The organism is Mesorhizobium temperatum (assembly GCF_002284575.1).
GTDB lineage: Bacteria > Pseudomonadota > Alphaproteobacteria > Rhizobiales > Rhizobiaceae > Mesorhizobium > Mesorhizobium temperatum.
In genome coordinates, this window is record NZ_NPKJ01000071.1 from 1 (window position 1) to 96,044 (window position 96,044).

The 96,044-nt window shown below is 63.2% G+C and carries 99 protein-coding genes, 1 tRNA gene and 3 pseudogenes; 52 read left to right on the top strand and 51 right to left on the bottom strand.

Annotated elements, in window-relative coordinates:
• Positions 1-89: 89 nt before the first annotated feature.
• The 3 genes from CIT26_RS29740 to lepA form a co-directional block, all read right to left on the bottom strand.
• A complete protein-coding gene (locus CIT26_RS29740) occupies positions 90-593 on the bottom strand; it encodes a hypothetical protein (RefSeq protein WP_095495879.1) in 504 nt (167 codons plus the stop codon).
• A gap of 7 nt (positions 594-600) precedes the next feature.
• A complete protein-coding gene (locus CIT26_RS36835; protein ID WP_167391573.1) occupies positions 601-1,125 on the bottom strand; it encodes a hypothetical protein in 525 nt (174 codons plus the stop codon).
• Positions 1,126-1,232: 107 nt separating this feature from the next.
• Positions 1,233-3,038: a translation elongation factor 4 gene (gene lepA / locus CIT26_RS29750; protein ID WP_095495880.1), complete on the bottom strand. Its 1,806-nt coding sequence runs from the start codon at positions 3,036-3,038 to the stop codon at positions 1,233-1,235.
• A 228-nt stretch (positions 3,039-3,266) separates the two neighbouring features.
• On the opposite strand from lepA, the gene CIT26_RS36840 reads away from it, so the two are divergent.
• From CIT26_RS36840 to msrA, 4 genes are all read left to right on the top strand, one after another.
• Positions 3,267-3,428, top strand: coding sequence for a hypothetical protein (locus CIT26_RS36840; RefSeq protein WP_167391574.1), 162 nt, complete (start codon positions 3,267-3,269; stop codon positions 3,426-3,428).
• A gap of 191 nt (positions 3,429-3,619) precedes the next feature.
• Positions 3,620-4,309 carry a DUF1223 domain-containing protein gene (locus CIT26_RS29760; protein WP_095495961.1) on the top strand — a complete coding sequence of 230 codons (690 nt, stop codon included), beginning with the start codon at positions 3,620-3,622 and terminating at the stop codon, positions 4,307-4,309.
• Positions 4,310-4,389: 80 nt separating this feature from the next.
• A complete protein-coding gene (locus CIT26_RS29765) occupies positions 4,390-4,662 on the top strand; it encodes a hypothetical protein (protein WP_095495882.1) in 273 nt (90 codons plus the stop codon).
• A 199-nt stretch (positions 4,663-4,861) separates the two neighbouring features.
• Positions 4,862-5,602 carry a peptide-methionine (S)-S-oxide reductase MsrA gene (gene msrA / locus CIT26_RS29770; protein ID WP_095495883.1) on the top strand — a complete coding sequence of 247 codons (741 nt, stop codon included), beginning with the start codon at positions 4,862-4,864 and terminating at the stop codon, positions 5,600-5,602.
• Positions 5,603-5,794: 192 nt separating this feature from the next.
• On the opposite strand, the gene CIT26_RS29775 is transcribed toward msrA, so the two are convergent.
• From CIT26_RS29775 to CIT26_RS38370, 7 genes are all read right to left on the bottom strand, one after another.
• On the bottom strand, positions 5,795-6,520 hold the full coding sequence (locus CIT26_RS29775; protein WP_095495884.1) for an amino acid ABC transporter ATP-binding protein: 726 nt from the start codon (positions 6,518-6,520) through the stop codon (positions 5,795-5,797).
• Positions 6,498-7,157 (bottom strand): amino acid ABC transporter permease, encoded by a 660-nt coding sequence (locus CIT26_RS29780; protein ID WP_095495885.1) that lies wholly within the window; start codon positions 7,155-7,157, stop codon positions 6,498-6,500. The genes CIT26_RS29775 and CIT26_RS29780 overlap by 23 nt, the downstream gene beginning before the upstream one ends.
• A 10-nt stretch (positions 7,158-7,167) precedes the next feature.
• Complete coding sequence (locus CIT26_RS29785; RefSeq protein WP_095495886.1) at positions 7,168-7,839, bottom strand: amino acid ABC transporter permease; 672 nt, start codon at positions 7,837-7,839, stop codon at positions 7,168-7,170.
• Between the two features lie 40 nt (positions 7,840-7,879).
• Positions 7,880-8,650: a transporter substrate-binding domain-containing protein gene (locus CIT26_RS29790; protein ID WP_167391579.1), complete on the bottom strand. Its 771-nt coding sequence runs from the start codon at positions 8,648-8,650 to the stop codon at positions 7,880-7,882.
• A 199-nt stretch (positions 8,651-8,849) separates the two neighbouring features.
• Positions 8,850-9,854, bottom strand: coding sequence for a cytochrome d ubiquinol oxidase subunit II (locus CIT26_RS29795; RefSeq protein ID WP_095495962.1), 1,005 nt, complete (start codon positions 9,852-9,854; stop codon positions 8,850-8,852).
• An 11-nt stretch (positions 9,855-9,865) separates the two neighbouring features.
• A complete protein-coding gene (locus CIT26_RS29800; RefSeq protein ID WP_095495888.1) occupies positions 9,866-11,224 on the bottom strand; it encodes a cytochrome ubiquinol oxidase subunit I in 1,359 nt (452 codons plus the stop codon).
• Positions 11,225-11,342: 118 nt separating this feature from the next.
• Positions 11,343-11,468: a hypothetical protein gene (locus CIT26_RS38370; protein ID WP_280178794.1), complete on the bottom strand. Its 126-nt coding sequence runs from the start codon at positions 11,466-11,468 to the stop codon at positions 11,343-11,345.
• Between CIT26_RS38370 and CIT26_RS29805 the strand changes: the two genes are divergently transcribed.
• Together CIT26_RS29805 and CIT26_RS29810 are read left to right on the top strand one after the other, a co-directional pair.
• A complete protein-coding gene (locus tag CIT26_RS29805; RefSeq protein WP_095495889.1) occupies positions 11,455-12,381 on the top strand; it encodes an ABC transporter ATP-binding protein in 927 nt (308 codons plus the stop codon). The two genes, CIT26_RS38370 and CIT26_RS29805, sit on opposite strands and share 14 nt — an antisense overlap.
• On the top strand, positions 12,378-13,139 hold the full coding sequence (locus CIT26_RS29810) for an ABC transporter permease (RefSeq protein WP_095495890.1): 762 nt from the start codon (positions 12,378-12,380) through the stop codon (positions 13,137-13,139). Before CIT26_RS29805 ends, CIT26_RS29810 begins: the two co-directional genes overlap by 4 nt.
• Before the next feature lie 614 nt (positions 13,140-13,753).
• On the opposite strand, the gene CIT26_RS29820 is transcribed toward CIT26_RS29810, so the two are convergent.
• On the bottom strand, positions 13,754-15,748 hold the full coding sequence (locus CIT26_RS29820) for a PhoX family protein (protein ID WP_095495891.1): 1,995 nt from the start codon (positions 15,746-15,748) through the stop codon (positions 13,754-13,756).
• Positions 15,749-15,953: 205 nt separating this feature from the next.
• Between CIT26_RS29820 and CIT26_RS29825 the strand changes: the two genes are divergently transcribed.
• From CIT26_RS29825 to CIT26_RS29840, 4 genes are all read left to right on the top strand, one after another.
• Positions 15,954-16,292: a hypothetical protein gene (locus CIT26_RS29825; protein ID WP_095495892.1), complete on the top strand. Its 339-nt coding sequence runs from the start codon at positions 15,954-15,956 to the stop codon at positions 16,290-16,292.
• A gap of 118 nt (positions 16,293-16,410) precedes the next feature.
• Positions 16,411-17,112, top strand: a complete 702-nt coding sequence (locus CIT26_RS29830; protein ID WP_095495893.1) for a phosphatase PAP2 family protein — start codon at positions 16,411-16,413, stop codon at positions 17,110-17,112.
• A gap of 331 nt (positions 17,113-17,443) precedes the next feature.
• Entirely contained in the window at positions 17,444-17,713 is a 270-nt protein-coding gene (locus tag CIT26_RS29835; RefSeq protein ID WP_095495894.1) for a helix-turn-helix domain-containing protein, read from the top strand.
• Between the two features lie 128 nt (positions 17,714-17,841).
• Positions 17,842-19,563 carry a SulP family inorganic anion transporter gene (locus CIT26_RS29840; RefSeq protein ID WP_095495895.1) on the top strand — a complete coding sequence of 574 codons (1,722 nt, stop codon included), beginning with the start codon at positions 17,842-17,844 and terminating at the stop codon, positions 19,561-19,563.
• A 54-nt stretch (positions 19,564-19,617) separates the two neighbouring features.
• On the opposite strand, the gene CIT26_RS29845 is transcribed toward CIT26_RS29840, so the two are convergent.
• Positions 19,618-20,565 carry a CHAD domain-containing protein gene (locus tag CIT26_RS29845; RefSeq protein ID WP_095495896.1) on the bottom strand — a complete coding sequence of 316 codons (948 nt, stop codon included), beginning with the start codon at positions 20,563-20,565 and terminating at the stop codon, positions 19,618-19,620.
• Positions 20,562-21,035: a CYTH domain-containing protein gene (locus CIT26_RS29850; RefSeq protein WP_095495897.1), complete on the bottom strand. Its 474-nt coding sequence runs from the start codon at positions 21,033-21,035 to the stop codon at positions 20,562-20,564. The genes CIT26_RS29845 and CIT26_RS29850 overlap by 4 nt, the downstream gene beginning before the upstream one ends.
• Positions 21,036-21,123: 88 nt before the next feature.
• Here CIT26_RS29850 and CIT26_RS29855 point away from each other — a divergent pair, with 88 nt between their 5' ends.
• Genes CIT26_RS29855 through CIT26_RS29870 form a run of 4 tightly spaced genes read left to right on the top strand, consistent with a single transcriptional unit; the run spans position 21,124 to position 24,819 of the window.
• Positions 21,124-21,807: a CerR family C-terminal domain-containing protein gene (locus CIT26_RS29855; RefSeq protein ID WP_095495963.1), complete on the top strand. Its 684-nt coding sequence runs from the start codon at positions 21,124-21,126 to the stop codon at positions 21,805-21,807.
• Entirely contained in the window at positions 21,804-22,757 is a 954-nt protein-coding gene (locus tag CIT26_RS29860; RefSeq protein ID WP_095495898.1) for an HlyD family secretion protein, read from the top strand. Before CIT26_RS29855 ends, CIT26_RS29860 begins: the two co-directional genes overlap by 4 nt.
• Positions 22,754-23,674 (top strand): ABC transporter ATP-binding protein, encoded by a 921-nt coding sequence (locus CIT26_RS29865; protein ID WP_095495899.1) that lies wholly within the window; start codon positions 22,754-22,756, stop codon positions 23,672-23,674. The genes CIT26_RS29860 and CIT26_RS29865 overlap by 4 nt, the downstream gene beginning before the upstream one ends.
• A gap of 8 nt (positions 23,675-23,682) precedes the next feature.
• Positions 23,683-24,819 (top strand): ABC transporter permease, encoded by a 1,137-nt coding sequence (locus tag CIT26_RS29870; RefSeq protein WP_095495964.1) that lies wholly within the window; start codon positions 23,683-23,685, stop codon positions 24,817-24,819.
• A gap of 112 nt (positions 24,820-24,931) precedes the next feature.
• On the opposite strand, the gene CIT26_RS29875 is transcribed toward CIT26_RS29870, so the two are convergent.
• The 4 genes from CIT26_RS29875 to CIT26_RS29890 form a co-directional block, all read right to left on the bottom strand.
• A complete protein-coding gene (locus CIT26_RS29875) occupies positions 24,932-26,602 on the bottom strand; it encodes an FAD-dependent oxidoreductase (protein WP_095495900.1) in 1,671 nt (556 codons plus the stop codon).
• 147 nt (positions 26,603-26,749) lie between these two features.
• Complete coding sequence (locus tag CIT26_RS29880; RefSeq protein WP_095495901.1) at positions 26,750-27,403, bottom strand: glutathione S-transferase family protein; 654 nt, start codon at positions 27,401-27,403, stop codon at positions 26,750-26,752.
• A 41-nt stretch (positions 27,404-27,444) separates the two neighbouring features.
• Positions 27,445-28,422: a threonine/serine dehydratase family protein gene (locus CIT26_RS29885; RefSeq protein WP_095495965.1), complete on the bottom strand. Its 978-nt coding sequence runs from the start codon at positions 28,420-28,422 to the stop codon at positions 27,445-27,447.
• Between the two features lie 291 nt (positions 28,423-28,713).
• Complete coding sequence (locus tag CIT26_RS29890) at positions 28,714-29,037, bottom strand: hypothetical protein (RefSeq protein WP_095495902.1); 324 nt, start codon at positions 29,035-29,037, stop codon at positions 28,714-28,716.
• Between the two features lie 178 nt (positions 29,038-29,215).
• Between CIT26_RS29890 and mbfA the strand changes: the two genes are divergently transcribed.
• On the top strand, positions 29,216-30,199 hold the full coding sequence (gene mbfA / locus CIT26_RS29895) for an iron exporter MbfA (RefSeq protein WP_095495903.1): 984 nt from the start codon (positions 29,216-29,218) through the stop codon (positions 30,197-30,199).
• A 7-nt stretch (positions 30,200-30,206) separates the two neighbouring features.
• On the opposite strand, the gene CIT26_RS29900 is transcribed toward mbfA, so the two are convergent.
• The 3 genes from CIT26_RS29900 to CIT26_RS29910 all read right to left on the bottom strand — a co-directional run bounded on the left by CIT26_RS29900 (position 30,207) and on the right by CIT26_RS29910 (position 31,250).
• Positions 30,207-30,551 (bottom strand): antibiotic biosynthesis monooxygenase family protein, encoded by a 345-nt coding sequence (locus CIT26_RS29900; RefSeq protein ID WP_095495904.1) that lies wholly within the window; start codon positions 30,549-30,551, stop codon positions 30,207-30,209.
• Entirely contained in the window at positions 30,548-30,934 is a 387-nt protein-coding gene (locus CIT26_RS29905; RefSeq protein ID WP_095495905.1) for an NIPSNAP family protein, read from the bottom strand. The genes CIT26_RS29900 and CIT26_RS29905 overlap by 4 nt, the downstream gene beginning before the upstream one ends.
• Positions 30,935-31,022: 88 nt before the next feature.
• Positions 31,023-31,250, bottom strand: coding sequence for a DUF1127 domain-containing protein (locus CIT26_RS29910; protein WP_095495906.1), 228 nt, complete (start codon positions 31,248-31,250; stop codon positions 31,023-31,025).
• Between the two features lie 68 nt (positions 31,251-31,318).
• Between CIT26_RS29910 and CIT26_RS29915 the strand changes: the two genes are divergently transcribed.
• Positions 31,319-31,993, top strand: a complete 675-nt coding sequence (locus tag CIT26_RS29915) for an ArsR/SmtB family transcription factor (RefSeq protein ID WP_095495907.1) — start codon at positions 31,319-31,321, stop codon at positions 31,991-31,993.
• Between the two features lie 11 nt (positions 31,994-32,004).
• On the opposite strand, the pseudogene ligD reads toward CIT26_RS29915, so the two are convergent.
• Positions 32,005-34,547 (bottom strand): annotated as a pseudogene (gene ligD, locus CIT26_RS29920) (DNA ligase D).
• A gap of 167 nt (positions 34,548-34,714) precedes the next feature.
• Positions 34,715-35,221, bottom strand: coding sequence for a YciE/YciF ferroxidase family protein (locus CIT26_RS29925; RefSeq protein WP_027154740.1), 507 nt, complete (start codon positions 35,219-35,221; stop codon positions 34,715-34,717).
• Between the two features lie 407 nt (positions 35,222-35,628).
• On the opposite strand from CIT26_RS29925, the gene CIT26_RS29930 reads away from it, so the two are divergent.
• The 5 genes from CIT26_RS29930 (at position 35,629) to CIT26_RS38945 (ending at position 38,203) form a co-directional block, all read left to right on the top strand.
• Positions 35,629-35,775, top strand: a complete 147-nt coding sequence (locus CIT26_RS29930; protein ID WP_023801394.1) for a hypothetical protein — start codon at positions 35,629-35,631, stop codon at positions 35,773-35,775.
• 260 nt (positions 35,776-36,035) lie between these two features.
• Positions 36,036-36,488 (top strand): thiol-disulfide oxidoreductase DCC family protein, encoded by a 453-nt coding sequence (locus CIT26_RS29935; protein ID WP_245319608.1) that lies wholly within the window; start codon positions 36,036-36,038, stop codon positions 36,486-36,488.
• Entirely contained in the window at positions 36,485-37,006 is a 522-nt protein-coding gene (locus tag CIT26_RS29940; protein ID WP_095495909.1) for a saccharopine dehydrogenase NADP-binding domain-containing protein, read from the top strand. Before CIT26_RS29935 ends, CIT26_RS29940 begins: the two co-directional genes overlap by 4 nt.
• The gene (locus tag CIT26_RS29945; RefSeq protein WP_095495910.1) at positions 37,003-37,254 is read left to right on the top strand and encodes a hypothetical protein; all 252 of its coding nucleotides are present in this window, start codon (positions 37,003-37,005) and stop codon (positions 37,252-37,254) included. The genes CIT26_RS29940 and CIT26_RS29945 overlap by 4 nt, the downstream gene beginning before the upstream one ends.
• 508 nt (positions 37,255-37,762) lie before the next feature.
• Complete coding sequence (locus CIT26_RS38945) at positions 37,763-38,203, top strand: DUF4166 domain-containing protein (protein WP_167391580.1); 441 nt, start codon at positions 37,763-37,765, stop codon at positions 38,201-38,203.
• Here the strand turns inward: CIT26_RS38945 and CIT26_RS29960 are convergent.
• From CIT26_RS29960 to CIT26_RS29970, 3 genes are all read right to left on the bottom strand, one after another.
• On the bottom strand, positions 38,122-38,499 hold the full coding sequence (locus CIT26_RS29960; protein ID WP_095495913.1) for a DUF1850 domain-containing protein: 378 nt from the start codon (positions 38,497-38,499) through the stop codon (positions 38,122-38,124). The two genes, CIT26_RS38945 and CIT26_RS29960, sit on opposite strands and share 82 nt — an antisense overlap.
• On the bottom strand, positions 38,496-40,598 hold the full coding sequence (locus tag CIT26_RS29965) for a TRAP transporter permease (RefSeq protein ID WP_095495914.1): 2,103 nt from the start codon (positions 40,596-40,598) through the stop codon (positions 38,496-38,498). The genes CIT26_RS29960 and CIT26_RS29965 overlap by 4 nt, the downstream gene beginning before the upstream one ends.
• A 160-nt stretch (positions 40,599-40,758) precedes the next feature.
• Complete coding sequence (locus CIT26_RS29970; protein WP_095495966.1) at positions 40,759-41,718, bottom strand: TAXI family TRAP transporter solute-binding subunit; 960 nt, start codon at positions 41,716-41,718, stop codon at positions 40,759-40,761.
• A 258-nt stretch (positions 41,719-41,976) separates the two neighbouring features.
• Here CIT26_RS29970 and CIT26_RS29975 point away from each other — a divergent pair, with 258 nt between their 5' ends.
• Positions 41,977-42,330, top strand: coding sequence for a YciI family protein (locus tag CIT26_RS29975; RefSeq protein WP_027155901.1), 354 nt, complete (start codon positions 41,977-41,979; stop codon positions 42,328-42,330).
• The gene (locus CIT26_RS29980; protein WP_095495915.1) at positions 42,330-43,586 is read left to right on the top strand and encodes an RNA polymerase sigma factor; all 1,257 of its coding nucleotides are present in this window, start codon (positions 42,330-42,332) and stop codon (positions 43,584-43,586) included. Before CIT26_RS29975 ends, CIT26_RS29980 begins: the two co-directional genes overlap by 1 nt.
• A 15-nt stretch (positions 43,587-43,601) precedes the next feature.
• Here the strand turns inward: CIT26_RS29980 and CIT26_RS29985 are convergent, their stop codons facing one another.
• The 5 genes from CIT26_RS29985 to hrcA form a co-directional block, all read right to left on the bottom strand.
• Positions 43,602-44,228: a glutathione S-transferase family protein gene (locus CIT26_RS29985; protein WP_095495916.1), complete on the bottom strand. Its 627-nt coding sequence runs from the start codon at positions 44,226-44,228 to the stop codon at positions 43,602-43,604.
• 252 nt (positions 44,229-44,480) lie between these two features.
• Positions 44,481-45,461 (bottom strand): cysteine synthase A, encoded by a 981-nt coding sequence (cysK, locus tag CIT26_RS29990; protein WP_095495917.1) that lies wholly within the window; start codon positions 45,459-45,461, stop codon positions 44,481-44,483.
• 187 nt (positions 45,462-45,648) lie between these two features.
• Positions 45,649-46,266 carry a LysE family translocator gene (locus tag CIT26_RS29995; protein ID WP_095495918.1) on the bottom strand — a complete coding sequence of 206 codons (618 nt, stop codon included), beginning with the start codon at positions 46,264-46,266 and terminating at the stop codon, positions 45,649-45,651.
• A gap of 139 nt (positions 46,267-46,405) precedes the next feature.
• Positions 46,406-46,603 (bottom strand): hypothetical protein, encoded by a 198-nt coding sequence (locus CIT26_RS30000; RefSeq protein ID WP_029347942.1) that lies wholly within the window; start codon positions 46,601-46,603, stop codon positions 46,406-46,408.
• A gap of 136 nt (positions 46,604-46,739) precedes the next feature.
• Positions 46,740-47,855, bottom strand: a complete 1,116-nt coding sequence (gene hrcA / locus CIT26_RS30005) for a heat-inducible transcriptional repressor HrcA (RefSeq protein WP_095495919.1) — start codon at positions 47,853-47,855, stop codon at positions 46,740-46,742.
• 134 nt (positions 47,856-47,989) lie between these two features.
• On the opposite strand from hrcA, the gene rph reads away from it, so the two are divergent.
• From rph to hemW, 4 genes are read left to right on the top strand one after another with little or no spacing between them, the layout of a single operon-like run.
• The gene (rph, locus tag CIT26_RS30010) at positions 47,990-48,706 is read left to right on the top strand and encodes a ribonuclease PH (protein WP_095495920.1); all 717 of its coding nucleotides are present in this window, start codon (positions 47,990-47,992) and stop codon (positions 48,704-48,706) included.
• Positions 48,707-48,713: 7 nt separating this feature from the next.
• Positions 48,714-49,124: a VOC family protein gene (locus CIT26_RS30015; RefSeq protein ID WP_095495921.1), complete on the top strand. Its 411-nt coding sequence runs from the start codon at positions 48,714-48,716 to the stop codon at positions 49,122-49,124.
• On the top strand, positions 49,124-49,786 hold the full coding sequence (gene rdgB / locus CIT26_RS30020; protein ID WP_095495922.1) for an RdgB/HAM1 family non-canonical purine NTP pyrophosphatase: 663 nt from the start codon (positions 49,124-49,126) through the stop codon (positions 49,784-49,786). Before CIT26_RS30015 ends, rdgB begins: the two co-directional genes overlap by 1 nt.
• Positions 49,783-50,946, top strand: a complete 1,164-nt coding sequence (hemW, locus tag CIT26_RS30025) for a radical SAM family heme chaperone HemW (RefSeq protein ID WP_095495923.1) — start codon at positions 49,783-49,785, stop codon at positions 50,944-50,946. The genes rdgB and hemW overlap by 4 nt, the downstream gene beginning before the upstream one ends.
• 232 nt (positions 50,947-51,178) lie before the next feature.
• Here the strand turns inward: hemW and CIT26_RS38575 are convergent, their stop codons facing one another.
• Positions 51,179-51,367: a hypothetical protein gene (locus CIT26_RS38575; protein ID WP_095495924.1), complete on the bottom strand. Its 189-nt coding sequence runs from the start codon at positions 51,365-51,367 to the stop codon at positions 51,179-51,181.
• A gap of 7 nt (positions 51,368-51,374) precedes the next feature.
• The gene (locus CIT26_RS30035; protein WP_095495925.1) at positions 51,375-51,572 is read right to left on the bottom strand and encodes a hypothetical protein; all 198 of its coding nucleotides are present in this window, start codon (positions 51,570-51,572) and stop codon (positions 51,375-51,377) included.
• A 154-nt stretch (positions 51,573-51,726) separates the two neighbouring features.
• On the opposite strand from CIT26_RS30035, the gene rsmI reads away from it, so the two are divergent.
• Together rsmI and CIT26_RS30045 are read left to right on the top strand one after the other, a co-directional pair.
• A complete protein-coding gene (rsmI, locus tag CIT26_RS30040; RefSeq protein ID WP_095495926.1) occupies positions 51,727-52,668 on the top strand; it encodes a 16S rRNA (cytidine(1402)-2'-O)-methyltransferase in 942 nt (313 codons plus the stop codon).
• Positions 52,661-53,038 (top strand): YraN family protein, encoded by a 378-nt coding sequence (locus tag CIT26_RS30045; protein ID WP_167391576.1) that lies wholly within the window; start codon positions 52,661-52,663, stop codon positions 53,036-53,038. Before rsmI ends, CIT26_RS30045 begins: the two co-directional genes overlap by 8 nt.
• 7 nt (positions 53,039-53,045) lie before the next feature.
• On the opposite strand, the gene CIT26_RS30050 is transcribed toward CIT26_RS30045, so the two are convergent.
• Positions 53,046-53,852 (bottom strand): undecaprenyl-diphosphate phosphatase, encoded by an 807-nt coding sequence (locus CIT26_RS30050; RefSeq protein WP_095495928.1) that lies wholly within the window; start codon positions 53,850-53,852, stop codon positions 53,046-53,048.
• Positions 53,853-54,019: 167 nt separating this feature from the next.
• Between CIT26_RS30050 and CIT26_RS30055 the strand changes: the two genes are divergently transcribed.
• The 14 genes from CIT26_RS30055 (at position 54,020) to CIT26_RS30120 (ending at position 68,375) form a co-directional block, all read left to right on the top strand.
• Entirely contained in the window at positions 54,020-54,712 is a 693-nt protein-coding gene (locus CIT26_RS30055; RefSeq protein WP_095495929.1) for a glutathione S-transferase family protein, read from the top strand.
• Positions 54,693-55,853: a tRNA epoxyqueuosine(34) reductase QueG gene (gene queG / locus CIT26_RS30060; RefSeq protein WP_095495930.1), complete on the top strand. Its 1,161-nt coding sequence runs from the start codon at positions 54,693-54,695 to the stop codon at positions 55,851-55,853. Before CIT26_RS30055 ends, queG begins: the two co-directional genes overlap by 20 nt.
• Positions 55,850-56,755: an SDR family oxidoreductase gene (locus CIT26_RS30065; protein ID WP_095495931.1), complete on the top strand. Its 906-nt coding sequence runs from the start codon at positions 55,850-55,852 to the stop codon at positions 56,753-56,755. The genes queG and CIT26_RS30065 overlap by 4 nt, the downstream gene beginning before the upstream one ends.
• A 137-nt stretch (positions 56,756-56,892) precedes the next feature.
• Positions 56,893-57,987 carry a penicillin-insensitive murein endopeptidase gene (gene mepA / locus CIT26_RS30070; protein ID WP_245319609.1) on the top strand — a complete coding sequence of 365 codons (1,095 nt, stop codon included), beginning with the start codon at positions 56,893-56,895 and terminating at the stop codon, positions 57,985-57,987.
• A 378-nt stretch (positions 57,988-58,365) separates the two neighbouring features.
• Positions 58,366-59,385: a glucokinase gene (locus tag CIT26_RS30075; protein ID WP_095495933.1), complete on the top strand. Its 1,020-nt coding sequence runs from the start codon at positions 58,366-58,368 to the stop codon at positions 59,383-59,385.
• A gap of 72 nt (positions 59,386-59,457) precedes the next feature.
• The gene (locus CIT26_RS30080) at positions 59,458-61,365 is read left to right on the top strand and encodes an ABC transporter ATP-binding protein (protein WP_167391577.1); all 1,908 of its coding nucleotides are present in this window, start codon (positions 59,458-59,460) and stop codon (positions 61,363-61,365) included.
• Complete coding sequence (gene dapB / locus CIT26_RS30085; protein WP_095495934.1) at positions 61,362-62,204, top strand: 4-hydroxy-tetrahydrodipicolinate reductase; 843 nt, start codon at positions 61,362-61,364, stop codon at positions 62,202-62,204. Before CIT26_RS30080 ends, dapB begins: the two co-directional genes overlap by 4 nt.
• 32 nt (positions 62,205-62,236) lie before the next feature.
• Positions 62,237-62,857: a 2,3-bisphosphoglycerate-dependent phosphoglycerate mutase gene (locus CIT26_RS30090; RefSeq protein ID WP_095495935.1), complete on the top strand. Its 621-nt coding sequence runs from the start codon at positions 62,237-62,239 to the stop codon at positions 62,855-62,857.
• A gap of 82 nt (positions 62,858-62,939) precedes the next feature.
• A tRNA-Leu gene (locus CIT26_RS30095) sits at positions 62,940-63,024 on the top strand.
• 382 nt (positions 63,025-63,406) lie between these two features.
• Positions 63,407-63,730 carry a site-specific integrase gene (locus tag CIT26_RS30100; protein WP_280951145.1) on the top strand — a complete coding sequence of 108 codons (324 nt, stop codon included), beginning with the start codon at positions 63,407-63,409 and terminating at the stop codon, positions 63,728-63,730.
• A gap of 288 nt (positions 63,731-64,018) precedes the next feature.
• Positions 64,019-65,563 (top strand): ABC transporter substrate-binding protein, encoded by a 1,545-nt coding sequence (locus tag CIT26_RS30105; protein WP_245319610.1) that lies wholly within the window; start codon positions 64,019-64,021, stop codon positions 65,561-65,563.
• A 31-nt stretch (positions 65,564-65,594) separates the two neighbouring features.
• The gene (locus CIT26_RS30110; RefSeq protein WP_245319611.1) at positions 65,595-66,563 is read left to right on the top strand and encodes an ABC transporter ATP-binding protein; all 969 of its coding nucleotides are present in this window, start codon (positions 65,595-65,597) and stop codon (positions 66,561-66,563) included.
• Between the two features lie 90 nt (positions 66,564-66,653).
• Positions 66,654-67,832, top strand: coding sequence for a patatin-like phospholipase family protein (locus tag CIT26_RS30115; RefSeq protein WP_095495938.1), 1,179 nt, complete (start codon positions 66,654-66,656; stop codon positions 67,830-67,832).
• A gap of 270 nt (positions 67,833-68,102) precedes the next feature.
• Positions 68,103-68,375: an SPW repeat protein gene (locus tag CIT26_RS30120; protein ID WP_095495939.1), complete on the top strand. Its 273-nt coding sequence runs from the start codon at positions 68,103-68,105 to the stop codon at positions 68,373-68,375.
• A gap of 343 nt (positions 68,376-68,718) precedes the next feature.
• Here the strand turns inward: CIT26_RS30120 and CIT26_RS30130 are convergent, their stop codons facing one another.
• Positions 68,719-69,342, bottom strand: a complete 624-nt coding sequence (locus CIT26_RS30130; RefSeq protein WP_095495941.1) for a TetR/AcrR family transcriptional regulator — start codon at positions 69,340-69,342, stop codon at positions 68,719-68,721.
• 82 nt (positions 69,343-69,424) lie between these two features.
• Between CIT26_RS30130 and CIT26_RS30135 the strand changes: the two genes are divergently transcribed.
• Positions 69,425-70,453, top strand: coding sequence for an HlyD family secretion protein (locus CIT26_RS30135; protein WP_095495942.1), 1,029 nt, complete (start codon positions 69,425-69,427; stop codon positions 70,451-70,453).
• Complete coding sequence (locus CIT26_RS30140) at positions 70,450-72,177, top strand: MFS transporter (RefSeq protein ID WP_095495943.1); 1,728 nt, start codon at positions 70,450-70,452, stop codon at positions 72,175-72,177. The genes CIT26_RS30135 and CIT26_RS30140 overlap by 4 nt, the downstream gene beginning before the upstream one ends.
• 394 nt (positions 72,178-72,571) lie before the next feature.
• On the opposite strand, the pseudogene CIT26_RS30145 reads toward CIT26_RS30140, so the two are convergent.
• Positions 72,572-73,093: pseudogene (locus CIT26_RS30145) on the bottom strand (carboxymuconolactone decarboxylase family protein).
• Between the two features lie 304 nt (positions 73,094-73,397).
• On the opposite strand from CIT26_RS30145, the gene CIT26_RS30150 reads away from it, so the two are divergent.
• The 4 genes from CIT26_RS30150 to CIT26_RS30165 are packed head-to-tail and all read left to right on the top strand — an operon-like array spanning position 73,398 to position 78,736.
• The gene (locus CIT26_RS30150; RefSeq protein ID WP_095495944.1) at positions 73,398-77,009 is read left to right on the top strand and encodes a PAS domain-containing protein; all 3,612 of its coding nucleotides are present in this window, start codon (positions 73,398-73,400) and stop codon (positions 77,007-77,009) included.
• Positions 77,006-77,653, top strand: a complete 648-nt coding sequence (locus tag CIT26_RS30155) for a response regulator transcription factor (protein WP_095495945.1) — start codon at positions 77,006-77,008, stop codon at positions 77,651-77,653. The genes CIT26_RS30150 and CIT26_RS30155 overlap by 4 nt, the downstream gene beginning before the upstream one ends.
• The gene (locus CIT26_RS30160) at positions 77,650-78,039 is read left to right on the top strand and encodes a response regulator (RefSeq protein WP_095495946.1); all 390 of its coding nucleotides are present in this window, start codon (positions 77,650-77,652) and stop codon (positions 78,037-78,039) included. The genes CIT26_RS30155 and CIT26_RS30160 overlap by 4 nt, the downstream gene beginning before the upstream one ends.
• On the top strand, positions 78,029-78,736 hold the full coding sequence (locus tag CIT26_RS30165; RefSeq protein WP_095495947.1) for a response regulator transcription factor: 708 nt from the start codon (positions 78,029-78,031) through the stop codon (positions 78,734-78,736). Before CIT26_RS30160 ends, CIT26_RS30165 begins: the two co-directional genes overlap by 11 nt.
• Positions 78,737-78,883: 147 nt before the next feature.
• On the opposite strand, the gene CIT26_RS30170 is transcribed toward CIT26_RS30165, so the two are convergent.
• The 8 genes from CIT26_RS30170 to CIT26_RS30200 all read right to left on the bottom strand — a co-directional run bounded on the left by CIT26_RS30170 (position 78,884) and on the right by CIT26_RS30200 (position 84,572).
• A complete protein-coding gene (locus tag CIT26_RS30170; RefSeq protein ID WP_245319612.1) occupies positions 78,884-79,912 on the bottom strand; it encodes an SDR family NAD(P)-dependent oxidoreductase in 1,029 nt (342 codons plus the stop codon).
• Positions 79,884-80,501 carry a glutathione binding-like protein gene (locus CIT26_RS30175; protein ID WP_095495969.1) on the bottom strand — a complete coding sequence of 206 codons (618 nt, stop codon included), beginning with the start codon at positions 80,499-80,501 and terminating at the stop codon, positions 79,884-79,886. The genes CIT26_RS30170 and CIT26_RS30175 overlap by 29 nt, the downstream gene beginning before the upstream one ends.
• 63 nt (positions 80,502-80,564) lie before the next feature.
• Positions 80,565-81,101 (bottom strand): CBS domain-containing protein, encoded by a 537-nt coding sequence (locus tag CIT26_RS30180; protein WP_245319614.1) that lies wholly within the window; start codon positions 81,099-81,101, stop codon positions 80,565-80,567.
• Positions 81,098-81,520 (bottom strand): cupin domain-containing protein, encoded by a 423-nt coding sequence (locus CIT26_RS30185; protein WP_095495948.1) that lies wholly within the window; start codon positions 81,518-81,520, stop codon positions 81,098-81,100. Before CIT26_RS30185 ends, CIT26_RS30180 begins: the two co-directional genes overlap by 4 nt.
• A gap of 98 nt (positions 81,521-81,618) precedes the next feature.
• Positions 81,619-82,449, bottom strand: coding sequence for an alpha/beta fold hydrolase (locus tag CIT26_RS30190; RefSeq protein WP_095495949.1), 831 nt, complete (start codon positions 82,447-82,449; stop codon positions 81,619-81,621).
• Positions 82,446-82,610: a hypothetical protein gene (locus CIT26_RS36845; protein WP_167391578.1), complete on the bottom strand. Its 165-nt coding sequence runs from the start codon at positions 82,608-82,610 to the stop codon at positions 82,446-82,448. Before CIT26_RS36845 ends, CIT26_RS30190 begins: the two co-directional genes overlap by 4 nt.
• Positions 82,611-82,636: 26 nt before the next feature.
• On the bottom strand, positions 82,637-83,407 hold the full coding sequence (locus tag CIT26_RS30195) for an SDR family oxidoreductase (protein WP_095495950.1): 771 nt from the start codon (positions 83,405-83,407) through the stop codon (positions 82,637-82,639).
• 379 nt (positions 83,408-83,786) lie between these two features.
• A complete protein-coding gene (locus tag CIT26_RS30200) occupies positions 83,787-84,572 on the bottom strand; it encodes an alpha/beta fold hydrolase (protein ID WP_206072831.1) in 786 nt (261 codons plus the stop codon).
• A gap of 888 nt (positions 84,573-85,460) precedes the next feature.
• On the opposite strand from CIT26_RS30200, the gene CIT26_RS38950 reads away from it, so the two are divergent.
• From CIT26_RS38950 to CIT26_RS30215, 3 genes are all read left to right on the top strand, one after another.
• Positions 85,461-85,781, top strand: a complete 321-nt coding sequence (locus tag CIT26_RS38950) for an ATP-binding protein (protein WP_245319615.1) — start codon at positions 85,461-85,463, stop codon at positions 85,779-85,781.
• A gap of 307 nt (positions 85,782-86,088) precedes the next feature.
• Positions 86,089-86,370 (top strand): GNAT family N-acetyltransferase, encoded by a 282-nt coding sequence (locus tag CIT26_RS30210; RefSeq protein ID WP_095495951.1) that lies wholly within the window; start codon positions 86,089-86,091, stop codon positions 86,368-86,370.
• A gap of 45 nt (positions 86,371-86,415) precedes the next feature.
• Entirely contained in the window at positions 86,416-86,859 is a 444-nt protein-coding gene (locus CIT26_RS30215; protein ID WP_095495952.1) for a DUF1810 domain-containing protein, read from the top strand.
• An 89-nt stretch (positions 86,860-86,948) separates the two neighbouring features.
• Here the strand turns inward: CIT26_RS30215 and CIT26_RS30220 are convergent, their stop codons facing one another.
• The 8 genes and pseudogenes from CIT26_RS30220 to CIT26_RS30265 all read right to left on the bottom strand — a co-directional run.
• Positions 86,949-87,845, bottom strand: coding sequence for a pirin family protein (locus tag CIT26_RS30220; RefSeq protein ID WP_095495953.1), 897 nt, complete (start codon positions 87,843-87,845; stop codon positions 86,949-86,951).
• A gap of 2 nt (positions 87,846-87,847) precedes the next feature.
• The gene (locus CIT26_RS30225) at positions 87,848-89,383 is read right to left on the bottom strand and encodes a mechanosensitive ion channel family protein (protein WP_095495973.1); all 1,536 of its coding nucleotides are present in this window, start codon (positions 89,381-89,383) and stop codon (positions 87,848-87,850) included.
• Positions 89,384-89,452: 69 nt separating this feature from the next.
• Positions 89,453-90,700, bottom strand: a pseudogene (locus CIT26_RS30230) (cytochrome b).
• Between the two features lie 715 nt (positions 90,701-91,415).
• Positions 91,416-91,640 (bottom strand): (2Fe-2S)-binding protein, encoded by a 225-nt coding sequence (locus CIT26_RS30240; protein WP_095495955.1) that lies wholly within the window; start codon positions 91,638-91,640, stop codon positions 91,416-91,418.
• A 52-nt stretch (positions 91,641-91,692) separates the two neighbouring features.
• Positions 91,693-92,652, bottom strand: a complete 960-nt coding sequence (locus CIT26_RS30245) for an MBL fold metallo-hydrolase (RefSeq protein WP_245319616.1) — start codon at positions 92,650-92,652, stop codon at positions 91,693-91,695.
• 983 nt (positions 92,653-93,635) lie between these two features.
• Positions 93,636-94,706: an adenylate/guanylate cyclase domain-containing protein gene (locus CIT26_RS30255; RefSeq protein ID WP_095495958.1), complete on the bottom strand. Its 1,071-nt coding sequence runs from the start codon at positions 94,704-94,706 to the stop codon at positions 93,636-93,638.
• Positions 94,707-94,709: 3 nt separating this feature from the next.
• Positions 94,710-95,201 (bottom strand): Rab family GTPase, encoded by a 492-nt coding sequence (locus tag CIT26_RS30260; RefSeq protein WP_245319617.1) that lies wholly within the window; start codon positions 95,199-95,201, stop codon positions 94,710-94,712.
• Between the two features lie 16 nt (positions 95,202-95,217).
• On the bottom strand, positions 95,218-96,044 hold an 827-nt coding region (locus CIT26_RS30265; protein WP_143747942.1), incomplete at its 5' end, for an OmpA family protein.

Sequence of the window (96,044 nt, forward strand, 5' to 3'; positions counted from 1 at the left end):
CCATCCCGAATCTCCCTGCTGCGACCATCACCACAGAATCACCGTTCGGCTTCTGTGCAAAGGTCTCACAAGGGGAGAAGGCAGGGCGCTCAACCGCCGACCGCCACATGCGGCGCGAGCCGGCGGATCGCCGCGATCATGTCGGCGCCGGTGATGTCGAGCGAGGAGATCTCCATGTGCACGATGTTCTTGCCGAAGGGCAGCAAGAGGCCGAGCGCGTTGGCCGGCGCGTATCTGATGGCATCGGGAGGTGGCTCGGTCAGCTCGAAGCTGATCATCCCCGCGTCCTTGCCGGGGTGCACTCTGCGCACCTTCTCCCAGGGCACCAGCACGTCGCCGCCGCGCCGGTCGCGAAAGCCCCTGTCGTCGAGCACCACCTGGACGCCGGTGTCGAACGCCCCGCGCGCCAGGAACAGACCCAGCGCCAGGCAGCCAAGCGCCAGCACCGCCACCCAAAGCAGCCGCCCGGCCGGCGCGCCTGACGCAAGCCCCTTCAGCGCGAAGAAGCCGAAGATTGCCGCGATCAGGAACGGCCCGAGCGCGGGAAAGAGCTTCCCGGTGAGGCTGTTGCGGATTTCGACGGGCGCGGACATGGGCCACTCATCGGCCTGATTTCAGCAGGGTCCAGATCCAGCCGATGAAGGTGAGGACCAGAAACGGATACCCAGCGGCAGGCAAGGGCGCCGAGGTCGGCAGCAAAGGCGCGCCCCAGAGGATCAGGCCTGCCGAGACAATAAAGAGCACAGCGGCCACGACAGCAGTCAGACGCATCCACAGAGCGAAGGTTTTCGGCGCGCTGACCATGACAAGCGCAGCCGCCCAAAGCGAGATACCCCCGACATAGGAGGGAACGCTGGCCTGGAGGCCTGCGGCATTGCCGGCCAGGAGCAGGCTCTCGCCCGCGACAAAGGTCAAAAATCCGGCCGCTACGCAGTCGTTGCCCTGCCGCTGATACTTCATCGTCAGCAGAGCGGCTGCCACCACGAGTGCCACGCCGTCGATCGTCCAGAGTGTTTCGCGCAGCTCGGCGCTGTCCACGAAGGTTCCGGCAAGGCCAAAAGCGCCACCGATGGCGAGGCCGATCGCGGCGACGATGTCGGAGAAGGCAGGGTTGGCGGAACGCATTGAGATCCCCCTTCCAAGCCCAAGGATACTTCAGGAAAGGGCATTCTCCAATCGTTGGTTTTCGTGGCCTCCGGCCCTCATCCTTCGCGATTGCGGGCGCTGCTCCCTCAATCGCCCATCTTCAGCGCCTGGATAAACGCCTCCTGCGGGATATCCACCTTGCCGAACTGGCGCATCCGCTTCTTGCCCTCTTTCTGCTTGTCGAGCAGCTTGCGCTTGCGCGAGACGTCGCCGCCGTAGCATTTGGCGGTGACGTCCTTGCGCAGCGCCGAGATCGTTTCGCGGGCGATGACCTTGCCGCCGATCGCAGCCTGGATCGGGATCTTGAACAGATGGTGCGGGATCAGCTCCTTCAGCTTCTCACACATCAGCCGGCCGCGCTTTTCCGCCGCCGTGCGGTGGACCAGCATCGACAGCGCGTCGACCGGCTCCTCATTGACCAGGATCGACATTTTCACCAGGTCGCCCTCGCGATAGTCGGTCAGGTGATAGTCGAAGGAGGCGTAGCCCTTGGAGATCGACTTCAGCCGGTCGTAGAAGTCGAAGACGACCTCGTTGAGCGGCAGATCGTAGGTCAGCATGGCGCGCTTGCCGACATAGGACAGATCGGCCTGAATGCCGCGCCGGTCCTGGCAGAGTTTTAGGATGCCGCCGAGATACTCGTCCGGCGTCAGGATGGTGGCGCGGATCCACGGCTCCTCGATCGCCGCGATCTTGACCACGTCGGGCATGTCGGCCGGGTTGTGCAGTTCCTTCGTCGTGCCGTCGTTCAGAGCCAAGCGGTAGACGACCGAGGGCGCCGTGGCGATGAGGTCGAGGTTGAACTCGCGCTCCAGCCGCTCCTGGATGATTTCGAGATGTAAGAGGCCGAGGAAGCCGCAGCGATAGCCGAAGCCCAGCGCCGCACTGGTTTCCATTTCAAACGAGAAGGAAGCGTCGTTGAGGCGCAGCTTGCCGACCGCGGCGCGCAGATCCTCGAAATCGGCGGCGTCGACCGGGAACAGGCCGCAGAACACCACCGGCTGCGCCGGCTTGAAGCCGGGCAGGGCCTGCGCCGTCTGGCGCTTGTCCTCGGTGATGGTGTCGCCGACGCGGGTGTCGGCGACTTCCTTGATCGAGCCGGTGAAGAAGCCGAACTCGCCGGGCCCGAGCTCGTCGACATTGATACGGGCAGGGGTGAAGACGCCGGTGCGCTCGACCAGGTACTTGGCGCCGGTGCCCATCATGCGGATGGTCTGGCCCTTCTTCAAGACGCCGTCGATGACGCGGACCAGCACGATGACGCCGAGATAGGCGTCGTACCAGCTGTCGACCAGCATCGCCTTCAGCGGGGCGGTGATGTCGCCCTCGCGCGGCGGCGGCAATTCGTTGACGATCGCCTCCAGCACGTCGGGAATGCCGAGCCCGGTCTTGGCCGAGATCAGCACGGCGTTGGAGGCGTCGATGCCGATCACCTCCTCGACCTGCTCGCGGATGCGCTCGGGCTCGGCGGCCGGCAGGTCGACCTTGTTCAGCACCACGACGATCTCGTGGTTGTTGTCGATGGCCTGGTAGACATTGGCCAGCGTCTGCGCCTCGACGCCTTGCGAGGCATCGACGACCAGCAGCGAGCCCTCGCAGGCGGCCAGCGACCGCGACACTTCGTAGGCGAAGTCGACATGGCCGGGCGTGTCGATCAGGTTGAGGATATAGTCCTCGCCATTGTTGGCGCGGTATTTCAGCCGCACGGTCTGCGCCTTGATGGTGATGCCGCGCTCGCGCTCGATGTCCATCGAGTCCAGCACCTGCTCCTTCATGTCGCGCAGCTCCAGCCCGCCGGTGGACTGGATCAGCCGGTCGGCAAGCGTGGATTTGCCATGGTCGATATGCGCGACGATGGAGAAATTGCGGATGTTCTTGATCGGCGTGGTCATGTCGCGCGCTTTAGCAGGGGCAGCTTGCCCGGGCAAGCGGCGGGCGCGTGCCCAGGGCAATCGCTTCAGGTTTGCGCTTACCCGCCTGTGTTTCCAGCGCTGGCGGCTAGCGAAAGCCGAAGCAGCATCCATCGGTGCCGGCCATTTCCCGGTCTCGTCCGGTGTCGATAAATGACCACACAGCTATGCAAGGCTCGCATCCTTCCGAACTCACGAAAGGACAAACCAATGGCGAGCAAGCTGGTTTGGGGCATTCTCGGTGGGGTGGTGCTGGGGGCCGCGTTCGGCAATGTGGGCGGCAACACCGGGATCTGGATTGCCGTTTGTATCGCGGCCGGTGCTGTCGCGGCCGGCCTATGGTACTACATGGACACGCGGCGCCAGGGCTGAGCGCAGGCGGCCGAAGACGCCGTTGTTCGCGGCATCGCGCCGGCAGCAAACGAAGGTAGACGATCACGAAGCGGTGATCGCTGTAACGAACCGCATTGCGGCGCCGAAGTGTGGACATGACGGCGCTTCACGCCCGTCGCAGCGGAGGACAGCCGATGATCGGATCAAGAGCCAAACGCAGCAGAAGCGTGATGCAATCAAGCGCAGGCGCGGTCCTTGTAGGGCTCGCCGCTGCTCTGTTTTCGGCAACCGGCGCGGCCGGCCAGCCGCTCACCGTGGTCGAGCTGTTCACCAGCCAGGGCTGTTCGTCCTGCCCGCCGGCCAACGCCAATCTGATCAAGGTCAGGGACCGCCCAGGCGTGCTGGCGCTCTCCTTCAACGTCACCTACTGGGACTATCTCGGCTGGAAGGACACTTTCGGCAGAGAGGAATTCACCCAGCGCCAGGTCCGCTACGAACCGTCGCTCGGCCGTTCGGGTCCGTTCACGCCGCAAGTGGTGGTCAATGGCAATGCCGATGCGGTCGGCGCCCGGCCCGGCGAGATCGAGCAGCTGATTGCGAGCAGCGGCCGCGCGAAAGGACCCTCGCTGTCGCTCGACGGCGGCAAGATCGCCATCGGCGCCGGCCCGGTGTCAGGCGGCAAGGCCGATATCTGGCTGGTGCGCTACCGGCAAGGTGTTATCGAAGTGCCGGTGGCGCGCGGCGAAAACACCGGACGCACGCTGCCGCACGCCAATGTCGTGCATTCCCTCTCCAGGCTTGGCGCCTGGACCGGCGATGCCCTCGCGCTGCCGCTGCCGGCACCGCCGAGCGGGCTCAGCACCGCAGTGCTGGTGCAGGTGCCAGATGGCGGACCGATCCTGGCCGCCGCGACGAACTAGAATCCAAAGATCTGCGCAACGCCGCATGAGCGGCGCCGCACCTACCGGCCGCATCAGCGTGCCACCCAGAGGAGACCACCATGACCAACTTCACCCGCCTGACGCTGCCGGTGCTCGCCTTCGCGCTTTGCTCGACGGCGCTTTTCGCCGGCGGCACTACCCGCGCCGAAGATGCGATGAAGCCCGCGGACCCGATGGCCACGGATGCCATGGCCACCGACGCGATGAAGCCGGCCGACCCGATGGCCGCCGAGAAGATAAAGGACTGCATGGTCAAGGCAGCCATGGAAACGGACGTGATGAAGAAGGATGAGGCAACGAAAGCCTGCGACGCGATGGGCATGGCCAAGTAGGTTTCGGGGCCATCCCTGCTCGTTCCTGTCGAGATCAGGGACAGGCCCTTGCGGCCCGGCGCGGGGGCAACCCTGCGCCTGCGCAGCATTCCAGATACGCACGGCCCGAACTATGCGCGGCCCGAACTACGCACGGCAATGTGAAACGCCGGCGGACTTATATGTTCTATAGTCAAAACACCATCATGGGAGATCCGACATGACCGGTATTCGAGAACCCGTTGCGAGGCGGTCGATGAACTTCGCCAGGGGCGCGCTTGCGGCGCTGATGCTCGCGGCGGCCAGCGCCGCCTTGTGGCAGACGCCGGCAAGCTCGGCCGAGGAGGCGGTGGTGATCCCGCCGCCGGCGATGGACGAGAAACCCGCCGCCAGCACCGCGAAGGCGGTCTTCGCCGGTGGCTGCTTCTGGGGCGTGCAAGGCGTGTTCCAGCACGTCAAGGGCGTGACCAGCGCCGTCTCCGGCTACGCCGGCGGCGACAAGGACACTGCCGTCTACGAGACGGTCGGCACCGGCCGGACCGGGCACGCCGAAGCCGTCGAGATCACCTACGAGCCGACAGAGGTGACCTACGGCCAGTTGCTGCAGGTGTATTTCTCGGTCGCGCACAACCCGACGCAGCTGAACTATCAGGGTCCGGACCGCGGCCCGCAATACCGTTCGACGATCTTTGCCGAAAACGATGCCCAGAAGAAGATCGCCGAGACCTACATCGCCCAGCTCGACAAGGCCAAGGTATTTCCGGAGCCGATCGTGACCACGCTGGAGACCGGCAAACCATTCTATCCGGCCGAAGACTATCACCAGGACTTTTTGACGCTGAACCCGACCTACCCCTACATCGTCTACAACGACCTGCCCAAGGTCGAGAATCTGAAGCGGCTATTCCCCAGCCTTTACAGCGACAAGCCGGTGCTGGTGCTGGCCACCAACAAGAGCTGATCTTTTGCCAGCGTGTACTTGGTGCGTCCAAGTGGACGCACGGCGGCGTAAGGTGTGTTGAGATTCGGGCTAGGCCGAGCCGAAAATGGTGGATTCTGAGAACCGGAACGGAGCGTGCTTTCGGGTACGCGAGTACCGGAAGCGCAGGAAGCCGCCGTTTGCAGGCCGGCATCACCTGAATATCAATATACCTTATTGCACGCCCAGAAACTGCCGGAGCTCCGGCGTCCTGGGGTTGGCGAAGACGTCCTCGGGGGCGCCGATCTCGTGGACGCGGCCCTGATGCATGAAGACGACGCGCGAGCAGACGTCGCGGGCGAAGCGCATCTCGTGGGTGACCATCACCAACGTCATGCCTTCCGCGGCCAATTCCTTGACGACGGCCAGCACTTCGGCGACGAGTTCGGGGTCGAGCGCTGAGGTGATCTCGTCGCATAGCAGCGCGATGGGCTGCATGGCGAGCGCTCGAGCGATCGCCACGCGCTGCTGCTGGCCGCCGGACAGTTCGTCCGGCAATGCGTCGAACTTGTGGGCGAGACCGACGCGGTCGAGCATTTTTCGCGCGACCGCCTCGGCGTCCTTTTTCGGCGTCTTCTTCACCACCATCTGCGACAGCATGACATTGCCGCCGGCCGTGAGATGCGGGAACAGGTTGAATTGCTGAAAGATCATGCCGACCTTCAGGCGCAACGCCTTGAGATGAACCTCGTCGGGCAGGAACTGGGCGCCGGCGACGACGATCGAACCTTCATCGATGGTCTCCAGCCCGTTGATGCAGCGCAGCAGCGTCGACTTGCCCGAACCGCTCTTGCCGATGATGGCGACGACCTCGCCCGGCGCGACGTCGATTGAAATCCCCTTCAGCACCTCGTTGTCGCCGAAGCGCTTCTTCACCTCAGTGATTGCGATGAGCGACATTGAGCTTCCTTTCCAGGAGCTGGCTGGATTTCGACAGCGGCCAGCACAAAGCAAAATAGATGAGCGCGACCAGGCCATAGACGGTGAACGGCTGGAACGTGGCGTTGGTGACGATCGAACCGGCCTTCGATAATTCGACGAAGCCGATGATCGAGGTGAGCGCGGTGCCTTTCACCACCTGCACCGAGAAGCCGACGGTCGGCGGCACCGCCACTTTCAGCGCCTGCGGCAGGATGACGTAGCGCATCTGCTGGAGGTAACCCATGCCGAGGCTGGCGGACGCCTCCCACTGGCCCTTGGCGATGCTCTCGACGCAGCCGCGCCAGATTTCGGCGAGGAAGGCGGCGGTCCACAGGATGAGCGCGACACAAGCGGCAAGCCAGGCGGGAACGTCGATGCCGAACAGGCCAAGGCCGAAGAAAGCGAGAAAAAGCTGCATCAGGAGCGGCGTGCCCTGAAACAGCTGGATGTAGCCGCGTGACAGCAGCCGCGCCCAACGCTGGCCGCCGATGCGCAGGAAAAGCAGGGCCGCCCCGACAATGCCGCCGCCGATGAAGGAGACCAGCGAGAGGACAACGGTCCAGCGGGCGGCCAGAAGCAGATTACGCAGGATGTCCCAGAAGCTGAACTCGGTCATGGCGCATGTCTCATCGCGACGCCTTCCTTGGGAACAGCATCCAGCCCAGGCCGGCCAGCAGCTGGCGCAGCAGGATGGCGAGGGCCAGGTAGATCAAGGTGGAGACGGTGTAGGTTTCGAAGGCCCTGAAATTGCGCGACTGGATAAAGTTGGCGGCGAAGGTCAGGTCCTCGGCGGCAATCTGCGAAACGACGGCCGAACCTAGCATGACGATGACGATCTGCGACGACAGCGCAGGCCAGATGCGCTGCAGCGCCGGGACCAGAACCACATACCAGAAGGCCTGGAACGGGGTCATGGCGAGACTCGCGCCAGCCTCGAACTGGCCACGTGGCGTGGCCTGGATGCCGGCGCGGATGATCTCGCAGCTATAGGCGCCGAGGTTCACGATCATGGCGAGGTTGGCCGCGCTCAGTTCCGACATCCTGATGCCAAGCGACGGCAGGCCGAAGAAGATGAAGAACAGCTGGATCAGAAAGGGCGTGTTGCGGATCAGCTCGACATAGGCCGCGACGACGGGCTTTAGCCATTTCGGCCCGAGTGCGCGCACCCAGGCGCAGGCAATGCCCAATGCCACGCCGAACACCGCGCCGATCAGGATGAGCTGCACGGTGATCCGAATGCCCTTGAACAGCACCGGCAGAGACTCGATCAGCCAGCCGAAATCGAACTGATAGGTCATGGCTTGCTACCTGACCTAAACCACACGCGGCGGGCGGCGATCACAGATCAGCCGGCAGGTCCACCTTCAGCCATTTTTGCGAAATCGTGTTGAGGGCGCCGTCGGACCTGGCAGCGGCGATGATGCCGTTGATCTTGGCCATCAGCGCCGGCTGCTCCTTATTCATGCCGATGTAGCAAGGCGAGTTCTTGATCAGGAATTTGAGCTCCGGCCGCTTGGGTGGGTTCTTTTCGAGGATGGCGGCGGCGACGACATTCCCGGTTGCGATCACCTCGACCTGGCCCGAAAGGAAAGCCGAAATAGTGCCGTTGTTGTCCTCGTAGCGCTTGATCTCGACGCTTGCGGGGACGACCTTGGTGAGCTCGAGGTCTTCGATCGCGCCGCGGGTGACGCCAACGGTCTTGCCAGCAAGGTCTTCCGCCTTCGCGACCGCGACGTCCGCCGGAGCGAACACGCCATTGTAGAAGGGAGCGTAGGCTTCGGAAAAGTCGATGACCTTCTCGCGATCGGGATTCTTGCCGAGGCTGGAGATGACCAGGTCGACCTTGTTGGTCTGAAGATAGGGAATGCGGTTGGCGCTGGTGACCGGGACGATCTCGACCTTGGCGCCGAGCTTTTCGCCAATCAGATTGGCGATATCGATGTCGTAGCCTTGCGGCGTCATGTCGGCGCCGACACTTCCGAAGGGTGGGAAATCCTGTGGGACGGCGATGCGGATGGTGCCCCGCGCCCCGATGTCGCTCAAGGCGTCAGCCCGCGCCTGCGGGAACGGAGCCATGGCGATTCCAGCCACGGCGGCGAAGGCCAGCATGCATACATTGCGACGGTTCATTATTTTTCCCTTTGACTGAACAAAACCGATTGGTCGTCAGGGAAAGCAACAGACATGCCAAACCATCGAAATCAGCGCGAATCAGGCTTTCCCAGTAGGATTGGGAAGGCCGTCTTCACGATCCAATGCCGCCCGACCAGCAGGCTGCCTAAATATTGTGCAGTGCGGCGGTTGCCTGTCAGTCGTAGGTCAGATCCGTCGCCTTGCCGCCGAACACGCGGTAGGCATAAAACGAATAGAAAATGATGATCGGCAGCACGACCACCGTGCCGGCCAGGATGATGGCGAGGCTTTCAGGCGCGGACGCCGCCTGCCAGATGGTCAGCCTGTCGGGCACGACGAAGGGATAGAACGACCAGGCGAGCCCGGCAAAGCCCAGCGTGAAGATGGCGGCCAGCGTCAAGAACGGCGTCAGCGCATGGCGGTCGTCCGTCTTAGGCAGTTGGAAGGTCTGCCGCCACAGCCACGCGAACAGTACCGCCGACAGGATCGGCAGCGGCGACAGGTAGAGCATGGCGGGCCAGACGAACCATTTGTCGAAGATGCGCGGACTGGCGAGCGGCGTGGCCAGCGAGACGGCGACCATGCCGAGCGCGGTCAGCACCAGCGCCCGGCGCAGCCAGAGCACCGCCTTCTTCTGCAATTCGCCGTCCGTCTTGTAGATGACCCAGGCCGCGCCCATCGCCGCATAGGCGGCGGCAAGACAGAGCGCCACCAGCGCGCCGAAGGCCATGCCGCCGAGGCCGACATCCAGGCCGAGCACATAGATCCCCAGCATGTAGCCCTGCGCCAGCGAGGCGATGACCGAGCCCAGGAAGAAGATGCGGTTCCAGCGATGCTTCCGGCCGGCCGGCACCTTGGCACGGAAATCGAAGGCAACGCCGCGCAGGATCAAGCCGACAAGGAGCAGGAAGACCGGAATGTAGAGCGCGGTGAGGATGGTGCCGTGCGCCAGCGGGAAGGCGACCAGCAGCAGGCCGACGGCCAGCACCAGCCAGGTCTCGTTGGCGTCCCAGAACGGGCCTATTGCCGCGATCATCGTGTCCTGCTCGGCGTCCTCGGCAGCCGCGAACAGGATGCCGATGCCGAGATCGAAGCCGTCGAGGATAACGTAGATCAGGATGGCAAGGCCCATCAGGCCGGCGAAGATGAGGGGGAGCAATGTCGGCCAGTCGAGGGTCATCACCATTCCTCCTATTTCGCCGCCGGCTGCGACAGCGGCGCGTCGAGAACGCCCGGCAGCGGCGAGGTATCGCCGTCCTTCGCCGCCTTCAGCGCCAGATAGACCAGCACGCCGAGATAGGCGGTCAGAAGCAGCGCATAGAGGATGAGATAGACCGCAAGCGACAGCGCGACCTGGCTGCCGGCGACCGGGCCGACGGCATCGACGGTCCTGAGCACGCCGGCGACCAGCCAGGGCTGGCGGCCGATCTCGGTGGTGTACCAGCCGGCCAGCGTCGCCAGCCAGCCGGACAGCGCCAATGGCACCATCACCAGCGCCAGCGGTTTCGGCAGGCTGTGGCGGCGCTTGAGGAAAAAGGCGGCCGACCAGGAGACGACGAGCATCAGGACGCCGGTGCCGACCATGATGCGGAAAGCCCAGAACACCGGGAAGACCGGCGGGTGGTTGCCGGCATAGTCGTTCAGCCCCGGCACGACGCCACTGGCGCTGTGCCTGAGGATGAGGCTGGCGCCGTCGGGGATGGCGACTTCGAATTTGTTCTCCCTTGCCGCCTCGTCGGGAAGCGCGAAGAGGACCAGCGGCACATTGGGGCCGGTGTTCCAGTTGGCCTCCATGGCGGCGATCTTCTGCGGCTGGTGTTCCAGCGTGTTGAGGCCATGCTGGTCGCCGGCGAAGATCTGGATGGGGATCAGGATCGCCGCGGTGAAGACACCGGTGCGCAATGCCTTCCACATCGATTCCGAGCGGTCGCCATAGAGATAGCGCAGCGCCGACAGGCCGGCGATCAGGAACGAGACCGTCAGGCCGGAGGCAATCAGCATGTGGACGAGCCGGTAAGGCATGGACGGATTGAAGACGATCGCCCACCAGTCGGTGGCGTGGGCGACGCCGTTGCGCATCTCGAAGCCGACCGGCGTCTGCATCCATGAATTGAGCGCGATGATCCAGAAGGCGGACAGGGTGGTGCCGCCGGCCACCAGCACGGTTGCCAGGGTGTGGATGCGATTGGAGACGCGGCGGAAGCCGAACAGCATGATGCCGAGGAATGCCGCCTCGAGGAAGAAGGCGGTGAGGATCTCATAGGCGAGCAGCGGGCCGGCTATGTTGCCGACGGTCTCCATGTAACCCGGCCAGTTGGTGCCGAACTGGAAGCTCATGGTGACGCCTGAAACCACGCCCATGGCAAAGGACAGCGCGAACACCTTCACCCAGGTAAAATAGGCGCGCATCCAGGCGGAATCGCCAGTGGCGTTGTAGCGAAGCTTGAAGAACAGCAGCACCCAGCCAAGCGCAATGGTGATAGCCGGAAACAGGATATGGAACGAGATGTTCGCGCCGAATTGGATGCGCGAAAGGATGAGCGGGTCCATGGTGGGCTCCGGCTGCTGCTATGTCAGGGAAGATAGGCCGGATGCGCCGACCGGTCAAAGCGGCGTGGCGTCACGCGAGGCGGAACGCCGCAGGACCGCGGCAGCGGTGGATGCGTCTTCACATACCGATGTCCAGAACTGTCAGGAGTGCCATTGACTTCCGGCGGCGCGCACCGACATTCAGCGGACTAAAATCAACAGACCTCCTTTCAAGCAGCCGTTTTTCAGCCATGCCATCCATCATTTCCATTTCCGGGGTCACCAAGACCTACGCCACCGGTTTCAAGGCGCTGAAGGAGATCAACCTTGATATCGAGCGCGGCGAGATCTTTGCGCTGCTCGGGCCGAACGGCGCCGGCAAGACGACGCTGATCTCGATTGTCTGCGGTATCGTCAACCGCTCGTCGGGCACGGTCACCGTGGACGGCAACGACATCAGCCGGGATTATCGCACCGCGCGCAGCCTGATCGGGCTGGTGCCGCAGGAACTGACCATCGACGCGTTCGAGAGCGTATGGGCGACGGTCAACTACAGCCGCGGCCTGTTCGGCAAGCCGGCCGACCACGCCTTCGTCGAGAAAGTACTGCGTGACCTGTCGTTGTGGGACAAGAAAGACGCCAAGGCGATCACCCTGTCCGGCGGCATGAAGCGGCGGCTGATGATCGCCAAGGCGCTGTCGCACGAACCAAGGGTGTTGTTCCTCGACGAGCCGACAGCCGGCGTCGACGTCGAGCTGCGCCAGGACATGTGGGCGATGGTGCGCCGGCTGCGCGAGGATGGCGTCACCATCATCCTGACGACGCACTATATCGAGGAGGCCGAAGCGATGGCCGACCGCGTCGGCGTCATCAATCGCGGTGAGATCGTGCTGGTCGAGGACAAGGCCGAACTGATGCGCACGCTTGGCCGCAAACGGCTGTTGCTGGCGCTGCGCAGTCCGCTCGCCAGCATACCGGCGACGTTTTCGCGCTACGCGCTGGAGCTTTCACCGGACGGCAGTCAACTGACTTACACCTATGACAACCAGAGCGAACGGCCGGGCGTCGCCTCGCTGCTCCGCGATCTTGAGACGGCCGGCATCCAGTTTCGCGATATCGACACGCAAAACAGCTCGCTCGAGGAGATCTTCGTCAAACTGGTTAGGAGGGACGCATGAACCTGCGAGCCGTCTGGGCGATCTACAAGATGGAAATGGCGCGCGCCTTCCGGACCGTGCTGCAGAGCATTGTTTCGCCGGTCATCTCGACATCGCTCTATTTCGTCGTCTTCGGCTCGGCGATCGGCTCGCGCATCACCGAGATCGACGGCATCAGCTACGGCGCCTTCATCGTGCCGGGGCTGATCATGCTGTCGCTGCTGACGCAGTCGATCTCCAACGCCTCCTTCGCCATCTATTTCCCGAAATTCGTCGGCTCGATCTACGAATTGCTGTCGGCGCCGGTGTCCTATCTGGAGATCATCATTGCCTATGTCGGGGGTGCGGCGACCAAGTCGATCATCCTCGGCCTGATCATCCTGGCGACCGCGGCGCTGTTCGTGCCGCTGACCATCGAGCATCCGTTCTGGATGCTCGCCTTCCTGGTGCTGACGGCGGTGACCTTCAGCCTGTTCGGTTTCATCATCGGCATCTGGGCGAGAAGCTTCGAGCAACTGCAGCTGGTGCCGCTGCTGATCATCACGCCGCTGACCTTCCTTGGCGGCAGCTTCTATTCGATCGACATGCTGCCCGGCATCTGGCGCACAGTGACGCTGTTCAACCCCGTCCTCTATCTGGTCAGCGGCTTTCGCTGGAGCTTCTACGGCAAGTCCGACGTCTCGATCGGCATCAGCCTCGGCATGACCGTCGTTTTCCTGTTTATCTGCATAGCGATCGTCGCGTGGATCTTCAGGACCGGCTACCGGCTGCGGACCTGACGGATTGGCTGAGGGCAATCGCTGCCTCCCAGTCCTGCAACCGGGCATCCGCAGGGGCCGGCAGGATCAGCCGCGTATCCACACCGACACGATTGACCCGGTATCCAAGCCCGGCCAGCACGCGCGCCGTCTGATCGCCGATCTGCACGAACCAGGGTTACCGGCGGCCTCAACGAAACGCCTGATATAGTCGGGCCGATCGGGTGGGTGAACCACGGGGTCGCCGAGCGCGAAATGGTGCTTCATCTTGGTGCCGAAGGCGATGTAGCCGGGCGGCGGTCGAATAGGCGAGCGAAAAATCGCCATGCCGGCGGACCAACGCCAAGGCGTTCGACATGGGTCAGCTCCCGCCGGGAGACCTTGGGCGCGGCGCCCTCGAGCAACCGGTCGAAATGAATGCGCAAGGAGGGCACTGTCGAGATTCCGCGTGCCGCGCTTCGTTATCAGGGAATACCCGCCAGCCCGCGGGCTTCGAATCACTGGTGGCAGCGAGAATTGAACGGAAGCCCTGCCAATTGGGCATAAATTGGCAATTGGGCATAAAAAGGAGGCGCTTCGGTCGAGCCAAAACCCCTCCTCCACGATTTACCGGCGTGGACCTGGGGTGAGATGAGCTAGACCGCGATTTTGCCACCGCCCTGTTTGGTGATGGCGACGACCGACGGCCGCACCGGCATATCGGGCTTGAAGTCGGGCCAGCGGGTCGACGGGTCCTCGTAGTAAGAGGGACGGCCAAAAGCCTCCCAGTCTTCGCCGCCATCGGCCGGATGCTGGACCGCGACGAAAGCGGTCTGGTCGTCGGGCGTGAATAGCGGGCCGCACAGTTCAGCACCGATCGGCACGCGGAAGAACAGCTTTGATGTCGCCCGCGCCTCGCCTTCGGTGTCGACCGCCCACAGGCCGTCGGTGCGGCCGGTGGCCTTCGGACCCTGGCCATCGGTCGAGACCCAGAGCCGGCCGGCTGAATCGATGGCGCAATTGTCCGGCATGCCGAACCAGCCATTGGCGGTGGTCGCGGTCGAGAAGGTGGCGCCGACTTCGGCCACAGCGGGATCACCGCATTTCAGCAGCACTTCCCACTTGCCCTTGGTGGCAGTGAAATCACCGCCGTCCTCGACGATCTCGATGATATGGCCGAAGGCGTTTTCGGCGCGCGGGTTGGCGGCGTCGGCCTGCTCGGCCTTGCGCTTCGAATTATTGGTCAACATCAGATAGACCTTGCCATTGGTGGCATTGGGCTGGACGTCCTCGGGGCGATCCATCTTGGTGGCGCCGAGCAGGTCGGCGGCGCGGCGCGTCTCGATCAGCACGTCGGCCTGGCTGGCAAAGCCGTTCTCGGCGGTCAGCGGCCCCTGGCCAAAGACGACCGGCAGCCATTCGAGCGACCCGTCCTCGGCGAATTTGGCGACATAAAGCGTGCCGTCGTCGAGAAGATCCATGTTGGCGGCGCGGTCCTCGGCGTTGAACTTGCCGGCCGTGACGAATTTATAGACATAGTCGAAGCGCTCGTCGTCGCCGAGATAGAAGACGACACGGCCATCCTTGGCGACGATCGATTCAGCGCCCTCATGCTTGAAGCGGCCCATGGCAGTGCGCTTCCTTGGCACCGAGGTCGGATCGTTGACGTCGACCTCGACGATCCAGCCGAAGCGATTCGGCTCGTTCGGCTCCTTGCCGATGTCGAAGCGGTCGTAGTGCGCCGCCCACTCATAGGCGCCTTCGGGAATACCCAGGCGCTTGTGGTTGGCGGCTTCCTTGTGGCCTTCCGGCAGTTCGCCCGAGAAATAGCCGTGTATGTTTTCCTCGGCCATGACATAGGTGCCCCAGGGCGTGACGCCGCCGGCACAATTGTTGACGGTGCCGATGGCCTTCGTGCCGGTCGGATCGGCACTGGTCTTGACGCGGTCGTGGCCGGCGACGGGGCCGGACAGTGCCATCTCGGTGTTAGAGGTTATGCGGCGATTGAGCTTGCCGTCGCGCACTACTTGCCATTTGCCTGACACCTTGCGGATCTCGACGATGGTGCCGCCATGCGCGGCCATCTCGATATCGACCTGTTCCTTACTCAGCGGCGCCTGCTTGGCGGCCTCGCCCTCGACGATAGTGACGAGGCCCGGAAACATCAGATGCGGGTTGGTGTATTCGTGGTTGACCACCAGCAGGCCATGCTCGGCCGAGCCGTCGAGCGGGATGTAGCCGACATAGTCGTTGTTGTAGCCAAACTGTCTTTCCTGGGCCTGCGCCGACTGTTTTGTCGGATCGAATTCCGGCGAATCGGCAAACAGTGGATCGCCCCAGCGCAACAGCACGTCGGCGTCATAGCCGGCGGCGACATGGTGCTTGTCGTCGACGCCCGCCTCGACCTCGTCGAAGGTGAAGGCCGAGCCGCCGTTGGCGCGGGCATCGTCGGCGAGGATCAGCGCCAACGGGCTGACGGTGACGGCGATGGCGGTCGCCGCGAGCGATCCCTGCAGGAAACCACGGCGCGAGAAACGCGCGGCGATGATCTCGCCCATCGTCTGGTTGTCGGTGGGATTGGCACCTGGCCCATCGTTTTCCTCAAGCAGGCTGGTGCGGAAATGGGCGTCGGGGGAGCGATGTTCAGTCATGGGGGCTTGCCTCTGGCTTCTTGGGATGGCTGGAGCGTCTTGCTTGACTGACCGCCTATCGCGAGCAGATCACAGTTTGATGACGTTGCCGGCCAATTTCCAGCCTCGATTTCGTGTCCATGATCAGCCTCGCTTGACCGCGACCCGAGCTTCGGAAACAAGATCTGCGGCAGGCGCGGAAGGACCGCGTCGAGAGGGACAAAAAGTGAGTTTCTGGGGACTGGGGCAGCTCGGCATTTCGACGGTGATCTTCCTGCTGGCGGCGACGGCGGCCAAGCAATGGGGACTGGCGCCGAGCCTCGGCAAGATCGTTTTGACGCTGGCGCTCTATTCGGCGGGCAATCTGATAATGCTGAGGCTGATCCGTGAATTCGGCATGTCGGTGTCGTTCAGCCTGTCGGCGGTGATCCAGCTGGTGTCGGTGAACGTGGTAGCACTGGTGTTCTTCGGCGAGCGCGTCAATGCGTTGCAGGCGACCGGCATCGTGCTCGCCGTCGCTGCTGTGGCGCTGATCACACTCGGACCCTATCTGCAAAAACTGTAATTGCGCATGACCCCGAAAATCGGAATCGATTTCGCTGGGGATCATGCGCGAAAATTAAAGTGCTACAGCGTCCTTTGCGCGTCAAAAGGACGCGCGGCGCTGTAGGACGATTGGGCCGATGAAGAATACCGCAAGCAAGCTGCTCAACTGGATCGAATTCCCGGTGCTGCTGGCCGGACTGGTCATCGCCGGCGGACTGTGGGGGTTCGAGGAACTGATGGAGGTGGCGCGAGACACTACGCCGCACGCCTTCGACACGGAAATCCTGCTCGCCTTCCGTGAAGCCGGCCAGCCCGACAATCCGATCGGACCGCCGTGGCTGGAAGGGGCGATGCGCGACATCACCAGCCTCGGCAGTGCCAGTGTGCTGGTGCTGATGACGGCGGCGGTGATCGTCTATCTGCTGCTGATCCACAGGCCGGGACCAGCGTTTCTCGTTTTCGTAGCAGTGGCGGGCGGGCAGGCCCTGTCGAGCACGCTGAAGCTCGGGATCGACCGGCCGCGCCCCGATCTGGTCTCGCATCTCGCCGACGTGGCATCGCTTTCGTTTCCGAGCGGCCACGCGATGCTGTCGGCGGTGACATATTTGACGCTGGGCAGCATGGCGTCGCGCTTCCTGCCTGGGCGAACGACCAAGGTCTATGTGCTGGCACTGGCGGTGCTGACCACCCTGCTGGTCGGCATCAGCCGCGTCTATCTCGGCGTTCATTGGCCATCCGACGTGCTGGCCGGCTGGTGCGCCGGCTTCGCCTGGGCGATGCTGTGCTGGCTGGCCGCATGGGCGCTGCAGCGATGGCGCGGGCAGACCGACGGCGGCTGAACCGGCTGGTCAGAACGACGCTGTGTCGGTCAAATCAGCGTGTTGACGAGCTCATGCCCGCAACCTGCCAGCAGGAAAAACCGTCGACACCAAGAACGTCGATCTCATCAAAGCCTTGAAAACTCTCAACTGCTTAATCCCTTTGAATTTCGATTGCTGAAAATTGAAGACCGCCGTGGCTATTTCCGCCAGACGACGCGTAACGCGCGAGCTCTGCAGGACACAAGCGGTTTTGGTGTGTGCATGCCTGACATGTGCATCATGATGATTGAACCATCATAATGATGATATTATACATGGGAATGCAGACTCAGACGGGGGTTCTTAGCCGATGATCACTGCCGCGCAGATGCGCGCCGCAAGGGCGCTGGCCGGCATCGATCAGAAGACGCTCGCCGAGCGTGCCGGGGTTTCGCTTCCAACCATTCAGCGCATGGAAGCGAGCGACGGCGTGGTCAGGGGCGTGGTCGATACGCTGATGAAGGTCATCCAGGCCCTCAATGAGGCCGGCGTGGAACTGATCGGCGAGAACCAGGCCAGCGAGCGCGGCGGCAGGGGCGTGCGCCTCAAGCCGGTCGTGCCGCAGAAGCCGCCAGGCTGAGCCGATAAAAGTCGCGACGGCGACCGCCGACAGTCCTGCCGACGATCCCGCCGCCTCCTTGGTTTTTATGCGTGCCCCAAACCGCTGTGCACTTTTGGGCGGCATGCATCAGGAGCGGAAGGCAATCCATGGATCGAACCCGGCGGGCAATTCATCAACCGGCGCAGCCGACATTTTCCGAACTGTTCACGCCGAAGCTGGTGACGGTGCTGCGCGAGGGCTACACATCAGAGCATTTCAAGGCCGATGCCGTCGCCGGACTGACCGTGGCCATCGTGGCGCTGCCGCTGTCGATGGCGATCGCGATCGCATCGGGCGTGACGCCGGAGCGCGGGCTCTACACCGCCATCATCGGCGGCTTCCTCGTCTCGGCGCTCGGCGGCAGCCGCTTCCAGATCGGCGGGCCGGCCGGCGCCTTCATCGTGCTGGTGGCGGCAACGGTGGCGCGGGTCGGTGTCGACGGGTTGCTGCTGGCGACGATGATGGCCGGCATCTTCCTGCTCGCCATCGGTTATCTCAGGCTTGGCACCTACATCAAATTCATTCCCTATCCGGTGACCGTCGGCTTCACCGCCGGCATCGCCGTCATCATCTTCTCCGGCCAGATCGTCGAGCTGTTTGGACTGAAGCTCGCCGGCAAAGAACCTGGACCGTTGGTGCCGAAGCTGATGGCGATCGGCGAGGCAGCCGGCACGATCAATCTCGCAGCCACCTCTGTGGCCGTACTGACCATCGTCGCCATTGCTCTGATGAAGCGGTGGCGGCCGAAATGGCCCGCCATGCTGATCGCCATTGGTCTGGCGTCGCTTGTTGCGGCGCTGTTTTCGCTGCCTGCCGAAACGATCGGCACGCGCTTCGGCGGCATCCCGCGCAGCCTGCAAATGCCTGCCTTTCCGCCGATCAGCTTCGACAGGGCGATCGACGTCCTGCCGGACGCCATAGCCTTTGCGCTGCTCGGCGCGATTGAATCGCTGCTGTCGGCAGTGGTCGCAGACGGCATGACGGGAAGGCGGCACCGCTCCAATTGCGAACTCGTGGCGCAAGGCTTTGCCAACATCGCGTCCGCCCTGTTCGGCGGCATCTGCACCACCGGCACCATTGCCCGCACGGCGACCAATGTGCGGGCCGGCGCGCATGGACCGGTTTCGGGCATGATCCACTCGGTCCTCCTGCTTGCCCTGATGCTGGTCGCGGCGCCGCTGGCCAGCTACATCCCGCTTGCAGCCCTTGCCGGCGTGCTGGCGGTGGTGTGCTGGAACATGTTCGAGAAGCAGGCCTTTGCCACGTTGCTGCGTGCCTCGCGCGGCGACGCGCTGGTGCTGATGGCGACGTTCCTGATCGTCATCTTCCGCGATCTCACCGAAGGCATCGTCGTCGGCTTCGCGCTGGGCTCGATCCTGTTCATCGACCGCATGGCCAAGAGCATTGCGGTTGAGCCGGACCAGAGACTGGTGCAGGACGATGTCGCCGACAGAACCGGCGCCGACAGCGCATACGATTCCAGCGAAGCCAGCGATGCCGACACCGTCGTCTACCGGATTTCGGGCGCCTTCTTCTTCGGCGCCGCCTCGACCGTCGCCACGGTGCTGGACCGCATCGCCGATCAGCGCAAGAACTTCATCCTCGACTGCTCGGCGGTGCCGTTCTTCGATTCGACGGCGGCCAACGTCATCGAGGGCGCTGCTTACAAGGCGAGGCGCGCCGGCGTGCGCTTCATCATATCAGGCGCTTCGCCGCAGACACGCCGCATGCTGATCAACCACGGCGTCAAACGGCCGCTGGTGACATACGCCGCCTCGATCAGGGATGCGCGGGCGCAACTGAAAAAAGCCCCCCCGGGAGAGGTCTAAACCTCCTCCTCATTTGTCAACGATCTCGGGACGGATACCGACGCAAGCACCGCGTCAGCCGGCGGCGCCGGGCGCGCTGGCATCTTCGCGCGGCGCAGCGGCCAGATCGTCACGCACTTTGCGCGCGAGTTTCCTTGTCGAGCGCCTGGGGCTGTCGCCGAACAGATCGGCTGCCGCGGCGAGACAGGTCTTTTTCAGGCTTTTCTCCGAGCGCTTCAACAGCTTGCTCAGGAGCCGCGTTTCTTGAGGAGAGCCGAGCGGCCGGTCGTCGGCATCGAGAAGCGTACGCAGGACGAACACATCATGCAGTTCGCCCAGCTTTTCGCCGAGTTCGTCGACCGCCTTGCGCCGGGCCTTGATCGGCGTCGGCCACAGCCTTCCGAGCAGCGACAGATGCATGCCGTGAGTCTTTGCCGCCTTGCGCAGATCATGGAAATCATCGGCCTCACCGCGGGAGCCTGCCTTGTCCAGCGCCTTTCTGGCACGACGCAGAGTGATGCGGGCACCTTCGGCAAGCACATCGGCGGCCTGTTCGGGCTGGTCGGGCAAGGCCAGCGTATCGATCCGGCTGATACCCTCCTCGCAAGCGGCAATCGCGGCAGCTATCACTGCGCCGAGGCCGGCTCGACCATGCAATTCGTGCTGGCGCGCGACGAGCGTGTCGCGAACAGCATCGAGACCGCCGCCGGCGCTTTGCTCGGAAAAGCTTGCTGCCAGCCGGTCGATGGTTTCAACCAGCGCGGTTGCCTCGCGCGGACCGGCAAGCAGGGCAGCCACCTGTCGGTAACACTGATTCTCGGTCCCGCAAAATGTTTCGTCTCCGGAACGGACCAGACGCAGCAAGGCGCGCACGTTCTTCAGCCGCTTGCGGCATTTGTGCAGCGCCTGCTCCGGCCTGTCATGCGCCGCGTCCAGTTGGACGAGCGCCTTGCCGATCTCCTCGGCGAGGATGCGCCTGACCTCGCCGGTTAACGGCAGGCGCGGATCGATGCGATAGCTCATGCGGCGATCTCCGGAACCCCCTCGATGGCGAGCGACGCGTTGTAGAACCTCTGCTCGCCGGTGACTTCGCGGCCGAGCCAATCTGGCAGCATTTCGTCCTGCACGTCCTCGAGCGTCTCAAGTTCGGCGACCACCAGACCGCTAAGCGTCCCGCCGAAGACATCGATTTCATAGAGATGGCCGCGATGCCTAACATGGTGGCGTGTCTTCTCGATGACACGTCCGATGGCGAAGGCCAGCATCTCTTCCGCCTCCGCCAGAGGGATCGGATACTCGAATTCGTCACGTTCGCGGGCCTTGCTGCCGAATTTGAGCGTCAGCTTCGCCGAGGCGCCGTCGCTGATGCGCACGCGGACCGAGCGGTCGGGTGCGGCGGCGAGATAGAACTGGCGAATGCGGATGTCCGCCTCGACCAGATCCCGCCACTGCGCGCCGGAGACCAGGAACTTGCGCTCGATTTCCTTGACCATGGCTCGCACTAAAGCGCGTGCGGCTGGAGATGGCAAGATGGAGATGGGCGGGGTTGACTTTAATCATTCGATTGATTAAATGCTTGGTATGAGCAAGCCGACAAACGCCAAAATTTCACGTCGCGAGGCATCTCCCGCCGACATGACGCGCGCAGCACTTGTCCGCGCGGCGCTGACGCTGTTCGGACGGCAGGGTTTCGACGGAACCTCGACGCGCGAGATCGCGGCTGAGGCCAGGGCCAATATCGGCTCGATCGCCTATCATTTCGGCGGCAAGGAAGGACTTCGCGCGGCAGCGGCCGATTATATCGTCGACACCATCCAGGCCATTGCCGGCCAGGCGATCGGCGATCTGCAGGCGCCAAACGACCCTGAAGCGGCGCAGGCACAACTCTTCACCGCATTGGAGCGGATGGTGGCCTTCATCGTGGCTAGGCCGGAGGCCGGTGAAATCGTGCAGTTCGTCCTCCGTGAACTTTCGCATCCTACGGCGGCACTCGACCGCATCTATGACGGCGTGTTCGAGCCGACGCATCGCCGGCTCTGCCTGATCTGGGAGCAGGCAACTGGCGAGCCGGCCGAAAGCGAGGCTACCCGACTCACCGTGTTCACGCTGATCGGCCAGGTCGTCTATTTCCGCATCGGCCGCGAAGCGGTGATGCGCCGCATGGGCTGGCGAGGGATCGGCGATGCCGAGGCCACCAAGATTGCGGCGGCGGTGACGGACAATCTTGGGGCGATATTGGCCGCCCGGAAGGATCGTAGGTCATGAGTTTCCTCTGCTCTTTGCCGCTCGCCGCCCTGCTTTTCAGTGCCTGCGCACCGGCGCTGCCGCTCGCCGTCGGCTATGTCGAAGGCGACTATGTGCTGCTCGCGCCGATCGAGGTGGCGCAGGTAGAGACGATTTCGGTCAAGCGCGGCGACCGCGTCGCGCCGGGTACGCCTGTGGTGACGCTGGAAAACGCCGACGCGAAAATAGCCGTCGCACAAGCCGAGGCGGCCCTTGCCCAGGCTCAGGCGCAACTTGCCGACCTGCAGGTCGGCAAACGGCCGGAAGAGATTGAGGTGCTCAAGGCGCAGGTCGACATGGCCAAGGCGCAGGCCGCCGACGCCAAACGCAGATACACCCGCGCCAGTGATCTGTTCAAACGCGGCACCGGCACCCAGGCCGATTTTGACACCGCCTCGGCCACGCTGGAGACAGCCAACGCGCAGGTCGGCCAGGCGGAGGCCAATCTCGCCGTCGGCGGCCTGCCGGCACGGCCCGAAACGATCAAGGCCGCCGAGAATCAGGTCAGCCAGGCGCAATCGACGCTGGAGCAAGCGCGATGGCGGCTGTCGAAGCGCGTACTGGCGGCGCCGTCGCCCGGCCGCGTCAACGACGTGATCCGCAACCCGGGCGACACCGCCGGCCCGACCGCACCTGTCATTTCGATGCTGCCGGATGGCGCGGTGAAGCTCAGCGTCTATGTGCCGGAAAACGCGTTCTCGTCGGTGAAAGTCGGCACACTGCTTAACGTCCATTGCGACGGCTGCGGGCCGGACGTGAAGGCTCGCGTCAGCTATGTGTCGCCGGATCCGGAGTTCACGCCACCGGTGATCTACTCGCTCGAGACCCGGCAGAAGCTGGTCTATCTGGTCGAGGCGCGGCCGGAGGGCGATGCCGGCGCGCTGCAACCGGGGCAGATCGTCGATGTCGATCTGGCGGATATCGGCAAATGAACGCCATCGATGTCCATGGCCTGGTCAAGCGTTTTGGTGACAAGACCGTCGTCGACCATGTGACAATGACGGTGGCCGAGGGCGAGATCGTCGGCTTCCTCGGCCCGAACGGTTCGGGCAAGACGACGACGATCCGCATCATGTGCGGCCTGCTGACGCCGGACGAGGGCGAGGGCACGGTGCTCGGCTTCGACATCCGCACCGACAGTCTGAGGATCAAGCGCGAAGTCGGCTACATGACGCAGAAATTCTCGTTCTACGAGGATCTGACCATCGCCGAGAACCTTGAATTCGTGGCGCGGCTCTATGGGCTGAAGCCGCTTGACGAGCATGTCGGCAGGACGCTGGAGGATCTTGGCCTCACCTCGCGCAAGGACCAGTTGGCCGGTACGCTGTCCGGTGGCTGGAAGCAGCGGCTGGCACTGGCCGCCTGCATCATGCACAAGCCCAGATTGCTGTTGCTCGACGAGCCGACGGCGGGCGTCGATCCGAAAGCCAGGCGTGAATTCTGGGACGAGATCCATCGGCTGGCCAGTGGCGGACTGACCGTGCTGGTCTCCACCCATTACATGGACGAGGCCGAGCGCTGCCACCGCATCGGCTACATCTCGTACGGCAAGATGCTGGCCACCGGCACGGTCGACGAGGTGGTCAGGAATGCCGGGCTGACGACCTTCGTGGTGCAGGGCCCGCAGCTCGATCGGGTTGCTGCCGCACTCAGCGGCCGGTCCGGCGTCGACCAGGTGGCGCCGTTCGGCGCGACGCTGCATGTCGTCGGTTCCGACAAGAAGGCGCTTCAGGCAGCACTCGCCGATGTCGAGAAAGAGTACAAGGGCGTGACGGTTTCGCCGGGCGAGACCAGCCTGGAGGATGTGTTCATCCAGTTCATGTCCGGCTCGAAGGACAATATGGGATGAAAAACCGGATAAACAGCGTCTTTTCCTTCGCCAGGCTCGGCGCGCTGCTAATCAAGGAGTTCATCCAGATGCGGCGCGACCGCATCACCTTCGCCATGATGCTGGGCGTGCCGCTGATGCAGCTGGTGCTGTTCGGCTATGCCATCAACAACGATCCGAAAAGCCTGCCGGCGGCCCTGGTGGCGATGAGCAGCGATCCTTACACGCGGGCCATGGTTTCGGCGCTGCAGACCACCGGCTATTACCGGTTCGACCGTGTCGCGCAAAGCGCCGCCGAGGCGGAATTCCTGATGGCGCGTGGCGACGTCGCCTTCGTCGTCACCATCCCCGCCGATTTTGCCCGGCGGGTCGAGCGCGGCGACCAGCCGCAGATCCTGATCGAAGCGGACGCGACAGACCCGGCCGTCGCCAGCGGCGCCATCTCGACGCTCGGTACCGTCGCCAACCAGGCGCTGCTCCGGGCACGCGGCATGCAGGAGACGGCCGCCGAGGCTGCCCGGGGCCAGCTCGAAGTGGTGGTCCACCGGCGCTACAATCCGGAAGGTATCTCGCAATACAATATCGTGCCCGGCCTGCTCGGCGTCATCCTGCAGATGACGATGGTGATGATGACCTCGATCGCGCTAACGCGCGAGACCGAACGCGGCACGATGGAAAACCTTCTGGCGATGCCGTCCAGCCCGCTCGAAATCATGTTGGGCAAGGTGCTGCCCTACCTGGCGGTCGGCGCCGTGCAAGTGGTGGTGGTGCTGGCGGCGGCGAAGCTGCTGTTTGCCATTCCATTCACCGGGTCTATGCCGCTGCTGCTGACGGCGGTCCCGATCTTCGTGCTGGCGCTGGTGCTGCTCGGCTACACCATTTCGACGATGGCGCGCACGCAGATGCAGGCGCTGCAGCTCACCTTCTTCTTCTTCCTGCCGTCGATCATGCTGTCCGGTTTCATGTTCCCCTATCGCGGCATGCCAGGCTGGGCCCAGGCTTTCGGCGAAATCCTGCCGTTGACGCATTTCCTGCGCATCATCCGCGCGGTGATGCTGAAGGGCGCCGAACTGCCTGCGGTCGCGACGGAAATCGGCTGGCTCGTCGTGTTCGTAGCGCTGTTTTCCGGCGTCGCACTGGTGCGGTTCCGCCGAACGCTGGACTAGGATCAAAACTCAGTCAGGCCGGCTGCCGTCAATGGCCGACGCGTGGGACCATGCCGTTTGAAGTGGTCGGCGGAACCGAGCACGGAGCATGAGCGGACGTTGCCGGCCCTGTCTAGCTTCGGCTGCGGTGGGCCTTTCCTTCATTCGCCAGATACTGGTGAACGAATGCGATCGCCATGCTGCCGTCTCCGACCGCTGACGCAACCCGCTTGACCGGGCTCAGGCGTACGTCGCCGCAGGCAAAGACGCCGGGCGCACTGGTTTCGAGCAGATAGGGGTCGCGGTCGTGCGACCAGCCCCCGGCCTTCTTCACATCGTCCCCGGTCAGCACGTATCCGCGGGCATCGCGCACGACGTCGGCCGGCAGCCACTCGGTCTCTGCGTTGGCCCCAATGAAAACGAACAGCCCGCCGCAATCGTGCCGGCTCACCTCATTGCCGGCCTTGTCGAGAATGTCGATCGCCGTCAGGTGAGTCTCGCCGTGCACGGCCTGGACTTCGGACCGAAGCTGGACTTTTACGTTCGATTTCGCCCTGAGCTGCTCGATCAGGTAGTGAGACATGCTGTCTGCAAGCGCCGGACCGCGCACGAGCAGTGTCACGCTGCGCGCATGGCCCGAAAAATGCAGCGCTGCCTGGCCGGCCGAGTTGCCGGCGCCGATCAGGAAGACGTCCAGTCCATGGGTGGTGCTTGCCTCGCTGCGCGCGGCTCCATAATAGACGCCCTTGCCAATAAGCCGGTCGAAGCCGTCGATGGCGAGACGACGCCATGTCACGCCTGTCGCAAGAATGAGGCTGCGCGCCCGCACGGCATCGGTACCGTCGAGAAACAGCTGGTGCGTCGCCGGATCGATGCCGGCGACGGAGCGGGTGACCAGGATTTCGGCGCCCAGCCGCCTCGCCTGCTGCAGCGCGCGGCTGGCCAGTTCGTCGCCGGAGATTCCGCTGGGAAAGCCGAGATAGTTCTCGATCCGCGACGATGTCCCCGCCTGTCCGCCAGGCGCCTCGCGCTCGACGACAATGGTGCGCAGCCCCTCGGATGCGCCGTAGACCGCCGCGGCAAGGCCGGCCGGCCCGCCGCCAATGATCGCGACATCGTACTCGGCGCCGCGCGGGCGCGTCTGCAGCCCGAGGCGCATGGCAAGATCGCGCACGGCGGGATTTTCCATGATCTCTCCGTCCGTCAGCCGGGCAACGGGACCATCGAGAGCCGGCCTGCCCATGCCAGACCAGAAAGCCTCGGCATCGGATGTGTCGGGTAACAGCCAGGTGAATGAGATCTGGTTGCGGGCCAGAAACCGGCGCAGCTCCGCGCACGCCGTATCCCAGCGATGGCCGACCAATGTCACGCGCGGCTTCTGCGGCTCGGCGGTGATGCTCTGCAGCCCGCCCATCCGCTCACGCGCAAGCGCGCTGACCTTCTGGGCCACGTCCTTCGAGACCGCGGCGATGGAGTAATATTGCTGAACCTCGAGGCGCATGACGCGGGACGGCTCAGTGGCGCGATAGCCGCCCGGAAAACCCGAGCCCAGGGCAATCGGCACCTCACCGAATATCGTTCCCGGCAGCCGCCAGCCGAGCGTCCGCTCGATGCCGTCGAAGATCTTTACGACTTCGATCCTGCCGGCGAGAACCGCAAACAGCGCGGCCTCTCCGCCCTCATGAACCGCGAACTCTCCGGCGCTGAGATGAAGGTCGGCCGCCGTCCGCGCCAGCCGCTCCAGCTCGCCCGCCGGCAAACCCGAAAACAACGGGATCGCTCCCACTTCATCAATTGTCAGCATGGCTCCCTCGCGGGAGCCAGTTAGCGTTGTTTTCCCGTTTTGATCAACAAAAAGGGCGGAGTCTCGCCTCGGCGACTAGGTCGTGAAGCAGCGCGCTTTGAAAGTGCATCGGGTTGTGCCGATAGGCATGATCATTCGGATCGAGGTTCATGCCGGCTTGGCCTGAGCCGGGACCGGCGGCAATTCAGGCGCATTCAGTCCTTTGAAAGGATCGCGCCAGGCGTCGATTTCTTCAAACTGACGATACCAGCGGCTGACAGAAGGATAATCAGCGAGCGGCAATCTGGCGACATCGTTGAAGGGCAGAAACGTCGCCATTCGAAAGTCGGCATAGGAAACCGAATTTTCAACCAGCCATTCTCGCTCGGAAAGCTCGGCCTCAAGTGTTGCAGCGGCCGTGCGGAAGTCTCTCAACCCCTCCTCAACCCGGTCCTGATCGATCGGGCCGAGCCCATACCGCTGTTTGGTCCCGCGTTCGAAATGCACGACGTCGCAAGCTCTTGCGAAGTTCTCTTTCCCCCAACTGAGCCATCGGATCATCTCGGGTTCGTCATCGCCGGTGCGCCAGAGATCCGAATGCGCGTCGCGTGACAGCCGGCAGGCTATGGCATCGGTCTCCCAGAGGCTTTTTCCCGAGCCCACGAGTATGGGCAGTGAAAGATTTGGATTTAGCGGGCGATATCGCTCAGCCTGCCCGGGAGCGAAGGGGGAGGCGAATTCAAACTCGACCTTTGCGTCGAGATAGCGTGCCACCGCGACCGCGAGGCGAGGATTGGGATTGCGGCTGAAGAGCAGTTTCATTCCGTGTCAGCCTTTTTGAATGGTGCTGGTTCGGTCGCCACCTAAGCCGCCGCCATGATCTCCGCATAGGTGGCGAAATCGACATTGCCGCCGGAGAGCACCACGGCAATGCATTTGCCTGATAGCTCGATCTCGCCCGACGACAGCGCGGCCAGCCCGACGCAGCCGCCGGGCTCGACCACCAGCTTGAGATGGGCCATGGCGTCGCGCATCGCCTGCGCCGCCGCTCTGTCGGAAACGGCAATGCCGCCGGCGAGATTCCTGCGGTTGATCTCGAAGGTGATCGCGCCCGGTTCAGTGGTGAGGAGCGCATCGCAGATCGAAGTGTGTCCGGGTTCGATCGAAACCCGCGCACCTCTAGCCAGTGAACGACAGGTGTCGTCGAAATGCTCGGGCTCCACGGCCCAGACGGCCGTGGCAGGGGAAGCGTCCTTGACGGCGATGGAAATACCGCTGCTCAAGCCGCCGCCGCCGCAGGGGATGACGACCGCGTCGAGGCTCACGCCGAGCGCTTTCGCCTGCGCCATCAGTTCGAGGCCGATCGTGCCCTGGCCGGCGATGATGGCCGGATCGTCGAAAGGTGGGACCAGGACCATGCCCCGTTCGATGTACGGGCGAACCACCGTCATGCGGTCATCGCGGAAACGGTCGAACGGCACCACTTCCGCGCCCATTTTCCTGACATTGCCGACCTTCATCGCCGGCGCATCCGTCGGCATGGCGATGACCGCCTTGACGCCGAACATCGCCGCCGAGGCGGCGACGCCTTGCGCGTGATTGCCCGACGAGAAGGCGACGACGCCACGGCTGCGCTCCTCATCGCTCAGCGACGACAGCTTGTTGTAGGCGCCGCGGAACTTGAACGAGCCGGTACGCTGCAGCGTCTCCGGCTTGAACAGGATCCTGGCGCCGAAGCGCTTGTTCAGCTCAGGCGATTCGATCAGCGGCGTTTCGACGATCAGGCCGGACAATCGCGCTGCTGCGGCGCGGATGTCGGCGATGCCGGGAGGGGTGGTCATGGCGAGGTCCTGCAGAAGTGAGATCGCCCATGGTGCACGGAAAACCAGGCCGCGCACCACTGGAAAAATGTGACCGTTACAATTCGCCTTTGGCGAAGGAAGGGGTGTGTGCCTGTCACCTACCGCCTCCCCGGCCCTCCGCTATGGCTTGCTGCCCTTCGGGCGTTCAAGCAGCAGACCTTCGAGATTGGCCGAAGCCTCCCCAACTTCGTCATCCCAGGACGGAGCAGGAGCGAAGCGACCGTAGCGTAGACCTGGGATGGCGAAGCTACGGAGGCCTCCGGCCGCTTCTCACCCCAAAAGCGCCCTTTTCCGTTTGGCGCCGCCCATCTTGCGCCAGGTATTGAAGCGATGGGTGGCGGCGGCGAAGGAGATCTTCATCTGCTGGGCAACCGAATAGCGCGACTTGCCCTCGTCGAACATGCGGTAGCAGCACTCGACGCCCTCCTCGGTCAGCTTGCCGTCGGGGGCTTTGTTGTGCGGATTGGCCGGATCGAATTTTTCGACCTGCTGCTCGACCAGGCCTTTGAGGCGCTGCAAATCGGCCTCGATACCGGCGATCAGGTCGAGAACGGGTTTCGGGTCGAATGCATGCGTGGACTGTTTTGCCGGCATCTACGGATTCCTTTCTCTTGGCTTAGGTTCAGCTATATAGGTGAACATTCGCCAATAATTAAGGGGCAGAGAAGGATTCCCGGAGCCCCTAATTTTGAACGTCCGGCCGACGGGCGCGATTGACCAATGGCGCGCCAAACCCTAGTTTAGAATTATTCTAAACTAGGGTGAATTTCTCATGCTTTCCCGTGTTTTCGGTTTTGGCCGCCGTCCTTTCGAGTCGCTCTCGGAGCAAGAGATCCTGGCACTCGCCATCTCTTCCGAGGAAGACGACGGGCGCATCTACCGTGCCTATGCCGACGGGCTGGCGGATAGCTTTCCGCATTCGGCCAAAGTGTTCGTGGAGATGGCCGAGGAAGAGGACGGCCATCGCGACTCGCTGATCGAGCTTCACCGCGAACGTTTCGGCGAACGCATCCCGCTGATCCGGCGCGAGCATGTTAAAGGCTATTACGAGCGCAAGCCCGACTGGCTGGTCAGGCCGCTCGGCATCGAGCATGTGCGCAGCCAAGCCGAGGCGATGGAGCGGCAGGCGTACCTGTTCTACGTCGAGGCGGCGAAACGCACCAGCGACGCCTCGACACGAAAGCTGCTCGACGATCTGGCGGTGGCCGAACAAGGCCACGAGACGCTGGCGCAGCGGCTGGAGCAAAAGCATGTGCCGGGCGCGGTGAAGGACGCGGAAGAAGCGGCCGAGCAGCGCCAGTTCATCCTGACCTATGTGCAGCCGGGCCTGGCCGGGCTGATGGACGGATCGGTGTCGACGCTGGCGCCGATCTTTGCCGCAGCGTTCGCCACGCATGACACATTCCAGACCTTCCTGGTCGGGCTTGCCGCCTCGATCGGCGCCGGCATCTCGATGGGCTTCACCGAGGTCGCCTCGGACGACGGCAAGCTGTCGGGCCGTGGCTCGCCGGTCAAACGCGGCATCACCACGGGCGTCATGACCGCGCTGGGCGGTCTCGGTCACGCCTTGCCCTACCTCATTCCGTATTTCTGGACCGCGACAATTCTCGCGGTGGTGGTGGTGTTCTTCGAACTATGGGCGATCGCCTTTGTGCAGAACCGTTATATGCAGACGCCGTTCTGGCGCGCCGCCTTTCAGGTGGTGCTGGGCGGCGGATTGGTGTTCGCGGCGGGCGTGCTGATCGGGAATGCTTAGAAAGCCCCTACCCATGCAGCGCCCGGCTGTCCTCAGGCGCCTCTGCACGTTCGGTCAGGCCATAGTCGCGCACGACGTGGGCGATGCGCAGACGGTAGCCGGTAAAGATGCCGCCACGGCCGGCCTTCTGAGCCCGCCTATGTTCCTCCGTGTTGCGCCAGGCCTTCACCGCCTCCTCGTCGCGCCAGAACGACAGCGACAGGATGCGGTTCGGGTCGGTGAGGCTCTGAAAGCGCTCGATCGACAGAAAACCGTCTATGCCGTCGAGCAGCGGGCGCAGGTCGGCGGCAAGGCTGAGATAGGCGTCGCGCTTGCCCGCCGCCGGCTCGACCTCGAAGATGACGGCGATCATAGTTTCACCTTTCCTTCAGGCATGATCTCGGTCTGAAATGACAGCAACTTCTGGGGATCATGCCTCGGTGCGTGCGGCCCGGACGCGAGTTTCAGAAAAGTCCGATCCTCTTTCAGGATGAATTTTTCACGCCGGGCGAATTCGTAATTCGCATTGCCGGCCGGATCGGCGGCGAGCCTGGCACGGTAAGCTTCGTAAGCCGCCAGGCTGTCGATGTTGTAAGCGGCATAGGCGGTAGTGGCCGAGCCCTCATGCGGCGCAAAATAGCCGATCAGATCGGCGCCGCAGCGCGGGATCGCCTGGCCCCAATTGCGGGCATACTCCTCGAATGCCGCCTTGCCGAACGGGTCGATCTCGTAGCGGATGAAGCAGGTGATGGTCATATTTGTCTCCTTGCTGAATTTGGTTTCTTGCGCCGACAGTTCGAGCGGTGTCGAAACGTTCTGTGGTTCTAGGCAATTTCCACGCTGGTCACGCTTGCCAGAAGGACTTCGCGCATTCGCGGCGAACGTCTTCTGACGTCAGGCCAAGATCGCGCAAAAGATGCTCGTCAATCTCGGCGAGGTCGAGGCGCTGCAGATGGCGGTCGTACCACCGCGCCGGGAGCCACAGATGCAACCGGTGTAAGATGATGAACGGAAACGGCCGACGGCCGAAGCGGCTGACAAGCACGGTGTGGGGAACGGTTCTTGCGGTCATCGTCGTCTCCTTGATCTCAGCGGAGGATAGTGGTTATCTGACGACAATGCTTCGATGAAGGACGAACTATGCGTGAAGGACCAGACATAGCCCGCATCGCCAGCCTGGTCGGCGATCCGGCGCGGGCAAACATGCTGACCGCGCTGATGGGTGGCACGGCACTGACAGCGAGCGAACTGGCGCTCGAGGCCGGCGTGTCGCTGCCAACCGCCAGCTCGCATCTGTCGAAACTGATGGAGGGTGGGCTGCTGACGCTGGCAAGCCAGGGGCGGCATCGCTACTACGGCCTCGCCGGGCCGCAGGTGGCTGGCATGATCGAGGCGATTACCGGCGTCGCCGCTGCGGTCGGGCCGCAGCGGGTGCGGCCGGGCCCGCGCGACGCCGCCATGCGTGTGGCGCGGGTCTGCTACGACCACCTCGCCGGCGAGCAGGCCGTGGCGATGCTCGACCGTCTTGTCGCTCGACAAGTGCTCCTGCGCCACGACAAGGAGATCCGGCTCGGGCCGTCGGCCGCCTCGCACTTCGCCGCGATCGGCATCGATGTCGAGAGCAAGGCGCGACGACCGGTGTGCCGGGCCTGCCTCGACTGGAGCGTGCGGCGCTCGCATCTGGCCGGCACGCTGGGTGCGGCCATTCTCGACAAGATTATCGCCGAGAAATGGGCGCGACGCGAAAAAGACAGCCGCGCAGTGATCTTTTCGCCGATGGGCAAGCAGGCGTTCGAGAAGGTGTTTCTCGGCTGAAAAATAACTGATCAGCCTCGCTTGAGCGGCTTGCTCTGCTTGAAAAAATCTGCCCAGGGATCGGCTTTCGCCAACTGCTTCAGCGTCGTCTTGTCGCCGATCGGAAAGGCGTTCGGCGCCAACCCGGCCTCGATCTCCGCCCAGGTCGCCGGCATCGAGACCGTAGCGCCTTTCTTGGCGCGCGACGAATAGGGTGCCACCGTGGTCGAGCCACGGCCATTGCGCAGATAGTCGACGAAGATCTTGCCGGTGCGCGCCTTCTTCGACAGCGTCGCTGTATACCGATCAGGGGCGGCCTGCTCAAGGGCGCGGGCGAAATCATGGGCGAAGTCCTTCACCTCATCCCAATCCGCCGACGGTTTCAGCGGCACGACGACATGGTAGCCCTTGCCGCCCGACGTCTTGACGAAATTCGGCAATGACAGCGCATCGAGCCGGCCGTGAATTTCGAGCGCCGCCGCGCGCACCGCTTTCACGTCGACGCCTTCGTCGGGATCGAGATCGAAGATGATCTGGTCCGGCTTGTCCAGTTCGTCGATGGTGCAGCCCCAGATATGGTCTCGACCACGCCGAGCTGGACCAAGGCAGCGACACCGTCGAAATCGCGGATGAACAGGATCTCCTCGCCGTCGGTCGGATCCTTCATCCTGGCGATCTTGTCATGCATGCCGGCCGAGGCATGTTTCTGGAAGAAGCGTTGGCCGCCGACGCCGTCCGGCGCCCGCACCAGGCTGAGCGGCCGATTGATGACGAATTGTTGCATGCGCGGCCAGACCAAAGCGTAGTGATCGAGCAGGCCCTGCTTCGATACCTTCTCCTGCGGCCACAGAAGCTTGTCCGGATGAGAAAGTTTTACGACGGTGTTTGCCACCCCCGTGGATTTGACAGAGGCGGATAGCTCGCCCTTGCCCCCGGCAGGCTTTGCCTTGGTGTCGGCCCTGCCAGCGGGTGCCTTCGGCTTTTCCTGCACGACTTCCTCCGCCGGTTTGTCCTCGCGCAATCCCTGGAACGAGGCGTGGCGTATTATACGGTCGGACGTCCAGGTGCGGAACTCCACTTCGCCGACAAGTTCGGGCTTCACCCAAACCACTCCTTTGCCCGGCCCCTTGCCTTTCGGCACCGCCGTATCGAAGGGCGAGGTCTTCGCCTTCAACGCATCCAGCTTTTTCTTCAGGTCGTTGGTACTCTGCATCGAAAAACCGGTGCCGACACGGCCGGCATAGTGCAGCTTGCCGCCCTCGTGATAGCCGACCAGCAAGGAGCGCAATCCGCGCCCGGTCTTCTCCGACGGCAGGTAGCCGCCGATGACGAATTCCTGGCGTAGCGTGCATTTCGACTTCACCCAGGACAAGCCGCGGCCGCTGCGATAGGGCGCGTCGGCGCGCTTGGAGACGATGCCCTCCAGCCCCATGCGGCAGGCGTGCTCCAGCATGACCTTGCCCGGTTCGGCAAAATGGTCGCTGAAGCGGACAGCCGAATTGTCTGGCTGTTTGCCAAGCAGGTCCTGCAAAGCCTGCTTGCGCTCGACCAGCGGCTCCGTGCGCAGATCTTCGCCGTCGAGACGCATCAGGTCGAAGACGTAATAGAGAAAACGGTCCGTGCGGCCGGCCGACAGGTCAGCCTGCAGCAGCGCGAAGGACGACACGCCGCTGTCTGCCAGCACGACGATTTCGCCATCAATAATGGCGTCGGTACATTTCAGACGCCCGAGTTCTGCAACAATCTCGCCGCCGAATTTGTCCGTCCAGTCGAGGCCGGTGCGCGTCAAGAGCCGCACCTTTGTGCCGGCAAGCTGCGCCTGCATGCGATAGCCGTCGAATTTCACCTCATGCAGCCATTCCTTGCCGGGAGGGGCATCCCTCTGCAGTGTGGCGAGGCATGGTTCGATGAATTCGAGCTGCTTTGCCGCCTTGGCCTTCGCCTTGCTGGCGGGCCGTTTGTTTGAATGCCAGACCCTTGGCTTCTTGCCATCGGCCGTCTTGCCTTCGCCGACCTCCTCGATCGTCAGGCCCGACTTCACCGATTGCGGCGCCTCCTCCAAAATGTCCTCGCCTGGGCGCGCGGCGGCATCGTCGGATTTGATCAGCAGCCAATTGTCGCGCGTTTTGCCGGGACGCGGCTTTAGCCGCACCAGATGCCAGAGACCGTTCAGCTTGTGGCCGTGCAATTCGAAGCTGATATGACCGTTTTTCATCGCCTGGGCCGGATCGGTCTCCGGTTGCCATTTGCCTTCGTCCCAGACGATGACCGAGCCGCCGCCATATTCGCCCTTGGGAATGGTGCCCTCGAAGGACGCGTAGTCGATCGGGTGGTCCTCGACATGCACGGCGAAACGCTTTTCATGCGGATCGAGGCTCGGACCCCGGGTTATTGCCCAGCTCCACAGCACGCCGCCGTGTTCCAGGCGAAGGTCGTAGTGCAGCCGTGTCGCGGCGTGCTTGTGGACGACAAAGATGCCGCCGGCCTCACCTTTCCTGTTGCGGACGACCTTGCCGGCCGGCTCGGCGGTCTTCTTGAAATCGCGCTTGGCGTGATACTGCTCAAGGCTGGCCATGACACGCGATCCTATGTCGGTTTAGTGGCGCCGATTTCCTGTGGCGTCGAAGGCTTCGGCTCGGCGACGCCGGCACGAGCCCTGAACGGATTGAAACGGTTTCAGTTCCAGCCCAGCGAAAAGCGAGGCAAAGCCGGATTTGCCCGGCGTTGCCTGGATCGAGACTGCTATTCGGCGGCCTGAAGGTTGACCTTGGCTTCCGCAATCTCGGTAAGCTTGCGGTCGGTCGCCTGCTCTTCCTTGATGTTGTTGGCCAGGACATTAGCGCAGTCGGTGCGGCCAAGCTGCTTGGCCCAGGCGATCAACGTGCCGTAACGGGTTATTTCATAGTGCTCGACCGCCTGCGCGGATGCGATCAGGGCGGCGTCGAGAACGTCCTTGTCGTCGATGTCGCCGCTGACTTCATCGGCTTCCTCGAGAATGCCGTCGATGGCCGGACAGTTGACCGTCTTGGCCTTCACGCCATGCAGTTCGAACACCTTCTCGACGCGCTCGATATGACCCTTGGTCTGGCCGAGGTGCTTTTCAAGGCCGGCTTTCAGCTGCGGGTCGGTCGCCTTGTCGATCATCTTCGGCAGCGACTTCTCGATCTGTTTTTCGGCGTAATAGATGTCGCGCAGCGTGTGGACGAAAAGGTCGTCCAGCGTCTTGATGTCTTTCGAAAAGAAACCCATGGCTTTTGCCTTTCCATGTTCTTGCTGGTTTGGGGTTCCGGCGGCGGTTTCGCTCGGAAGCCGCGGCCTGCTGGGCCGGGTGGGTCCCGGCTCTGGGCGTCAACGTGCGGCTATCGGACGAGTTCCTGACTTTCCCCAAGCAAGCACGAAAATTTCGCGGCGCTGGCCAAGGCTGAAACAGAAGCGCGTCCGAGCGACATCCAAACGAAACATATGTGATGCAAAAGTCACATCGACCGAAATGTCGACGGACTGCATGGAAAGGCCCCGAATCAGCCGCATTGCGGCCACGAACCAAGGCCTTTTCGACCAGATATTAACATCGTGTTCACCGACTATTCACGCCTAGACGCTATGATCTCCGCAATTCGGAAGGGACATCCGAAATCGGGACAGGGACAGGTAAAATGAACTTCTTGACGCACCTCATCGGCTACGCTGCCGCCATCCGCGAATTCGTCGCGCCGACCTACCGGCCGGAGCGCTATTACATGCGCGGCCCTGGCCCCGCTTGCGCACGCCGCGGCCACACGCTCGGCATCAGCGCGCACTGATGACGACCATGGAAAGCCGTCATGACAGCCGGATCTGCAGGCCGGCCGCCGATCACCGTGCGACGACGTATCGCGCGGAACGTCCTGCGCTCGCCGACAGGCGGCGTGCGACAACACCAAAGTTCTAAGATTCTAGAGACTTTGATCTCGCAGCCGGCAAGCTTAGTGTCGTTTGACACCAAGCAGCCGGGACTCGCGTGACCACCCAGCCAGACAATCCTCCTGAAAAACCCGCCTTCGAAGCAAGCCAGCCGCTGATCGTGTTCGACGGCGTCTGCGTGCTGTGCTCGGGCTTCGTGCGCATGATGGTCGGGCTCGACCGCAAAAGCCGCTTCCGCTTCGCCACGGCGCAGTCACCGCTCGACGAAGCGCTGTTTCGAAAATACGGGCTGCGGACGGACTGCTACGAAACCAATCTGGCCCTCATCGACGGCGCCGCCTTCACCCGGCTGGACAGGTTCGTTGCCGTGATGGCCGAACGGGGCTGGCGGTGGCGGGCGGCGAAGTCGTTGCTCCTGCTGCCGCGCCCGCTCCGCAACTGGCTCTATGATCGCGTTGCGAAGAACCGTTACGCGCTGTTCGGCAGGAAAGAGAGCTGCGAGATTCTTTCCGCCGAGTTGAAAGGCGGCTGGTTGGCTAAGCGCCGAGCCCCACCAGGTTTTCGCTTTGCCCGATATCGCGGGACCCTTAGCTTTTTGGGGGAGCCGCGATGAAGATCCTCATCGTCGGCAGCTATGGCAGCTTTGGCGGCCGGATCGTCGAATTGCTTGAAAACGAGCCGCGCCTGACCCTGATCGTCGCCGGGCGCTCGCTGACCAGGGCCGATGCCTACTGCAAGAGCCGCGATCGTGCCGTCGCCCGGATCGTTCCGGCGCTGTTCGACCGCGACGGCGACCTCCCCGCTCTACTCGCCTGGCTGCGGCCCGATATACTGATCGATGCCAGCGGCCCGTTCCAGGCCTATGGGGAGGGCCGATATCGCCTGATCGAGGCCTGCATCGACCAGCGGGTGAATTATCTCGATCTTGCCGACGGCTCGGATTTCGTTGCCGGCGTGTCTGCGTTCAACGAGGCGGCGCGAACGGCTGGTCTTTTCGTGCTGTCCGGGGTCTCCAGTTTTCCGGTGCTGACGGCGGCGGCGGTGCGTCGCCTGTCTGTGGACATGGCGCGAGTCGACAGCATCCGCGGCGGCATCGCGCCGTCGCCCTTGCCGGTGTCGGCGAAAACGTGATCCGCGCCATATCCGGCTATGCCGGCCAGCCGGTCAAGCTCGTGCGGAACGGTCGTTCAGCGCTAGGCCATCCGTTCACCGAACAGACGCGCTACACGATCGCGCCGCCGGGCCGCCTGCCACTGAGAAATACGCTGTTCTCGCTGGTCGACGTTCCCGACCTGCGCGCGCTGTCAGAGCTTCGGCCGGAAGCGAAGACCATCTGGATGGGAGCCGGGCCGGCCCCGAAATGCTTCTCTGCGCCTTGATCGGGCTTGCCTGGCTGGTGCGCGCGCGAACAGTCCGCTCGCTTTCGCCGCTGGCCCCGCTCATGCAGCTGGCGACGAACCGGCTGCGCTGGGGCGAGCACCGCGGCGGTATGTTCGTCGAGGTGGCGGGATCGGACCAGACGGGCGTGGCGGTCACACGATCGTGGCACCTGCTGGCGGAGGGCAATGACGGGCCGCTGATCCCGTCGATGGCGGTCGAGGCGCTGGTCCGCAAGGCGCTGGATGGACATGAGGCGCCGCCGGGCGCGCGGGCTGCCGTACACGATTTGGAGCTTGAGGATTATGAAGCGCTGTTTGCCAGCAAGACGATCTACACAGGTTTCAGAAACGAACCCGTTGATTTGGACACCCCGCTTTATGCCGCCTTGCTCGGCGACGCCTGGCTAAGCCTGCCGGACGAGATCCGCGCCATGCATGATGGCACGACGACAGCGGAAGGACGGGCGCGGGTCGAGCGCGGAGGTACTATCCTTGGCCGGCTAACGGCCTGGCTGGTCGGTTTCCGAAGCCGTGCGCCGATATTCCCATCCGTGTCCGGTTTGAAACCGGCGAGGATGGCGAGACCTGGACCCGGACATTCGGCACGCACGGTTTTTCAAGCCGACAGTACGCTGGCCGGGACCGGTCGCAGCGGCTGCTGTGCGAACGCTTCGGCCCGTTGACCTTCGCGATGGCGCTGGTCGCCGAAAATGGACGGCTGACGCTCGCCCTGCGTCACTGGAGCATTTGGGGTCTGCCGCTGCCGCTGTGGCTGTGCCCGTGCTCGACATCCTACGAAACCGTGGAAGACGGCCGGTTCCGCTTCCATGTCGAGATTTCACACCGCTTCACTGGAACCATCGTCCGTTATCGCGGCTGGCTCGAACCTTCGCAGGGCTCCAGCACGGTCGCATCGCCTGCCGCCTTGGCGAGTTCGCGGCAGCCCTGAACCGTGCACAGCGTCCAGCCTTCACCGGTCGCGCCAGAGGCCGCAAGCACAAGGCGCCGCTGCGGCGCCATCTTGGGTTTATAGATCCACCAGCCGTCCCGCAGCACCGAGCCTTGCGGCGGCTCCATGCCGGCGCCCGAGCCCTTGATCCGTGCCTCGACGATTTGCAAGCCGGAAGGCACGACCTTCCAGTCTTCCTGCCAATGCGTCTTTTCCACCGAATGTGTCCAGGACAGCGTGAAGGCGGCCACAGTGAGCGTCACCGTCTTGCCGGCGGCCAGGATACAGAGGCTCATGCGGTGGCGGACGCCTGTCGCGCACGCCAGCAGTGCCAGCCGATCCAAACAAGAGAGAGCGCCCAGCCGGCTTCGTCAGTGAGCGGCAGGGCGGCAACCAGCAGCGCGCCGGCGGCGAAGGCGACGAAACGTTCCCACCAGGCCATGCGCCGGGCGAGGAACCCGACAGCCGCCGCGCCCCACAGGACGATGCCCATGCAGGCCTTGGCGACGATATAGGCGACCTCGACGGGATAGCCGAACTGAGCGGCGATCGGTCCGGCGTCCTGCAACATCAGCGCCGGGGTGTAGACCGCCATGAACGGCACGACGAAGCCGGCGACGGCAAGCTTGGTGGCCTGGATGCCGATCTTGAGGCCGCTCTCCCTGGCCATTGGCGCGGCAGCGAAGGCGGCTAGCGCCACCGGCGGGGTGAGGTCGGCCATGATGCCGAAATAGAAAACGAACATATGGCTGACCACCAGCGGCACGCCGAGCGACAGCAGTGCCGGCCCGGCCAGCGACGAAGTGATGATGTAATTGGGGATCGTCGGTATGCCCATGCCGAGCACCAGACAGGTGAGCATGGTCAGCAGCAGCGACAGGAACAGATTGTTCTCGCCGATGGAGATGATCCAGCCAATGAAGGTCGAGGCGATGCCGGTGAGCGTCAACGTGCCGATGACGATGCCGACAATGGCGCATGCAATGCCGACCGGCAGCGCGTTCTTTGCTCCCTCGGCAAGCGAGTCCACGCATATAAGCAGCGTCTCGCGGCCGCCCTTGAAAGCGAAGCAGGCGACAATGAGCACAGCGATCACAAGACTGAGAATGTTGACGCCGAACCTCATGAAAGAGGCAGCGGCAAGCCCCAGCGCCAGCCAAAAGACGATGCGGAAGGCAAGCGGCCCGATCAGCGCCGCCAGCGGCGTGCCGAGGATGAGCACGATGGTCAGCGCCAGACCCATGGTGCCGGCGAAGATAGGCGTATAGCCGGCAAACAGCAGATAGACGAGCACGGCAAGCGGCAGCACCAGCGGCCAATGTCTCCTCACCGCGTCCCACGGATTGGGCAGGTCCGCTTTGGCCATGCCGTGCAGGTCGGCTTTGCCGGCTTCCAGATGCACCTGCCAGAAACAGGCGCCGAAATAGAGCATTGCCGGGATGATCGCCGCCTTGACCACCTCGGCATAGGGGATGTTCAGCGTCTCGGCCATGATGAAGGCGACCGCCCCCATCACCGGCGGCATGATCTGGCCGCCCATCGACGAGGTCGCCTCGACGGCGCCGGCGAAGGCCGGGCGGAAGCCGAAGCGCTTCATCAGCGGGATGGTGAACTGGCCGCTGGCGACCACATTGGCGACGCCGGAGCCGGAAATGGTGCCCATCAGCGCCGAGGACAGAACGCAGACCTGGGCCGGGCCGCCGCGCCACGAGCCGACCAGGCCAAGGGCGAAATCGTTGAACAGCGCGATCATGCCGGCGCGTTCGAGAAAGGCGGCGAAGACGACGAAGATGAAGATATAGGCGGCCGAGACGTAGACCGGGGTGCCGTATATGCCTTCTGTGCCAAAGGCGAAGGTGTCGACGAGCTGGGCGAAATCATAGCCGCGATGGATGAAGGGCGGCGGCAGATGATTGCCGAAGAAAGCGTAGGCGAGGAAGATCAAGGCGATCAGGGCAAGCGGCAGCCCCATCAACCTCCGCGCGGCCTCGAAAACCAGCACGACCAGCACCGTGCCGACGATCAGGTCTGGCGTGGTGAGGAAGCCGGAGCGCCGGATGAGGTCGGTATAGAACACCCAATTGTAGAGGCCGGTGGCGAAGCCGAGCACACCGAGCCCCCAGAACACTGCTTTCGCCGGGACGCTTTTGGCGTGCAGATTGGCGATCAGGGCAAAGCCGAGCAGCAGCAAGAAACCGACATGCATGGCACGCACCACCTGGCTCGGCAGGTTGCCATAGGCGGCGATGTAGATCTGGAAGATGGAGAACGCGATGGCGATGAGAAAGGCGGCCTTGCCGGCGATGCCTTCGCCGAAACCCGGCGGCAGGCCTTCGACCGGGGCTTCGGCCGTGGGGGAGAGAATGGTCGGGGTCTCGGGATGGGCGTCGGTCATTGGCGGATTCCTGGCGGGGCGCTCTCCCTCCCCTTGAGGGGAGGGTGGACAGCCGCCGAAGGCGGATGGACGGGTGGGGTCGTTGCGGCAGTGCGCGGCCTGAACCGACCCCACCCGCCTCGCTTCGCTCGGCACCCTCCCCTCAAGGGGAGGGAGCGCCCTACTTCACCAGCCCTTTCTCCTTGTAATACCTCTCGGCGCCTGGATGCAGCGGCACCGGCATGCCGTCGAGCGCCTTGGCCGGATCGATTGCTTTGGCGGCGGCGTGGGCGGCGGCGAGCTGGTCGAGGTTTTCGAACAGCAGCTTGGTCATCTGATAGGCAGTCTCGTCAGAGACGTCGGCATGGGTGATGAGGAAATTGCCGACGGCGGCGGTCGCGACATCCTCGGCCTGGCCCTCGTAGGTGCCCTTGGGAATGGTCACCGAAAGATAGGGCGAGCCGATCTTGGCGACGTCCTGGGCCGGTACGGCAACGACGTTGATCGGCACCGAGGTGGCGAGGTCGCGGATCGAGGCGACGCCGAGGCCAGCCGATTGCAGCGTGGCGTCGAGCTGGCGGTTCTTGATCAGCTCGACCGATTCGGCGAAGGGCAGATACTCGACCCGTCCGAGGTCTTCGTATTTCAGCCCGGCGGCGGCGAAGATGGCGCGGGCATTGAGCTCCGTGCCGGAGGCCGGCGCGCCGACCGACAGGCTCTTGCCCTTGAGGTCGGCGAGCGTCTTGATGCCGGACTCCTTGCTGGCAACGATCTGGATGTAGTTGGGGTAGATGGCGGCGATGCCGCGCAGCTTGTCGAGTTTGCCCGGGAAGCCGGCTTCGGTGTTGCCCTCGGCGGCCAGCTTGACGGAATCGCCGAGCGCGAAGGCGATCTCGCCCTTGCCCTGCTGCAGCAGGTTGAGGTTCTCGACCGACGCTTTGGTCGCCTGCACCTGAGTGCGTGCGCCTTCGATGCCCTTGCCATAGATTTCCGACAGCGCGACGCCGAGCGGGTAGTAGACACCTGAGGTCCCGCCGGTCAGCACGTTGATGAACTCCTGCGCCTTGGCCGGCACCGCGCCCAGGCCTAGCGACAGCGCCAGCGCGCCGGCGGCAACAAACTTCGTTCTGAAATTGAGCATCATGTTTTCCTCCCTGAAATATCATCGGCCGTACCGCCCTCGCCAGCACGAGCCGAGGCGAGTTTAGACAGCGGGTGGGAAATGCCAACCCGCAATAATATCCATTAGACGAACGGCTGAGTGATGCCGCAACGCATGGCCGCTTGCGCGATGTGCGATCGGAGCCGAAAGATTTTCGCAGAGCCTGTCGAAATCGCGCGAGGCCGCGCGACATACGTTCGGCTCGCAACGATGCGGCCTTCGAAAATGGAGAAGACCATGCGATACATGCTTTTGATCTACGTGAACGAAGCCGCGATGGCGGCCGCGCCGACGGAGAAGACCTACGAGATCAGCGCAGCCTATGGCGCCTATACCGAGGCGTTGAAGAAGTCCGGCTCCTGGTTGGCCGGCGACCGGCTGAAGCCGACCCAAGCCGCGACCTCGGTGCGGATGGCCAACGGCAAGACCAACGTGCTCGACGGTCCCTATGCCGATACCAAGGAGCAGCTCGCCGGTTTCTACATGATCGAGGCGGAGGACGCCGACGCGGCTATTGCCTGGGCGGCGCGATGCCCAGCTGCCAGCACCGGCACGGTCGAGGTGCGGCCGATCTGGGAACAAACCATGTGATGACGAATGACCTGGAGGTCGCCCGGGCGGCGGCGGAAGCGGCCGCCCGGCAAAGCTACGGCAAGCTCGTCGCCTTCCTCGCCGCCCGCACGCGCGACGTGGCCGGCGCCGAGGACGCGCTGGCCGACGCCTTTGCGGCGGCGCTGGAGCGCTGGCCGCAAACCGGCGTGCCGCAGAAGCCGGAAGCCTGGCTGCTGGCGGTGGCGCGCAGACGCCGCGTCGACGCCGTCAGACGGCGGCTGACCGGCGAAGCGGCCCGCGACCATCTCAGGCTGATCGCCGAGGAGATGGAGGCCCGCATGGTCGATGAAGACCTGCCCGACGAGCGGCTACGGCTGATGTTTGCCTGTGCCCATCCGGCGATCGAGGCTGGCGTGCGCGCGCCGCTGATCCTGCAGGCCATTCTGGGCTTCGACGCAGCGACGATCGCCTCGGCCTTCCTGCTGTCACCGGCAACGATGGGCCAGCGCCTGGTGCGCGCCAAAAGCCGCATCCGCGAGACCGGCATTCCGTTCCGGGTGCCTGAAAGAACCGAGCTCGGCGAGCGGCTGGATGCGGTGCTGGAAGCGATCTACGCCGCGTTTGCCGAAGGCTGGTCCGACCCGGCCGGCACCGAAACCCGCCGCCGCAATCTCGCGACCGAAGGCATCTGGCTCGGCCGGCTGGTAGCCTCGCTGATGCCGGATGAGCCGGAAGCGCTTGGCCTGCTGGCGCTGATGCTGTTTGCCGAGGCGCGGCGTGCGGCGCGGCGCAACGCCGCCGGAGACTATGTGCCTTTGGCCGAGCAGGAGCTTGCACTGTGGGACGGAGCCTTGATTGACGAAGCGGAGACATTGCTGAAGCACGCCGCGGCCAAGGGCGTCGTCGGCCGCTATCAGCTCGAGGCAGCCGTGCAATCCGCCCATACGACAAGGCGGCTGACCGGCCGGACCGACTGGGCCGCGATCAAACAGCTCTATGATGCGCTGTCGGTGATTGCCGGCTCGCCGGTGGTATCGATCAACCGCGCGGTGGCCATCGCCGAGGCCGACGGCGCCGCGGCGGGATTGAGCGCACTTGATGGGCTTGGCGACGACAAACGGCTGCATGATTATCAGCCTTATTGGGCCGCCCGCGCGGGCCTTCTGGCCAGGCTCGGCAAAACTCGGGAGGCTACTGAGGCCTATGACCGGGCGATCGGCCTCGAACGCGACCCGGCCGTGCGCCGGTTCCTGCAGGCACGACGGGCTGGGCTCGGCCGCGTGGAAAAAGCCTGAGACGTGGCGATCTGTTCAGGCAGGCCACATGGCGTGGGAGGCGTTCAGCTTCCGCATCACCGGATGCTCCCGCAACCCGGCCCACAGGCGTTCGATATTCGGCCAGGCGCTGGGGACCTTTTCAATCTCGGGATGCCAGGCCACCAGCATGACGAGATAGATGTCGGCCAGCGAGAGCCGGTCGCCGACCAGCCAGTCGCGGCTTTCGAGGGCAGCATCGAGAATGGCCAAGCCGCGATCCATTTCCGAGATCGCTGCCTGCTTGACGGCTTCCACGCCGCCGGGATCGGCCGTGTAGCGATGAGCGTAGAAGAACCGCAGGTCAGCCGAATAGATGACCGATGACATGAACGTCATCCAGCGCAGGAAGTCGGCGCGGGCGGGCGAACTCACCGCCGGCGCCAGAGCTGCTTCCGGGTGGCGTTCGGCGAGCAGGATGCAGATCGCTGCCGATTCGGTCATCGAGCTTCCGTCCGGCAAGATCAGGACCGGGACCTGGTTCAAGGGGCTGATGTCGAGAAAGGCCTGATCGGGCGAGGCCGACTTCGGAACGTCGATCTGGTCGAAAGGCACGCCCGCCAAAGCGAGCGCTGCCTCGACGACAAAGCCGCCGGTGTTGGGGCGCGTATAAAGCCTGTACATCAAATTCTCCGCCGGCCTGCAGGTCAGCGGCGATTTGAGCCGGAAGCACCGCTCCACTCAAGTGAGCGACGGCCGCCACAGGTGTTTTTTCAGCGGTCCAGCGCTGCCATCTGGGTCCTCGGTGCACGGGTGGAGCATGCCGCCCCTTAGGTGGACTAGCGCAAACCCTCGAGATTGGCTGAAGCCCACCTACCTTCGAGGGCGGAGCAGGAGCGTAGCGACGTCGCTCCGCCCTGGGATGACGAAGTGTACCTAAGCCCCCAGTCCTTCGAACAGGATCGTCGACAGGTAGCGCTCGGCGAAGGACGGAATGACGACCACGAGGTTCTTGCCCTTGTTCTCCGGCCGCGAGCCGACGACGATCGCCGCCTGCAGGGCGGCGCCTGAGGAGATGCCGACCGGCACGCCTTCGAGGCGGGCGACAAGCCGAGCATTGGCAACCGAATCCTCGTTGGAGACCTTGACGATCTCGTCATAGATCGTCGTGTCGAGTATCTTCGGCGCGAAGCCGGCGCCGATGCCCTGGATCTTGTGCGGACCGGGCTGGCCGCCCGACAGCACCGGCGAGGCTTCCGGCTCGACGGCGACGACATGCACGGAGGGCTTACGCTGCTTCAGCACCTGGCCAACGCCGGTGATGGTGCCGCCGGTGCCGATGCCGGCGACGAAGATATCGACCTCGCCCTGAGTGTCGTTCCAGATTTCCTCGGCTGTGGTGCGGCGGTGGATTTCCGGATTGGCCGGATTCTCGAACTGCTGCGGAATAATGGCGTCGGGCAGCGTCGCGGCCAGCTCATCGGCCTTGGCGATGGCGCCCTTCATGCCTTTCGGCCCTTCGGTCAGCACCAGTTCGGCGCCGAGCAGCGCCAGCATCTTGCGGCGTTCCACCGACATGGTTTCCGGCATGGTCAGGATCAGCTTATAGCCCTTGGCGGCGGCGGCGAAGGCGAGCGCGATGCCGGTGTTGCCCGAGGTCGGTTCGATCAGCGTGGTCCTGCCGGGTGCAATCCTGCCCGATGCCTCCAACGCCTCGATCATCGAGACGCCGATGCGATCCTTGACCGAGCCGATCGGGTTGAAGAATTCGAGCTTAGCCAGCAGATTGGCAACGACGCCCTTTTCATTGGCGAACTTGTCGAGCCGCACCAGCGGCGTGTCGCCGATCGTCTCGGTGATCGAATTGTAGATGCGGCCGCGGCCCGGCGCATGCGCGGTGGTGGCGGGCTTGTTCATTGGTTTCGCTCCCAAGAGTTAGGCGGGCAAGAGTCAGCCTGGCAAGAGTCAGGCAACTAAGTCTCGACCAGGCAGGATAAAGCCTTCGGCCGCGCAAGATAGTCTGCCGTTTGAAAATATCCGAGTGGGTCGAATGCTGAAGACACACTCGCCCCCGGAAAAGCATTTCAGCCGAGGCCAAAACTGGCTATTGCCGGGCGGCGATCGCAGCCGCCGCTCCGACCATGAAAGCGGCGGCGGTGCGGTTCAGCGCCCTCAGCGCGCGCGGCGACTTCAGGAACCCGCGCGCTTTGGCCGCCAGCGCCAGATAGGGCACCAGCACCACCAGGAGCACGACGAGCGTCAGAGCGACGAGGATGCCGTAGTCGGCGAGCGTAATGGTCTTCAGATCGACGATGGTCGGCGTGATGGCGAGATAGAAGATCATTGTCTTCGGATTGCCGAGCGTAACGGCGAGGCCGGCAATAAAGCTCGACACCAGCCCGCCCCTGCCTTTCTTCGCCTGCACGGTTTCGGGCGTGATGCCGCTCGTCCAGAAGCGCCAGCCAAGGAAAGCGAGATAGGCGACGCCCAGCCATTTGATCGCCAGGAAGGCCATGCCGAAGGTCTGCGCGACGAGAGCGAGGCCGAGCACCACGGCGGTGAGATAGGTGAGATCGCCGAGCATCAGCCCGAAGGACATGGCGAGCGCCGAGCGAAAGCCGGATCCGAGCGCACGCGCAATAAGCGCGGTCAGCCCCGGGCCAGGGATGGCGGCGGCGATGCCGAGGGCCGCGCTATAAGCGAGAAATCCGGTGAGGGTCATGGTTTCGGCCTTAGCGCATGACCCCGAAAATCGGAATCGACCCTTTAAGACTGAACCTTGTCGCACAACGGCGGGCAGGCGTGTACTCCCTGAGGGACGAATTCGATTGCACCAGGGCCCTCGCTTTTGTCTTTCGGCCTCAGTTTCCGGCCGCGTAGAAATCGTCGTCGAGGCGCTTTTCCAGCGCGACGAGATCGGCCGGCAGCGGCAGGCCCATGGCGCGCATTTCCCTCAGCTTTTCGCGCAGCTGCTCCTGCACTTCATGCTGATCCTCTGGCTGGTTGATCATCTGCTCGAGCAGCAGGCTGATCTGAGCTTTGAATGATTCCAGCGCCATTTTTTTTCTCCTTGAGGTCCACCCAAAGCGCGTCGCGTTTGAAGGGTTCCTGCGACCCGCTTTGCTTTCTTGTTTTCATGCATGTCGTTATCCCAAACCGCTGCTCACCCGAGGGCAGGCTTTTGGGCGACATGCATTATCGCAGCATGCGGGAAATAAGCTGCGCGGTATAGTCGACCATCGGCACGATGCGTGCATAGTTCAGCCGGGTCGGGCCGATGACGCCAAGCGCGCCGATGACGCGGGCGTCCTTGTCGCGATAGGGCGCCACGACCAGCGACGAGCCGGACAGCGAAAACAGCTTGTTTTCCGAGCCGATGAAGATGCGCACGCCGGAGCCTTCCTCGGCAAGGTCGAGAAGCTGGATCAGCCCGTCCTGCGTCTCCAGATCCTCAAACAAATGCCGCAGGAGCTCAATGTCGGCCTGCGCGGTGACATTTTCCAGCAGGTTGGCGCGGCCGCGCACGATGAGACGCGCCGGCAGGCCGCTCTCGGCGCCTGCCCAGACCGCAAGGCCCTTCTCGACCAGATCCTGCGACAGCGTGTCGAGGGCGGCCTTGGTCTCTTCCTTGATGCGGGCGATCTCGATCCGCGCCTCGGCCAGCGTGCGGCCACGGATATGGGCATTGAGGAAGTTCGAGGCTTCATGCAATTGCGAGACGGTGATGCCGGCGGGCAGGTCGACGACGCGATTTTCGACGTCGCCGTTCTGCGATACCAGCACGGCCAGCGCCTTGTTCGGCTCGAGCTGGATGAACTCGATGTGCTTTAGCGGCACCTCGTTCTTGGCGGCAAGCACGAGGCCGGCGCCGCGCGACATGCCGGACAGCATCTGGCTGGCTTCGGTGAGCAGATGTTCCAGCGTCGCGCCCGAGCCGGAGGCGCGTACCTGCGCCTCGATGGTGCGGCGCTCCTCGTCGGAGAGGTCGCCAAGCTCCATAAAAGCATCGACGAAGAAGCGCAGGCCGGCCTGGGTCGGCAATCGGCCGGCCGAGATATGCGGCGCATAAATCAGGCCGAGATGCTCGAGATCGCTCATCACGTTGCGGATGGTGGCGGGCGACAGCGACGACGGCAGGATACGCGACAGGCTGCGTGAGCCGACCGGCTCGCCGTCCTTCAGATAGGAATCGACAATGCGCCGAAAGATGTCGCGCGAGCGCATGTCGAGCGACTGGAGCGCGGGCGATTGAAGCGCGGGCGACTGGAGCACTGCCGCCGACTGGGAACCGGGATCGACTGCCTTGGTCATTCGAGCCAAATACCTCCGGCCCAAAGATATAGACTTCGGCCACACCCGCGCAACCGGCCATTTTCCTTTGCGCCCTGCGCCCCATGCGGCTACAAGCCGGCCACGATTCCGAAAAAGATAGGAAAAAAGCCTGAATGCGCCCTTCTAAACGCCAATTCGACGAAATGCGCGCCATCTCCTTCGAGCGCGGCGTCTCCAAGCACGCGGAAGGTTCGTGCCTGGTGAAATTCGGCGACACGCATGTGCTGTGCACGGCCAGCCTCGAGGAGAAAGTGCCGGGCTGGATGCGCAATTCTGGAAAGGGCTGGGTGACAGCGGAATACGGCATGCTGCCGCGCTCGACCGGCGAGCGCATGCGCCGCGAAGCTTCGGCCGGCAAGCAAGGCGGCCGCACACTCGAAATCCAGCGGCTGATCGGCCGTTCGCTGCGCGCCGTGGTCGACCTGCAGGCGCTCGGCGAGCAGCAGATCACCGTCGACTGCGACGTGATCCAGGCCGATGGCGGCACGCGCACAGCCTCGATCACCGGCGGCTGGGTGGCGCTCCATGACTGCCTGCGCTGGATGGAAGCCCGGCAGATGGCCAGCGTCGCTAAGGTGCTAAAGGACCATGTCGCGGCTATCTCCTGCGGCATCCATGACGGCCAGCCGGTCATCGACCTCGACTATCTCGAAGACTCCTCGGCCGGCACCGACGCCAACTTCGTCATGACCGGCAAGGGCGGCATCGTCGAGATCCAAGGCACGGCCGAGGGCGAGCCTTTCTCGGAAGAGCAATTCACGGCGCTGATGGAATTGGCCAAGAAGGGCATCCAGCGACTGGTCAGCCTACAACAGATGGCTGTAGCTTAACCCTGTCATGACTCCTTCCGCCATCCTCGAATCAGCCCTCTACGTGACCGACCTCAATGCCGCGGAAGAATTCTATTCCGGCGTGCTTGGGCTCAATCAGCTGGGCAAGGTCGACGGCAGGCACCTTTTCTTCCGTTGCGGGGACAGCGTGCTGCTCATCTTCAACGCCGAGGCGACCAGGGTGCCGCCGGCGCCCGACGCCAGGCTGAAAGTGCCGCCGCACGGCACTGTCGGCGACGGCCATCTCTGCTTTGCGGCAAGCGCGGATGAGATCGTGCGCTGGAAAGCGCATCTGGAAGCGAAGAAGATTGCCATCGAAAGCGAGTTCGAATGGCCGCAAGGCGGCCGCTCGATTTATATTCGCGACCCTTCCGGCAATTCGATCGAATTCGCCGAACCAAGAATCTGGGGCATCTGATGCATTCGCTTGATGGGCACAGAATTGTCGTCGCCAGCCACAACGCCGGCAAATTGCGCGAATTTGCCGATCTGATGGCGCCATTCGGCATAGAGGCGAAATCGGCCAATGAATACGGCCTGCCGGAGCCGGACGAGACCGGCACCACCTTTGAGGAGAACGCCTATATCAAGGCTTTTGCCGCCGCCAAGGCGACAGGCCTGCCGGCACTGTCGGACGATTCCGGCCTGTGTGTCGATGCGCTGGGCGGAGCGCCCGGCGTCTATACCGCCAATTGGGCCGAGGCGCCGGACGGGTCCCGCGACTTCGGCATGGCGATGCAGCGAGCGGAAGTGGCGTTGCAGGAAGTCGGCGCGGTCGCGCCTGCGCAGCGCAAGGGCCGCTTCGTCGCCGTCATCTGCCTGGCCTTTCCCGACGGCGCGGCCGAATATTTCCGCGGCGAGGTCGAGGGCACGCTGGTATGGCCGCCGCGCGGCGAACTCGGCTTCGGCTACGACCCGGTGTTCGTGCCGGACGGTTTCGAAAAGACCTTCGGCGAGATGACCGCAGAGGAAAAACATGGCTGGAAGCCCGGCCAGCCGACGGCATTATCGCACCGCGCCCGCGCCTTCCAAACATTCGCGCAAGCCAGACTGGATTTGGCACGATCGGGCGTGAAATGACCATGCTGCTCGACCGTAGCCCCGGCTTCGGCGTCTACATCCACTGGCCGTTCTGCGCGGCCAAGTGCCCCTATTGCGACTTCAACAGCCATGTCCGCCACCAGCCGGTCGACCAGGAGCGTTTTGCGCGCGTCTTCGAGACCGAGCTTGCGACGATGCGTGACCGCACCGGACCGCGCGAGGTGACCAGCATTTTTCTCGGCGGCGGCACACCGTCGCTGATGAAGCCGGAAACCGTGGCGACGGTGCTGGACGCGGTGGCGAAGAACTGGGCGGTGCCTGCTGGCATCGAGGTGACGCTGGAAGCCAACCCCTCCTCGGTCGAGGCCGAGCGCTTTCGCGGCTACCGGGCGGCGGGAGTCAACCGCGTGTCGCTCGGCGTGCAGGCGCTGAACGACAAGGATCTGCGCTTTCTCGGCCGGCTGCACAATGTCGAGGAAGCGCTGCATGCGATCGGCCTGGCACGTGAGATCTTTCCGCGGCTGTCCTTCGACCTGATCTACGCACGGCCCGGCCAGACAGCTGAAGCGTGGCAGGCGGAACTCGAACAGGCTATCGGCCACGCCGCCGACCATCTGTCGCTCTATCAGCTGACCATCGAGGAAGGCACGCCGTTCCACGCGCTGCATGCGGCCAAGAAATTCGCCATTCCCGACAATGACCATGCCGCCGATCTCTATGCGCTGACGCAGGAGATCACCGCCGCGCATGGGCTGCCGGCGTACGAGATTTCCAACCACGCCAGATCAGGTGCGGAGAGCCGGCACAATCTCACCTATTGGCGCTATGGCGAATATGTCGGCGTCGGTCCCGGCGCGCATGGCCGCTTCGTCGAAAACGGTCGCCGCGTGGTGACGATCGCCGAAAGGATGCCGGAAACCTGGGCCAATCTGGTCGAGGCCAAGGGCCATGGCATCACCGGCGGCGAGACCCTGACGCGCTCGGAAGAGGCGGACGAGTTCCTGTTGATGGGGCTGAGGCTGGCCGAGGGCATCGACCTCTCCCGCTACGAGGCGTTTTCCGGACGCGGCCTGTCGACCGCGCGACTGTCGGTGCTGCAGAGCGAGGGGCTGGTGGCGCCGATCGGCAATGCCCGCCTGCGCGCCACGCCGGCCGGCATGATCGTGCTCGATGCCGTGGTGGCAGACTTGGCGAGATAGGCTGGTGAAGTGGCGCCGATCGCCGACGCTGGCTGCCATTAGCTACCTTCCCTTCGTCATCCCAGGGCGGAGCAGGAGCGAAGCGACGTCGCGGAGACCCTGGGATGACGACGGGAGAGTGATTCGGCTAATTTCCAAGGTCTGCGACCCGCCACTGAGGTTGGCCGCTAAAAGAAAATATAGACATTCGCTGCCGACCGGCCCCAACCTGTCAAACGACTGTGTCGAGGAATTAAGCGTCGTGCTTGTGGTGGCGCTTGGCGTGGTCTTCCTCGGCGTCCGCCTCACCGTCGCGAGCCGGCTTGGCGTCGCCCTTATCGCGGCGGGCGCGGTGTTGATCGCTTATCGGATTTGGGGGCGCTCCATTGCGGGAGCTTTTCGTTTCAAGGCGGGTGATGAAAATGTCGAAGCGATTGGGCATCGTCTGGTCAGTGCTCCATCGTGCTGCCGGTGCCGGTCGAGGGCTCGATTTCCAGGTCGGTTGCCTTTGAAGGACGACGCTTTCGCGGTTTTTTGGCCGGGCCCGCGCCGGCTTTGGCGGACTGGCTCTTGTCCTTTCGCGCGGCAAAGCGCTTGCGCCCTGCATAGTAGGGTTCGAAAACGTCCTGTATCTTGAGGCTGTCCATCCTGCTCCTCCCGAGATCAGGGGTAAATCCGCCGGGCACGGTTTCGTTCCGTACTGTGGCGAAGGCATGGCGACCGCTTCACTTCGGCACCGGTTTTGCAACCAGGCGTGAGCCGTGCCAAACAGGGCCGAATGCATTCAAGTGTCAGAGCCTGATGGGGACACCGGTGACCGGCGAGTTGGCAAGACGCAGCTATGTGATCGGCCAGACCGAGATACCAGCCCGGCCGCTCGCGCCGGCGCTCTACCTGGTGGCGACGCCGATCGGCAATCTCACCGATATCACATTACGCGCGCTTGAAACGCTCGCCGCCGCCGATATCGTTGCCTGCGAGGACACGCGTGTCAGCCGCGTGCTGCTCGACCGCTACGGCATCCGCCGCCGCACCACTGCCTATCACGAGCACAATGCCGCCGAGGCCGGCCCAAAACTGATCGCAGCCTTGCTGGCCGGGCAGAGCGTGGCGCTGATCTCGGACGCCGGCACGCCGCTGATCTCCGATCCGGGCTATCGGCTGGTCGGCGAGGCGCTTGACCAGGGCATTCGTGTCGTGCCGATCCCCGGCCCGTCGGCGCCGCTTGCGGCGCTGACAGCGTCCGGCCTGCCCTCCGACGCTTTCCTGTTCGCCGGCTTCCTGCCGGTGAAGACTGGACAGCGGCTGGCGCGGCTGGAAGCGCTGAAAGCGGTGCCGGCGACGCTGATCTTCTTCGAATCGCCGCGACGGCTGGCCGAGACGCTTGGCGCCATGGTCGAGGCGCTGGGGGGCGCCCGCAAGGCCGCGATCGGCCGCGAGCTGACCAAGACCTTCGAGGAAATTCGGACCGGCACCTTGCAGTCGCTTGCCGATCATTACGCGGCCGCCGACACGCCGAAGGGCGAGATCGTCATCTGCGTCGGCCCGTCGGAAGCAACCGCCGACGAACCGGCCGATATCGACCGGCTTCTGCTTTCACTTGCCGCCGAGATGCCAGCCTCCAAGGCAGCGGCGGAAGCCGCCAAGATGACAGGCGGCCAGAAGCAGGCGCTTTACCGGCGGCTGCTCGAACTCAAGGATACTGGGAAAGAGGGCGACACCGGGAAAGACGGCGATGGCTGAACGCCCGGTCGCCAGCCGCCAACAGGCCTATTGGCGCGGCCACCGCAGCGAGTGGCTGGCGGCGGCGGCATTGATGGTGAAAGGCTACCGGATCCTGGCGCGCCGCCACCGCACGCGTTTCGGTGAGATCGACCTGATCGCGCGGCGCGGCGACCTGGTGCTGATCGTCGAGGTGAAAGCGCGCCGCACACTTATGGAAGCGATGGAGGCTATCGCTTACGAATCGGAGCGCCGCATCGAAAGCGCTGCCGATCTCTGGCTGTCGCGCCAATCCGACTATGGAAAATTGTCGGTGCGCTTCGACATGGTCGCAGTGCTGCCGTGGCGCTGGCCGGTGCATGTCGAGAATGTTTTTTACGGGCGGAACTAAGTGCGCCTCACCCCCAGACGAACAGCGCCGCCAGGCCGACGGTGCCGATGACCAGCCGCCACCAGCCGAACAGCGAATAGCCGTGGCGCGAGACGTAGTTGAGCAGGAAGCGCACGACGATGAGTGCCGCGATGAAGGCCGCGATGAAACCGGCGGCGATGATGGGCAGATCGGCGCTGGTCAGCACATTACGGTTCTTGAAGAGGTCGAAGGCGAAGGCGCCGACCATCGTCGGCATGGCGAGGAAGAAGGAGAATTCCGCAGCCGCCCGTTTGTCGACGCCCAGAAGCAGCGCGCCGACGATCGTCGAGCCGGAGCGCGACGTGCCGGGGATCAGCGAAAGGCACTGGAACAATCCGATCTGCAGATAGAGCCTGAGCGGAAACCGCTCGACGTCATGGTAGAGCGGCTTCGGCTTGAAGCGGTCCACCCACAGCAGGACCACGCCGCCGATGATCAGCATGACGCAGATCAGCCTCGGTGATTCAAACAGCACCGTCTTGATGAAGCCATGCGCCAGCGCGCCGATGACGGCCGCCGGCAGGAAGGCGACGAGGATGCCGAGGACGAAATGCCGCGTCACCCGATCACGCGGCAGATCGACGAGCATCTGCCACAGCCGATGGAAATAGACGCTGAGGATCGCCAGTATGGCGCCAAGCTGGATCAGGATCTCGAAGGCCTTGCCGGTCGAATGGAAGCCGAGAAAATGGCCGGCAAGCAGGATATGGCCGGTCGACGAGACCGGAATGAACTCGGTCATGCCCTCGATCATGCCCAGCAGCAGCGCTTCGACGATGGTCTGGCTTTCCATGGAAACCTCGGCGTTCGAGTGAGGGCTTTGAAGAACGGCTTGCTTGTCATGGCGCGGAACTCCTCCTATAGGTCGCAGCACCCTGACTGACGGCCCTCTGAATCGGGGCGGCCAAGACTTACCGGCGCAGCCGGCGATTTGCCAGTGCGCTCTATTATCGCGGGACCATGCTGACGCTTTTCCACCACCCGATGTTCGCCACCTGCCGGTTCGTTCGCCTCGCTTTCGGCGAGTATGGCGAGGAGCTGGCGCTGATCGAGGAAAAGCCGTGGATGCGGCGCAAGGAGTTCCTGGCGCTGAACCCGGCCGGCACGCTGCCGATCCTGCTTGCCGAGGGCGACGTACCGATCGTCGGTGCCATGGTCATCGCCGAATATCTCGACGAGACGCGCGGCGTGCTCAAGCGCGACAAGCGGCTGTTCGCCGAGGACCCGATGGGGCGCGCCGAAATCCGCCGGCTGACCGACTGGTATCTCAACAAGGCCGATAGCGAGGTGACCCGGCACCTGGTGCGCGAGCGCGTGCTGAAGCCGATCATGCCGGAAACGGCGGGCGGCGGCTCGCCCGATTCGGCGGCTATCCGTGCCGCGCGCGCCAATATCCGCCAGCACATGAAATACACCAACTGGCTGGCCGGCACACGCCATTGGCTGGCCGGCAACAAGGTCACCTATGCCGACCTCGCGGCTGCGGCGGCGCTGTCGGTGCTCGACTATCTCGGCGAGATCGACTGGCGCGAACACGCTGCCGCGCGCGAATGGTATGCACGGGTGAAATCACGGCCATCGTTCCGGCCGCTCTTGTCCGACCGGGTGCGCGGCCTATCGCCGGTATCACATTATGCGGACCTCGATTTCTAAGACCGAAAACCTGCGCGCGCTGATCGACCGCGAGGCACGGCGCGCCGGTTTCGATGCCGTTGCCGTCACCACGCCCGATGCCATCCCGCAGGCGCCGGCCCGGCTTGCCGAATTCGTCGCCGACGGCTTCCACGGTTCGATGGGCTGGATCGCCGACACGCTCAAGCGCCGCGGCGAGCCGACAGCACTTTGGCCTGAGGTTCGCTCGATCATCGTGCTGGCCATGAACTACGGGCCCGACCACGACCCGCGCGCGGTGCTGGCGAAGCGCGACCGCGGCGCGATCTCCGTCTATGCGCAGAACCGCGATTATCATGACGTGATGAAAGGCCGGCTGAAAGAGATCGCCGGCAAGATCGTGGCCCGTGCCGGCGGCGACGTAAAAGTTTTCGTCGATACCGCTCCGGTGATGGAAAAGCCGCTGGCTGAAGCCGCCGGCCTCGGCTGGCAAGGCAAGCACACCAATCTGGTCAGCCGCGAGCACGGCTCCTGGCTGTTCCTCGGCACCATCTTCACGACGGCCGAGCTTGCGCCCGATACGCCCGAGGACGACCATTGCGGCTCGTGCCGCGCCTGTCTCGACGTTTGTCCGACCGACGCCTTTCCGGCTCCCTACCGGCTCGATGCGCGACGCTGCATCTCCTATCTCACCATCGAGAACAAGGGCCCGATCCCGCATGAGTTCCGGGAAAAAATCGGCAACCGCATCTATGGCTGCGACGACTGCCTCGCCGCCTGCCCGTGGAACAAGTTTGCCCAGGCGGCATCCGAGGCAAAGCTCGTCGCCCGCGCGGACTTGCGCGAACCGCCGCTCACCGATCTCTTAGCGCTCGATGACGCTGCTTTCCGGTCGTTCTTCACTGGTTCGCCGATCAAGCGCATCGGTCGTGATCGCTTTGTCCGCAATGCGCTGATCGCCGCCGGCAATTCCGGCGAACCCTCGCTCCGCGACGCCGTGTGTGCGCTGCTCGGCGATGCCTCGCCTCTGGTGCGCGGCGCGGCGGTATGGGCGCTGTCGCGGCTTGTGCCAGAGACCGAATTTGCCAAATGTGCCAGCGCTGCACTGAAAGCAGAAGGCGACGAGGCCGTGCGACGCGAATGGCGCCTGGCGCTGGCAAATCAAATCGAGGCGCATGCATGAGCCAGAAGCAGATCTTCATTTTCGGCGCCGGCTATTCGGGCAAGGCATTTGCCCGCGCCAACAGGGATGCCGGCACGATCCTTGGCACGACACGCGCGTCGGAGAAATTCGAAGCGCTACGGCAAGCCGGAATCCAGTCGCTGCTTTTCGACGGCGCGCTGACGCCCGAAATCAGCGACGCGCTCAAAAAAACAACCCATCTCGTCGTCTCGGTGGCGCCGGAAGAGGCCGGCGATCCAGTGCTGAATGCGGCGCGCGGGACAATCGCGGCGGAGATGCCGGCGCTCGAATGGATCGCCTATCTCTCCACCGTCGGCGTCTATGGCGACCACGGCGGCGGCTGGGTCGACGAGACCGCCGAATGCCGGCCGCTGTCGAAGCGCTCGATGCTGCGTGTCGCCGCCGAGCAGGACTGGCTGAAACTGGGTCGGGACATCGTCCGGCCGGTGGCGATCCTGCGGCTTTCCGGCATTTACGGGCCGGGCCGCAATGCCCTGGTCAATCTGGAAAACGGCGCCGCGCGGCGGCTGGTCAAGCCGGGCCAGGTGTTCAACCGCATCCATTGCGACGACATTGCGGGGGCGCTCTGGCATCTGCTCAAGGACAATCGCGGCGGCATCTTCAACGTCACCGACGACCTGCCGGCGCCGCCGCAGGACGTCGTCGCCTATGCCGCGGGGCTGATGGGCGTCACACCGCCGCCCGAAATTCCGTTCGAGACCGCCCAGCTTTCGCCGATGGCGCGGTCCTTCTATGGCGAGAACAAGCGTGTCGCCAACACGGCGATCAAGGCTGCCGGCTATCGCTTCCGCTTTCCCGACTACCGGGCGGCCTTCGACCATATGTGGGCCGAGGGCAACTGGCGCGACGGCGAGGCGCGCAGCCCGATGAAGCGGTCGTGATCGAAACCGCGCGCCGGGCGTGATATGATTCGACTTAAATCGCAGAGGGGTTCTGCCTCATGAAAACGTTGAAGCGATCGTTGCCCGGTAGAACGCTGCTGCTAAAGCGCGTCGCAACGCGCTTTAGATCTCTGTCTGTGCATGTCGTTGTCCCAAAACCGCTGCGCACTTTTGGGCGACATGCATTAGCAGCGCTCGCCGTTCTCGCCATAGCAGGGCTTGCAGCGCGACCTGCAGCGGCCGAAGAGCTGGCGAAAAACCTGTTCGGCGCCAAAAAGCTGCCGGCCGTGGCTGCGCCGCAATCGATCGGCTTTTATTCCAAGGGCTGCTTTGCCGGCGGCGTCGCCATTCCCCTGGACGGCCCGAAATGGGAGGTGATGCGGCCTTCGCGCAACCGCCGCTGGGGCCATCCGACAATGATCGCGCTGATCGAGAAACTGTCGCGCGACGCCGCGGCCGACGGCTGGCCCGGCCTGTTGGTCGGCGACATTTCGCAGCCGCGCGGCGGCCCGATGCTGAGCGGCCATGCCTCGCACCAGATCGGCCTCGACGCCGACATCTGGCTGACGCCGATGCCCGACCGCAAGCTTTCGCTCGAGCAGCGCGAAAACATGAGCGCCACCTTGCTTGTCGACGAAAAGACCCACCTGGTGAAAGATGCGCTCTGGGTGCCGGCGCATATGCGGCTCCTGAAGCGCGCGGCAAGCTACGCGGAAGTCGAGCGCATCCTGGTCAATCCCGGCATCAAGAAGAAGCTCTGCGACACGGTGAAAGGCGACCGCGCGTGGCTGCGCAAGGTCAGGCCGTTCTGGGGCCACGACTATCACTTCCACATCCGCATCGGCTGCCAGCCCGGCTCGCCCAATTGCAAAGCGCAGGAAAACACGGCGCCCGGCGACGGCTGCGACCAGTCGCTGGCCTGGTGGTTCACGGAGGAACCGTGGCGCCCCAACAAGAACCCGGACAGGCCGAAAGCGCGCGACGTGATGACCATGGCGAGCCTGCCCGCAGCATGCCAGGCCGTGCTCGACGGGCCAGATCCGGCTTCGGCGGAGGCGGTCACCTATTATGGCGACGGCGTGCCGGTCGCGGCTGCACCCGTTCTCATGACGGCTCCGGCGCCGGCGCGGGCATCCGCAAGCGGCGAGGCAGCGCTTCCGGCCTCGGTCAACGCCTTCGCGGCGACGCCCGAGATCGGCATCCCGCTGCCACGGCCACGACCGGGGAACTGAGGCCAGGATAATCGCCTCGGCTTCCGCTGATGTTGACGACGACCAACTGTTGGGGTCGGCGCCGCCCCTCATTGCCCTGCCGGGCATTTCTCCCCGTATAGTGACGGGGAGAAATGGGCTGGCCGCTGCCTTGGCGCCGTTCTGCATCGTTGGAGATTAGCGAACCATCGATGAAAGCGCATCCTCTCCCCGTTTACGGGGAGAGGATGCCGGCAGGCAGGTGAGGGGCAGCGCAAACGCTGAATGGGGCAAGGACGAAATTCGGACCTGAAGTGATTGCACCGGAACTGACTCTGAAGCGACTTTCCCTTTCCCGGGTCATGCGCTAGTCAACGAAAGAACGGCAGAACGCCACTGGGAACCGGGACGGACGAGAGCATGCCAGGCGACGACGACATAGCGCTGCAGTTTCCGGTCCTGATCGGCGACATTGGCGGCACCAATGCACGCTTTGCGGTCGTGCTCGACGCGAATTCGGAACCAACCGAACCGCAGATCGTCCAGACCGCCAATTTCAACACGATCGATGACGCGATCCAGGCGGCGGTGCTCGACCGCTCGGCGGTCCGGCCCAACTCCGCCGTGCTGGCGGTGGCCGGCCCGGTAGACGGCGACGAGATCCCGCTCACCAACTGCCCGTGGATCGTCAAGCCGCGAAGGATGTTTGCCAGCCTCGGCCTCGGCGACGTCGTGGTGCTCAATGACTTCGAGGCACAGGCGCTGGCCGTCGTGGCGCTCGGCGAAGAGCATATGGAAAAGATCGGCGGCGGTGCACCGGAGCCCAATGCGGGACGGGTGGTGCTCGGTCCCGGAACCGGGCTTGGTGTCGCCGGCCTGGTCCACGCGCTGAACCACTGGATACCGGTGCCCGGCGAGGGGGGACACATGGACATCGGGCCGCGCTCGCCGCGCGATTTCCAGGTCTTTCCGCATATCGAGAAGCTCGAGGGCAGAATCTCCGGCGAACAGATCCTGTCCGGACGCGGCCTGGTCAATGCCTACCGGGCGGTGGCCAAGGCGGACGGCAAGCCGGCGCCCTTCACCACGCCGGCCGAGATCACCTCGGCGGCACTGGCGAAGTCAGATCCGGTGGCCGAGGAAGCGCTGTCGATGTTCGTGACCTGCCTCGGGCGCACCGCCGGCGACCTTGCGCTGGTGTTCATGAGCCGCGGCGGCGTCTTCCTGACTGGCGGCATCGCGCAGAAAATCCTGCCGGCGCTGAAAACGGGCAATTTCCGCGCCGCCTTCGAGGACAAGGCGCCACACAGCGAGCTGATGCGCACCATGCCGGTCTATGTGATCACCCATCCGCTGGCAGCGCTCTCCGGGCTTGCCGCCTACGCCAGGAACCCGTCGCTGTTCGGCGTCCAGACGGCAGGACGGCGCTGGCGGGCTTAGATGACGGCCGAAGCCGCGGCGAAGTTTTGCCGGTCTCGGCCATAGGCAAGCCGCCACCGGGGCGCTAAGAGGATGCCGAATTGGCCCGGCCGCAGAGCCGAACCGACATCACGGAACGATCCCGACTTGAACCAGTCGCCAAACCACCAAGCCAAAGCCCGGCCCGGCGAGATCGTGGCGGTGATCCGCCGCATCATCGCCGAGAATAGCCACGACTACCGCTGGTATTATGTTCTGGCCGTTCTGTGCCTGGTGACGGTTGCGGCCACGACTGCCTTCACCGCCTGGATCATGAAGGATGTCGTCGACCAGATCTTCTATGAGCAGCGCGGCGATCTCATCGCGCTGATCTGTCTATCGATCCTGGGCGCCTTCATGCTGCGCGGGCTGGCCACCTACGGCCAGGCGGTGACGCTGGCCAGGATCGGCAACAATCTGGTGGCCCGATACCAACGCCGCATCTTCGCTCATCTGATGAGGCTCGGCATCGGTTTCTTCAACGACACGCGCTCGGGACGGCTGGCCGCCCAGATCAACGAGAACGTCAACGGCATCCGCGACCTGCTGTCGATGACGCTGACATCCGTGGCACGCGACGCCGTATCGCTCATCGCGCTGATCGGCGTCATGATCTGGCAGGATCCGATGCTCTCCTTGATGTCGCTGCTGATCGGGCCGCCGCTGATCTACACCGTCGTCTACCTCACCCGCAGAATAAGGCACGCCACGCGCGAAGCGGTGCAGATAAACTCGCGGCTGATCGGCGCCATGCAGGAAGCAACGCAAGGTATCGCCATCGTCAAGGCCTTTACGCTGGAGGACGAGCTGTCGCGCCGCATCAGCGGTCTTGTCGCCGGTGCTGAGCAGCGGGCAAACCGCATCGCCCGCGTGTCGGAACGATTGACGCCGATCTCCGAAATGCTGGCCGGCTTCGCCGTCGCCGGCGTTATCGCCTATTCCGGCTACCGGGCAGTCGTCGGCGGCCAGCCGCCTGGCGCCGTCTTTGCCTTCATCACCGCATTGCTGCTCGCCTACGACCCGGCCCGGCGGCTGGCGCGCATGCAGGTCGGCATGGAACGGGCGCTGGTCAATGCCCGCATGATCTACGAACTGCTCGACCTCGAGCCGCAGCAGGGCGACGCGCCCGGAGCGGCCGAAGCGAAGATCACCAGGGGCGAGGTGCGCTTCAACAATGTGTCGTTCGGTTATTTCGCCGACGCTCCGGTGCTGCAGGATCTCAGCTTCGTTGCCGCAGCCGGCAAGATGACGGCCATCGTCGGTGCCTCGGGCGCCGGCAAGTCGACGCTGGTGGCGCTGCTGCAGCGTTTCCATGATGTCGAGGCAGGCAGCATAGAGGTCGACGGCCAGGACATTTCGAAAATCACCAAGCAGTCGCTGCGCAGCTCCATCGCCTTTGTCTCGCAGCAGCCCTATCTGTTCGAAGGCACCATTCGCGACAACATCCGCTACGGGCGGCTGAGCGCCAGCGACACCGAGATCGAGCTGGCCGCGCGACAGGCCGAGGCCGATGGCTTCATCCGCCAGCAGCCGCAAGGCTATGACACCCCTGTCGGTGAAGGCGGCCTGACGCTGTCGGGCGGCCAGCGCCAGCGCCTGTCGATCGCCCGCGCCATCGTGCGGCAGGCGCCGATCCTGCTGCTCGACGAGGCGACCTCGGCGCTCGACAACGAGGCGGAAGCGCGCGTCCAGCAGGCGCTTACCCAGATTATGGAAGGGCGCACGACCATCGTCATCGCGCACCGGCTGTCGACGGTGGTCAATGCCGACCACATCATCGTGCTGGAACAGGGCCGGCTGGTCGAGCAAGGCACGCATGCGTCGCTGATGGCCGACCCGCACAGCGTCTATGCCCGGTTCCACCGGGTGCAGGGCAACAAGGGGCTGGGGCTTGTCGACGACGGCAAGCCAATCCAAACTTCGTTGCGGCGCGCGAAAAAGGCGATCGGGAGAACTTTATGAGCGGTACACCCACAAACGACCCCCCCGTCAATGAACTGGGCCTGGTGGTGGTCGGTGCGGCCGGCCGGATGGGCCAGGCGCTGATCCGCGCCATCCACACGATACCGGGCGCACGCGTCGCCGGCGCGATCGAGCGGGCCGGTTCGCCGCATCTCGGCAAGGATGCCGGCGAGCTGGCCGGCATCGGCACTATCGACGTGACGATCGGCGACGACCCGCTGCCGGCCTTCGCCAAGGCCGACGGCGTGCTCGATTTCACGAGCCCGGCGGCGACAGTCGAATTCGCCGGCTATGCGGCGCAGGCGCGCATCGTCCATGTCATCGGCACCACCGGCTGCTCGGCGGACGACAATGCCAAGATCGCCGCGGCGGCGCGCCATGCTACGATCGTCAAGTCAGGCAATATGAGCCTCGGCGTCAATCTGCTGGCGGTGCTGGTGGAACAGGCAGCGCGTGCGCTCGACGCCGACGATTTCGACATCGAGATCCTGGAAATGCATCACCGGCACAAGGTCGACGCACCGTCGGGGACGGCGCTGCTGCTCGGCGAAGCCGCCGCCACTGGACGCGGCATCGATCTTGACGGGAACAGCGTGCGGTCGCGCGACGGCCACACCGGCGTGCGAAAGACGGGCTCGATCGGCTTCGCCGCGCTGCGCGGCGGCTCGGTGGTCGGCGACCACTCCGTGGTGCTGGCCGGCACCGGCGAGCGCATCACGCTCGCCCATCATGCCGAGGACCGGGCGATCTTCGCCCGCGGCGCGGTCAAGGCAGCACTTTGGGCGCGCGGCAGGAAGCCGGGACTGTATTCGATGCGCGACGTGCTCGGACTCGCCTGAGACGATCTGATCCACAAACTGAAGGAGCAAAAATGTCGGGAACTCTCGTGCTCGTGCGCCATGGCCAGAGCGAATGGAACCTGAAGAACCTGTTCACCGGCTGGCGCGATGTCGACCTGACCGAACTGGGCCACGCCGAGGCCAAGGAGGCGGGCGCCAAACTGAAGGCGCGCGGCATGAAATTCGACATCGCCTTCACGTCGTCGCTGATCAGGGCGCAGAAGACCTGCCAGCACATTCTCGACGCGGTCGGCCAGAGCGATCTCGAGACCATCCGCGACCAGGCGCTGAACGAGCGCGATTATGGCGACCTCTCCGGCCTCAACAAGGACGACGCGCGCAAGAAATGGGGCGAGGAGCAGGTGCATGTCTGGCGCCGCTCCTACGACGTGCCGCCGCCCGGCGGCGAAAGCCTGAAGGACACCGGCGCGCGCGTCTGGCCCTATTATCTGCACGACCTGCAGCCGCATGTGCTGCGCGGCGGCACCGTGCTGGTGGCAGCGCACGGCAATTCGCTGCGCGCGCTGATCATGGCGCTGGACGGCAAGTCGGGCGAGGAGATCGTCAGACTGGAGCTCGGCACCGGCGTGCCGGTCATCTACAAGCTCAACGCCGATTCGACGGTGGCTTCGAAGGAAGTGCTGGAGGGGTGAGCCGGCGCGCGGGCGTGTTTCTTGATTGAGCAGAAAAAGCGCGTTGACACTCACCCGTTGCCCGCCTAAAGAGCCCGCACCAGCCCAGATGGCGGAATTGGTAGACGCGCACGGTTCAGGTCCGTGTTCCGCAAGGAGTGGAGGTTCGAGTCCTCTTCTGGGCACCATCATCTTGACCTCGAAAAAGTCATCGCCTTCGTCAACCGCTTTCGTCTCCGGAAGCAGATCGAGACGCTGCAGAGCGACCGGGAACCTTGGCGAATTCGTCGCGATAGCTGACAAGCGCATTGCAGGGATGAGCCGCCCGGATGCAATCGCTCTCTCCCGATTGTTGCTTGAGGAGGAACTCGACGCACTACTGGCGATTGCCAAGGGGCCAGCCCGACCCTTCGCTGGGCGATCTTCGGGCAGGTAATTTTCGGCAGGCGGAAAATCCTGAGGCGTCTGGCTTGGGCAGTTCCCTGCCGACGGCGCCGACCGTCAAGCTGATCTCGCTCGACGAACTCTTCGAGCGCTGGGAGGCGGAAAACCGATCCGAGTGCCAGCACACTGTCCAGCTGGCGCGGCATCATGCGCGACCTGAGATCATTCGTCGGCGAGAAGGCGGACGATATTACTCGCATCACCGCCGAGGATATCGTTCGGCGGAAAGACAAGCTCGTCAGAGCCAACAAGGCGGCGGCAACCATCTCGCGAGGCTATCTCGGCTGCGCCCGTGCGCTGTTCAGGTTTGCCGTGGCGAACAGGTTCGCGGCCTCCGATCCCTCCCAGGGCATCAAGATCGCGCGCAAGACGAAGGCGGGCAAGAAGATGCTCGGCTACAGCGGCGAGGAGGTGGCTCGTCTGCTGGAACCTGGCCAGCAATGCTTCTGAGCCCTCGAAGAAGTGGCCTGTTCGGTGGGGTCGCGATCTATACCCTGGGGATAGGTAACCTCTGCTTGATGCTCATAGACCGCGATCGACGGGCTGAGGTATCGTGGCGACAATGTCTGGGTGTTCGCATCGATGCCAAGCGCCGCATGAAGATCTTGACGGCATCGGTGGGATGGTGGGTTGGACAAGAGCGTGGAATGCCTCGTTGGCCAAGAATTGACTGCGGTGGCCTTCCTGCAGTCCCTAGTGAAGTACTAGGCCAACGGGAAATCCTTTATGCAGATTTACGTGTACCGGACCGAACGATCCTACAAGCGCAGCTTCGGGCTGCGCATGCTGGGACTCGCTCTCGGTTTGCTGGTCTGGATTGCGCCGGTCTACTCGCAAGAGGTGCTGCGCATACCCTACGTGGCCGATATCGGCACTTTCGATCCGGACAACGGGTTTGAGACCGGCGCGATAAGCGCAATCAACAACGTCTATGAAGGGCTCGTCGAGTACGAGCCGGGTTCGACCAGGATTGTCGGTTTGCTCGCTAGGACCTGGGAAATTTCCGATGACGGGCTTACCTACACGTTTCACCTGGCCGGGGGAGTGAAGTTCCACGACGGCACGCCGTTCAATGCGGCGGCGGTCATAAATTCCTTCGAACGCCGCCGCGATCGTGGACTGAACCTGAGCTACTTCCTGGCGAACGTGAAAGACATGAGGGCGCCTGACGATTCCACGGTCGTGCTCACGCTGGGCCATCCTCAGCCTTCTTTCCTCGACGCCCTTGCGAGTCCCTGGGGACCGAAGGTCATTAGCCCGAAAGCGCTTGCCGAGCATGACAATGGCAATTTCGCGACGACCTGGCTCAATGAGCATGCGGCGGGAACGGGTCCGTTTAAACTGGCCGAATTCAAGCGCGGCCAGCGCTATGTGCTCGAACGCAACGACGACTATTGGGGCGACAAACCGTCCTTCCGGCAGATCCAGATTTCGGTCGTGCCCGATATCAGCCAGCAGATACTTCAATTGCAGGCGGGTGCGATCGATGCCGTGCCGATCAACTATCCGTTCGCGCAACTCACCAGCTTGCCGGAGGGTCTGGAGATCACTGCGGCCCCGAGCATGATACCGTACGATCTCTTCGTTAAGCCGAACTCCCCGCTCGATGACGCGGAGGTCCGCATGGCCGTTTTGACAGCGATCAACCCAGCGCTGTGGGTCAAGGACGCCTTTGGAGAGTTCGCACGCCTGTCGAGGTCGGTATATCCGAACGTGATGCTCGACCCGGTGAATCCGATCCGGTTCCCGACCGACTTCGAGGCAGCGAAAGCCGCGATCACCAAACATGGCGCGGTCAATTTGGTCATTGGCCTCCATAGCGCGGCCCCGAGCTACGGCCGCATCGCCGACCTGATGATAGCGCAACTGGCGTTGATCGACGTAAAGGCAACGGCTTACGTGCTGCCCTCCGGCGCTGCTTACACCTTGAAGGACGACCCAAACCCTCCCGATTTACTGCTCACGATCGCAGGCCCGGACGCCGCTCATCCGGAAAGCCAAGCCAAGGTGTTCTTCACAAAAGACGCTTCCCTCAACTTTTTTGGGCGGGTGCTGCCGCAAGCCGATGCCATCGTGGACCAGGCCGGGCAGTTGACCGACGTCAAAGAACGCGACGCGCTCTACGAAAGAGCGGGGCAGATGTATTTCGATGCCGGCATCATCATCCCGCTTGTGGACGTCAACGATGTGGTTGTCCACGCCAAGGGTCTGAAGGATCTTGGACTCCGTCCCGTGAACCCACCCGGCAACATCGACTTCGCCACCGTTCGCTGGGGGCGCTGAATTCCGAAACCAGGTCAGGCTCGTCACGCACATGGCTAAGCTTTCGCACCGAATGTCCGAACCCGTGACCGAGTCCGTCCTCACCGTCAAAGACCTCTCAGTCATTCTCAGCCGCGAAGGCCGTCCTTCCCGCGTCCTTGATGGCATCAGTTTCGACATATTTCCGAGCGAGATCATCGCGCTGGTCGGGGAAAGCGGTTCCGGCAAGACAAGCATCGGGCTGACACTTCAGGGGCTCTTGCCGCGCGAATACCTTCCGCAGATTGCAGGCTCGATCCGGTTAGCGGGCATCGAGCTTGTCGGCGCGGGAAGGCGCACCTGGCAGTCGGCCCGTCGCCACCTCGTCCGCGCCATCTCGCAGGACCCGATGGGCGCGCTCAACCCCACGATGACGATCCGCCGCCAGATGCAAGAATCCAATGGGGGGGCCGAGAGATCGATCGAAGACTGGCTCAACCGAACCGGCCTGCCTGACCCGGACCGCATCGCCGATGCGCTTCCGCATCGCCTGTCGGGGGGGCAGCGACAGCGCGTGTTAATTGCCATGGCGATGATGGCAAGACCGAAGCTGCTCATCGCCGATGAGCCGACCACCGCGCTCGACGTCACCGTGCAAGCGCAGATCCTCGACCTATTGCGAGATCTCGCCCGCGATCAGCAGACGGCAATTCTGTTCGTTACGCACGATCTGAGTGTCGCAGCCTCACTGGCCGACCGCATCCTGGTTCTCTACGCCGGACGCATCGTTGAAATGGGCCGCATGCAGGACGTGGCCCGCAATGCCGCGCACCCCTATTCTGCCGGCCTGCTCGCCGCTCGATTCGATGTGGACTCTGATCGACGGCGCCCGCTTCCCACGCTCCCGTCCGAGCGTACGTCCTCCGTAGATGTTGGGAACGCCTGCGCCTACGCGACACGCTGCCCGATCGCCCAGCCAGATTGCACGGCAATCCGCCCACCGCTGGAGCCTGCTTCCGTCCACGATGGCGCGGTCGCCTGAGCGAATTGTTCGATCGAAGCGTCGGAGACCCGCGGCTGTCGGATATGCGAACTACTCCGCGTTCACGAGGCCAAGCACGGGAGATCCAGTTTGCGACCTTTGAAAGTATCGGTGCTCGTTGGGCTGGCAGCACTGGTTGCGACATTCGTTTGGCTCCGGGGTTGCGACACTCGGATCGCCGCCACGGACATACCCCTTGACGCGGCGCAAGCAGAGAAGGCTTTGATCGCCGGCTATGGCGAGATCAGGATATATCGCGACGCTCGGATCGCCGCAGGAGATGTGCGCGACTGGACGCCGGCAACCGAGCCGGATGGCCTCGATGTCCTCATGATCTCCGGCGGAGGTGCGGGAGGCGCCTTTGGCGTCGGCGTGCTTTCGGCGTGGAGCGAGACCGGGACCCGCCCGCAATTTGATGTAGTCACCGGCGTAAGCACTGGCGCCCTAATCGCGCCATTCGCGTTCCTCGGATCGGCTCATGACGGCACGCTGGTGCATCTCTTTACAAGCGGCGTCGCCGACGATCTTGTCGCAACCAAATTTCCCGTGGGCTTGATCGGATCGAGCTTGCTGAGATCCACGCCAATGAGGCGGATGGTCGAGGAGTTCATCACACAAGCGGTCCTGCAGCAGGTTGCAGCCGAGCATCGCAAAGGCCGCCGCCTCCTGGTCCTCACGACGAATCTCGACACCCAGCGGGCCGTCGTGTGGAACATGGGCGCCATCGCCAACAGCGGCCGATTGGACGCGCTGAAGCTGTTTCAGGACATTATGATCGCTTCGGCGAGCATTCCGGGCGTTTATCCGGCGGTCATGATCGAGGCCGAGTCAGGAGGGCGCCGCTTCCAGGAAATGCATTCCGATGGAGGGTCGACGTCGCAAGTCCTGATACTTCCGCAGGCAATTCTGGCAAGCACGAACCCTCTCGTGCCCGCGAAACGTCAGAGTGTCGATTTCCATGTGATCGTAAACAACGCGCTCATACCGGAATTCGCCACCACGCGGAATAGAACGTTGTCCGTGATCGCAAGAGCGTATTCCATCCTCCTCAAGTCACAGACACAGAGTGAACTGGCTATCCTCTACAACTATGCCAAACTGACCGGGGCACGTTTCCACCTTGCGACCATTGACGCTCAAGTCCCCTATTCGATGCTCGATCCTTACAACGCCAGCTATATGCAAGCTGTCTATGACCTCGGATACGCCGGGTTGGCGGCTGGCACCCTTTGGAAAGACAGCCCTGAATTCGCCGACAGGCGCCTGTGATCGGCATCCTCAACGTCAGGCTCTGCTCCGGCAGGAGCGTGTCCGACAGTAAGAAGGCGGATTTCCTACGGCCAAGAACGCTGTGACCCCAAGCGCTTCGATATTCTCCGCCAGCACGGCGCTCAACTGCACTAGACCTTAGCATCGCCCGACAGATGCCTGCGTAGAATAGGCTGCTGCGCGGGACCGCGTCATTCTCCTCGCATCGGCCGCCCCCGACATCGATGGCGTGGTGCGGAGCCGGACTGAAGAAGGAGACGAAGATGACAGATGCCCGCCGCGGCTTGGAACGCGGGGATCGTCGGCGCGCTGATTGCCTGCTGCTCCGTCGTGGCGCTCTACCGCTACGGAGCATGGACGGAGTGGTCCAATCTCGGCTTGGGGTGCTGGGGGGTAGCCGCTCCGTTCCTGCTCGGCTTCGGATCGGCGCAGGCGGCGATGTGGACGCACGTCTTGGTTGGGCTTTGCGTCGCGACGATCGCCATCATCCAGCTTTCGAGCGGCCGCAAGGCGCAGATGCTTTCCAGGTCCGACGTCAGATAATTTCATGGAAGCCGAGGCACCAGGGGACGGGCGCGCCGAACTGTTTCCGCGACCGTCCCCTGGGATGCTTCGGCGGGTTGCGCGTGAAAACCCGCGCCGCAAGCCCGAACCGGCAAGAGAACAGATCATGGACCCCGTGAATTCCGAACCAACACTCGAAGAGATGCTGGACGATCCTATCGTCCAGCATTTGATGCGGCGCGACAACGTCTGCGCCGACGATGTGAGGCGGATCGTTCATGAGGCCCGTGAGGCATATCGGCGTCGACGCCTGCTGGTCGAACGGGGCACGCCGCTCGACTTTTCCCCAAACGACCCGATTCTGACGGCAACGATTGCCCTTCTACTTCCGGCTGCGTCGAACGCCGTTCAGGAAGATTTCTACAGCAGAAGCAACCGCCTCCCGCGCTTCTTCGTCCGACGGCGGGGGCCGGAGCCCGAGAACGACCTGCAGATGCAGGTTGTCGCGGGTCATGCCTACAAAGTGCCCGGCCAGACGCAAGCAATCGTCCGCCTGTATTTCCCCCCGTTCCCTGGCGGCTTCGAGGACCTCGGCGAGCCGGACCGCGGTCCGTCCTGGCCCCTGTTCGTAGAACGACTTCACGAGATCGGGGAAGCGGTTGGCCTCGGTAACGGCAATTCGGTAGATTCCGATCAAAGTGGGAGACATGTAGGCGTCCATGGAATGCCGGCCGAACGCCGTCAGTGTCGCCCGCAGATCGTGGCCTTCTATTTCCTCGATCACCAAGGGCGACAGCAGATTGTCTGCGCTTTCCGTGACGATAGCGGAGAACAGGCCCTCCTTGTTGCCGAACTCATTGTAAATGTTGCGTTTCGATCCGCCGGCGCGTTCGATGATCGCGTCGATGCTCGTCGCGGCGTAGCCTTGTTCGAAAAAGACCTCGGCAGCCGCTTGAAGAAGAGCCTCCCGGCGGCCGTTGCGCCGTGTGGTCCTTGCAGCAGCCATTCATCCACTCCAGTCCATCCCTTGACTGGTAACAACCATTACCATAAACGTCAATGGTAACGCCTATTACCGGAGGCCCGTCATGCCGCATAGCAGGAAAAAGACGATCGGCCTGCTGCTGTGCCTATCAGCCGTGGTCGCCCTTGGCGCAGGATGGGCTTGGGCCCGTTCGGATGACACGTCGACCGACAACGCATACGTCCGCGGGGATGTGACCGGGCTTGCGCCGAAGATCGCGGGCTACGTTACCGCAGTAGAGGTTCGGGACAACCAGGCCGTCCGGGCGGGTGACGTCCTGTTCCGGATCGACGACCGCGACTACCGCGCGCGGCTCGCGCAGGCTGTGGCCAATGTCGAAGCCGCTCAGGCGCGCCTTGGCAATGTCGACGCCGAAGTCCAGCTTCAGCATGCCCTCATCAGGCAGGCCGAAGCCCAGACGCGTTCGGTCGAGGCCGAGCTGAACCTCGCGACCAAGGCGTCCGACCGCCGCCGCGAACTTATTCGTACCAACGCCGTAAGCCAGGCCGAGGTCGATGAAAGTGATGCCGCGCGGTCGAGGGCCGAAGCGGCCGTGGCGGCGGCATTGGCAGCACTGGAGGCACAGCGGCAACGCATCGCCGTGCTCGACGCCCAGCGCGAAGCCGCCGTGGCCGCGGTAGCGCAGGCCCGGGCCACGGAGGAACTCGCTCAAATCGACCTCGACAACGCCGTGGTTCGCGCGCCGGTAGACGGCGTCGTCGGCAACCGCCAGGTTCGCATCGGCCGGCTTGTGGCGCCGGGTGCCTCTCTGCTCGATATTGTTCCGGTCAATGATCTGTGGGTCGTGGCGAACTTCAAGGAAACCCAGATCGAACATATCCAGCCCGGTCAACACGTCCGCATCACCATCGATGGCTACCCAAACGAGACGTTTGAAGGGATGGTGGACAGCTTTGCGCCCGGCAGTGGGTCTGCCTTCAGTTTGCTCCCCGCAGACAATGCGACAGGAAACTTCGTTCGCGTCGTTCAGCGCGTTCCGGTTAAGATCCGATTTATCGGCAATCCGCTGCCCGGTCGCCTCGTGCCCGGCCTGTCCGCGCGTGTCGAGATTGATCGCGGTAGAGACTCATGACCGCAGTGGTCATCGCCATCCCGGACCGCAACCGACCAGCAACTGGAGCCCTTCTCGTCGCGGGCATAATACTAGCCACTCTGACAGAGGCGATCGCCAGCACAGTCCTGTCGCTCGGGCGTGGCGATATCATCGGCGACATCTATGCAACTCCCGATGAGTTCGCCTGGCTGGATGTGGGATATACCGCTCCGAAACTGATCGGGTTCATGGCCGCCGCCGGGCTGATGAACCGCGTCAGTCCACGCTGTCTGATCGTCGGCTCGACCATAGCCATGGGCGCATCCTGCGCCCTTGCCGCCATCACAACTCAATTGGATCTGCTGGTTGTGCTCCGCGTAATGCAAGGCTTCTCCGGAGGCGTCCTGCTCGTCGCGGGGCAGACGATCATTTTTCTCGCTTATCCGCGACGCCATCAGCCGATCCTTCAGGCCCTGTTCGCAATCGGTTCGGTCGTTGCCCCCGCGACGATCGCCCCAGCCTTTGAGGGCTGGTTGCTCGACAGCCAGTCGTGGATGTGGATCTTCTTCAGCGTCGTCCCGGTGGCGCTGGCGGCCGCCGGATTCTTGCTGCTCGCGGACTGCCCGGCGCCCGTCAAAGCCGGACCCCGCCCGTTCGACTGGCTTGGGTTCTCGCTCCTCTCGACCGCACTGTTCTGCTTCACATACGTATTCGGCCAAGGCAGCCGATGGAACTGGTTCGAAGAACGACACATCGTCTGCCTAACGGTGGTCGGCACGGCCACTCTGCTGGCATTTCTCGGCCAACAAGTGATCGCCAAAGGTCAGGGCCTGCTGGACTTCACCCCGTTCCGGTCGGACGATTTTTCCTTCGCCTTCATCGTCAGTTTCGTCGCCGGCGCCGCCTTGTTCGGGAGCGCGTTCCTGATCCCTTCGTTCGCCGTGTCCGTCCTTGCGTTCACGCCAACCGACGCCGGCCTGCTCCTGTTGCCGAGCGGCGCACTTTTCATCGGCGCGCTCCTCATCGCTGCTTTCCTCATGCAGGTCCGCCGCGTTCCTCCGATCGCCACGGTGCCCTTTGGAATCCTTATGATCATGGTTGCGATGTGGATGCTGTCCGGGTCGACCATCGAAAGCGGCGCGGACAACATGATGCCAGCCATTCTGTTGCGTGGCCTCGGCCTCGGCTTCCTGTTCCTGTCGATCACTCTCATCGCTTTCGGCGAGCTCAACCACCAAAACCTCGCATCCGGCGTAGGCCTCTTCAATACGGGTCGCCAGCTCGGTGGCCTCATGGGTGTCGCCTGGCTGCAGACATTGATCGAGAATAACGTCGCCGCCAATGTCGCAGTGCTCGGCGCCAACGTCACCGCGGGCATTCCCGCGGTCAGCGAGCGTCTGGCAACGACGACAGCCATGCTCGCGGCAAAAGGAATGGATCCCGTGGCAGCTGGCCGGGCAGCGACGAGCCTGCTGGGCAGAGCGGTCGCCGGTCAGTCCACAGTGATCGCCTTCGACGCCGCGTTCAACGCAGTCGCGCTGCTGTTCGTGGTTGCCGCGCCCGTGCTGGTCACGATCAAGATCGGCCTTGCCCGATACATGAGAAAGCGCACGGAACAGTCGTCCCTGGCGCTGAGGGCGGTTCCGATGCCGATCGCGCCGACGCCCGACATGACCCCGAGCTTGCCGCCTTCAACCTTGGCCTCGAACGCCCTTGTCGAAGGGAGTCAGAGGCAAATGGAAGACGCACAGTTGCCAGCGTGACAAACGCCCCTGGAAAGATTCTCGCCAGCCAGCCATGTCGTGAATGCCCGCAGTACGGTGTGATCGATTGGCAGCCATGACATGGGCAAGGGCCCGAGGCCGATGAGCTGGTATTGGAATTCGAAATCTGGCCGGCGTGATGGAATGAAACGCGAGACGGCCGAGCTAGCTCGCAGGGCGAGTGTCCGGACAAGTCCTGGGTGAGTTCTCGGATAGTCGTGAAATGAGCATGGGAATGGCGCACTGGCCGGCAGTGGCGGCAAACGCGGCGGAAGCCGGCCGCAGCGATTCGGCGATACGGATGGTTGTCGATAGCGCGTCCCCGGCGGATCATTGCGCACCGCCAGGGATCAGCGGTGACACGGCGACAGCCGCGCCGCCGGTCTGTAGCGGGCTAATTGAGCCCCGCCTTGTCCAGGCCATACATTGCATCGGCGGAACCCGGCACGGTCTTGAAACCGACGTTGAGGCGGTTCTACGAGTTGATCACCATGACAGCGAAGCTAAGATCGGAGATCTCCTTTTCCGACAGCTGCGTGCGGACGCGCTCATAGAGCTCATCGGAAACGCCCTGGTCCGGCAGCTTGGTCAGGACTTCCGTCCATGCGAGTGCGGCGCGCTCGCGGGGGGCAAACAGGGTCGAATCCCTCCACGCGGCCAAGTGGTAGAGGCGCAGTTCGCGCTCGCCATGCATTTTTGCCTGCTTGACGTGCATATCGAGGCAGAAGGAGCAGCCGTTGAGCTGCGAAGCACGAATATTGACAAGATTGAGGATGGACTCCTCGATCGAGCTTGCATGGAGAGCCGTTACAACCCCGGTGAACTTCTTCACGAGTTCCGGAGATTGCTCGGCCCAGTTAACACGAGGCCCATGCTTGGTCCCGGCCTGCGCCGTCGGTTTGGTGGCGATATTCATGAATGTCTCCTTGAAGGCGGTTTATCGCCTGCAAATCATGCCGGGACGCGCCGGGCCGAGCCATCATGCGAGAGGCCATGTCGCCACTCGGCTGGTCTAGGCAGCATCATCCTGAGGGCTAGGCCAGGTACGCTTCGGCCACGCCTCATGGATTTCCATGAGGTGCAGCCGGGGGGGCGCCGAATTAGAGTGGGCCATGAGTTCGCCTGCCGAGATCATGAGTTCGCCAGCCCGAATATCGCGGAGACGTGCTACACGCAGCGTTGACAATCCCCAGCCCTTCTTTGCCCGGCAGGAGAAACCGATGATGTCCGTCTGGTCGCGCCCGCAATTCCTTCATCTGGGGCTATTTTTTGCGGCATATGTCTTGGGCTGCGGGTTCGCCCAAGCGCTCGCAATCGTCCCCGGAATAACGGTTTCCATTTGGCCTCCGGGCGGCGTTTTCATCGCGACGCTCATCCTCACCTCTCCTTACAGTTGGCCGTGGTGGATACTGGCGGGTTGCCTGGCGGAGATGTTCGCGCAGTTCGTGTGGTTCCACAGTCCGCTGCCTGCGGGCTTTCTGATCTATATCGGCAACGCCCTTGGCGCGGCTGTCGGCGCAACGCTTGTGAACCGGGCATGCGGGCGTCCGGTTCGGCTTGAAACTTTGCAGGAAGTCCTCGCATTCGTCGTACTCGGCGCTGGAGTTGCGCCGCTCGTCAGCGCGACGGTCGGAAGCGCGACGCTTGCGTGGTTTGGCGTGGAATCGCAAACCTTCACGGCGGTATGGCCGCTGTTTTGGATTGGAGACGCCACCGGAATCCTGCTCGTAGCGCCACCGGCACTGGTCGTGATCCAGTATTGGCGCAGCAAAACCCAACTCTCTCCCGCGCAGCCGGTAGAAGCCAGCGTCCTGGGTCTGATCTTCCTGGGGGTCGCCGCGCTTTCCTTGAGCGACGTCTACCTGCCCACCCCCTACATCATCATGCCGCCCCTTCTTTGGGCCGCGGCGCGCTTCGAGTTCAGAGGCGCCGCCGTCGCCTTGACGCTCCTCGCCCTGATCACGATGGCACTTACGATATCTGGAGACAGCCAGTTTGTCGGCGCTCCCGAATTCCAGAGACAAAGGCAGGTCATGCTGCAGCTTTTTCTGGCAATCTCGGCATTTTCGGCGCTCATCGTGGCGGCCATATCCCGGCAGCGTCAGCTGGCGCTGGTCACATCGCGCGACAGGGAGCGGGAGCTTTCGCAGCTTGTCGATATGGTTCCAAGCCAGGTCTGGCGTCTCGCGCCCGACGGCGAGCCGATTTTCTTCAACAAGCGCATGGTCGATTTTCTCGGCCTGGACGTGGCGGATACGATCAAGCCGGGCATGAGCCGCATGACGGCGATGATAGAGGCCGGCGTCCATCCGGACGACAGAGCAGCGTTCTCGGACACGCTCCGCCATTGTCTCGCCACCGGCGAGGTCCTTGCGATGCGGTATCGCTTGCGCCGTCAAGACGGGGTCTACCGCTGGATGTCGAGCCGCGCCGAGCCGATGAGGGACCAGGACGGGCGCATCGTCCAGTGGTACGGGCTCTGTCACGACATAGACGATCAGATGCATGCCGAAGAGGCGCTGCGGCGGAGCGAGCGGCAGCTTCAGGAGACGATCGATGCCGTACCAGTCCGGATCTGGAGCGCAAAGCCTACGGGCGGGCCGGTCTACTTCAACAAGCGCTACCAGGACCATTTCCGCTCCGTCATCGCGGATTTCGAAGCTCTCGAGGAGCCGCGCATCGAGCAACTGCTGCAGGAGCTGATCCATCCCGAAGATGCTCCCGAGGTACAGAACACCCTACGGAATTGCTTCGAAACCGGTGGCATGTCCACGATGCGATTTCGTTGGCGCGAACAGCACGGCGCGTACCGCTGGGCGGAGTGCAGGGTAGAGCCTCGGCGTAACGAAGACGGTGAGGTCGTGGAATGGTACGGCGTTTCGCTCGACGTCGACGAGGAGGTGCGTGCGCAGGAAGCCTTGCGCGACAGGGAGCGCGAGCTCTCGCAGCTCGTGAATATGGTTCCCGTCCATATCAGGCGTCTGACGCCGAAAGGCGAGCCGACCTTCTTCAACAAGCGCTTGCTCGACTTCTTCGGCTTGAACGACCTGGCCCAACTGGACAAGCCGGACATGAGCCGACTGGCGGCAGCCATAACGACCCTCGTCCATCCGGAAGATGCCGCACGTCTGCTGGAGACCGTCCGCCACTCCTTCGCCACCGGGGAGCCCTACTCTATGAAGTACCGTATGCGTCATGCGGATGGCGCGTATCGCTGGGTGGACGGCCGCGGGGAACCGGTGCGGGACCAAAGCGGCGCGATCATGCAATGGTATGCCATTTCCATTGACATCGACGATGAGATGCGCGCGCAGGAAGCGCTGCGCGACCGGGAACGTCAGCTTCAACAGCTCATCGACACCGTGCCCGTGCAGATCTGGTCTGTCACGCCTGGCGGGGACCCTGCATATATCAACAAAACGATGATGGACTATATCGGCCTGAAGCTGGATGATTTTGATGCCGACGGAGGCCTGCCCAGTGCGATCTGGACCATCGTCCATCCGGAAGACAGGGCCCGTTTGCTGCAGGCCTTGACCCATTCCCTCAGCACGGGCGAACCGTTCGAGCTGAAGTTTCGCAACCGCCGGTGGGATGGTTCATACCGCTGGACGGAGGGGCGTGCTGAACCACTCCGTGACGAGAGCGGCCGCATCATCCGGTGGTTCGGCGCCAACGTCGATATCCATGATTTCGTGACTTCTCAGGAAGCGCTGCAAGAGCGGGAGCGCTTCCTCTGGCAACTCGTTGAAACGCTGCCGGCAATGATCGATTGCGCGGCGCCGGATGGCGAGCCGGTCTATCGTAGCCAGCAGCTCCGCGAGTTCCTGGGGTATGAGCTTGAGCGATTGGACGGCACCGGAAAGTCCCGGCTGGCCGGCACGCTTGACGCCGGTGTGCATCCCGACGACTTGGCGGGCGTCAAGGGAGGATATGCTCATTCGTTGTCCACCGGCGAGCCCTATGCGCGCAGGCACCGCCTGCGGCGGTTCGACGGCGAGTATCGCTGGGTCGAGACACGCGCCGCGCCGATGCGCAATACCGAAGGGACTATCGTGCAGTGGAATGTCATCTGCCTCGATGTTGAAAATGAGGTTCGGGCGGAGGAAGAGCTGCGGCTGGCGCAAGAGAGCCTTGCACGAGCGAGTCAGGCCGCGAGCCTTGCTGAGCTCTCTGCTTCCATCGCGCACGAAGTAAACCAGCCGCTGGCGGCCGTGGTGGCGAACTCGCATGCCTGCCAGCGATGGCTTATGGCTGAGCCGCCAAATCTCGAGCGTGCGCAGAAGACGGTGGAGCGCATTATTCGTGACGCAAATGCGGCCGCCGACGTCGTGAGTCGCATCCGCGCTCTGTTCAAACAATCCGGCGAGGCAAGGAGTTCTACGGCGCTCAGTGGCGTTATCGCCGAGGCGCGCAACCTGATGGCCGAGGAAGCGGCGCGGCGGCGCGTCCGCATGGATATCGACGTCGAACGCGACCTGCCGCTCGTCGCGCTGGACCGCGTACACATCCAGCAGGTTCTGGTGAACCTCATTCGCAACGGCATGGATGCCATGGACGCCGTTACGGGCGACCGGGTTCTTGAGGTCCGTGTGCGCCGCATAGGCGATGTGGTTCAGACGGAGATCAGCGATCGTGGCGCGGGGATCGAGTTTCCCGACAACATATTCGAACCGTTCTTCACGACGAAGGGGAACGGAATGGGCATGGGGCTCGCGATCTGCCGTTCGATCGTCGAATCGCACGGCGGACGCCTGTGGGCGGAGAAGAACGAACCACATGGGGCGACGTTCGTCTTCACCTTGCCGGTTGAAGTGAAAGCGGCGCCATGACCACAGATGACCATTTCGTCTTCATCGTGGACGACGATGCGCGCCTGCGGGAGGCGCTGAGCGAGCTGCTGGATTCGCACGGTATCCGCGCCGCTGCGTTCGGATCGGCCAGCGAATACATCGGTGCAAACAAGCCGGACATCCCGGCATGCCTCATCCTCGACGTCGAGCTGCCCGACATCAACGGCCTGGATCTGCAGAGGCAGATATCAAAGGGAGATCATCCGCCGATCGTTTTCATAACAGGGCACGGCGACATCCCGTCCTCCGTCCAGGCGATCAAGCATGGCGCCGTGGACTTTCTCACCAAGCCTTTCAGTGATGCGGATCTCATGGCTGCAATCCAAACGGCGCTCGCCGAGGATCGGGAAAGGAGGTCCGCGCGTGCTGAACTGGTCGCGCTGAAGCAACGCTATCTCGACCTGACGCCGCGCGAACGCGAGGTGCTGCCGCTCGTGGTGAGCGGCCTTCTCAACAAACAGGCAGCCGCTGAGCTCGGAATCAGCGAGGTCACGCTGCAGATCCATAGAAGGAATGTGATGCAGAAAATGGCGGCGTCATCGCTCGCCGATCTCGTGCGTATCGCGCAGCGACTGGAGATACCAATCACCCACTCGCGCCGAGCGGGAGGGAACCGGGCGTGACCAAGGGAAGACCTGTCGTGGCCGTTGTCGATGACGATCCAAGGCTACTCGAGTCGCTGGAGGATCTGCTGGAGTCCGCCGGCTATGCGGCCCGCAGCTTCTCGTCAGCGCGATCATTGCTCATCAACGGGCTGTCCGGCCTTGACGTGCTCATCACCGACATCGGGATGCCCGGCATGGACGGCTTCGAACTTTGTGATCTGGTGAAGAAGGTGCGCCCGGACCTGCCGGTGTTCCTGATCACCGGGCGCCACGAGATTGCCGATGCGGACAGAGCCCAGGGCGTCAGCGGGTGCTTCCGTAAGCCCTTCGATGCGAAGGTCATGCTGGCAGCCATCGGCAATGTATTACGCAAATCGAAAAATGGAGATGAGCATGAGAGTTGAGCAGCCGCCGCACTTACGGAGATCGGCGCCGTTGTCATCGCAGCGCAGGAGCGAAGCGGAACAGCCCCTCGTTATCATTGTGGATGACGATGCGTCTGTTCAGGAGGCGCTGTCCGAATTGATACTCTCCGCGGGGTTCCAGCATGTCTGTTTCAGCTCGACGCGCGAATTGCTCGATGCCGACGTACTGGATAGCGCCGGTTGTCTGATCCTCGATGTGCGCATGCCGGGAGCGAGCGGTCTCGATCTGCAGCGGCATCTGGCCCAAAGCGGCAACCCCAAGCCAGTCATTTTCCTGACCGGGCATGGCGACATTCCGATGACCGTCCAGGCAATGAAGGCCGGGGCCGTGGATTTTCTCACCAAGCCGGTGCGGGACCAAACGCTGCTTGACGCTGTTATTGCGGGCATTGCGATGGATGCCGCGCGGCGGGCGGAAGCCGCGGTCGTCAAGCGCAATGTCGAACGCTTTGAGACGCTGACGCCACGCGAGCGCGAGGTTCTGCATCAGGTGGCGCGCGGGCGCCTCAACAAGCAGATCGCCTTCGACCTCGGCATCAGCGAGGTGACGGTAAAACTGCACCGCGGCAGCGTCATGCGCAAGATGGAGGCCGCTTCCATCGGTGAGTTGATCCGGGCATGGGAGACGCTGCCGGCGCCGATGCGCGAGGTCGGCGGGGCCAGGACTGCGGCATGAGCCGATCCCTGCGTCGTCCGACGGGGCTCGGCGCGCCTGACGAGCGGCGCGCCGCCGGTCAAGGGCGAAACGGCCGGGAGGCCGAGCCGGCTGTTTCGGCCAAGTCGAGCAAGAGATCTGGCTAGAGGTGTTCAGGCGGTCGGGCGCTTACATGAGGCCAAGGCCTCCGTCGACGGCGATCACCTGGCCGGTCATCCAGTCGGACGCCGGATCGGCCAGATGGATGATCCACCTGGCGACGTCGTTGGGAAAGCCGCGCCGCTTGAGCGGTATCTGCTCGCGCTCGGCTTCCTCAATTACGGCGGCATGTTCCGGGGAGAGCCCCATCATGCCCGTCAGCGCACCGGATTCGGTCGGGCCTGCTGCAACCGCGTTGATGCGCACCCCGAGAGGCGCGAGTTCCAGCGCCCAGCAGCGCGTCAGGTGCTCCAGCGCCGCCTTGCTGGCCGCATAGTGCGAGAGACCGGCTCCGGGCTTGTGGCCGAACGTGCTCGATATGTTGACGATTGCTCCTTTCGCGACGCCCAGGTGCGGAAGGGCCGCGGCCGCAAGCAGGCTCGGGCCAACGACATTCACGGCAAAGATCCTCGTGATCTGCTCGGCGGTTGCTTCGGCGAGAGGCAGGAGAGCGCCGGCACCGGCATTGTTCACCAGCACGTCGAGGCGGCCCCACGTGTCGATCGCCGTTGCGATGGTGCGCGCGGCATCCGCGGGCTCGGCGGCGTCTGCGACGAGGCTCTTGATGTTCGGGTGCCCGGCGACCATTTCGTCCAGAATTGCCGCGCGGCGTCCGGTGACGAGAACCTTCGCACCTTGCGCAGCAAAGCCTAGCGCCGCGGCTCGGCCTATGCCGGAGCTTCCGCCGGTGACGATGGCGACCTTGTTATCGAATGCGGACATGATCTTGCTCCTGGCCAGCTCCCGGGCTGACAAATTATCGGATTGATGGGTGTGTCGCGAACGCTCCGGAACGAACACCGCGATCGGATCGCTCGCTGGGAAGGTCAGCTCCAACGCCTCGCCGAGCAGCACATCCTGGTGCTTCACCTCTGATACCGGTGGTGCTGCGTCAGCCGCCAAGCCGCTCCCATTGGCGTCCAATCGATCGGAACGGCCGACGGCTGCCGAAGAGGGAGCCATCGCCGCGTCAGGCGGCGGTGGAAGCTGCGCGGTCATTTGCCGAGATCAGCCCCTCGTGCCGCATGGCCTCTTGCACGGCCGGACGGTTCGCCATGCGCTGACGCAGAGCGGCCAGTTCCGGGGGAACGGAGACGTCGAAGCGCTCGGCCCATAGCAGCATCACAAAAAGGTAAAAGTCGGCCACGCTGGGCGTTGCGCCAAACAGGTAGTTGCCCGCAAGGCTCTCCGAAAGTATGTCCAGCAGCTTGGAGATCGTCGCTCTTGCCTGCGCCTTTTGGGTTTCGCTGCTTGCATGCCACATCGGCTTGAAGCTGCGGTGCACCTCGGTCGAGATGAAAGCCAGCGCTTCTAGCACGCGCGTGCGGCCAAGGTTTCCTGGAATACCGAGCGTTGGATACTCCGTGGCGAGCCAATCGAGGACGGCGATGTTCTCGGTGAGGACTTCTCCGTTGTCCAGCACCAGCGCCGGAACGTAGCCCTTGCGCGTTATATCGTTGAAATCGACCCCCGATGCCGTCCGCTTGGTCTTCAGATTGACGCTCTCCCGCTCGAATGGCACACCAGCCTCGAGTAGGGCGATGTGATCGGCAAGACTGCAAGCAAGCTGGCTGTAGTATAGTTTCATGTTCATTGTCCTTCTGGGGAGGATATGCCTGGAGGAGTAGCGGTGCCGGCGCAGGCAAAGCGGCTAGCGGTAGCCGACGCCGGTGACATAATTGGAGAGCATCCGCTCCTGCATTTCTTCCTGCTCGAACAACACTTTCATCGCGTCGCGTATGTCCAGTATGCCGAGAGGCCTGGCGCCGACGTCGATTACCGGAATGTTCTGCAGGCTTCGCGCCGCCATGGTCTGCCATACGTCATGGACATCGTCCTGCGGACTGCACGAGACGATGGATCTGCTCATCAGGTCGGACACTGGCGGTGTCTTGGACGCCGGGCCGCTGAGATGGCGCACGAGATCGGATTTGCTGAGCACACCCTCCGCGCCTCCGCCTGCATTGCATACCACAACGAGGCCGATGCCAGGCCTGGACAGGGAAAGGGCGGCCGCTTGCACCGTTGCATCGAAGCCGATCACGGCCAGGCGCGACGACGTGAAGGCATGCAGTTTGTCGATGAGCATTGCGCCGTCCTTGGTGGCGTGCCGCGCCGCCGAGTTCTTCAAACGCTCCGGCGGCGCGGCGCTTTCCTGTTCAAACAGGGCGATAGATTCCGACCTCATTCTTCGTAGGGGAGCACAAGTTCGGTCTCGCCGGTGTCGACGATGAAGACGGCCAGCAGCCGGGCGGGGTCAGTCGCGCTGGCATTCTGGCTGACGCGGTGACGATCGCCGGGATATTCGGACCAGCTCTCGCCGGCGCGATAGGTGACCACCGGGCCATCATTGACCTGACTCTTGATCGCCCCTTCGAGAACCGTGGCGTAGATGAAGGCAGATTTGGGATGGAGATGCGCGGGCGAGTTGCCGCCTGGCTCATATTCGACGAGCACACCTCTCATGCTCTTGCCGGGCACGTTCGGAAGCGGCTGATCATAAACGAGCTTCACGTTTTTGAAAGCGCCAGCCGTATTGTCGGCCAGCGCGGCGGTGGCGATGAACGCCGCGAGAGCGGCGGTGCTGTAGAGTATGCTCCTGATCATTTGTCTGGCTCCAGTTTGCGGTTGAGATTGCGGGGGATCGCCGGTCGGAGGGGAGGACGGCCGGCGATCGTGCTCTCGCCTGAGGGCACGGCGTGAGCCTAGGACCTGATGAAGGTGAGCAAGTCGGCGTTCACCACATCGGCATGCGTGGTACACATCCCGTGCGGAAAGCCCTCATAGATCTTGAGCGTGCCGTTCTTCAGAAGCTTTGCCGATAACGGCGCGGAATCGGCAATGGGCACGATCTGATCGTCCGTACCGTGCATGACGAGTGTCGGCACGTCGATGATCTTGAGGTCGTCGGTGAAATCGGTTTCCGAGAAGGCCTTGATGCCGTCATAGTGCGCCTTGGCGCTGCCCATCATGCCTTGCCGCCACCAGTTCTGGATGACGCCCTGGATCGCTTCTGCGCCCGGCCGGTTGAAGCCGTAGAAGGGGCCTGACGGGAAATCGATGTAGAACTGCGCGCGGTTGTCGGCGAGCGACTTGCGCAGCCCGTCGAACACTTCGATCGGAATGCCACCAGGATTGGCCGGCGTCTTCACCATGATTGGCGGCACCGCGCCGATGAGGACGAGCTTCGCGGTGCGTTCGTTGCCGTGGCGGGCGACGTAATGAGCGGCTTCACCGCCGCCGGTCGAGTGGCCGATATGGATTGCGTCGCTCAGGCCGAGATGCTCGACCACCGCCGCCGCGTCGGCGGCATAGTGATCCATATCGTGACCGTCGCTCATCTGCGCGGAACGGCCGTGCCCGCGCCGGTCATGGGCGATGGTGCGATATCCATGCCCGACGAAGAAAAGCATCTGCGTGTCCCAGTCGTCGGCGCTGAGCGGCCAGCCGTGGTGGAAGACGATCGGTTGGGCGTCCTTCGGACCCCAGTCCTTGTAGTAGATCTCGGTGCCGTCCTTGGTAGTGACAGTGCTCATATCTTTCGATCCTTTTTGAGCGATGGATGAGTTCGACCCTGGCCGGCTGTCCCTTGCGCGAGCGCGTATTTGGGCAGGCCGGTTGCAATACCGGCGGCCGCCGCGCCGAGGAGGAGGGCCCGGCGACTTGCCTGAGGCGCAATGGGCAGCTTGTGGTCCATCGTCGTTTCCTCGTCAGATGACGCCGTTACGCCGCAACACCGCTGCGCCGAGGCGGGGCGTGGTCGAACCAGTCTTCGAACGACGTCGAACCGATCCGGGCGCCCGCGCCGGGGACAAGCGAGCGGTCGTCTAGCGCGGTCCCGAAATAGAGCGCATGAGGATGGCCGATCACCTTCCTGGGATCGTTGGCGAGCTGCAGAAAACGCGCGACCAGCTCGTTCATGCGGAAAGGCTCGGGGCCGCCGATCTCCATCACGCCGTTAATCGGCTGGGAGAGCGCCACGTCAGCCATGACATCTGCGACGTCGTCGGAGGCGATGGGCTGGAAGTAGGCCGACGATACCGAGGCGGTGTCGCCGACGGTTGCCGACTGCGCAATGCCGCCAAGGAACTCGAAGAACTGGGTCGAGTGAACGATCGTGTAGGGAATTCCCGACTCCCTGATCAGCTTCTCCTGAGCCATCTTGGCGCGCAGGTAGCCGCTGCGGGGCAGGCGCTCCGCCCCGACGATCGAGAGCGCAATGTGATGTTTCACGCCGGCAACCTTTTCCGCCGCGAGCAGGTTCTTTCCGGCTGTTTCGAAGAACTCGAGAACGGCCTTGTCCTCGAACGACGGCGAATTGGCGAGGTCGATGACAACCTCCGCCCCGGCAAGAGCCATGTCCAATCCCTCACCGGTGAAGGTGTTGACGCCGCCACTTGGCGACGCCGCCAACACGTCGTGGCCCTTCACGCTCAGCCTTGCGACGGTCTTGGAGCCGATAAGTCCGGTGCCACCGATGATTACGATTTTCATGTCATTCTCCTGTTCTGACTTCGAAAAGATCTACTTGGAACAACGCCGGCGGCTCTAACCGTGCCGGCCCTGAATTCCTCGATGAGAGCGACGCGCGTCCGCGACTCGCTCGACCGCCAGCAGAAGAGCTTGGCTCAAGCGACACTGTCTTCGCAGCCTTCCCTCGCTTGGCCCCGACCCACGACCTCCGAGGCGCTGCCGTAGTAGCCCAAGCCAAAGATGTCGGCCGTGCCATAGGTGGCGCAGGACGGAGGCGGTGTTCTCGAGGAATTCCCGAAGAGGTCTGCCAGCGAGTGCCGCCAATGACCACGATTTTCATGTCGATGTCTCCTGAGGCTTGCACTTGTCGAATGCAGCCGGCGCGAGGCGGCCGGTTTCGTCACTGCGCCGATGCGGCTTCCTTGATGAGCAAGGCGATCGCTTCTGGACGCGAGACCATCAGCGCGTGCGACCCGCCCTCGACGACGATGGTCTTCACCGAATGCGCGCGCTCGGCCATGAACTTCATGACCGCCGGCGGGATATTCCGATCCGCCGAGCCGTAGATCGCGTAGGACGGAATTGTCTTCCAAGAAGGCGCGTCGGAGGGCTCTGCCAGGGCGGCGTCAGCCACCGGGCGTTGTGTCGCCGCCATCAGGCTGGCCTGCGCTGCCGGCACATCGGCCGCGAACTGCTCGTGAAACTTTTCCGGCTGGATATAGAGGTCCTGTCCTCCATCCGGCCGCGCCACCGGCAGGAGCGCCTCGCCAAGCGTGCTGCCTGGGAACTTCCCCGAAAGCGTGAGACTGGACTCGCCTTTGTCGGGGGCGAACCCGGCCACATAGACCAGCGCTTTCACATTGTTCTTCCCGTTGGCTGCCTCGGTGATGACCGGACCGCCATAAGAATGGCCTACCAGGACGACCGGTCCGCCGATGGATCCGATGACGGCCGATACGGCGGCCGCATCGCTTGCAACGCCGCGAAGTGGGTTGGCCGCAGCGATGGTCCGGAAACCGTCCCTGTTGAGCTCGGCGATGACGCCGTTCCAGCTCGACGATTCAGCAAAGGCCCCATGCACCAGCACGATCGTCGGTTTTGCCTGATGATCCGCTGCCTGCGCTGTCGCGCTGTCCGATACGCACCATGCGTAAACAAGGGCCAGAGCTCTGATGATGTTGTGCACGTGTCTTCTCCTGTGCGGCGAGTCGTCCGATACCGAGAAGAATGCGCCCACTTGGCGCGCGAAAATATTCGACGGACGGCTCGGTCAGGCGATCCGAAAGTCTAGGACGATGCACCCGGGAGAGTGGCAGCTGTAGCCGCTGGTCGGCGCACGGGTAAGTTCCCGGCATCGATCGAACGCATCGCCGGGGTAAGGCCGCGCCGACGTTCCCAGGCAGCGCGCCCAAGGCTGGCAGGGAGTGCGCAGCCGACTGGCGTCGGCTGTCAGTGTCTCCCTTCACCGGTCTCAATAAGTGCCATGACGATCAATCCGGCGAAAACTGCAGCGAGACATATACCGCCATATGGCTCACCCTCGTCCTCCATCCAATCGACCCGAAAATGCTCCTCAATATAGTGTCCTCACACGACCGGATTGCCAGGTGTCGACCGAACAAAAGAGGGCATGAAAATGTCAGGCGCGGAAACAAGATCAGGCTCGGCCGACAATCATGTCTTTGACCGGACTACTGATGTTCCCCTGTCCGACCCGCCGGCAGAGCAGTCGACGGCCGGCATTGTTCATGATCTGGGCAATCTTATTCAGGTCGCTTCATCTGCACTGAATCGGGTCGCCCGCGACCCGAGCGTCTCGACGGCTCCAGCTCTCGACCCCGTAATCGCCAGCGCCAGGACCGCCCTGCAGCAAGCCGGCGCGCTCGTGAGGGAGACGGTCGGCCGGGCCGCGGCAAGTCATCGAGCGCCGGAACATGCAAGCGTGGGCGCCTGCTTGGCCGAGGTCGAAAACCTTGTCCGAAGCGCATGGGAGAGGAACGTTCGTCTCGAAGTTCGCGTTGGGCGCGATCTACCCGCTGCGAAATGCGATCCGCTGGGTTTGCAGAACGCGGTCTTGAATCTCGTATTCAACGCGCGCGACGCGATGCCGGACGGCGGGTTGATCTCGATAAACGCCGCCGCGGTCGTCCAGGATCCTGGCACTGTCGTCGAGCTCCGTATCGAAGACAGTGGAATCGAAATGACGCGAGAGACCGTGCTCCGCGCATTCGATCCCTTTTTCACTACCAAGGGCAAAGGCCTCGGCGGTGTCGGCCTGCCGATGGTGAAGCATTTTGCCGAGCGGCACGGCGGGCGCGTCGACATCGAGAGCGCCTTCGGGTCGGGCACGACGGTGATATTGCGGCTACCCGCCATGCAGGCGCCGCAGGATTAACTGCAAGCCAGGAGGAGAGTTCGATGACCTTCGTCGGGGCAACAATGCCAGCCGATGATAGGAGAACAGATGCAGTTTGCGGAGTGCCTCATGACGGGCAAACCAAGGCTGCCGACTTCATCAACAGGAACCCCGTGTATCAACTCAGGAAGTATTCTTGTGTGGAGCCTCGTCGGGTCCAGGCGATTCTCGGAAGGACGATGGCATGACTGCTTCCGGGTGCTGGCAGACGGAGTCTGCCAGCTGACAGCGCCAGTCATTCTCGCCAGGCCGACGATCATGTTTGCAAATGGTCGAGGACTCTCAAATGAACGCGAAGGTCACGGAAAATACGCAACAACATCGTTTCGAGCTGCCTATTGCAGACGGAGCAATCGCTGCGGCCTACTATCGTCTCGAGAACGGACGGGTTGTTCTGATCCACACCGAGGTTCCTTCAGAGTTCTCCGGGCAGGGGATCGCATCGCAGTTGGCGCACGGCACCTTTGAGATGCTGCGCAAGACCGGTCGCAAGGCGATCCCGAAATGCCAGTTCATGGGCCAGTTCCTCGTCAAGAACCCGCAATATTCAGACGTTCTCGCCGGATGATCGTGAGCGGAGTTGTTGCTTCAGCAAAAGATCGGGTGAGCCGCAATGGATGACGAATACAACCTGCAAAGATTCGTCCACGCACAGGAGCCGGTTTACGAAGATGCTATCGGCATCCTGCGTCGGGGAATGATGTGTACTCCCTACACGGAGTTCATGTTCCCCAGGCTGGCCTCCAGCGGAAGCGGGGCCGCGCTTGAGCCTTACGCGATCAGATGGCTCGACGAAGCGAACGCGTATATCTCCTCGCCGCTGCTGGGCGGTCGTTATCGCGAATGCGTCAGCACGATGCAGAGGCTTATCAACTGCAGCGCCAGCACCGTCTTCGGCGATATCGACGCCCGCAAACTGCACGCGTCGCTGACGCTGTTCTCCGAAGCCAGTTACGACGAGTTCCTGCTCGAGACCATGTTCAATGTCTGGTTTGACGGTCTGCTCGACGAGGACACCATGACCAGGATTCGCTCGATGCAGAGGCAAATCGCTTAGCTTGGCCAAGCACAGAATTTTCCGCCGTCGAGAACCGCGCCTGCGGTCGCATGCTGCCAGGCAGATCGGGCAAGCGATTTGCGTCCTGGTCAATCCTCCGGCAGAGGAGTGAATTCTTCCTCCCCCGGCACTTCCGGGAAACGGCGTTCACGCCAATCGGTCTTTGCCTGCTCGATCCGCTCGGTCGAGGAGGATACGAAGTTCCAATAGACGTGCCGCGGTTCGGAAAAGGGCTCGCCTCCCAACAGCATCAGTCGTGTTGAATGAAAGGCCGGCGCCTTAAGCACGATCTCGGCGCCTGGTCCCAGCAATATCAATTCGGCTTCACGGAACGAGCCCGGCCGGCCGACGATCTCGACCTCGCCGGCGACGACATAGACCGCCCGCTCATGATGTTCGGGCTTGACCTGATATCGTGCGCCGCCGGTCAGCACGATTTCGGCGAACACCATGTCGGAGAGAGTTCTTACCGGCGAGACCAAACCGTCCGAGGCTCCGGCGATCAAGGTGAATTCGACGCCTCTGGCACACGTCCTCGGGATATCCGGCTCACTGTAATGGGCAAAATCGGCGGCGGCTTCCTCATGCCTGCAAGGAAGGGCAACCCAGGCCTGAATGCCGAAAAAATTGCTCCCGGACGCTCGAGCCTCCGGCGGCGTCCGCTCGGAATGGACGATCCCCGAACCCGCCGTCATCCAGCTGACTTCACCGGGGCGGAGCGCCTGCACCTTACCGAGACTGTCCCGGTGGACGATCTCCCCATCGATCAGGTAGGTCATGGCCGCCAAGCCGATATGGGGATGCGGTCTCACGTCCAAACCCTGGCTGGTATTGAACACGGCTGGCCCCATCTGCTCGAAGAGGACAAAGGGGCCGACCATTCGCCCATACCTGGAGGGCAATACGCGCCGTACCTTGAAACCGCTCACAGGTTCACTGGACACCGGCAAAACGATATCTGTAACGCCGGTTTGGCGGATGCTCATGGCTACCTCCCTTCTTGTACGCCCGGTCTGCCGGCGCTCGAAACGCGCCGGAACGGTACTGGGTGAAAGATCGTCTGCATGGCTTTGAGCAGCTCGAATTTCGAATCCGTGTGCTCTTGTCCGGTGCGGCTACCGCCGAGGGACATCCTGGCTGAGAGGACCCCTGCAAGATCTTCGGCCATTTCGGGCCGGTCGAGCAGCAGGGGCGCGAAGCTTTGCTGGTCAATCTCGTAGACCACGACGTGGCTCATTGCGCGCAAGGTCGAGGTCTCGCCAATGCCCGCGAGCAGACCCGTCTCTCCGAAAAAGTCGCCGGGAGCGAGGCGGCCGATCTCCTGCGGATGGGCGTCATCTTCGCCGCGCTCTCGGACAATGATGCCCGTCCGAACAATCATGAGGGAGGGCAGCATCTCTCCCTGTCGTGCTATGATGTCGCCCTTGCGATAGGTGCGCACCGCTACCGTTGCCGCGAGGGCTTCTTTTTCGTTGTCCGTCAACGCCGAGAATACTGGTATGGCATTTATAAGCTTGATCGGCGTGACTTCCGCGAGATTTGCCGTCTCTTCGCTCGGCAAGTCATTCATGAGAATCAAAGAGGAGGGTGGCGTCGCAAGCCGCAAACCCGCGGACTTGGAATGACGGTAGACAAGATCGAAGATTTCGTTCGTCGCTGGAATTCGCTGGCCAACATTTGCGACGCGAAAAAACAAATCGACCTCAATCGCCGTCGCATCCAGAGCTTTGATGGCTACCACTGGTGGCGGCTCCCTCAGTATTGTGTTACTGCTTTGTAAGGCCGCGTTCATGACGTCCGCGACGATCGCCGGCATCTTGGTCGGCGCCAATCTTATCGCGACGGATAGCCCATGGCTCTCTTCAGGGCTGCTGACATTGGTCAGCCCGAGCTTCGCGAGGAGGCTGTTCGGCAGCGCCACCACGTTGTGGGCCAAAGTGAGCAGGTGGGTCGATCGCCAGTTGGTCTCCACGACGCGGCCTTCGGTGCCGTCGCTCAGAACGATCCAGTCCCCAAGCACATAAGGTCGGCCGAGGTTGAGCGCGATGCCCGAAAAGACGTCGCTCAGCGTATTCTGGAGCGCCAATCCGAGTACGATGGCAAAGACGCCCGAGGTGGCGATCAGCGTTCCGACCGGCGCGCCGAAGACGAAAGCGAGGATCGACAGCAGTACCACAACGTAGACGACGCCGACGACGAGGTCCTGCAGAAGGCGCGCCTCGCGCGGCTTTCGCTCGAACACGAGATAGATGCGGACAAACCCGATCAGCGCCCAGGCGAGGTGAACCCACCACAGCAACTTGGCCGAACCGACGAGGATTGCGCTAGCGGTTGTCTCGGTGCCCCGTGTCGGCTCGTAGGGGAGCACGGCTCCGTCAAGCAGCAGGACCGACATGGTAAGGAAGAATGCGATCTGGACAATCAGCCTGGTGGTGGAGAGCCGCCGCGGAATGATGTGCCAAACGACTATGCCGGCGAGACCGACAAGCACCATGTAGAGATGGGGAGCATTCCACCAGCTCATGACCGGATCCGAATCCATAAAATCCTCACACAATCCTCGCCTCGGAGCATGACGAGCGATCCTTCGGTGTTAATCCTTGCCTTTCTCCAGGATCGCTTCGGTTATCGAGTTCGGCAGCCGGCGCGGCGTCTCGATAACGCCCAGCAGCGGCATGACGACGAGAAAGAACGCGAAGTAGTAGAGGGTCGATACCTGCATGGCGGGTACCAGCCTTCCGCCGGCTGGACCCCAGCCAGCCAAGGAAGAGCGCGTTGATGACAAAGAGCCAGAAAAAACGCCTGTACCAGGGCCGGTAGACGGCCGAGCGCACCTTCGACGTATCCAGCCAGGGCACGAAGAACAACACGGCGATGGCGCCGAACATGGCGAGCACGCCGCCGAGCTTCGAGTCGATCGGCCCGATGTTGAAGGTGACGGCGCGCAGGATCGCGTAGAAGGGCAGGAAGTACCACTCGGGCACGATATGCGCCGGAGTCTTCAGCGGGTCGGCGGCGGTGTAATTGTCTGGATGCCCGAGATAGTTCGGCACGTAGAAGACGAAGTACGCAAAGGCGAGCAGGAACACCACGGCCCCGAGCACGTCTTTCATTGTGGCATGGGGTGTGAAGTCCACGACGTCGGTTTCCGACTTCACGTCGATGCCTGCCGGATTGGTCTGGCCGACGACGTGAAGCGCCCAATGTGCAGGATGACGACGCCCGTCAGCATGAACGGTAGCAGGTAATGCAGCGCAAAGAAGCGGTTTAGAGTCGGATTGTCCACCGCAAAGCCGCCGAGCAGCAATTGCTGCACCCAGTCGCCGACCAGCGGGATGGCGCTGAAGAAGCCGGTGATGACGGTCGCGCCCCAGAACGACATTTGTCCCCAGGGCAGCACGTAACCCATGAACGCCGTAGCCATCATCAACAGAAGGTTGGTGCAGCCGAGAACCCACAGCAACTCGCGGGGAGCCTTGTAGGAGCCGTAATAGAGGCCGCGGGAGATGTGGACGTAGACCGCGATGAAGAAGAACGACGCGCCGTTTGAATGCAGGTAGCGCAAGAGCCAGCCGGAATTCACGTCGCGCATGATCTTGTCGACGGAGTTGAAGGCCAGCGTCGTGTCGGCCGCGTAGTGCATGGCAAGCACCACGCCGGTCACGATCTGCGCTGCCAGCATCATCGAGAGGATGCCGCCGAACGAATAGGCGTAGTTCAGGTTGCGCGGGACCGGATATACGATGAACTGATCATGCACCAGGCGCGGCACCGGCAGGCGGGCGTCGAACCAGCGTCCGATCCGGGTCCTGGGAACGTAGGTTGAATGTCCACCGCTCATTACGTTGCCTCTGGTTCTCGAATTGCCGGTATCGACATCGGCCGGCACTCCTTGGCCGGCCGCCCTTCAGCGGGTTCATTCGCGGTTGCGAGGATTCCTTGGCGAGACAGACACTCTGATCCCGTTGCGAGAGTAGATCGGCCGGACCATCGCTCGCGCAAACCTCTCGGCCTCGCTGTCGCGCCTTGCCGGCGGTGACGTGTCGACAGCCCGGAGCCTCAGGAGGATCTGCCGCATCTTCGAAAGAACGAAATCCAACGTCATTTGCGATGTTCATTGGTCGGGTAACGGACAGACCCAACCATGCCAGCCTTTCCAGGGTGCGGACCATCGTGCTGAGGACGCGTGCGTCCGATACGTTGGTCTATGGGCTCCTGAATGAAAGGCTGCGCCGGGCGCCTTCACGACATGGCGAAGCGCGCATGCATGCGCGTGGGGGGCGGACCGATCGGCCTCCGGCCTCTCAGGGCAGCGCGACCGCTCGTGGTGAACTACTGCGCCACTTCCATGAGCATTGACCGTTCCTCGTCGGCCACGACCAAATCGTCGGACGTCAGACGAATGCCCTGTGGGCGAGGTATCTCGTCAGCGCCCGAGGTTGGCGGGTCGTCGACGCCATTTCCGGCAATCGGCAGGATCGCCGCCGGCGAAGTCCTCCTACAATAACATCGACATCGACAAGCTGGTCGATGACGCCATGAAGGGCGGCAAGCGGTCAGTACTCCAGAAGGTCGACGGCGGACGAATCAGGGTTACTGGATGCCGGACGGGCGCTGCCGAGCGCCTCGTCAATGATGCGGCGGATAGTACGCGCGCAACGGCCGCACTGGGCGCTACAGCCGAGACAACCATAGACCTGGCGGATCGAGCACGTCCGCTCCGCCTTGACGGCGGAGCGGACATCCTGATCGCTCAACACATTGCACGAGCACACGATCATGGCGCGATAAGTCTCGACGGCGACCTGGTACGGCTCTGACCCGACAAGCGGGTCAGTACTCCCAGACAGCCGGCACGCAACGAAAGACATCGCCGTCCACCGCCACATGGCAGATAGACGGGAACGGCAGGTGAGTGGCCACCAGCGGCTCGCGGGTCGCCGCCAACTCCCGCAAAAGATTGATGCGGACGCGGGCCGCCTCCTCGGGGTCGTGTTCGAAGCCGTTGTGCCAGTCGGGTTGGTCGAACCCGACCTGGAACACGGCGTCGCCGGCGAAGGTCAGCCGGTCGCCGCCGGACGCCAGGCGGACCACGCTGTGCCCGGGGGTGTGGCCGCCAGTGAGCGTGACGACCACCCCCGGCGCCACCTCGTGCTCCGTCTCAAACGGCCGCAACTGGCTGCGGTACTCGTTCACGAACCGCTTGGCCGCCCGCCGAAGCGCATCCGGGAACCCCGTTGGCATGGAGGCGCGGGAGAAATCGGGCGACTCCCAGAACTTGAGCTCGGCGGCCGCCACGTGAACCCGCAGATCCGGACGCAGCCGGTCCTTCACCCCGTCGATGAGCAGCCCGCCGATATGGTCCATGTGCATATGGGTCAGCACCACGTCGGTGACGGATGCGAGATCGATGCCGGCGGCCTCCAGTCGCGAGACCAACCGCCCGGCCCTCGGCAAGTGCAAGTCCGGGTCCATCCCCAGCCCGGCGTCCACGAGTATGGTCCGGCCGCCGCTGCGTACGACGACCACGTTCAGCGGCCACTCGAGCACGTCTGGCGGCAGGAACATGTCGTCCAGCCAGGCCGCCCGGACGGCCGGGTCGACGTTGTATGCCATAACCGGGGCTGGTATCGGCAGCACTCCATCGCTGACCACCAGCACGTCGATGTCGCCGACCTGCAGCGCGTAGCGCGACGGAACCAATTCGGGCCCCGGTCTACCGTTGCTGTGCTTGGCGTTCAGGCTGTCGGCGCAGTGCTGGATCGAGGGGTGTGAAATGTTGTCCAGGGTCATGTTTGTCTCCTGCTGACCACGGCCGTATCGGCCACCTCCGCCGCTGGCGCCCGTGGATTTGGCATGAGCCTCCATGGACCGCCACCTGGCGTCTACGGAGGAAGTTGCGCCGCCTCGGCCTGCGCCACCATCGGACGGAAGCACCGGTCAGGCGATGCGAAAGTCTATGGCAGACCCGTTGCGAGCATGGGTGATATCCCGCGAACGTCGGAAGACGCCGCTTTGAGCAGCGAGCAACGGCTGTGCCTCTTGCCTGTTGGCAGTACACCCAGCGCATAGGATCAGGATCAATCCTATACCGCGGTCTCAGTCGTCCACAGCCTTGATACAGTCGACTGCACGCGCACCCTCAACATAGCGCTCTCCCCGTGTCTCTGGTCTGCACGCTGGTCGACCGAGCAAATGAGGAACACGGGCATGTCGCGCACCGACAGACCGTCCAGCACGACTAATGATGGCGCAACGCAATGGACGCCTTCCCACCGCTGGCGGGCAGGGTACCTGCATGTCCGATTGCGGCGGCGAAGCACGCGCTAGTGGCAAGCTCCGATCGACTGAGCGACACAATCCACAACCAGATCGAATGGAAAGGAGAAGCATCCCATGAGACGGACAGCTATGCTTGTTGCAATGAGCATTCTCACACTCATGCAGCAGCAATCGAGAGGCACAACGTATCGCAAATGTCGCGCGAGGCGGTCGGTAGAGTCCGTCAATCGAAGCACCGATGCATCCTTCGATACCACTCAGCGCGTAGATAAATTGATGCTCTACGACAAATACGTGCGTGATCATCGGACTTGCAAATCCGGCGAGGCGGCCGTGCCGACGCGCGTTCAGGCTAAGGACGGTCTATACAGAGTCCTCCGATGACCCAGGACAGACGTTTGGCGGTCGCTCGGTGGTCGACTGCACCTCTGCGGACATTCGAAATGTTGCTTGGGATGCAATGCGCTCCAGGATCGGCACTGCCAAGCGGCAAATCAGGCCGGGAGCCGCCACATTCGAACACGACCTGTACCACGCAATTCCGTTTCCGCGAGTGGGTCGCAAGCAAAATCGGGTCCAAGCAGTTTGTGAGTTGCATCCGAAATACGGATTTCATCGGGCTCCGCGGACGTTTGAATACGTGCGGCGAGATTAACGGTCTCGCCCCACAGGTCATAAGCAAACCGCTTTTTGCCTATGACGCCCGCGACGATTGGTCCTGAGTGAATTCCAATTCTGAGTCTTATCGGTTCTCCTGCGAAGCGTTCGCGCTTAACCGCCTTCCGCAGTTCAAGTGCATAGTGCGCAAGGGCTTCTGCATGATCGGATCGCGCGACGGGCAGGCCAGCGACCACCATCACACAATCGCCGATTGTCTTGATCTTTTCGCAGCCGTATCGTTCCGAGAGCAGATCCGCCGCCTTGAAGAAGTAATTTAAAATAGCGAGCGTTGTCTCGGCTCCGACGCTCCGCGCTCTTTCCGTAAAGCCGACGATGTCGGCAAAAAGCACACTCACGTCAGCATGGTTGTCCGCAATTTGTTCGTCCGCTTTTAACCGCTCCGCGATCGACGCCGGAAGAATGTTGAGGAGTAGGCTTTCGGCGCGCTGGTATTCACGCGACAATCCCTCTTGGCTCTGCCTCAACGCCTCGTTCGTCAATTGTAATTTTTCGTTGAGTTGACGCTCCCTCTCTTGCAGGAGTGTCATTTCATAAGCCTTCTGTTGAAGCCGCTGCCTATTGTCGCGTTCGGCAGTGGCGTCAAGAAAGAGCAGCCATACGCAGGCATTGTCAGCAAAAAGATGAAGGTCGGCGACACGCCCGCTGGGCAGTTCGACCATGGCCATATGATATGGAAGCTCCGGGCAAGGCAGCAAACCTTCCATGAATTCAAGCTGCTCGGCAACGGGCTTGCCAATGCAAAGTGATGATAGGCCGTAATGTTCAACACTACCGCCCTTCGCAGCTATGCAAAGCTGGGCGTCGACTTTCAGATATGCGACAAAGTGCTCGTTGTAGAAGAAATTGTAAATCCAGTTTCTGACTTCTCTTGGCAATCCATGCATGGTTTATTTGGCAACCATCGAAGCAAGCTGACGAAACGCATCATCAACATGTTCACCCGAAAGCGCGCTTGTTAGATAGATTTGCCATCCTAGTTGCCTCAGTTCGTTAATCTCCCTATCCGATATTGCCCACCGATCGGCCAGATCGGATTTGTTGAACAGCAATACGAACGGCATAGCGCCGAATTCGGCCTCGGCCCGCTCGCGCAGCGTGAGCGCCACGGCAAGAGTAGCGGCGCGGGTTCCATCGACGACAAGCACGAGCCCGCTCGCACCTCGCACATAGCTGACGCGGAATGAGCCGATATCGTCTTCGCCGGCCAAATCCCATAAAATCAGATCCACGGTTTTATCGGGCAATACAACACTCTTCTTGTCGATTTTCACTCCAACCGTAGTCAAGTAGGTTTCTGAAAAGATGCTTTGCACAAACCTGCGAACCAGACTCGTCTTTCCGACAGCGAACCCGCCCAACATGCAGATCTTCTTTTGCAATATCCTGGGCTCCGCCCTAGTGGAAGTTTACCGTAACCGAAACTCTGCGATTGGCGGAGCTCCCGGTTCGGCTATTTTCAGTCTCCGCTGGCTCAAAGGTGCCCGCGGCGCGAACCAAGAGCAATTCCGGATCGACGCCGCGCTGCTTGAGAAGCGCACGAACTGTCTCCGCGCGGGCGGCGCTGATCGACAACTTGGCCGTTTCACGGCCCGTCGTGTCCGAATGGCCGGTCAACATGAACTGTGCTGTTACGCCTGCCTTGCGGGCGTCCTTGGCCAATTCCTTCAACTGATTCGCCAATTTGTCGAGAACCGGCAGTTGCTCTGGTCCCGGTACAGCCTTGCCAGAATCGAAGAAGATGTCGACCGCTTGAATAGCCTCCCTCAAATGCGTGAGTTCCTGAGGGGTCAACTCACGCAGCTCGGAGATTTCTAGAGTGAGTCCGTCCGCGGACAGCTGTTGGGCGGCGACCCGCGCCCGGTTTATCCAGGCGGCAGGAGCTTCACCCACGACAACGATGCGATCCTTGATGATCATAAGCCGAACCGATTTCGGCGGAGTCAGCGACGCCACCAGCCGCTTCAGCACGAACTTCGGATCAAGGCTCTGATAGAATTGCCACTGCGAATGAACGCGAGCAGGATCAACCCCTGTTCCGGACAGCAGAGCCTGCGGGTCGGCGGCCTGTGGGTCTCTCAGGCCGGAAATATAGAAGTGTCCGCCCCTCGCCGTTTGTTGGGCGACGATGATTCCCGGTTGGGCCTCAAGTCGCGACACATAAGTCTGCCAGTGCTCCGCCGCGCGTGCTTCGGGGCTCACATCACGAACCTTGGAGATGTCGA

What these genes read in the sequence shown, in the direction of transcription:
- CIT26_RS29775 (WP_095495884.1), bottom strand. Translation starts at nt 6,520, where the DNA reads ATGTCGCTCATCGCAATCACTGAGGTGAAGAAGCGCTTCGGCGACAAC.
- CIT26_RS29975 (WP_027155901.1), top strand. Translation starts at nt 41,977, where the DNA reads ATGCGATACATGCTTTTGATCTACGTGAACGAAGCCGCGATGGCGGCC.
- CIT26_RS30175 (WP_095495969.1), bottom strand. Translation starts at nt 80,501, where the DNA reads ATGAAACTATACTACAGCCAGCTTGCTTGCAGTCTTGCCGATCACATC.
- cysK (WP_095495917.1), bottom strand. Translation starts at nt 45,461, where the DNA reads ATGAACAAGCCCGCCACCACCGCGCATGCGCCGGGCCGCGGCCGCATC.
- CIT26_RS29800 (WP_095495888.1), bottom strand. Translation starts at nt 11,224, where the DNA reads ATGGACCCGCTCATCCTTTCGCGCATCCAATTCGGCGCGAACATCTCG.
- CIT26_RS29865 (WP_095495899.1), top strand. Translation starts at nt 22,754, where the DNA reads ATGAACGCCATCGATGTCCATGGCCTGGTCAAGCGTTTTGGTGACAAG.
- CIT26_RS36835 (WP_167391573.1), bottom strand. Translation starts at nt 1,125, where the DNA reads ATGCGTTCCGCCAACCCTGCCTTCTCCGACATCGTCGCCGCGATCGGC.
- rph (WP_095495920.1), top strand. Translation starts at nt 47,990, where the DNA reads ATGCGCCCTTCTAAACGCCAATTCGACGAAATGCGCGCCATCTCCTTC.
- CIT26_RS30090 (WP_095495935.1), top strand. Translation starts at nt 62,237, where the DNA reads ATGTCGGGAACTCTCGTGCTCGTGCGCCATGGCCAGAGCGAATGGAAC.
- CIT26_RS30055 (WP_095495929.1), top strand. Translation starts at nt 54,020, where the DNA reads ATGCTGACGCTTTTCCACCACCCGATGTTCGCCACCTGCCGGTTCGTT.
- CIT26_RS29965 (WP_095495914.1), bottom strand. Translation starts at nt 40,598, where the DNA reads ATGACCGACGCCCATCCCGAGACCCCGACCATTCTCTCCCCCACGGCC.
- mbfA (WP_095495903.1), top strand. Translation starts at nt 29,216, where the DNA reads ATGCTTTCCCGTGTTTTCGGTTTTGGCCGCCGTCCTTTCGAGTCGCTC.
- dapB (WP_095495934.1), top strand. Translation starts at nt 61,362, where the DNA reads ATGAGCGGTACACCCACAAACGACCCCCCCGTCAATGAACTGGGCCTG.
- CIT26_RS38370 (WP_280178794.1), bottom strand. Translation starts at nt 11,468, where the DNA reads ATGATGGATGGCATGGCTGAAAAACGGCTGCTTGAAAGGAGGTCTGTT.
- CIT26_RS30110 (WP_245319611.1), top strand. Translation starts at nt 65,595, where the DNA reads ATGGCTAAGCTTTCGCACCGAATGTCCGAACCCGTGACCGAGTCCGTC.
- CIT26_RS29790 (WP_167391579.1), bottom strand. Translation starts at nt 8,650, where the DNA reads ATGCTGGCCTTCGCCGCCGTGGCTGGAATCGCCATGGCTCCGTTCCCG.
- CIT26_RS29905 (WP_095495905.1), bottom strand. Translation starts at nt 30,934, where the DNA reads ATGACCATCACCTGCTTCATCCGCTACGAGATCGACCCGTTCGGCAAG.
- CIT26_RS29740 (WP_095495879.1), bottom strand. Translation starts at nt 593, where the DNA reads ATGTCCGCGCCCGTCGAAATCCGCAACAGCCTCACCGGGAAGCTCTTT.
- CIT26_RS30225 (WP_095495973.1), bottom strand. Translation starts at nt 89,383, where the DNA reads ATGAGCTGGTGGAATGCTCCCCATCTCTACATGGTGCTTGTCGGTCTC.
- CIT26_RS29995 (WP_095495918.1), bottom strand. Translation starts at nt 46,266, where the DNA reads ATGACCCTCACCGGATTTCTCGCTTATAGCGCGGCCCTCGGCATCGCC.
- CIT26_RS29890 (WP_095495902.1), bottom strand. Translation starts at nt 29,037, where the DNA reads ATGCCGGCAAAACAGTCCACGCATGCATTCGACCCGAAACCCGTTCTC.
- CIT26_RS30130 (WP_095495941.1), bottom strand. Translation starts at nt 69,342, where the DNA reads ATGGCTGCTGCAAGGACCACACGGCGCAACGGCCGCCGGGAGGCTCTT.
- CIT26_RS30150 (WP_095495944.1), top strand. Translation starts at nt 73,398, where the DNA reads ATGATGTCCGTCTGGTCGCGCCCGCAATTCCTTCATCTGGGGCTATTT.
- CIT26_RS38575 (WP_095495924.1), bottom strand. Translation starts at nt 51,367, where the DNA reads ATGCCCAATCGCTTCGACATTTTCATCACCCGCCTTGAAACGAAAAGC.
- CIT26_RS30210 (WP_095495951.1), top strand. Translation starts at nt 86,089, where the DNA reads ATGAACGCGAAGGTCACGGAAAATACGCAACAACATCGTTTCGAGCTG.
- CIT26_RS29835 (WP_095495894.1), top strand. Translation starts at nt 17,444, where the DNA reads ATGATCACTGCCGCGCAGATGCGCGCCGCAAGGGCGCTGGCCGGCATC.
- CIT26_RS30015 (WP_095495921.1), top strand. Translation starts at nt 48,714, where the DNA reads ATGACTCCTTCCGCCATCCTCGAATCAGCCCTCTACGTGACCGACCTC.
- CIT26_RS30000 (WP_029347942.1), bottom strand. Translation starts at nt 46,603, where the DNA reads ATGGCGCTGGAATCATTCAAAGCTCAGATCAGCCTGCTGCTCGAGCAG.
- rsmI (WP_095495926.1), top strand. Translation starts at nt 51,727, where the DNA reads ATGGGGACACCGGTGACCGGCGAGTTGGCAAGACGCAGCTATGTGATC.
- CIT26_RS30140 (WP_095495943.1), top strand. Translation starts at nt 70,450, where the DNA reads ATGACCGCAGTGGTCATCGCCATCCCGGACCGCAACCGACCAGCAACT.
- CIT26_RS29915 (WP_095495907.1), top strand. Translation starts at nt 31,319, where the DNA reads ATGCGTGAAGGACCAGACATAGCCCGCATCGCCAGCCTGGTCGGCGAT.
- CIT26_RS29855 (WP_095495963.1), top strand. Translation starts at nt 21,124, where the DNA reads ATGAGCAAGCCGACAAACGCCAAAATTTCACGTCGCGAGGCATCTCCC.
- CIT26_RS29805 (WP_095495889.1), top strand. Translation starts at nt 11,455, where the DNA reads ATGCCATCCATCATTTCCATTTCCGGGGTCACCAAGACCTACGCCACC.
- CIT26_RS29940 (WP_095495909.1), top strand. Translation starts at nt 36,485, where the DNA reads ATGAAGATCCTCATCGTCGGCAGCTATGGCAGCTTTGGCGGCCGGATC.
- CIT26_RS30170 (WP_245319612.1), bottom strand. Translation starts at nt 79,912, where the DNA reads ATGACCGCGCAGCTTCCACCGCCGCCTGACGCGGCGATGGCTCCCTCT.
- CIT26_RS29830 (WP_095495893.1), top strand. Translation starts at nt 16,411, where the DNA reads ATGAAGAATACCGCAAGCAAGCTGCTCAACTGGATCGAATTCCCGGTG.
- CIT26_RS30245 (WP_245319616.1), bottom strand. Translation starts at nt 92,652, where the DNA reads ATGACCCTGGACAACATTTCACACCCCTCGATCCAGCACTGCGCCGAC.
- queG (WP_095495930.1), top strand. Translation starts at nt 54,693, where the DNA reads ATGCGGACCTCGATTTCTAAGACCGAAAACCTGCGCGCGCTGATCGAC.
- CIT26_RS30165 (WP_095495947.1), top strand. Translation starts at nt 78,029, where the DNA reads ATGAGAGTTGAGCAGCCGCCGCACTTACGGAGATCGGCGCCGTTGTCA.
- CIT26_RS29875 (WP_095495900.1), bottom strand. Translation starts at nt 26,602, where the DNA reads ATGCTGACAATTGATGAAGTGGGAGCGATCCCGTTGTTTTCGGGTTTG.
- CIT26_RS30190 (WP_095495949.1), bottom strand. Translation starts at nt 82,449, where the DNA reads ATGAGCACTGTCACTACCAAGGACGGCACCGAGATCTACTACAAGGAC.
- CIT26_RS29850 (WP_095495897.1), bottom strand. Translation starts at nt 21,035, where the DNA reads ATGGTCAAGGAAATCGAGCGCAAGTTCCTGGTCTCCGGCGCGCAGTGG.
- CIT26_RS29860 (WP_095495898.1), top strand. Translation starts at nt 21,804, where the DNA reads ATGAGTTTCCTCTGCTCTTTGCCGCTCGCCGCCCTGCTTTTCAGTGCC.
- msrA (WP_095495883.1), top strand. Translation starts at nt 4,862, where the DNA reads ATGACCGGTATTCGAGAACCCGTTGCGAGGCGGTCGATGAACTTCGCC.
- CIT26_RS30035 (WP_095495925.1), bottom strand. Translation starts at nt 51,572, where the DNA reads ATGGACAGCCTCAAGATACAGGACGTTTTCGAACCCTACTATGCAGGG.
- CIT26_RS29980 (WP_095495915.1), top strand. Translation starts at nt 42,330, where the DNA reads ATGACGAATGACCTGGAGGTCGCCCGGGCGGCGGCGGAAGCGGCCGCC.
- CIT26_RS29910 (WP_095495906.1), bottom strand. Translation starts at nt 31,250, where the DNA reads ATGACCGCAAGAACCGTTCCCCACACCGTGCTTGTCAGCCGCTTCGGC.
- CIT26_RS29900 (WP_095495904.1), bottom strand. Translation starts at nt 30,551, where the DNA reads ATGATCGCCGTCATCTTCGAGGTCGAGCCGGCGGCGGGCAAGCGCGAC.
- CIT26_RS29760 (WP_095495961.1), top strand. Translation starts at nt 3,620, where the DNA reads ATGCAATCAAGCGCAGGCGCGGTCCTTGTAGGGCTCGCCGCTGCTCTG.
- CIT26_RS30185 (WP_095495948.1), bottom strand. Translation starts at nt 81,520, where the DNA reads ATGATCAGGAGCATACTCTACAGCACCGCCGCTCTCGCGGCGTTCATC.
- CIT26_RS30220 (WP_095495953.1), bottom strand. Translation starts at nt 87,845, where the DNA reads ATGAGCATCCGCCAAACCGGCGTTACAGATATCGTTTTGCCGGTGTCC.
- hrcA (WP_095495919.1), bottom strand. Translation starts at nt 47,855, where the DNA reads ATGACCAAGGCAGTCGATCCCGGTTCCCAGTCGGCGGCAGTGCTCCAG.
- CIT26_RS30215 (WP_095495952.1), top strand. Translation starts at nt 86,416, where the DNA reads ATGGATGACGAATACAACCTGCAAAGATTCGTCCACGCACAGGAGCCG.
- rdgB (WP_095495922.1), top strand. Translation starts at nt 49,124, where the DNA reads ATGCATTCGCTTGATGGGCACAGAATTGTCGTCGCCAGCCACAACGCC.
- CIT26_RS29840 (WP_095495895.1), top strand. Translation starts at nt 17,842, where the DNA reads ATGGATCGAACCCGGCGGGCAATTCATCAACCGGCGCAGCCGACATTT.
- CIT26_RS36845 (WP_167391578.1), bottom strand. Translation starts at nt 82,610, where the DNA reads ATGGACCACAAGCTGCCCATTGCGCCTCAGGCAAGTCGCCGGGCCCTC.
- CIT26_RS30120 (WP_095495939.1), top strand. Translation starts at nt 68,103, where the DNA reads ATGCCCGCCGCGGCTTGGAACGCGGGGATCGTCGGCGCGCTGATTGCC.
- CIT26_RS29810 (WP_095495890.1), top strand. Translation starts at nt 12,378, where the DNA reads ATGAACCTGCGAGCCGTCTGGGCGATCTACAAGATGGAAATGGCGCGC.
- CIT26_RS29845 (WP_095495896.1), bottom strand. Translation starts at nt 20,565, where the DNA reads ATGAGCTATCGCATCGATCCGCGCCTGCCGTTAACCGGCGAGGTCAGG.
- CIT26_RS29985 (WP_095495916.1), bottom strand. Translation starts at nt 44,228, where the DNA reads ATGTACAGGCTTTATACGCGCCCCAACACCGGCGGCTTTGTCGTCGAG.
- CIT26_RS30080 (WP_167391577.1), top strand. Translation starts at nt 59,458, where the DNA reads ATGCCGAATTGGCCCGGCCGCAGAGCCGAACCGACATCACGGAACGAT.
- CIT26_RS30195 (WP_095495950.1), bottom strand. Translation starts at nt 83,407, where the DNA reads ATGAAAATCGTAATCATCGGTGGCACCGGACTTATCGGCTCCAAGACC.
- CIT26_RS29970 (WP_095495966.1), bottom strand. Translation starts at nt 41,718, where the DNA reads ATGCTCAATTTCAGAACGAAGTTTGTTGCCGCCGGCGCGCTGGCGCTG.
- CIT26_RS29885 (WP_095495965.1), bottom strand. Translation starts at nt 28,422, where the DNA reads ATGACCACCCCTCCCGGCATCGCCGACATCCGCGCCGCAGCAGCGCGA.
- CIT26_RS29925 (WP_027154740.1), bottom strand. Translation starts at nt 35,221, where the DNA reads ATGGGTTTCTTTTCGAAAGACATCAAGACGCTGGACGACCTTTTCGTC.
- CIT26_RS30155 (WP_095495945.1), top strand. Translation starts at nt 77,006, where the DNA reads ATGACCACAGATGACCATTTCGTCTTCATCGTGGACGACGATGCGCGC.
- CIT26_RS30065 (WP_095495931.1), top strand. Translation starts at nt 55,850, where the DNA reads ATGAGCCAGAAGCAGATCTTCATTTTCGGCGCCGGCTATTCGGGCAAG.
- CIT26_RS29960 (WP_095495913.1), bottom strand. Translation starts at nt 38,499, where the DNA reads ATGAGCCTCTGTATCCTGGCCGCCGGCAAGACGGTGACGCTCACTGTG.
- CIT26_RS30135 (WP_095495942.1), top strand. Translation starts at nt 69,425, where the DNA reads ATGCCGCATAGCAGGAAAAAGACGATCGGCCTGCTGCTGTGCCTATCA.
- CIT26_RS30050 (WP_095495928.1), bottom strand. Translation starts at nt 53,852, where the DNA reads ATGGAAAGCCAGACCATCGTCGAAGCGCTGCTGCTGGGCATGATCGAG.
- CIT26_RS29765 (WP_095495882.1), top strand. Translation starts at nt 4,390, where the DNA reads ATGACCAACTTCACCCGCCTGACGCTGCCGGTGCTCGCCTTCGCGCTT.
- CIT26_RS29795 (WP_095495962.1), bottom strand. Translation starts at nt 9,854, where the DNA reads ATGACCCTCGACTGGCCGACATTGCTCCCCCTCATCTTCGCCGGCCTG.
- CIT26_RS29880 (WP_095495901.1), bottom strand. Translation starts at nt 27,403, where the DNA reads ATGAAACTGCTCTTCAGCCGCAATCCCAATCCTCGCCTCGCGGTCGCG.
- lepA (WP_095495880.1), bottom strand. Translation starts at nt 3,038, where the DNA reads ATGACCACGCCGATCAAGAACATCCGCAATTTCTCCATCGTCGCGCAT.
- CIT26_RS30180 (WP_245319614.1), bottom strand. Translation starts at nt 81,101, where the DNA reads ATGAGGTCGGAATCTATCGCCCTGTTTGAACAGGAAAGCGCCGCGCCG.
- CIT26_RS29820 (WP_095495891.1), bottom strand. Translation starts at nt 15,748, where the DNA reads ATGACTGAACATCGCTCCCCCGACGCCCATTTCCGCACCAGCCTGCTT.
- CIT26_RS30255 (WP_095495958.1), bottom strand. Translation starts at nt 94,706, where the DNA reads ATGCATGGATTGCCAAGAGAAGTCAGAAACTGGATTTACAATTTCTTC.
- CIT26_RS36840 (WP_167391574.1), top strand. Translation starts at nt 3,267, where the DNA reads ATGGCGAGCAAGCTGGTTTGGGGCATTCTCGGTGGGGTGGTGCTGGGG.
- hemW (WP_095495923.1), top strand. Translation starts at nt 49,783, where the DNA reads ATGACCATGCTGCTCGACCGTAGCCCCGGCTTCGGCGTCTACATCCAC.
- CIT26_RS29930 (WP_023801394.1), top strand. Translation starts at nt 35,629, where the DNA reads ATGAACTTCTTGACGCACCTCATCGGCTACGCTGCCGCCATCCGCGAA.
- CIT26_RS30045 (WP_167391576.1), top strand. Translation starts at nt 52,661, where the DNA reads ATGGCTGAACGCCCGGTCGCCAGCCGCCAACAGGCCTATTGGCGCGGC.
- CIT26_RS29785 (WP_095495886.1), bottom strand. Translation starts at nt 7,839, where the DNA reads ATGACCTATCAGTTCGATTTCGGCTGGCTGATCGAGTCTCTGCCGGTG.
- CIT26_RS30240 (WP_095495955.1), bottom strand. Translation starts at nt 91,640, where the DNA reads ATGATCGTGTGCTCGTGCAATGTGTTGAGCGATCAGGATGTCCGCTCC.
- CIT26_RS30075 (WP_095495933.1), top strand. Translation starts at nt 58,366, where the DNA reads ATGCCAGGCGACGACGACATAGCGCTGCAGTTTCCGGTCCTGATCGGC.
- CIT26_RS29780 (WP_095495885.1), bottom strand. Translation starts at nt 7,157, where the DNA reads ATGACCGAGTTCAGCTTCTGGGACATCCTGCGTAATCTGCTTCTGGCC.